This is a genomic window from Natrinema pellirubrum DSM 15624 (assembly GCF_000230735.2).
In the GTDB taxonomy this organism is placed as follows: domain Archaea; phylum Halobacteriota; class Halobacteria; order Halobacteriales; family Natrialbaceae; genus Natrinema; species Natrinema pellirubrum.
Genome location: NC_019962.1, coordinates 111,207 through 225,476, shown reverse-complemented (window position 1 = coordinate 225,476; position 114,270 = coordinate 111,207). Strand labels below are relative to the sequence as shown.

Below are 114,270 nucleotides of genomic sequence, written 5' to 3'. Positions count from 1 at the left end.
AGTTTCCACCGGACGCCCGCGCGTTAAGCGCGCGGATTTCCCGATGGACTTGCATGGCCAGCTACGGACGCTTTAGGCCCAATAATAGCGGTCATCACTCGTGCTGCCGGTATTACCGCGGCGGCTGGCACCGGTCTTGCCCAGCACTTATTCCGCGACCACCTTACGGTCGCAAAAAGCGAGGACTATATGCCCTCGCACTTGGAGTCCCCTTATCGCACTTTCGTGCAGTGTAAAGGTTTCGCGCCTGCTGCGCCCCGTAGGGCCCGGTATCTTGTCTCAGATACCGTCTCCGGGCTCTTGCTCTCACAACCCGTACCGATTATGGGCACGGTGGGCCGTTACCCCACCGTCTACCTAATCGGCCGCAGCCACATCCTATGGCGCCGGAGCGTTTCGGATTCACGCCACTCCAGGCGATGAATCGTATTCCGAATTAGCCTCAGTTTCCCGAGGTTATTCGGATCCATAGGGTAGTTTGGCCACGTGTTACTGAGCTATCTGCTACGAGTCTGAACTCGTGCAACTAGCATGGCTAAATCGGACTCCAATAGCAATGACCTCCGGCAGGATCAACCGGAATGCTATCTGATCTCCCCAGTTGGGGAGGGTCTGTTTGGCGGTGAATGTTGGTACACACTCACACATGGGTCCACGTTCGCTGACGCCGGTCGTCTGACCGATCGAGCGTCACCGAACTACCAAGGCTAACATCAGATCCCATCTGTACGGCGGACCGCAGGGGTGGAATCCTCATTTCCTTCGGACGTATTCGTAGACTGTCCGGGGTATATAACCCCTTCGGGTTCGAACCGTCCGAGATGACGGACCGAGTTGAACGGCCCGTCGATCACATCGTCTTTTGCATTCACATCCGAATGCTCTCGAGCATATAAGGGCGTCGGATCGCGGCCACGCCGGAAACCGCATCCGGCGAGGGCGTGTGCGATCACAACTGAACGCCCGGACACGTATAAGGGCACCGGACTGTCACAGCCGGAAACCAGCTATGACCACGTCTTCAACGGAACCCTCGAGTGTCCATAAGGCCGTCGGAACGAACCGACGAGCGTCGAGAGCGGATGTGCAGTTCCTCCGTGCCGGGTGACGGCCGAAGGACGCGGCGGCGAGCGCCGCGTTGTTCGCATTACAATCGAGTGCCCGGGTAGTATATAAGGCCGTCGAACGGTTCCCGCATCGGATCCCGATACCATGGCACGGTTTTCCACGAGAAAAGGGGGACGTGTTGCTATTAAAACACCAGTCGCTCGAGCAGTACGATGGTCGCCGAGAATGTCACGCGGGCGGAGGCCGGCCGGTCATCCCACCCTCGTAGGGAGTCGGGCCGAATGATACCCGCGTGCGTCGTTCTCGAGCGCGGACGCGCAAGAAGGCTTCGTGTCACCGATCGCTGCCGGCCGTTCATGTCAACCAGTATGGGAGGGACGTTCGAGCGGCGCGAGACGCATCGATGCCGATAAACCACGTGCGTCGTAACGTAGGGACGAATGGTCCGGGACCCGTTCGCTTCGGAGTCGACGCCGTCCGCGGAGGAGATCTGCTCTGCGCTGGACGATCCCGACTGCCGTGAGATAATCCGCAATCTCGAGGAACCCATGACTGCATCGGAACTTACGAAGCGGTGTGAGATCCCGCAGTCGACGCTATACCGGAAACTCGAGTTGCTGACCGAGGCGACGCTGCTCGAGGAGTCGACCGAGATTCGACAGGACGGCCACCACGCGAGCAAGTACTCGATCGCGTTCGACGAGATTACGCTGGGGCTGGACGAGGAGCGGCAGTTGACGGTCGAGATCGAGCGGCCGGCCCGGACCGCCGACGAGCGACTCGCGGAGCTGTGGTCGGAGGTGCGAAAGGAAACATGAATCCGTTCCCTGCCGGTCCGACGGAAACGATGCTCGCACTGGCGGTCGTGAAGACGCTCGTCCTCGTGGTCGGAAGCGTCATCACGTACTTCGCCTTCAAGGCCTATCGACGGACGCGCCAGCCGGCGCTTGGCTATCTCGCGGCTGGCTTCGGAATCGTGACGCTCGGGTTCGTCCTGGCCGGCATGCTGTACGAGGTACTCGGCGTCGCGCTCGTCACGGGGGTCCTGCTCGAGAGCCTGCTCGTGTTGATCGGTTTCCTCGTGATCGCGTACTCGATGTACGCACAGTGAGCGGCGCCGTGTCACGGCCGCGGACGTAACTGACTGTTGTGTCGTTCTCGTCTCGATTCTACCTCGAGAAGCGTCGAGCAATCGTAGTGGCACGGAGTTGCGATACCGTCCTCGACGACTCGTACGTCGGTCCGCGAGTCGATGGCGGCAAACCGGTGTTCAACGTGCCGGCGTGGAATCGGGGGCGATTATGCCAGCCTGCTCGTTCGTTCGATGGCCGTCATCACCGGTTCAGCGTGTGAATCGCGTGTCCGAGCGCGTTCTCGGCGGCCTCCATCACTGACTCCGAGAGCGTGGGGTGGGTATGGACTGTCGCGGCGACGTCCTCGAGGGTCGCGCCGAGTTCGATCGCGAGGCCGAGTTCGGCGATCAGTTCCGAGGCTTCGGGACCGACGATCGAGGCACCGAGGAGGTAGCCGGATTCCTGGTCGGCAACGACCTTGACGAAGCCGTCCGCGTCGCCGGTCGTCAGCGCGCGACCGCTCGCACGGAAGGGGAACTTCCCGGTCACGGGGTCGAAGCCGGCCTCGGCGGCCTCGGATTCGGTCATCCCGACGGTCCCGATTTCGGGGTCGGTAAAGACGGCCGCGGGCATGGCCTGATAGTCGATCGCGGCGGGTTCGCCGGCGATGACCTCGGCTGCCACTTTCCCCTCCGCGCTGCCCTTGTGAGCGAGCATCGGTTCGCCGGCGACGTCGCCGACGGCGAAGATATGCTCGAGGTTCGTGCGTGCGCGCGAATCGGTTTCAATGAAGCCGGCATCGTCGGTCTCGACGCCGGCTTCCTCGAGGTCGAGGGTGTCCGAGACGGGCTGGCGGCCGACGGCGACGAGTACCTTCTCGGCCTCGAGTTCGAGTCGCTCGTCTTCGACGGCTTCGGCGCTCCCACCATCGGCAGCGGCGTTGTCTGCCGGTTCGGCGACGACGCGGATCCCGTCATCGCCGTCGCGTTCGTGCCACTCCGACGCGGTATACCCGAATTCGAACTCGATCCCGAGATCGGTCGCCCGCCCTTTGACGGGGCGTTTGAGATCGTCGTCGTATCCCGGGAGGATCGAGTCGAGCATCTCGATGACAGTCACGTCGGTCCCCAGTTTGGCGAAGACGCTTGCCAGCTCCATTCCGATATAGCCCGCGCCGACGACGACAAGCGAGTCCGGCACCGACTCGAGGGCGAGTGCCTGTCTCGAGTCCAGTACGGGCCCGTCGCCGAAGTCGAAGTTGGGGATCTCGATGGGGCGGGAGCCGGTCGCGATGACTGCGTGTTCGAACTCGAGGCTCTCCGAGCCCTGACCCTCGCCGCTGTGGGAGACACGGGCGGTGTTCTCGCCGGCGAAGCGAGCGGTGCCCTCGAGCAAGGAGACTCCATTGGCCTTACAGAGCTTCTCGACGCCGCTTGTGAGCTGGTCGACGACGCCGTCTTTCCACGTCATCATCTCGCCGAGGTCGATCTCCGGGTCGGCGTGGACCCCCATCTCCTCGGCGGTTGCGGCGTGGTGAGCCACGTCGGTAGCGGTAATCAGCGCCTTCGATGGGATACAACCGTAGTTCAGGCAGGTCCCTCCATAGGCGTCTTTCTCGACGAGCGTGACGTCGAGATCGAGCTGTCCCGCGCGGATCGCGGCCACGTAGCCCGCGGGACCCGCGCCGATGACCAGTACGTCCGTGCCGGTGGTGACGTCTCCGACGACCATCAGTTATCGTCCTCCGTCGTGCGTGTGATATGTGCGCTCATGTTCGGTAGTTGCGGCTTCGATTACTCGAGCAATAGTAGGTGCGGGTTCTCGAGGTACTCCATGACGGTGTTCGTAAACTGTGCGCCGACCGCACCGTCGATCAGCCGGTGGTCGAACGACAGCGAGAGGGTCATCACGGAACGCGGTTCGATCGACTCGGTACCGTCCTCGTCGGTGACGACGCGGGGTTTGCGCTTGATCTCCCCGATCGCGAGGATGCCCGCCTCGGGGTAGTTGATGATCGGCGTGGCGTACTCGCCGCCGATGCCGCCGATGTTGGTGATGGTAAACGTCGAGCCCCGGAGTTCGTCGGGACTGATCGTCCGGTCGCGGGCCTTCTGGACGACCTCGTTCATCTCCGAGGAGAGTTGCAAGAGCCCCTTCCGATCGGCGTCCTCGATCACCGGTACCATCAGTCCGACGTCGGTCGCGGTCGCGACGCCGATGTTGTAGTAATCGCGGTAGACGATCTCCTCGTTGGCCTCGTCGATGACGGCGTTCATCTCGGGGTGTTCGTGCAGCGCCGCGATGACGGCCTTCATGATGAACGGCATGTAGGTCAGCCGGATGCCACGCTCCTCGGCGCGCGGTTTGAGGTCCTCCCGGGCCGCGACGAGTTCGGTCACGTCGACCTCGTCGTGGTGAGTGACGTGGGGCGCGCTGTACTTGGACTCGACCATCGCGTCGGCGATCGTCTTGCGGACACCCGTAAACGGCTCGCGACGTTCGCGCTCGCCCTCGGCGAAGTCAGCGTCCGTCGTCCCGACCGATTCGCCCGCCTCGAGCGATTCGCGGTCGGCCTCCTGTGCCTGTCGCTGGGCCGCAGCGTACTCCCGGACCGCCTCAGGTGTGACAAAGGCCTCGCCGTCGCGCTCCTCGTCAGTCGGGATAGCGTCGATGTCGACGCCTTCTTCCTGGGCGATCCGCCGGGTTGCGGGCGCGGCCAGCGTCTTGTCGCGGTCTGCGGACTCGACCTGCCCCGGCGTCTCGTGTCGCCGGGCGCTCGAGTCCGCGGTCGCCGTCGCCGCGCTCTCGGTGGTAGTCTCCTCGGCAGTACCAGCGGCGGCGCTGCTTCCGGACGAATCGGCCGTCCCGGATGCGGTCTCGCCCGCCGCCGGGTCGGCGCTCTGGGACTGCGACCCTGCCGTTTCGCTCCCTGCCGCGGCCCGCACGTCGTCCGCGGTAATCCGCCCGCCGGGACCGCTCCCCCGAACGCTCGAGAGGGCGATCCCCTGCTCGCGGGCCATGCGGCGGACGCGCGGGGGCGCGAAGACGCGGTCGTCCGGCGGCGCGACGTCCTCGGCGTCTGCGCCGGTCGCACCGGGATCGCCCGGCTGCTCGCTCGGTTCGTCACCGCCGGCGTGTTCGCTCGTTGTCTCCCGCTCCGATTCGGTCTGCCCTGCAGTTCCCTCGGTCTCCTCACCTGCAACGTCGAACGAGATAATCACCGTCCCGACGGGAACGACCTCGCCAGCCTCGACGTGTAACTCGCGGACCGTGCCGTCGACCGGCGCGGGAACCTCGACGAGGGCCTTGTCGGTCTCGACCTCCGCGACCGGCTGGTCCTCAGTGACCTCGTCTCCCGGTTCGACCAGCCACGAGACCAGTTCGCCCTCTGCGACCCCTTCGCCGACGTCCGGTAGTTCGAACTCCCTGACCATGTTAGAACCCCGCGGCCCGTCGAATGCCGTCCTCGATGCGCGCCGCCTCGGGGAGGTAGTAGTCCTCGAGGGCATACAGCGGGAACGGGGTGTCGAACCCGGTGACCCGTTCGATCGGCGCTTCCTGATACAGCAGCGACTCCTCCTGGAGGGTGGCAGTGATCTCCGCGCCCAGCCCGCCCGTCTTCGGGGCCTCGTGGACGACCGCCGCGCGGCCGGTCTTCTCGAAGGATTCGACGATCGTCTCCTCGTCTAACGGCGATAGCGTCCGCAGATCGACCACCTCGGCGTCGACCCCTTCTTCGGCGAGGTTCTCGGCGGCCTCGAGGGTCGGTCTGGTCATCGCGCCCCACGTATAGACCGAGACGTCCGACCCCTCGCGGCGGACGGCCGCCTCGCCGAGCGGGACCTCGTAGGATTCGTTCGGGACATCGTCGCGGAACGCCCGATAGATCAACTTCGGCTCGAGGAACATCACCGGATCCGGACTTCGGATCGCGCTGATCAACAGCCCCTTGGTGTCGTAGGGGGTCGAGGGAACGACGACTTTGAGCCCGGGTTGGTGGACGAACATCGCCTCGGTCGACTCGGAGTGGTGTTCGGGGGCGCGGATGCCGCCGCCGTAGGGGGCCCGGATCACCATCGGACACGTAAATCGCCCGCGCGAGCGCGTTCGCAGGCGCGCCGCGTGCGAGACTATCTGGTCGAATCCAGGGTAGATAAAGCCCAGGAACTGGATTTCGGGGACTGGCCGCATCCCGTAGGCGGCCATCCCGATCGCCGTGCCGATGATGCCCGACTCGGCCAACGGAGTGTCGACGACCCGGTCATCACCGAATTCGTCGTAGAGCCCCTCGGTCGCGCGGAAGACGCCGCCGTTTTTCCCAACGTCTTCGCCCATGACGATGACGTCGTCGTCGCGTTCCATCTCGGTGTGCAGTCCGTCCCGGACCGCCTGTACCAGCGTCAGACTCTCTGATTCTGCTGCCATGTGTTAGCCCTCCAAGAGCGCGTCGTCGCCGTGGTCCTCGCGAATCGATTCGAAGTACTCGAGTTGCCGTTGCAGCCGTCGGGGCATCCCCTCGTAGACGTGGGCGAAGATCTCCTCGGGGTCGGGCCGGTCGAACGACTCGGCCCCTTCGATGGCGTCGGCCACGTCGTCCTCGATCCGGTCCTCGATCGCGTCGACTCGCTCGTCGTCGAGGATCCCGGTCGAGCGCAGATACGTCTCGAGACGCGGGATGGGATCCTTCTGTTTCCAGCGTTCGACCTCCTCGTCGGTGCGGTAGACGGAGGGGTCGTCGGCGGTGGTGTGGGCACCGAACCGGTACTGGACCGCTTCGATCAGCGTCGGTCGCAGTTCGTCCGCGTCGGGGTTTTTGGCCTTTTCGACGGCCTCCTTGGTGACCTTGTAGACCGCCAGCGGATCCATGCCGTCGACCTGGACCCCGTCGAAGCCGTAGGCGGTGGCCTTCTGGGCGAGGGTATCGCTCGCGGTCTGGCGCTCCCGCGGGACCGAGATCGCCCACTGGTTGTTGTTACAGAAAAAGACCGACGGCGTGTCGAAGACGCCGGCGAAGTTCAGCCCCTCGTGGAAGTCACCCTCCGAGGTCGCGCCATCGCCGAAGTAACAGACGAAGGCCTTCTCCTCGCCCTTGAGCTTCGAGGCCCAGGCCGCGCCGGTCGCGTGGGGGATCTGGGTCGCGATGGGGACCGCGACCGAGAACATGTTGACGTCCTCGGGGATGTAGTTGCCCCGCTCGTGGCCCATCCAGTACAACAGGGTACGCTCGAGCGAGAGGCCGCGAACCAGGCCGACGCCGTGTTCGCGGTAGCTGGGGAAGACCCAGTCGCCGTCGGCGAGCGCGTGAGCGCTGCCGACCTGTGCGGCCTCCTGCCCCGACAGGGGCGGATACGTCCCCATTCGGCCCTGGCGTTGGAGACTGACGGCCCGCTCGTCGAATCGCCGCACGAGCCGCATCTGCTCGTACATCTCGACGAGTTCGTCCTCGGAGAGGTCGGGCACGTCGGCGTCGTCGAGGACGCGGCCGGTGTCGTCGAGAACCTGTACTCGCTCACGGGGGTCGCGTTGTATCGTACTCACAGGAAGACCCACCTGTACATACCCTACTGAACTATCGCTCAAGGTAAAGGAGTTTCCCAAAATACGTTACTATTGGTGTGATTCTTGCCTGGCAGTTATCGAATCACCGCCCAATACCGAACAGTATCGGGTGAAAGCGAGCGAAAGAGAGCATTCTTTGACGTTCGTTGGGTTCGTATCGGAGAATCGGTGTCGGACTGGACGAACTCGAAATTCGATCGCGGACGACTCGTGATGGACGGCGCCGGCGGGTCCGAGACGGTCCGTCGGCCGTCGCTCAGTGGCCCGTCTGCTGGGGCCTCGAGCGACGGGCATCGGCTCTCGCCTCCTCGAGGCTCTTGCCTTCCCGCAACACGGCGTCGACGAACAGTTCGCCCGCCTTGTACGACGAGCGGACCATGGGACCGCTGGCGCAGTAGAGAAAGCCGAGTTCCGACTCGGCGACGCGGCGCCACGTCTCGTACTTGTGTGGATGGTCGTAGCGCTGGACCGCGAGGTGGTCCCGCGAAGGCCGCAGGTACTGGCCCAACGTGACGATGTCGACGCCGCGCTCACGACAGTCCGCTAACGTCTGATAGACCTCGTGATCGTACTCGCCGTGGCCGAGCATGATCGAGGTCTTCGTGTAGATGTCGGACTCGCGGTCGACCTGTTCCAGGACCGAGAGGCTCTGTTCGTAGCCCGCACGGCGGTCCCGGACCGGGAACTGCAAGCGCTCGACAGTCTCGACATTGTGGGCGATCACGTCCGGTTCGGCGTCGATGATCTTCCGGACGAGCCGTTCCTCGCCCTGGAAGTCGGGGATCAACACCTCGACGAGGATACCGGGATGGCGGGCCTTGATCTCGCGGATCGTCTCGGCGAACTGGCCCGCGCCCTGATCGGGAAGGTCGTCGCGGTCGACGCTGGTCAACACGACGTAGTCCAACCCGATCTCGGCGATCGCGTCGGCGACGTTCGCGGGCTCGTCGGGATCGAGCGGCTCCATGCCACCGGTTTCGACATCACAGAAGTTGCAGGCTCGAGAGCAGCGATCGCCCAGCAGCATGAACGTGGCCGTTCCGCCGTCGGCCGACCCGTCGCCGGGTCCCGATCGACCCGACCAGCACTCGCCCAGATTGGGACAGTTTGCCTCCTCGCAGACGGTATGGAGGTCGTACTCGCGCAGTGTCTCGCGGATGCCGGCGAACTCCTGGCCCGATGGGGGGCGGCTCTTCAGCCAGTCGGGCTTTCGCGCGCGACTCATACCGGTACGTCGGGCCGATAGCCAAAAACCGTGGTGGTCCGGCGAACGGTCCGGGGAGCCAGCACGGACACTCGACTCGCTCGAATCACCGTTAACCGGTCCGTTACCCCGATAGCTTTACGGACGGGTACGGAATAGGCGGGGCCGATGGCCCTCGGCTCGACGCCCGACTGGTTCCACATCAGCGACGACGAGGACGTCGTCTGGGAGAGCCGTCCCCATCCGGTCACGATGGGAACGCGACTCCCGGTCGGGATCGCAATCGCGATCGCGGGGTTTCTCCTCGCCGGCTGGAGCGGGACCGACGGCGTCGGGACCCTGACGATCCTCGGCGTTCTCGTGACCGTCGTCGGCGCGGCCGTCGCCGGTGCCCGCTATCTCGTCTGGACGAACACCCGCTACGTCATCACCTCCACTGAACTCTACAAGAAACGCGGCGTCGTCTCCAGGGACGTCACCCAGTTTCGCCTCGAGCGGGTCCAGAACACCAGCCTCCGCCAGTCGTGGATCGGCCGTATGCTCGGGTACGGCGACCTGACGGTCTACACCGCTGGCTCGGGGGAGCCGGAGCTGACCTTCGAGCGGGTCCCCAGTCCCGAGCGGGCGAGCAGCCGGCTCAGCGACCAGCTCGAGGCGGTTGCGACCGACGAGTCGGCCGTCTGATGACCACAAGACCCATTATTGCGCGTTTCGGATCACCGATACGATGTCGACGGAGCGATCGACGGCCGGCGAACCCGCAGTATCGAGCCGATCGAGCATCGCGGCGAGTGCGGGCGTCGGCGTCCTCACGGCCGCGATCAGCTATCTCGTCACCTACCTGTTGATCGGGAACGAGGTCGGCGAGCGGTTCGGCGACCGCGTTGCCGAGTGGAAAGGCGTCGCCTGGTACTTCTACGAGGCCCACATGGTCGACATCGAAGCCAGCGGGCAGCTCGGCTCGATTAGCGGTACCGGGACCCTCGATCTCATCGCGGAGACAGGGGGCGTCGCGGATCTGCTGTACGTCATCGTCCCGTTCGCGCTGATCGTCGCCGGCGCTGGACTCGCCGTCCGGCTGGGGGCGAGCGAACTCGGCGACGCCATCACTATCGGGATCCCGGTGATGATCGGCTACTCGGCGGTGCTGAGCGTCGGCGCGGTCGCCGCCGAGTCGACGGGTGGGGTGTCGGTGGGCGAGATCGAATTGATATCGGGGACGATCGCGCCGGCGCTCGTGCCCGCGGTCCTCCTCGGCGGCGTGATCTACCCGCTCGTGTTCGCCACGCTGGGGGCCGCGATCGCGACGATCCTCGCGTCGCGGTAGCCGGGAGAGGCCTCGAAGGAAACGCCTTTGACCCGCCGCTTCTCCTGTCCGTGTGATGGAGGTCGCCGAGGTTCTCCCCGAGTTCGCCGACGCCTTCGCCTTCGAGGAGTTCAACCGCATGCAACGCGAGGCTCTACCGGCCTTGCTCGAGTCGTCGGAGAACGTGGTCGCGAGCGCGCCGACGGCCTCGGGGAAGACGGCGCTTGCGGAACTGGCGATCTGTAAGGCCTTAGCCGACGGCGGCACCGCGCTGTTTATCGCCCCGATGCGGGCGCTGACCAACGAGAAAGAGGACGACTGGGACCGCTTCGAGGCGCTGGATTACTCGGTCTACGTCGTCACCGGCGAGCGCGATCTCAACCCCCGCCGCGCGCGCCGGGCGGACATCCTCGTGATGACCCCCGAGAAACTGGACTCGGCGACCCGCAAACACGACTCCCGACGCTACGACTTCGTCACCGACATCGACGTCTGTGTCATCGACGAGGTCCACCTGCTGGACGCGGACCGACGAGGGTCGGTGCTGGAGGTGACGATCTCCCGGCTGCGCCGGCTCTGTGCGCCCCGCATCGTCGCACTGTCGGCGACGATGCCAAACGTCGACGACGTGGCGGCGTGGCTCGACGCCCCCGAGGAGGCCACCTTCGAGTTCGGCGACGAGTACCGACCCGTCGATCTCAAATCGGGCGTCAGGACCTACACCCACGGCGACAACGCCTTCGCGGACAAGTACCGCCGGCTCTACCGGGCGCTCGACCTCGCCGAACCACACCTCCGGGAGGACGGCCAGGCGCTGGTCTTCGTCTCCTCGAGGCAGGACACCGTGCAGGCGGCCAAGAAGGCCAGAGACGAGATCGCCGAACGCGACGTCTCGATGGGCGTCCGCGGGGACTACGATTTCCACACCGATCTGAAGGAAGCGATCGACAACGACACCCTCCGGCAGTCGATCCTCGACGGCGTCGCCTTCCACCACGCGGGCCTCTCGAAGGAGGAACGCGATCTCGTCGAGGAGTGGTTCAAGCAGGGCCACATCGAACTCCTCTTTTCGACGTCGACGCTGGCGTGGGGCGTCAACCTGCCCGCTCGCTGTGTCGTGATCCGGGACACGAAGTACCACGATCCCCTCGAGGGCGAGGTCGATATGAGTCCTCTCGACGTCCTCCAGATGCTCGGCCGCGCCGGCCGCCCGGGATACGACGACGTCGGCTACGGCTGGGTCGTCTGTGACTCGGCGGAGGCCGACAAGTACCGCCGCCTGCTCCGGGACGGCAAGGAGATCGAGTCCCGACTCGCGGAGAGCCTCGAGACGCATCTCAACGCCGAGATCGCGATGGGGACGATCACCGACCTCGAGGACGTGATGGACTGGCTCGAGACGACCTTCTACTACGTCCGCGGCCAGTCCAAACCCGACGAGTACGACTTCCCGAACCTGCGCGAGCGAGTCCGGGACTGTCTCGAGGGGCTGGTTGAGCGCGGCTTCGTCGAGACCGGCGAGGACCTCTCGATCGAGGCGACGCCGCTCGGCGTGTTGACCTCGAAGTACTACCTCCGGCTGGACACGGCCGCCCGCTTCGCCGCCCTCTGTGACCGGGCCGAATCGGGCCCGATCACGGCCGGGGACGTCCTCGAGACGGTCGCGACCGCCGAGGAGTTCGACTCGGTGTCGGCCCGACAGGACGAACGCGACGCGATATCGGCGGTCCTGGTCGGCGAGGACACCGACGACCTCGACGCCGGCGAGCGGAAGGTCCTCGCGATCCTTCGGAGCGCGGCCAGCGGCTCGACGCCGGCGGAACTGCGCAGCGACGCGTGGGCCATCCGGCGCAACGCGACCCGGCTCGTCTCCGCGCTGGGGGCCTTCCTCGATCGGTTCGTCGGTCCCCACGCCGCGAACCTCGCGCGCCGCGTCGAGGCCCGCATCGAGAACGGCGTCGCCGAGGACGCGGTCGGACTGACCGCCATCGACGGCGTCGGGCCGGGCCGGGCGAGCAAGCTCGCGAAAGAGGGACTGTCGACGCCCGGCGACGTCGACGACGCCGGCCTCGAGGGGCTGATCGACGCCGGCCTCTCGGAAGGCGTCGCCGAGCGTGTCGCCGAGGGTGCGTCGTCGCTGCCCGCCCTCGATATCGACTGGGGGCAGTTCCCCGGGACCGTCGCGACCGGCGAGAACGAGGTCTGTGACGTGACCGTTCGGAACGTCGGGGAACCGGCCCGCGCGGGGATCCGGGTGACCGTCAACGGCGTGGAAATGACGAGTTCCAACACCTACCTGCGCGATTCCGAGACCGTCCCGGTCGGCGTCTTCGGCGCGGATGCCGAGGAACTCGAGTTTACCGTCAGCGTCGCCTTCCCGGAGGAGCCGCTGGTGCCGATCACGGCGAGCCGAACGGTCGAAGTCGAATAACGGCTTCGCGCTGCGATCAGACGGTCGACTCGAGAACGGTCGCCCGGAGTTCGGCGGACGAGTCGACGACCACGTCGGCTCTCGAGCGGTCGATGTCGCCGTGGGCAGCGATCCGGTAGGCGACAACGGTCGCGCCCGCTCTGTCGCCGGCTTCGATCCCGTTTTCGGAGTCCTCGATGACGACGCACTCCACAGCCGGAACGCCGAGTTCGGCGGCCGCGTACTCGAAGACGTCCGGTTCGGGCTTGCTCGCCGCGTCGATGTCGTCGGCGCTGATCACGCGGTCGAACGCCCCCTCGAGGTCGAATCGCTCGAGGACCATGTCGATCCAGTCGTGAGGCGACGACGACACGAGCGCCGTGTCGACCCCGCAGTCGTCCAGTTCGGCGAGCAGATCGTAGAGACCATCGAGCAGGGCGACCCGCTCAGTGTAGATCTCCTCGGCGGCGGCATCGAAGCGTTCGACGAACTCCTTACGGGAGATGGCCGTCCCGTACTCGGCCTCGAGGTAGTCGTAGATATCGCGGAAGTTCATGCCGCTGGTCTCGGCCAGGTCGACCTCGGCGTCGGGGACGGTCGCGGGAAAGATCTCCGCGCGCTCGAACTCGACCCAGTAGTCCTCGCTATCGACCAACACGCCGTCCATATCGAACAACACTGCGTTCATGTGACTCAGGCTATCCGGTCGTGACGGATAGCCGTTTGGCACGAAGCGGTGAGCCGTCCGCTACCTGCCCGACTCGTCATGCAGTGGCGCGTGCTGTGTCGTGGCGAGCAAACGCGAGCCACGGCTCGACAGCACGCGAGGGACGAGTGAGCGACTGAAAGGAGCGAGCGAGTCGGCTGGGGAGGGTGTGGCAACTCACTGTTGCCACGATAGCAGTACGCTTCTCGTCGGTAGGCCCACCGGTTACGACGATTCGAACACGTCGCCCCGCCGCTCATGGGCCATCTCCGCGGCCACCGCCTCGGCGATTTCGACGCCGAACTCCCGCTCGAGCAGCCACAGCGCCAGATCGATCCCCGAGGTCACGCCGCCGGCCGTAACGACATCGCCGTCGTCGACGACCCGCTCGTCGACCACGGTCGCCGCGGTAGCCGCGAGGTCGTCGACGGCGACGGGATGGGTCGCAGCCGGTCGGCCCTCGAGGATCCCGGCCGCGGAAAGCACCATCGCGCCGGTACAGACCGAGGCGATCGTCGCCCCGTCGTCGTAGCGCTCGCGGACGGCCTCGGGGAGCGCGCCGTCCTCGACGGCCGCCCGGACGCCGCCCTCGGTCGTCCAGCCGCCGCCGGGAACGAGCAGCAGGTCCGGCTCCCCAAGCGTCCCGTCGGGCTCGAGGCGGAGGTCGTGACTCGCCCGTACGAGGTCGGTCTCCGCGAGGGACACCAGCCGCGTCTCGAGCGACGCGCCGGCTCGGGCCCCGTTCCGGAGGACCTCGTAGGGACCGACCGCATCGAGTTCGTCGAAGCCGTCGAATAGTACGATTTCGGCAGCGATATCGGCCATACCTCCTCGTCGCCGGCGACGAGCAAAGCCGTTTGTGTCTTCGGCAGCCGTCGCTGGACGCCCCGCTCGATCGCTCGTCCCGAGCCGCCGATCGGCCCGCTCGAGGCGGCGGCACGTGTCGCGCGACGCGCCGTCCCGTCGTCGCGCCGGAGTCGCCCGGGTGTCGCCGACTCCCCAGCACTCGGATCGCGGTAAACCGGGCACAAACGGGCGAAACCGTCGGTCAAACTCCCGAAAACGGCGGCAAAGCGCGTTCACGGCATCACCCCTTCAAGTGCGTCGACCCGCCGAGAATCGGATGCGAGCTATGAACCGAACGACCATCATCGCAGTCGCACTCGCCGCATTGATCGCAGCCACCGGGTTCGCCGCCGCGGCACCCGGCTCCGCGCCCGTCTCCGTGGACACGGGCGCGGACAGTACTGCCGACGACCACCCTGCGAACGACCGCGCAGGATCCGCAGACGACCACGACAACGGCAGCGAGAACGGAGCCGCCGGCGCTGACGACCGGAACGGCCAGGGGCCCGCCGTCGACCTCCCTGAGCAGGCCCCCGACCACGTCTCCGCGATCCACGACCGGATCTCGGCGTTCCTGAGCGGCGACCTCGAGACCTCGCTCGGCGACGCGATCAGTGAGGTCACGCCGGACGACGAGGACGCTGCCGACGAAGATGACGCGACCGAGAGCGGTGACGACTCCGACGAGAGCGACGCCGACGACACCACCGACGAGGACAACGACGCTGACGACGAAACCGACGACGAACAGTCAGACGAGAGCAACGCCGGCGACACCGCCGACGAAGACGCTGACGACGAAACCGACGACTCGACCGACGAATAGACCACCCGGTAACGCTACACACCTATGCCCCCATTCGCACAGCCGGCACCGATCGGACTCGAGGACCGACTGCTGGCGTTTGCGGTGAGCCTGCTGGTCGGCGGCGCGGCCCTCCAGGCCGGCACCTACGTCGTCGCCGAGACCCGCGATTACGGCCACGCGGTGGTGACCGCGCTGCTGGCCGCCCTCGCCTGGGCGGTCCTCGAGTCGGTGCCACTGATCGGCGGCCTGCTGGCGATCGTCGCCTGGATCGCGGTCGTCAAGTGGCGCTACGGCCTCGGCTGGCTCCGCTCGGCCGGTGTCGGCGTCGCCGCCTGGGCGGCCGCCGTGGTCGTCCTCGCGGCCCTCGAGCTGGTCGGTATCGGCTCGGTGTCGGCGCTCGGCGTGCCGGGCACCTGAATCGCGCTCCCGCTGACGGTTCCGTACCTGTCCCGCTGACGTATCCCCCACCACCCCGCTGACGCTTCTTCCGAACACTACCGTCTACGAGCCGTCTCCCCGGCGGTGACAGCCTCACGCGGGCGGTTATCGCGAGGGAGGTATCAAGTGTATTGAAAGCGTACCGGTTCGTATGGTTTCCATCGTCGGCTCGTTCGTCGCGTTTCTGGTCGCACTGATAGTCGGCGGGCTGGCGATCTACGCCAGCGCGCGGGTCGTCGCCGACGTGGACGACTACTCGCACGCGTTCGTCACGGCGATCCTCGGCGGGTTCGCGTGGGGGCTGACCGCGTGGATCCCGCTTTTCGGCCCGATCCTCGCCCTAATCGCCTGGGTGTGGGTGATCAACTGGCGCTACCCCGGCGGCTGGGGGGTGGCCGCGGCCATCGGGTTCATCGCGTGGCTCGCCGCGATCGCGATCCTGTTCGTCCTCAACGCCGTCTTCGGACTCGGCGTCGGGGCGTTCGGCGTCCCGGGGGCGTAAGCGGCCCCGCCATCGGCCGACGGCGATCAATACCCAGCCGACGGTGGCGACATCCGGCTCAAATCGGCACAAATCGCGGTCACCGACTGGCCGGTTGATAGGGGTGAGCCGCCACGCTCGAGCCGTGATGCAACGACCGATACTCACGATCGCGGTTGCACTGACTCTCATCCTCGGCGCGACCGGTGTCGCGGCAGCACAGCCCGCGGACGGCCCGCCGAGTGACCTGCCCGATCGGGTTCCGGACTTCGTCTCCGACCTCCTCGAAACGATCACCGACGTCCTCGACGGTGCCCTCAAGGCCGTCGGCGAGGCCATCCGGAGCGTTACGCCCGGTGATGTCGCGGCCATCCCGAACGGTAACGGCGAGTGATAGTCGCCCAATACGTTCTCGTCGAATTCGTCACAGAACCCCGTTTTAGCGGGTGAAGTGCCGTTTTCCGACATCCGTGTGTTTTAAGCGAGCTGGGAAGTACCGACCCGTATGAACGGTCGCGCCGGCGTGACGGTCGCGGTCGTCGTGATACTCCTCGTGACTGCCGGTCCCGTCGCAGCTACCGGAGCGGCGGCGACGGGCGGGAGCCAGTCGGAGCCGTTTACCCTCCAGCAGGACGGGATCGACGCCGACGAGGTCCGGATGGACGTCGCGCTCCGGGCCGACGGCAGCGCCGACTGGACCCTCGAGTTCTGGATCCGGCTCGACGACAACGAGAGCGAGGCGGCGTTCGAGTCGTTACGCGACGATATCCGGGAGGATCCGGCAAACCACACGGCGCGGTTCGCCGAGCGGATGAACGGGACGGTCGCGACGGCGAGCAACGCGACCGGGCGGGAGATGGCCGCCACCGATGTCGCCGTCGAGACCGAGCGCCAGTCGTTCGCCCGCGAGTACGGCGTCGTCAGGTACACGTTCCGCTGGGACGGGTTCGCCGCCGTCGATGGCGACCGGCTCCGGGCCGGCGACGCCGTCGCGGGACTCTACCTCGACGACGGCACCCGACTGCTGATCGAGTGGCCCGAGGGCTACGAGCGGACGTCGGTCGCGCCCGACCCGGACGACGAACGCGAGCGGGCCGTGATCTGGCGGGGTGACGACACCGACTTCGTCGACGACGAACCCCGCGTCGTCGTCACCGCCGGGAGCGGCGCGACCGGCTCGAGTCCGCTGTTGATCGCGGGTGTGGCGATCGTCCTGCTCGGCCTCGGAGCCGCCGGCACGTGGTGGTACCGGAACCGCGAGCCGACGGCTGATCAGCCCGGCGACGGGACCCCTGCGGCCGGCTCCGGGGGCGGGTCCGCATCCGGTGCCGACATCGAGTCTCCATCCGGATCGGCTGCCGAGACCGCGTCGACCGGCGACTCGAGTCCGGCGGACGTGTCGGCCCCGGCAAGCGACGCCGCGACCGCGGCCGCGGGCACGACCGAACAGGTCGACACGGAACTGCTGAGCAACGAGGAACAGGTCCTTCGGCTGGTCAGGGAGCGGGGCGGCCGGATGAAACAACAGGCGGTCGTCGAGGAACTGGACTGGACCGACGCAAAGACCAGCAAGGTCGTCAGCGGGCTCCGCGAGGACGGCAAGCTCGAGTCGTTCCGGCTCGGCCGCGAGAACGTCCTCTCGCTGCCCGAGGTCGACGACGGAATCGTCCCGGACTCGGCAGATGAGGACGAATGACTCGCGTCGGATCGACCGAGACGCTCGCGGGCCGAAAACCGTCGAAATCGCCGGACGGAACCGGATCGAAAACGGCGTTGAACGGCGTTAACCGTCGATGACCCCAAGTCCTCGCCCCGCCTGGTATCGATCGAGCGACACTCACCACCAATGAACCGACCCACATCGATCACGCTCGTCGCGGTCATACTCGTCGCAGCGGTCGCGGTCCCGCTGGCTGCGGCGACCGTCGCCCCGACCGGCGGCGCGCAGGAGGAGACCGCCGACGAGGCAGGCAACGACTCGATCGCCCCCGGCGAACAGTTCGCCGCGGCCGTCGGCGTCCAGAACGCCGAACTCGAGGGCGACGTCTCGGAGCGGGCCTTCAGCGTGCGATTCGCCAGCGCCGAGACGAACGAGACGAAAGCAGCCGTCATCGCCACGGAAGTCAACGAGAGTCGGCAGCGACTGGCGGAACTCGAGTCACGGCTCGCGACTCTGAACGAGTCCCGCGAAACCGGCGAGATCAGCGAGGGTCACTACCGGGCGGAAGTCGCGACGGCCGTCGCCGAGATGCGGAGTATCGAGCGTCGGACCGCCGCGGCCGAAACCGCCGCGGCCGAGGTCCCCGACCGAGCGCTCGCCGACAACGACGTTGACGCCGAGGCGATCGGGCAGTTACGGGCTCGAGCCGGCGACCTCGGCGGCCCGGAAACGGCCGCGATCGCCCGCTCGATCGCCGGCGACGACGTCGGTCGTTCGATCGGGACCGATCGCGGCCCCGGCGGCCCGGTCGACGCCCCTGGTGAGGGCCGAGCCGGCGGCCCCGGCGACGGCAACGAGACGGCGACCGAACCGACCGCGGACTGACGACGACTAGCGCAACTGCGGACTGTCGGTGGCGAGGACGACTACCGCGACCGCGATTTTAAGTACGATACCGCGGCCAACGCGGCCATGATCGACGACGCGATCCGCGTGCTTGCGGGTGACTGTACCGTCATCGCCGAGAACGGCGACCGCGAGGAGTATCGGGGTCGAGTGACCACGATCGTCAAACCCGACAACACCGTGTTGGTCCACGACACCGACGGCTACCAGCCCGTCGCGTGGCTGACCCGCGCCGACAGCGTCTCGAGCGACCGAACCGGCGGGTTCACCCTCGTCGCCAAGAAGGACACCCAGACGCTGCGGATCGCCGCCCACGACCAGGACGGGTTCGCCCACTACCCCTCGTCGGCGGCCGGGACCCCCATCGGTACCTGTCCCGACTGCGACGGGACCTTAGTGCGCTCGAGCGGGGTCCACTGTGTCGGCTGTGGCGACGAGTACGGCGTCCCCGCCGACGCGACGGTTCGGGGGGACCAATGTGACTGCGACTGTGGCCTCCCCAAGATGCGCGTCGAGCGCGGGCTGGCCTTCAACGTCTGTCTCGATCGGGGCTGTGAATCGCTCGACGCGGCGGTCAAAGAGGCCTTCGACCGCGAGTGGAACTGCCCCGAACCGGACTGCGACGGCGATCTCCGGATCCTCCGGCGGGGCGGGCTCATCGCCGGCTGCGAACACTATCCCGACTGTGAGATCGGCTTCGCCGTCCCCGCCGGTGTCGTCGACGGCGAGTGTGGCTGTGGGCTGCCGACCTTCGAAACCGCCAGCGGGGTCCGCTGTCTCGATGCCACCTGTGACCGGGCGCTCGAGGGACCGCTCGAGAGCGATGCCGCAGCCGACGACTGAGCGAGCCGTCACGAACGCAGATACTCGAGCGCCGATCCGCGATGGGACGCCGCCCAGCCGCCTTCGCAGTGACGGGAACATGATTCCACCGGACAACGTGTGATCGAAGCCACGGTTCTGTGATGGCTGGGCCGACACGGCTAAAACAACTCGAGAACGGACGGTCGCTGTTCTACTAGCGCGGACGAACCGAGGCCGGATCACTTGAGGGACCGGCAACGCAGTCGGGCGAGTGGCCCCTCCGGGAACAACTGAAAGAACGCGGTCCGTAACAAGACGAGGGTACCGAGTACCCCGCCAAACAACAGCGCCCAGATCGACGGGGAAACACCGCCCGTGTCCACCAGATAGTGAACGAACAGGGTTGCAACGGCCCACCACAGGGAGAACAGAGCGAAAACACCGAGTACGACCGAGGCGAGGATCCGACTCACCGCCGTATCACCGGGCTGAGATCGGGTGCCGGAACCGAGAACTGCCGACCCGAGTCTGATCCCGTGTGTCAGAACACCGATCAGGACGGAGAGGGCGAGCAGTCCGGAAACGAGTATCGTTATTGGCAGCCAAAGCGAATCGAAGGTGGTCTCGAAAAGCGTCACGGGTTCAGTGACTACCGTGACCATCAGGGCGACTGCGAGGACAGCAAGAACGGGTTCGGCTACTCGTCGCTTGATCGGGGGATCGAGGTGGACGGTAGACATGACACAGACACTATCATTACTGGAGCAATAAATCTACTGTCGGCTGGAGGTGGGCCCTGAATCGAACACGATCACCGCGCCGGCCGACCCCGACCACACCCCCTGCAACACCACTGCATCCGCTCGGAGGGTTCGATCGAGTCACCGAAGGGACGTTCGCCCGTCCGGGAGACGGGAGGGAGGTCAAGGGATCGATCCGCAGCCACTTAGTGCCGGCCGGCAAACACCCGGCTATGACACTCGAGGGGCGGTTCGACGCGGCCGACGGCGTCGTCCGGGTCGGCGGCGACGCGCGCCAGCGGTATCACGACTCGCGGGGCTACGGCTACCCGCTCTCCGGCAACGAGATCGCGCTCGCACCCGTGGAAGCGGCCCATCTGCTCTACCGAGGAGACCTCGAGGCGGTCGTCGACGACGCGAGCGGCGAGCGGTTGGGCTTTCGCGAGTTCATTTCGCGGGAGCCGGGGGCCGACTTCGGCGTGCGGTTTCTCGTCTACGCGGACCTGCGCTCGCGCGGGTTCTACCTCTCGCCGGCCGCGGAGCCGTGGGTGGCCGACCCGCCGGGCGGCGCGGCCGACTTCGCGGTCTTCCCGCGGGGGAAAGGCCCCGGCGACGGCGAGATCGCCTACGCCCTGCGAATCATCGGCGAGCGAACGGACATTCCCGCCATGGAACTCCAGCCGGGCGTGCTGGCGGTCGTCGACGAGGAGAGCGAGATTACCTATTTCGAGGTCGACCGGCGCGATCCCACCGGGACATCGGGGTCCGACGCCGACCTCCCCGACGGCTGCGAGGCCGACCTGCTGGCCGACCGGGTGGTCGTCTGGGAGCCGCCGCTTGACCTCTATGAGCAGACGTTCTACGGCCAGCCCCTCGAGGGCCGGGAGTACGACGAGCCGACGCTGCAGTGTTCCCTGCTCGAGGCGGCCTATCTGGCCGAACGGGAGGCGATCGATCTCGAGCCGACGACGGTCCGCGAGCGGGGCCGGGAGGTCGAAGGCGAGCGGTTCGACCGCCGGCTGCGGGTCTACGCGGCACTGCGCGAGCGCGGCGTCGTGCCGAAGACGGGCTACAAGTTCGGCGCTGACTTCCGGACCTACGCCAACGTGGAGTCCGTCGAGAACCTGGGCCACTCCGAACTGCTGGTGCGGGTGCATCCGGCCGACCACGTCTTCGAGCCGCGGGATCTGGCGCTGGACGTGCGGCTGGCACATGGCGTCCGGAAGACGATGGTGTTCGCGCTGGTGGGCGACGAGGCGGCCGACGGCGACGGGATCGAGTGGTGGTCGCTCGAGCGATTGACACCCTAACTAGCTGTTTCACGATCGCGAGACGAGCGTTCTACCGCGGAAAGACGAACTGACAAGTGTTCTGCTCAGACTGGCAACACGGAGTGGCCACGCCCTCCCCAACCGATTCGTTCGGTCACGACGTTCCCTCACTCATCCCTCGCACGTCGTCAGGCCACGGTTCGCCAGCGGCTCACCGTGGCATAGCGTGCGCCACTGCAGAGGGGGAGACGACCGTTCGCTACGCGAACCGCTCGAGGAACCGCTTCCCGAGGACGACCTCCGTCCCGGCCAGCCCGACCGAGCAAAACAGCGTGAGGTCGTCAGCGCGCTGGCGGCCGAGTTCGGGGTCCTCGAGGACGGCGGCGAGTTCGACCATCCGGTCGCGGTCCGCGCCCGAGGCGATGTACGGGCGGTCGTAGGCGTCGACCTGCGGGAGCGAGTCGGTCACGATCGCGTCGGCCCGGTCGACGGCCTCGAGGGGGAGTTCGTGGGCGTCGTCGAACCGCGGGCCGATCGTCGTGACGTGGGTCCCGGCCTCGAGCCAGTCGGGGTCGAATACGGGCTCTTCGCTATTGGTCGCACAGACGAGCGCGTCGGCCTCGCGGACGACCGGTTCGGGGTCGCTGGCCGCGCGAACGGTCGGCTCGACCTCGCCCTCGAGGGTGTCGGCGAAGGACGCGCGGCTCTCGGCGGTCGGGCTGTAGACGACGACATCGGCGAAGTCGCGGGCCGCACACGCCGCGCCGACCTGCGCTCGCGCCTGAAATCCCGTGCCCAGGATCCCGAGCGTGTCGGCGTCTGAACGGGCGAGTGCGTCGATCGCGACGCCGCCGATGCCGCCGGTTCGAAGCCCGCCGACGGCGTGGCCCGCGAGCAGGCCCTCGAACGCGCCAGTGGCGGCGTCGAAGACCGCGACCAGTTCCGTGTGGTCGTCGCCGGTGCCGTGGGTCTCGTAGACCCGAAACCCGGCGGCGGTCGTCGGCCCGGTCGCAGCCCCCGCGGTAAAGAGGAGGTCGCCCTCGCCGGCCGGGACCGTCCAGCGCGGCGGGGCCTCGAGCGTTCCGGCCGCGCGTTCGGCGAAGGCGTCGCGCATGGCGTCGACGACCTGTGCGTAGTCGAACTGCGAGTACACGTCGCCGTCGGTGAGGACCGGGAAATCGGTCATGGATACCCCGTCGGACGGCGCTCGCATAACAGTTCTCCAGTGCGGCGCGTCCACGGAAGATTTCGGCGACTGCGAAGCCGAAGGCTTTTGCGCGCCGGCGCGCCAAAACGCAGGTAATGACCGGAGACGACCCACTCGAGGAGTCCGAGTCAGGGGAACCGCTCACGGACGGAGGGGCTGCTGGAGCCGACGATGTCGCGCTTGACCCCTGGGGATCCTCGAGCGTCTCCGACTACCGCAAGCTGTTCGAGGAGTTCGGCATCGAGGAGTTCGACGAGATCCTCGAGGAGGTCCCGAACCCACATTACCTGATGCGACGGGGGGTTATCTTCGGCCACCGTGACTACCGGCCGGTCGCCGAAGCGCTGCAGAACGACGAGCCGGCGGCGGTTCTCTCTGGCTTTATGCCGACCGGCGACCCTCACATCGGCCACAAGCTGGTCTTCGACGAAATCATCTGGCACCAACAGCAGGGAGCCGACGCCTACGCCCTGATCGCCGACCTCGAGGCCAACTCGGCCCGCGGCATGTCCTGGGAGGAGATCGACGACCACGCCCGCGACTACCTCCTGTCCCTGCTCGCGCTCGGCTTCGATCCCGAGGCGGGCGAACTCTACCGGCAGTCCACGAATCGGAAACTGCAGGATCTGGCCTTCGAACTCGGTGCCGACGCCAACTTCTCGGAGTTCCAGGCGATCTACGGCTTCGACGGCGAGACCGACGTCTCGCACATGCAGTCGGTCGTCACCCAGATGGCCGACATCCTCTATCCGCAACTCGAGGAGCCCAAGCCGACCGTGATCCCGGTCGGCCCGGATCAGGATCCTCACGTCCGGCTGGCGCGGGATCTGGCCGAGCGGATGCGCTTTTTCAAGGTCTCGGAAGCCTACGCCAGCTTCGAACTCGAGCCCGAAGAGCGTGCCCTCGTGGCCGACTTCTACGCGGACCTCGAGCCCGCCGACTTCGACGACGACCAGCTGCGGTGTGTCCATGTCGCCGAGGCGATCGAGGAAACGCCGCTGTCGGAACTCGCGGTCGACGCCGACACGCTGAGTTCGGTCCTGACGAAGCTCGAGGAGGCTGGCATGGAGCCGATCCGGCCCCGGACCCGCTTTTTCGACCGACGAGCGACCGACGAGGCCTTCGACGCCCTGATCGACGCCGTCGAGGGCGAAAAGCGCGTCTACGAGAACCACGTCGACGCCTTCGACCTCGACCGCGCCGAGGCCGAGGAGTTGGCCCGCGAGGTCGAAGTCGACAACGGCGGCTACGGCTTCCAGCCGCCGTCCTCGATTTACCACCGCTTTATGACCGGGCTGACCGGCGGCAAGATGTCCTCCTCGATCCCAGCCTCCCACATCTCCCTGCTAGACGACCCCGAGGACGGCTACGACAAGGTCAAGGCCGCGACCACCGGCGGCCGCGAGACCGCCGAAGAACAGCGCGAGAAGGGCGGAAAGGCCGACGAGTGTCCCGTCTACGAACTCTACGCCTACCTGCTGTCCGGCGACGACGACGAGTTCGCCAAGCGCGTCTACGACGAGTGCGTCGGCGGCGAACGCCTCTGTGGCGACTGCAAGGAGCAGGCCGCCCAGCTCATGAAGGAGTTCCTCGAGGACCACCAGGAGAAACGCGACGAAGTCGAAGACCTGCTCGAGGACGCCGACATCGAACTCGAGTCGCCGCGGCGTCGCTGACGGGAAACGACTCCCCCGGCCCCGCTCGGTCAGTCCGTGACGGTCACGCCCGTGAACTCGAACCGGGCGCCGCCCGACGGACTCTCCGTCACGCGGACGTCCCAGCCGTGGGCCTCAGCGATTGTCGCAACGATCGAGAGGCCGAACCCGGTGCCGTCGGATGCCGTCGAATACCCGTTCTCGAAGACGCGCTCGCGTTCGTCGGTCGGAATGCCCGCCCCGTCGTCCGCGACGTAGAACCCGTCCTCGAGCGGTCCGACGGAGACGGAGACCGTTGACTCGCCGTGTTCGACGTCACCCTGATGAGCCTGCGAGTCGGGATTCGTCGAGCCATGCTCGACGGCGTCCTGCTGAGCGTGGGAAGCAGGGCTCGTCGAACCATGTTCGACGGCGTTTCGAAACAGGTTCTCGAGGAGCTGGCGGAGCCGCGTTTCGTCGGCGTGGATCGATCCCGAAACGTCGGTTCGAAGCGTCGCAGACCCCGTCTCGACTGACTGCCAACAGTCCGAGACGACCCGCTCGAGGTCGACGGCGTCGATCGCGTCGACCTGCTCGCCCTGCCGGGCGAGCGTCAGTAGGTCGTCGATGAGCCGGTCCATTCGGTCGACCGCCTCGTGGCAGTGTTCGAACGGCTTCGGGTCCCCGGTCGCTTCGGCCTGCTCGAGCCAGCCGGCGAGGACGTTCAGCGGGTTCCGCAGGTCGTGGCTGACGATGCTGGCGAACCGCTCTAGCTGTTCGTTCGTTCGCTCGAGTTCCCGCTCGCGTTCCTTGCGCTCGGTGATGTCGTGGGCGGAGGCGATCAGCGAGACGACCTCGCCCGCGGCGTTCGTGACTGGCCGGATCGTCCCCGTGGCGGTGAAGGTGCCGTCGGTGCCGACGTGGTCGCGCTCGTAGTCGACGTACTCGCCAGCAGCGGCGCGATCGGTCCACTCGCGGACGTCGGCCCGCGCGTCGTCGGGCCACCACGGCGTGTCCCAGAACGGCTCACCGACGATCGACTCGAGGTCCGTATCGATGGCTGCCATCGCCGTCTCGTTCGCCTGAACGAGCGTTCCGTCGGGCTCGAGCAGCCCGACGAGGGTCTTGGGGTCCTCGAAGACGGCCTCGAACCGGCGCTGGTACCGACGGAGGTCCCGTTCTCGTTCCTTGAGCGAAGTGATCTCACGTCCCTCGGGAACGAGCAGCGTCACGTCCCCCGAATCGTCCCGGATCGGCCGGATCGAGAAGTCGATGATGGCGGTGTCGTCCGTACCCTGCATCTCGATCGTTCGCCGGACGAACTCGCCGTCGGCGGCCCGCTCGACGTCCCGTTTGGTCTGCTCACGCAGCGACGCCGATCGATCGAACCAGTCGGCTTCCCAGAAGGGACGGCCGACGACGTCGTCCCGGTCGAGTCCGGCGAACGCCAGTGCGGTATCGTTGGCCTCGAGGATCATACCGTCCGGCTCGAGGAGGCCAGTGAACTGAGACGTCCGATTGAAGATCGCCTCGTAGCGGTCATCAGCTACCGGCCGGCCGGTGCCGTCACGATCGGTCGAGAGATCGACCGCGGTGTCGACGGTATCGTCTGAATCCGTGCGGCCCGGCCGCTCGGCCGCTCGCTCGAGGGGGTTCTGTCGAGGGCGCTCGTCGCCCGTCGTCGCGTCAGCGAGTAGTGTAAGCGACTGGTGGCGTCGGACGAGCAGTGAGTGGACGCGCCGACGGAGTCGGTCGGGGTCGAGCGGTGCATCGACGACCGCGTTGACGAGTTGTGGCTCGTCGCTCTCGGAGGGGTCCGCGACGGCGATGTCGTCGGTATGGGAATCGCGACGGAGCAAGATGACGGGGGTAAACGCCGGTCGGTCGGCGGTTCGCTCCCGGAGCAAGGGGGCATACTCGGAGAAACGATCGGAGTCGACGACGAACAGGTCCGCGTCGGCGACGGGACCGCCGATCACCAGCTCGTACCGATCGGAGAGCAGGGCCTGGACCATCGTTCGACGGTCGTCGGCAGCGAGCAGTAGCTGGACGGTCGAATCGTCCACCCCGGCCTCCCCGTCGTGTCCCGCTTCGGTCATTCGTATCGAAACGTCGATCAGGTCCGTCCGCAGGGCGAACACAGCGCGTCTCGGACTCCCCCCGTTCGCCCGGCTGTGGTCGCGAACGCGACCAGTACCGGCCCTCACCGATCTCGTTTCGCTAGAACGAGTCGACCGGCTTGGTAGTTGTGGCAGAAACGCGGGGGTCGATCGCGGTCTCCGGCATCCGTCGCCGGTTTCGGGTTACCATCGTCCGCCGGCCGGCGGGGTGAGCGACGCGTGCTGCCCGTCGCTTCCGGGCCGACGACCGCTGTCCGCGTCCGTCCGGTCGGCTCGCGTATGCATTGTCCTGCGTCTGACGAGGATATATGTGCCCGTTCGTGGAACCGGGAGCCACCGATGGCCCTGGCCCTCCCGACCACTGACGATCCGCCGGTTGCCGCCGACGTCCTCGGCTCGTTCGGCGTCACGCCGGCCGACGTGACCGCGGCCACGTCGAGCGACGGCTCCCTCGAGGCGGCGCTGGCCGACGCGTTCGCGACCGACCGCGACCGGACGGCAGTGCTTCGCCGAACGATCGCCCGGAGCGACCGCGGGATCGCCTGTGACGCTCGCTACCGGACGGCCGCGCTCGAGCGGGCACTGACCGGCGTCTTCGAGTCGGTCGGCTGGTCGTTGGCGGTCGAGCGTACCGGCGACGGACTGGGACTCACCGCCACCGATCCGCGCGGTCGGAGCCGCGAGACGACCGTGACCTACCCCGAGACGCCGCTGGGGACCGACAACCTGCCGGCCGTCCTGTGGACGATCACCGAGGACCTCTTCGCGGGGACCGACGCGCGGTTCGTCCTGCTCTCTGCGGGCGTCGACCGCTGGCGGGCCGCACTGGTCGACGAGTCCGCCCTCGAGCGCCTCCGGGAGTCGTACGGGCCGCGGGTCGACGCGTTCGATCGCCCGCTGCTCCCCGAATACGGGCTCGGGGCGTACGTGCCCGCGACCAGCACCGGCGCGACCGGTGGCAGCGACGATGGGCCGTGGCCGCCGTGGGCGCGCGAGCGGCGCGAGCATCGTACTGAGCCGCCCGCGGGAAGCGTCGATACGCTCATCGAGGAGGCAGAGCCCGCGACGGGCGCGGCGGCGACCGACTCGAGCGACGGGGCGACGGCGCGAGCGTCGTCGGTCGACGGGTTCGAACTCCGGGGGACCCCGTCGGTCTCGCGGCGAGGCGAGGGGCCCGACGAGCGGGCCGAGGCGGGTGCTGCTGAGACGGGAGGGGCCGGTCGCTCGAGCAAGACTGGCGACTCACGAGCCGGCGATCGATCGGCGGCCGTCGACGAGTCCGGGACGGATTCGGACGGGTTCGGGACGCTCTCGGGGACCAGCGAGCGGACGCGGATCGACGACGACTCGTTCGGAACCGATATCGAGGGTGCGTCGACACCCGATCGCTACCGCGCGCTCGGCGCGGCGCTCGATGCAGGCGGGGACGTCTCGGTCCGCGGGCTGCTCGAGGACGACGACTTTCTCCCCGAGTTGCCGGCCGCCGACCCCGACACGGTCCGCATCGAGTACGCCGACGGCTGCGATCCGGTCGACCCGTCCGAGGCGGCGGCCGTCGCCGAGGAAGACGGCTTCGAGTGGGTCGACGCCGGCGACCTCGAGACGACGCGGCTGGCCGGCGAGTAGCGACGGTGTGTGGTGAGGCGTATCACAACGTTTTTGAGCCGGTCGCGAGTGCCACCGAGTATGGCACCCGAATCCCACAAGGCCGGTGTCGACGATCAGCTACGGCGACCGCGATCGGGATTCGGTTTCTTCTTCGCCCGGTGAGACCGGGCCGGTGGACCCGAGAGCGGTCACATCGATCGCTCGCGGCGAAACCGACCGTTCGCGACGCCGGCGGGACCCGTCCCGCACGGTATCGGAACCGCTAACTGACCGACACGCAGCCATTCAACCAAGCGAATGCAACTCCCATCACAACAGGTCGCGGTCCTAGAGGCCGCGAGCGCGGACGAGGCAACGTCCGTCGATGCCCTCGCCGCGGCGACCGACCTGCCCCCCGAAACCGTCACGGGGGCCGTCTTCGAACTCGAGGACGAGGGGCTGGTCGCCGTCAGCGAGCGGGTCGACGAAACGGTGACGCTCACCGACGAAGGTGTCGAGTATGCCGGCGACGCCCTCCCCGAGGTACGACTCTACGAGGCCGCCCTTGCGGCCGGCGCCGACGAGGAATCGACCCAGATGGGGCAAGTCATCGGCACCTCCGGACTCGAGGGACCGCAGGTCGACATTGCGCTCTCGAACTACGCGCGGAAGGGATACGGCACGATTGACAGCGGTGAGATCACCGCCGACCCCGACGCCGACCCCGCGGCCGACGCCGAAGCCGACGCGCTCGCTGCCCTCGCCGACGCGGGCGAGACGCCGGTCGACGCCGTCGACATCGATTCGGACACCGTCGACCAGCTCGAGCGTCGCGGACTGGTCGACCGCCACGAGTCGACGGTTCGTGACGTCACGCTGACCGAACGCGCCGTCACCGAACTGATGGCCGGCATCGAGACCAGCGAGACGGTCGGCGAGGTCACCCCGGAACTGCTCACCAGCGGCGAGTGGGAAGACGTCGAGTTCGCCGACTACAACGTCGAGGCCGACGCCGAGCGCTTCGACGGCGGCAAGGTCCACATCCTGCGCCAGACCGCCGAGCGGGTCAAAGACACCCTCGTCGGGATGGGCTTTCAGGAGATGGACGGCCCCCACGTCGACGCGGACTTCTGGATCAACGACTGCCTGTTCATGCCCCAGGACCACCCGGCGCGGACCCACTGGGACCGGTTCGCCCTCGAAAACCCCACGCATATCGACGACCTCCCCCCGGACCTCGTCGACCGCGTCGAGCGCGCCCACAAGGAAGGCGTCGGCCCGGACGGCGAGGGCTATCACTCGCCGTGGGACGAGGACTTCGCTCGCGCGCTGGCCCTGCGGGGCCACACCACCTCGCTGTCGACCCGCTACCTGTCCGGCGAGGAAGTCGGCGATCTCGAGCCCCCACAGCGGTATTTCAGCGTCGAAAAGGTCTATCGGAACGACACGCTCGACCCGACCCATCTCCTCGAGTTCTTCCAGATCGAGGGCTGGGTGATGGCCGAAGACCTCTCCGTTCGCGATCTGATGGGCACCTTCGAGGAGTTCTACTCGCAGTTCGGGATCGAGGACATCCAGTTCAAGCCCCACTACAACCCCTATACGGAACCGAGCTTCGAGCTGTTCGGCACCCACCCGACGACCGGTGAGCTGGTCGAGATCGGCAACTCGGGGATCTTCCGCGAGGAAATGCTCGAGCCACTGGGCGTCGAATGCGACGTGATGGCATGGGGGCTGGCTCTCGAGCGACTGCTCATGCTGATGTACGGCTTCGAGGACATCCGGGACATCCACGGAACGCTGTGTGACCTGGAACTGCTGCGCGAGACGGAGGTGACCTACTGATGCCCACGGTCGACATCGACCCCGACGAACTGCGCGAGCTGACCGGCAGCGAGGAGAAAGGCGACGAAGAACTCAAAGACGACCTGTTCGGGCTGGGCCTCGAGTTCGAGGGCCGGACCGAGGACGGCGCGTTCGAACTCGAGTTCGCGCCCGACCGGCTCGACCGGCTCTCCGTCGAGGGCGTTGCCCGCTCGCTGCGCTACCAGTACGGCGACGCGCGGGGGATTCACGTCCCGTCGCCGAACTCGGCCGAGTGGACGATCGAAGTCGACGACTCCGTTCCCGACGAGCGACCCTACGTCACGGGCGCGGTGATCCGCGACGTCGACCTCGACGACGAGGCCCTCGAGTCGCTCATCCAACTGCAGGAGAAGCTCCACGCGACGATGGGGCGCAAGCGCGCAAAGGGCGCGATCGGCATTCACGACCTGACGATGCTGAAGGGCAGTTCCGCGACCGAAGAAGGGACCCCGACGATCGAGTACGTCGGGCTCGAGCCCGACGAGGACCGATTCGTCCCCCTCGATTCGGACGCGGAGATGACGCCCGCGGAGGTCCTCGAGGACCACCAGACGGGCCAGACCTACGCCGATCTGGTCAGCGAGTACGAGCGGTATCCGGCGATCTACGACGACATCGGGCTGTTCTCGTTCCCGCCGGTGATCAACGGCCGGCGCACCGAGGTGTCGACGGACTCCCGTGACCTGTTCGTCGAGATGACGGGCACCGACCAGTGGACGATCGACAAGATGCTCAATATCGTCTGCTACGCACTGTCGGCCCGCGGGGCCACCATCGAGGAAGTACGAGTCGAGTATCCGGATCACGACATCGTTCGCCCGGACTTCTCGACGAAGACGAAGACGGTCGCCCACGACCGTATCGAGACCATCCTCGGCATCGGCCTCGACCCCGAGGAGGTCATCGACCTCGCGGAACGATCGGGACTCGAGGCAGCGCGGGAGGAAAACGACGACGGGGACCTCGTCTACGAGGTGACGGTTCCGCCCTACCGCGTCGACGTCCTTCACCCGCTGGATGTCATCGACGATCTCGGGCGGGCCTACGGCTTCAACGACCTCGAGCCCCGGTATCCCGACGTGGGGACCGTCGGCGGCCGCCACGAGCGCTCGCGGCTCGAGCGAGCGGCCCGCGAGCAACTCGTCGGGCTGGGCTTCGAGGACCTGCTGAACTTCCACATGATCAGCGAGGGGGAGAACTACGACCGGCTCGACGTCGACCCCGGTGACGACGTCTACGGGGCCGGCGAGCCCGCGACGATCAAAGAGCCCTACAGCGAGGACTTCACCATGCTGCGGACGTGGGTCATGCCCTCGCTGTTGATGGTACTGGAGCGAAACACCCACCGCGCCTATCCCCAGAACCTCGCGGAGATCGGCTTCGCGGCCAACGTCGACGAGAGCGAAAACACGGGCGTCGCGGAAGGCCGTCGCGTCGGAGCCGTCCTCGCCCACCACGAGGCCGGGTACGAGGACGCCAAGGCCAGACTCCAGGCGCTGACCCGGAACTTCGGCGTCGACCTCGAGACGCCGCCGACCGACCACCCGACCTTCATTTCGGGTCGAACCGCGGCGGTCGTCATCGACGGCGAGGAAGTCGGCGTGATCGGCGAGGTCCATCCGAAGGTGCTGGTCGAACACGACCTCGAGGTGCCGGTCTCGGCCTTCGAGTTCGACCTCGAGGCGCTGCGCTGAGGGGAAAAGCGGTTTCCTGCTGTTTGCCGCCAGTCTACGGTTGCGGGCCAGTCACTGTACCGCGAGCGAGTGAAACGAGCGAGCGGCTTTTTTGGTCCAGATTTTTGCGCCGAGTGGTTCGCTCGCTTCGCGAGCGAACCCCGAGGCGTAAAAAGGTGGGTCTTAGAACTCGTGTTCGACGTCGTCCTCGTCGGCTTTCTGGATGATGATCTTGCCGTCCCGGACTCGGACGAAGACTTCGTCACCGATATCCATGCCCGCGACCTCGAGTTCGTCCTCGTGGAGGTTCAGATGGACGTTGTGGTAGTTACCGTCTTCGTCTTTCGCACCGCTTGGACTCAGCTTCTTTTTCCGTACCATCGCGGGATTCTATCCCGAACTTCGCCGTAGGATATACTTAAGTGTTTTCGACGCCTCGGAGCGTGACCCGGGCGGGTGGCGCCACGCGGTGGCGGGACCGTCGACACGGAAACTGCGGAAACGTGGCGGCCGCTGCTCACTTAAAGATACCGACGCAGTCGGTCGATTAGTGGGGATATCTTTATGTCGGATCGTGTGCTGGACTGACACGGAGGCGAAAATCATGGTACGCGAAGACGGGAAACGAAACTTTGCACTGCGCGAATCGGGCGGCGACGAATCGAGCGTCTTCTCGGGGAACACCCCCCGGCAGGCGGCGCTCAAGGCGGCCCGACGACTCGAGCCCGGCTCGAGCGAGGAGTCGGCCGAGCGGGTCGAACTCAGACTGCGGGAGAAAGGTACCGACAAGGTCCACATCTACGACGGCTGGGCGTGGGAGGAGACGGCACCGGACGACAAGCCCGACTGGATGCCCGACGAGATCACGGAAGCGAACGTCTCGAAGAAGGGAATCGAACACTTAGACGAGTAAGTCGCCCGCTCGGTCATTTTCTCGGTGTCTCGACGACACCGGCGTGGGCGCAGTCGAGAGCCCGTCACCAGCGTCGCCCGAACCGATCGGGATCGGTCGGCCACAACAGGAAGTCGACGATCGACCACCAGCCCTTCGGTATGATTCTGTATGTCGATGGAAAGACCGTATAGTCTGCATTTGTCAGAACTACATATGGAATAATACTGGACGTACCTGTTGGGAAGTGACCCAACAGATGGGGTTGTTCTAATAAGTAGGTTTATACGGACGGTCGCGTTTCGCTCGAGCAGAGCATGTGGATGAACGTAGGCTGTTTCACCGATTCATACAGTATAGACGAGAGTATATCGGCAGTATTGGGAAAGTTCGTCCCCTTATCGGCGCTATTAAGATCCATATCGAAAAGAGAGGTCGTGGCCGTTTCAGGAGGTGAGCAGCCGTGATCAAGATGACCAAGTGGCGGACGTTGGTGTTGGCGACGATCGGGTTCAACTTCTCGTTTCTCATCTGGTTTTCCTTCGCGCCGTTTACCGGGCCGATGGCCGAGGAGTTCGGCCTCTCGGTGACTGAGATCGGGATTCTGGCGAGCGCGGCGATCTGGCTCGCACCGTTCGGTCGGATACTGACGGGCTGGCTCTCCGATCGCTGGGGCGCGCCGACGGTGTTCGCCATCGTCCTGGCCTACGTCGGCGTGTTCTCGATGGCGTCGGCGTTTGCCCAGTCCTACAGCGTGTTCTTCGTCACGCGGCTGATCGTCGCGACGGCGGGGATCACCTTCGTCATCGGGATCCAGCACGTCTCCGAGTGGTTCGACGAGGAACACCTGGGGACTGCTGAGGGGATCTATGCCGGCGTCGGGAACGCCGGTGCTGCCGGCGGCGCGTTGATCCTCCCGCGCGTGTTCGGCGAGGGGTGGAGCGGCCCCCTCTTCGAGAGCAACTGGCGGGCCGCCTTCTTCTACACCGGGATCGTCTCGATCCTGCTGGCGATCGTCTACTACACGATCGGGGAGGCCGCCAAGTCCGAGCAGCGCCGGCAGGCGACCGCCGAGAGCGCGACGCTCAAACAGTGGCTTCACACCGCTACTCGCTACGGAACCGTCGTCCTCGCGCTGGCCTACGTGATGAGCTTCGGCCTCGAGCTGTCGATGAACGGCTGGCTGGCGACCTACTACCGCGAGGGGTTCAACACGGAGAACCTCGTCCTCGCGAGTACGTTCGCGGCGACGTTCTCGGTCGCGGCCGGGCTGTTGCGGCCTTTCGGCGGCTACGTCAGTGACCTGCTCGCGCGCAAGGAGAAGAACATCCTGCCCGTCTTCACCGGCCGGTACCGCGAACAGTGGACGTTCGTCTCGCTGTGTTTCATCGTGCTGGCGATGATCGGGATGACGCTGGCCGGGCTGTCCGGGCAGGTCATGCTCGCGGTCGCCGCCGGCTTCGTCGTCGGGATGGGCTGTGCGTTCGCCGAGGGCGCGATCTTCGCGCAGGTCCCGGCCATGTTCCCGAACAGTTCCGGGAGCGTCGCCGGCGTCGTCGGCGGTGTCGGGACGGTCGGCGGGATCGTCTACCCGCTGGTCTATGCCGCGCCGGTGATGCCGAGCCTCCACACCGGCTACTCCGTCGTTGCGGCCACGATGATCCCAATCGTCTTGCTGTGTGCGTGGGTCTTCCAGCCCCACGTCGCCGAGCGGGCGACCGAGGACGGCTTCGTCGCCGCGAGCGCCGGGAGTACCGTCGCAGGCGAACCGTCCGACGACTGACCTGCGTTCGGCGAGCCGCTGGCCGTGGAGCCGCCACACACCGCCGAGAAACCCAACGATCTTTTGACCCGTAGCCTGCTATCGGTGGGTAATGGCTGCAGTCACGCTGGGACCCGAAGGGACCTACTCACACCGAGCGACGACGGCGGTCGCCGACGACGGCGAGATCGACTTCCGCCAGTCGGTCACGGCGATCGTCGACGCCGTCGACAGCGGCGAGTACGACCGCGGCGTCATTCCGATCGAGAATAGCATCGAAGGCTCGGTCACCGAGAGCCTCGACGCCCTCGCGGAGTACGACGTCGCCGTCGTCCGCGAGATCGTCACGCCAATCAGACACGCCCTGCTGGCACAAGGACCCGAGTTCGACACCGTCGCGAGCCACTCACAGGCGCTCGCACAGTGTCGCTCCTACCTCGAGCGAGAGTATCCCGACGCCACGCTCGAGGCCGTCGCGAGTACGGCCCAGGGCGTCGAGTTCGCCCGCGACGATCCGTCGGTCGCGGGGATCGGTCACCCGGCCAACGCCGAGGACGGCGTCGACCTCGAGGTTCTGGCCGAGGACATTCAGGATCAGGACTCGAACGCGACGCGCTTTTTCGCGATCGCGCCCGCCGCGGAGCGCTCGACTGGCGGCGGCAAGACCTCGCTGGTGGTCTACCCCAACGCCAACTACCCCGGCCTGCTACTCGAGTTGCTCGAGCCGTTCGCGGACCGCGATATCAACCTGACTCGCGTCGAGTCGCGACCGAGCGGGCAGCGACTCGGCGACTACGTCTTCCACGTCGACTTCGAGGCGGGTCTCTACGAGTCCCGAACGCAGGCGGCGATCGCGGACCTCGAGGAACTGGCCGAGAAGGGGTGGGTCAAGCGGCTGGGTTCGTACGATACCGAACACGTCGTCGAGTAGTCGACGGACGACGACCCGGCGGATCAGTCGGTCGTCGAGCCGTCCGGGCGGAGCCACGCCCGAATGCGGTCTGCATACGCGAAGAGGCCGATCGCGAGCCCGGCGACGAACGAGAGCAGGGCCGGGACGACGATCCACAGGAGGTCGGGATGTTCCGTACCGGTGTGAAGAACGACGTCTTCCATGCGCGACCGTAGGCCGACGCCCGGCATAATAGTCGCGATCGATCCCGAACAGTACCGGAAGCCGTTTTCCGTGCCCTGCCGTAGCACGGGTATGGCACTCGATGCAGGCGACGACGCGCCGACCGTAACGGCACCGAACCAGGACGGCGAGGACGTCACCCTCTCGTTCGAATCGCCGACGGTCCTGTATTTCTATCCGAAAGACGACACCCCCGGCTGTACGGTCGAAGCCAACCAGTTCCAACGCGAACTCGAGACCTACCGCGAGGCTGGCGTCGACGTCTACGGCGTCTCGCTCGACGACGTCGACTCCCACCGTGCGTTCTGCGATTCGGAGGGACTCGAGTTCGATCTGCTCGCGGACCCAGACGCCGAAATCGCCGACGCTTTCGGCGTCGAACTGCGCGATAGCGGCGTGACGACGCGGACGACGTTCCTGCTCGCCGACGGCGAGGTACAGGCCGCTTACGACGGCGTCGACCCCGACGGCCACGCCCGCGAGGTGCTGCTCGACGCGCTCGAGGACGGCCTCGTGACGCTGCCGGAGTGACGACGACTTCTGTCGACGCATCGCGGGCAGAATTTATCCCCATCGGAGTTCTAGTAGTACGTATGCGACGAAATCCGTTCGACGAGATCGAGGAGATGCTCGACCGCGTGAGCAGTCAGGTCGAGGAGGGGATGACCGCCGGCGGGCTCCAGGTCCCCGGTTCGGTGCCGGTCGACGTCGCCGACACCGGCGAGGAGTTCGTCGTCACGGCCGACCTGCCCGGCTACGAGACTGACGACATCGAACTGACGCTCGCGGACGGAACGTTGCGCCTCGAGGCCGCCCGGACCGACGAGGTCGAGGACGCCGAGAGCCGGTATATCCGCCGCGAGCGGACCGAGACTACCGCGAGTCGTCGGATCCGCCTGCCGGAGCCGGTCGACGAGGAGGGGGTCGCCGCCGGCTTCGAGAACGGCGTGCTGACGGTCCACCTCCCGAAGGTTTCGGAGGGCGAGGACTCGAAACGGATCGACATCGAGTAGCCGGCCTTAGTACCTCGCGGAGCCGCCCGTTTTTGGATCGGTGACCAGGATCACTGACCGACGCGAGTAGCGACGGCGTCCGCGCAGGCACCCGCTGGCCCGTCACGGTGGTCGGCTGTTTCCAGGCAGTTATTATGTCCCTACAATAACAACTCGGCCATGGTTCAAGTGTTCGCACTCGTCGTCGGCGGGGTCTTTCTCTTGGTTGGCGGTATCGTACTGTCTCGAGACGGCGAACTCGATGACCGAAGCGAAACGATCGACGAACTCGCGTCGGCGGGCGACGAGCGGGTCGAGCCGGGCGGCGAAGCGACGATCAGCGGGCCGGTTCACGTTCTCGAATCGGCGTCGCCGACGCGGACCGGCCCCGAGCCGAACGGGGGCGAGTCGGCCGCGCTTTGGGCGTGGCGCGTTCGTCAAAAGGAGAACACGGGGAACGGGAGCCGGTGGCGGACCGCCGAGTCCGAACTCGCGATTGGCGAGTTCGCCGTCGATCACAGTTGGAACCGTGTCCGCGTGGACACGACGACGATGGCGACCGACGCGGGCGACGATCCCTTCGACTCGCCGCGGCTGTTTCTGGGCGATCCGGAGACGGAGTCCTATCTCGGCGACCTCGGCCCGGTCAATCGCTTCCTCGAGCGAACCGGGCTGGCGGGGGAGGACGGCGTCGTCAGCGACCTCGAGTTCACCGTGAGCGTCGGCGGAAAGACCAGCATGCCCGACAAGTATCAGGCCACCGTCGTCCGTGACGGCGACGAACTGGTCGTTCGGGGCGAACTGATCGAGACGGCCGACGGCTACGTCCTGCGAGGAACCGACGAGACGCCGCTCGTGATCGCGACCGGAAGCCTCGAGGACCAGCGCGAGCAGGTGCGCTCGTCGGTTCGGCTCCGTCGGGTGGCCGGCGGGGTTTTCCTCGGTGTCGGCCTGCTCGTCGCGGTTCTCGCCGTCCTCTGATACGGTTTGCTGTCCCGATTTACCGGTGGGACCGCAGGACAGGTCGCGGTCCCACCGGCAATGACGGACAGGAGACCGTCTGAGTTTTTAGTACCAGGCCCCGCCCGACGAGACGTTGATGTCCTGTCCCGTGACGTGGCGCGACGCCTCGCTCGCGAGGTGGACGGCCATGTCGGCGACCTCCTCGGGCGGGACCAGATCGTCGATCATGAGGCTCTCGCGGACCTCGCCTTCGACGGCCTCGACGGGGACGCCCGCCTCCTCGGCCTGTCGCTCGAAGACACCCCGAATGCGATCGCCCTCGACCGGACCGGGACAGATCGCGTTGACTGTGACGCCGTCGTCGCCGAACTCGGCCGCCAGCGCGCGGGTCACGCCGATCAGCCCCATCTTCGAGGCGGCGTACGGCCCCCGGTTGGCGTAGGGTCGCTTGCCGCCGATCGAGGAGATGTTGACGACGCTACCTCGCTCGGACTCGCGCAGGTGCGGGGCCGCTGCCCGCGTGACACGTGCCACGCCGACGACGTTGACATCGAGCGTCTCGAGCCACTCGTCGTCGCTCGTCACCTCGAGCGGCGCGGTGGGGCCGGCGATCCCGGCGTTGTTCACGAGACAGTCCAGCCCGCCGAAGGTCTCGATCGTCTCGTCGATGGCGTTTTCGACCGAGTCGGGATCGGTCACGTCCGTCTCGACCGCCAGCGTCCGCTCGGGGGCGTCGATCAGGTCTTCGGTCTCGTAGATCCCGTCGCTTCTGGCTGCGAGGACGACGTTTGCACCCTCGTCTGCGAACGCGACGGCGATTTCTCGGCCCAGTCCCTGACTCGCGCCCGTGACGAATATAGTGTCGTCTGGTATCGTAGCACGTGATAGATGGGGTCGAAAATAAAACTACCGGTTATCGGACGGAGGGGTCGATATGGTTCTGCATTTCTCAACTGGTGTGTTTCCGTTGAGGGCACTGTCTAGTTCAGCACACCCTCGACCGGCGTCGTTCCGTCAAGAGTTTGATGCAGTCTCCGACGGTTGTAGTAATGCATGAACTGTTCAAGCCACTCGCGGACGCTTGACCGACTGCCCACCCACGAAGTATGGAAGCGATCGATCCGCATTTTGAGTGTGTGAGACCTCTGCTCGATGAGTTTCGGTCGGTATAGTTGGCTCGACCGCTCAATCCTAATCAAGCAAGGGCAGTCCGATAGCCGAACTGATTGACGAGAAACGCAGCCTCGGAGAGATCGTGGTTCTCGTCGAGTCGATGCAAAGACGCAACCGCCGGAGCAGTGCCATGCCGACCAAATAACGCAATGTCAGGGGTGCAATATGAACAGCGCCGCCCGTCGCAGTTCAGAGGCGGTCTGAACGGTGAACTGATGCCGGTTCGGTGGAATCGCCGTTGCTGTGCGCTCGAGCGTACCACAGATATGCGATCGGTGTCTAGGGATAGCAGTGAGCCGATGCGAATGCTGCTGGAACCGGCTTGTGCGCACACGATTCGAGCAGTCCCGTCAGCCGAATCCAATATCAGGGAGACTTATGTGACTTAGTTTGAAACGTTACGGCGATGCACTTCATCGTCGTCGGGGCAGGGAATGTCGGACGCCTGCTAGTGGATATTGCATCACGATCTCGAAACGACGTGGTGGTCGTCGAGCACGACGTGACGAGAGCGAACGACATCGCGAACGAGTACGATTGCCTGGTCCTCAACGAGGACGCGACGAGGGAGGAGACGCTCAAAGAGGCGGGCGCTGCTCGGGCCGATGCGCTCATCTCGACGCGCGAACTGGACGCAACGAACCTGTTCGTCTGTCTACTCGCAACCGAACTCGGGATTCCGACCGTCGTGTCCGTTCTGCACCAACCCGAACACCGGGAACTGTTCCGCAAGATGGGCGTCAACGCGGTCAAAAGCCCCGACCAACTCGCCGCCGAATCGCTCTACCGGACGGCACGACAGCCCGCGATTATCGACTACATGCCCGTCGAAGACGATGCGGAAGTCTTCGAGATCAAGGTCTCCGACGCCGCACCGATCGCCGGAAAGACCCTCGAGGACGCCAGATCGGGGGGCTTGATTCCCGACGATGTACTCGTGGTCGCTGTCGTCCCCCAGGACGGCAGCGGGCCACGGATCGCTCGGTCGACAACCGAAATCGGGGCCGGAGATCGGCTCGCCGTCTACTCCGGACGCGGGACCGATCCGGCGGTGACGGATCTCTTCGGATTCTTCGACGATTACCGATGAGAACCACAGTGGCACCGATCGGACGCGATCTCGGGTGGATGCTGCGGGTTTTCGGGGGGCTGGTCCTGGTATCGATCCTCGTTCCGCTCGTCTGGGGCGAGTATTACGCGATTCCCGGCCTCGTCGTCTCGGGGGTGATACCGGTAACGATCGGGTGGGTGCTCTCGACAGTGTTCGCCGATGCCGCTCCGCCGGACAAACTCCACGGCATGATGATCGCTGCCATCGGCTGGCTCGCCATCGCAGCGTTCGGCTCGCTGCCCTTTCTTACGACCGCCTGGATCGTGACGCTCGCGCCTGCCGGACTCGAGACACCACCCCCAGAGAGCGTCGACGCACTTACGAGTCCGCTGAACGCTCTCTTCGAGAGTATGAGCGGGTTCACCGGAACGGGGTTGACCATGATCACAGACGAGGGCTCGCTCCCCCGGACGCTACAATGGTGGCGGAGTATAATCGAATGGGTCGGTGGCGTTGGTGTGATCGTGCTGACGACAGCGATCCTCGCCCGTCCGGGGAGTGGTTCGTTGACAGTGTACGAAGGCGAAGCGCGATCACAGAAGATACACCCGAGTATCGTCTCGACCGTCCGCACTATCTGGTGGATCTTCCTGCTTTTCACGTCGATCGCGATCCTGTCGCTCTGGCTGGCCGGAATGCCACCGTGGCAGGCGATCAATCACGGCATGACGGGTATTTCGACTGGCGGTTTCTCGGTCATCGACGGTTCGATCGGCGCATACGACAGCGTCGTCATCGAAGTCGTTTTGCTCCCGATCATGATCGCTGGCGGCATTGCGTTCCCGATCCACTACCTCGTCCTCCAGGGGGATCTGCGAGGGCTGTACACGGACGTGCAGACGCGATGGTTGGCCGCGGTTCTCCTGCTCGGATCGGCGGCGCTCTGGCTATCGGTCTCGACAGCGTACGATTCGGTCACGGACGCGCTCCGATACGGCGTCTTCCAGTTCGTCTCAGCAGTGACCGCCGCGGGCTTCCAGACGGCGACCGATCCGACGCCCCTCTCGCTGGGGGACTGGCCCACGAGTGCGCTTCTCACGCTGGTCTTCGCGATGGTCGTCGGTGCCGCCGCCGGCTCTACCGCGGGCGGCATCAAACTCATTCGATTGATAATGCTGGTGAAAGGGATCCGATTTCGAGTCTCCTACGTCTTCTACCCCGACAGTACCGTCCATCGGTTTCGGATCGACGACCGCGTCCTCGACGAGGAAGACGGCCCTCGAGAGTTCGGAGAAGCGGCGATCATCGCGCTTCTCTGGTTCGTCTTCCTCGCGGTGAGCGTCTTCGTCCTTTTAGCGACGCTCCCGAGCGGGGCCTATCCGCTGGAACAGATCCTCTTCGAAATCGCGAGTGCACAGGGGAATGTCGGTCTCTCGACCGGGATCACCGGTCCCCACTCGCTGCCGACGGCTGGCAAGGTCGCGTTCATCCTGAACATGTGGATCGGGCGACTCGAGATCATTCCCATCCTCGTGACGCTTCGCGCACTCTTTTGGCGGGGTGGTATCTACGAATGAGTCGGCGTCGCTACCGCAGCCGGCTTCTTACGTGGATCGTCAACGCGGGACCGAGTGATACGGTCTTGAATCTCTATCTGGTTCTCGGCCCGCTCCTGATCGTGCTCGTCACTGTCGTCGGCAGAACTGGAGCGACGACGCTCATCGTTGCGGGCTACGTCGTCGGATTCGTCGGTTACACGATCTACAACGCCCTCACGACGACGGAACGCCCCGACTGGATACGACATCCATGACATCCGCCGCGCGATGAACGGAGCGGTTTCCCGAACGTTGGGAGAGTATGGTTCGCGAGTTACCTGTTCTTGTGGCGCTACTCGCTCGTCGTAAACGACGGGATTCGCTCGCTGTATTAAGATAGCCCGTGTTGGTCGGAGGGCGAGCCACATCGGCAGCGATTGATCGTCCGTGTGAGAGCGCTCGCGACGACGGTCCGCGGGTCGGCGTCATCGATGAGGTCACACGCCGATTAGGCCCCAAGTAGTGCTTTGAGCCGCGCGGTGCCGGTCGCGTCGGACGTGACACCCCGATCCCAGAGAACCAATGCAGGCGGCAGGGCAACGATGGATGCAGCAAACGAGTAGAACACGCTCAACGCGATCAGGAGCCCGAAGTCACCGAGCACGGGCGTAATCGCGAGCATCAGCGCCCCCGTTCCGATCGATGTCGTGAGCATACTGCCGGTGAGCGCACCGCCGGTACTCGACAGCGTCGTCGTAAGCGCCGATACCGTCTCCGGGTGTGCAGTATACTCGTCGACGAAGCGATGCATGAAGTGGACAGCGTAATCGACGCCGAGACCGATAGCGAACGACAGGAGTAGCCCCGTGACGGCATTGAGCGGCATATCGAGCAGCCGCATCGTACCGAGAAGACACGACACGGCGATCATGATCGGAAACACGTTGATGAGTCCGATCCACGGTTTCCCCTCGAGAACGCCGTACACGATCACGAGAAAGACCGCCGAGAACACGATAGCAAGCACCATCCCCTGGATCGATGATTCGAACAGGCTGTTGGTGATCGCGTTGTAAATGAGGGGCGTGCCCGTCGCAGTTGCGGTGTAGCGGAAGGAATCGGCGTGGTCGGCTCCGTCCGCTGCGATATCGTCGATCGTGGCGTCCGATTCGATGGTGTACTCGACTTGGGCCGCTCGCCGGTCGGGAGTCAGGTACCGCTCCGCCGCTGGCCCTGCCGGCGACGCGAACAACTCGTCGTAGATCCGGTCGAGGTTGCGGTCGGGAATGCCGTTCCCGTCTCGGTCGTTACGGGCGACGAGCGCAGCGAACTCGGGGTCCGCGTCGGCACGGGACTGAATCACGGAGACGATGCTCCGTGATTCCGCCCGTCCGTTCGGCCCGACGGCGAGCGTCTCCGGTGGATCATCGTCAGGGGCCGCCAGTGCCTCGAGCGCGTGGTCTTCCTCGAACGGTCCCTCGACGTACATCGTTATCGACTGATCCTGATCGGCCGCGAACCGCCCTTCAAGCAGGTTGAGCGTCTCCGTGGCAGTGTACTCGCCCGGGGCGAACGGCTCCGGGATGGAATCGACGTACCACGCTTCCTCTTCGGGCGGGAGGAAATCCTCCTCCTCGAACGTGGTTTCGACGCCGGTGCCGTACGCACCTATTCCGGCCCCGAAGAACACGAGGAGAACGACCATGAGGAGCGGAGCCCGCTTTCCGACGGTCGCGGAAACAGCCAGCAGCCGACCGAGCAAGGATTCCTCGGAGGCGATCGGGGTCGAGTTGAACTCCCGGACGTCGTGTCGGTCCCGAAAGCGGTCGGCTTGCAACTTCATCGCGGGCAAGCATCCGCTGAAGATGACGAACGTAAAGATGATTCCGGCGGAAGCCACAAGGCCCATCTCCCGCATCGGCTCGAGTTCGGCGAAGACGTTCGCTCCGAAGCCGAAGACCGCGGTGGCGGTCACGATGAAAAAGGCGGCCGAGAGCTGGCGGGTCGCGGTACGCATCGCGGGGACCGTCTCGTCGCCCCGGATCTTTTCCTCGCGATAGCGGTTGATAATGTGGATCCCGAAGTCGACGCCGACGGCCAACAACAGGACGGGAACAATGATCATCTCCTGTCCGAACGGTATCCCGGCGTAGCCGAGGAACCCGAACGTCCAGATCATCGTCATCAGCAACGCGATCAGGCCGAGTAACAGATCGAACGGGTCTCGATAGGCGACGGCGAGGAAACCCAAAAGCAGCGTCACGACGACGGGCATGACCATCACGAACGAATCGCTGATGACGTCTTCGAGTTCGGAGTCAACGATACCGCTACCGAACGCGCGGATATCGGCCGGCTCGTCGGCCGCCATCGTATCGATCGTCGTCAGGATGCCGTCCATGTCCTCATCGTCGAACGCGGATGGCACGTCGTGGGAGATCACCGTAATCGACGCCGATGCCGACGCCCCATCGCGGTTGAAGTCCTCCGAGACCAGCCTCGAGAACGACCGCCTCGAGCCGACCTCTCGGACCGCCTGCCGAATTTCGGTCTCCGTCGCCCGTTCGACGGCCCGGCGCTGTTCGGTCGGCGTGTCCGCTCCGGGCTCGAGCGCCTGCGCGACCATCGTCGCGGGGCCGTCCGCGGACTCCATTCTGAGCGTCGGCCGATCATCGATTCGCTCGAGCAGGCGGAGAACGTGGAGGAGTTCCTCCCGTGTGAGGACATCGGTCCCGTCGTGGACGAGTCGCGTCGTCTCATCCTCAGCCGTGAACGATCCCTGAAAGTCCGCTTCGACGTCGTCTTGTGTTTCTTTGACGTCGAGGCCGTCGGAGTAGCGCTCGCGGAGATCGGTCTCCGTTTCGACCAACGGGATTCCAGCGGCGAAAAACGCGGTCAGGAGTAGGAACACGATAACGATCGTACGCGGGCGGGAAACGATGAGGGCGGTCGATTGCGCGATCGCCTCGTCGATCCAGTGTCCGACCCTAGTCATGGAGACGTGCTGCTCGTTGTTCGACCGACGGCACTGTCACGCTCGCGGGGTCGAGTCTCGAGTACCGTGCGAGCGGTCGCGGATCCCGACGCGATCAAACCGCCACGGCCCGCCACGAATCGGCACCCCGCGCTACCTGCGGGCCGTCGTCCGGCGACAGCAACGTGGCCCCGTGGCGACGGGACCAGTACGATGGCGCTACGCGGCGGTTGGACGTTCCGTCACCCCCCGTTCACTCGTCCGTTCGAGCCCGAACGAGCGGTGACTCCGGTGCTGGCAACTGTTCGGTCGGATCGTCATGCGTGGTACATGAACATATTAGATCAAAATACTTTCGCCAATATCAGACTGAATGGGAATTTGAGAAAGGCACAAACTCGTTCGTGCGTTCGTTAGAAGGGGTAGAGACACATTCACCACCATTTGAATGTCACTTTAATACGTCGCTCGAGTGATTGCCACAACGCGGGCACGGCGCGGTCATCACGGTCGAACGGACACCGCTGACGGAGGGGGTCGAGGCACTGGCACGGAAGCGGCGACGTGGTATCGGCGAGGGCTCCTGCGGTACTCGAGGGCGAGCCATAGTCGTCACTGCACATCTGACCGCATGCGGCGTTGGGGCCAGTGTAGGAATCGTTTCAGTGGCTACGATATGTCGGCCGGCCGACGGACCCAGCCGTCTCGAGGCTGCTATCGGTGGTCCGAGCGAAGCGAGCTAGTGTATGGAAAGGTATAGGGTGGCGTCCCGTTCTAGAGGTATATAAGCAAATGAGCGACGCGGGATACGACCACGCGACGGTCGAACGGCGCTGGCAAGAGGCGTGGGACGAGGCGGACGTCTACCGGACGCCCGACGACGTCGAGGATCCGACGTACGTCCTCGGGATGTATCCGTACCCGTCGGGCAAACTCCACATGGGCCACGTCCGCAACTACACGATCACGGACGCGTACGCTCGCTTCCGACGAATGCAGGGCGACGACGTCCTCCATCCGATGGGGTGGGACGCGTTCGGCCTCCCCGCGGAGAACGCGGCCAAAGAGCGCGATACGAACCCGCGCGACTGGACCATCGACTGCATCGAGACGATGACCGACCAGATGGAGTCGATGGGCTTTGGCTACGACTGGGATCGGGAGATCACCACCTGCACGCCCGACTACTACCAGTGGAACCAGTGGCTCTTCTCCCGGTTCTACGAGGAGGATCTGGTCGAGCGCCGCGACGCCGAGGTCAACTGGTGTCCCCACTGCGAGACCGTCCTGGCCGACGAACAGGTCGAGGGCGAGGCCGAACTCTGCTGGCGCTGCGATACGCCGGTCGAGCAGCGCGAACTCGAGCAGTGGTTCCTGCGCATCACGGAGTACGCCGACGACCTGCTCGAGGCGATCGACGACCTCGAGGGGTGGCCCAACTCGGTTCGACAGATGCAGCGCAACTGGATCGGCCGCCAGTACGGGGCGGAGGTCGACTTCGCCATCGAAGGGCACGGTTCGGTGACCGCCTTCACCACCCGCATCGACACCATCCACGGCGCGACCTTCTTCGCGCTCGCACCAGACCACCCGATCAGCGAGGAACTGGCGGAGGAGAACGAGGAGATCCGCCGGTTCATCGATGAGGAGGCCGACCCCGACGGCGACGAACCCAACGGCGTCGAGACGGGACTGACCGCGACGAACCCCGCCACCGGCGAGGAGATCCCCGTCTACGTCGCCGACTTCGTCCTCTCGGACGTCGGGACGGGTGCGCTGATGGCGGTGCCGGCCCACGACGAGCGCGACCACGCCTTCGCCGAGAAGAACGACATCGAGATCCGCCCGGTCATCGCGCCCGAACCGGACGACGACGAAGAGCCCGAGGCCCCCGACATCGCGGACGAGGCGTTCACCGAGGACGGCGTCCTGATCGAGTCCGGCGAATACAGCGGCCTCGAGAGCGAGACCGCTCGCGAGCGACTCACTGCGGACATCGAGGGCGCCGCGGAGGCCACACAGTATCAACTGCGTGACTGGGGGATCTCCCGCCAGCGCTACTGGGGGACGCCGATCCCGGTCGTCCACTGCGACGACTGCGGCCCGGTCATGGTCCCCGAGGCGGACCTGCCCGTCGAACTGCCCGAGTTCATCAACACGACCGGCAACCCACTGGACGCCGCCGAGGAGTGGAAGCAGACGACCTGTCCCGACTGCGGCGGCGAAGCGACCCGCGAGACGGACACGATGGACACCTTCGTCGACTCCTCGTGGTACTTCCTGCGCTATGTCTCGCCGGACTTAGAGGACGCCCCCTTCGACCTCGAGCGGGCCAACGACTGGATGCCCGTCGACCAGTACGTCGGCGGCATCGAACACGCCGTGATGCACCTGCTGTACTCGCGCTTTTTCACCAAGGTGCTGGCCGACCACGAGGGACTCGAGCATCGCGAGCCCTTCACCAATCTGCTGGCACAGGGGATGGTCCAACTCGAGGGCGAGAAGATGTCCAAGTCCAAGGGCAACGTCGTCTCACCCCAGCGGATCGTCGAGGAGTACGGTGCCGACACCGCGCGGCTGTTCATGATGCAGGCCGCCCAGCCCGAGCGCGACTTCGACTGGAGCGAAGAGGGCGTCCAGTCGACCTACGCCTTCCTCGAGCGCCTGCAGGGGATGGTCGAAGACTACGTCGCCGACGAGCCTGACGGCGACGACGACGCGATCGCGAGTTACGTCGACGCGGAGATCGACGCTACGGTCGCCATCGCCACGGCAGAGTACGACGACCTGACGTTCAACAAGGCGTTGCGTGAAACGCAGGATCTCGTGCGAACGCTGCGCCAGTACGTCGATTACACCGAGCCCCACGCCGAGACCTACGAGCGCGGGCTGTCGGCCGTGGTCCGCTTGCTTGCGCCGGTCGCACCCCACATCGCCGAAGAACTCCACGAGACGCTCGGCAACGACGGGTTCGTCGCCGAGGCCGAGTGGCCGACCGCCGAGATCGACCGCGACCGGGTCGAAAAGCGCCGGCAGTTGGTCGAGAACACCCGCGAGGACATCCGCGACATCGTCGAGGTCGCCGGGATCGAGGACCCGACGGGGATCGAGGTCGTCGTCGCCCCCGACTGGAAGTACGACGCCCTCGAGATCGCGATCGAGAGCGACGCCGACAACCTGATCGGCGAACTCATGAGCGAGTCCCACATCCGCGAGCAGGGCGACGCCGCGGCCGATTACGGCCAGGACCTGCAGGTCGAACGGGAAGCGCTCTCGATGACGCTGGGCCCCGACGAGGAACACGCGGCACTGGAGTCGGCGGCGTGGCTGATCGAACGCGAATTCGACGCCCCCGTCGACGTCGTCCACGCCGTCGACGCCGACGAGGGCACCCTCGCTAACGCCGAACCCGGACGACCGGCGATCGAGATCGACGACTGATACCGGTTGCCGTACCGGTGGACCGCAGGGCGGTCGCGATCCCATCGATCGTCGTTTTCGCGTTCTTTCTGGGACGCTCGGGAACGGGCGGCCCAACGGCCGAGGACCACTGTACCAACCGACCGACATCGCCGTGTCCTGGCTCGAGTCGCCCGAAGAGTCGGTCATCGACCCGGCCGACTGACGCCGAGGAGCGGCTTCGCTTGTCGGAGCCGCCGACGACTGCCATCGGAACTGACAGCTTGCTATCTAGTTTATACGCCACGCAGTCGTACGGGTCGCTACAGACCTGTTGGTTTCGAGGATGACCGAACAACGCACGGACCCCGTTCGATGGTCGTTTGCGAACGGGTCATCGCCGAACGCACCACACGTCGTCTCGATGACCTGGCGAGACGGCCTGTTCGTCCACTGGCCAGTCGACCCCGACCGGCTGCGCCTGCACGTACCTGACCGGCTGACCCTCGAGACGCGGGACGGCCGTGCCTGGCTGAGCGTCCTGCCGTTCGTCCTGACGAAGGTCGGCCTCCGCGGGACCCCGTCGGTGCTGCGACTCGCCTTTCCGGCACTCAACGTCCGGACCTACGTCCGCTATCGGGGCGATCCCGGGCTATACTTCTTCAACATCGACGTCGACAACGCGCTGGTCGCGGCGACGGTCGGGCGGACGACCCGGTTACCGGTCTCCCGCGCACGGATGCGGGTCGGGGCGACCGACCAAAACCACGTGGCCTTCGAGAGCGAGCGGGTGAGACGCGAGGGAGACGGACCCCCCGCCCGGTTCGCCGCGACCTACCGGCCGGACGGCGAGGTCTTCACCGCCGACCCCGGCACGCTCGCGTACTGGCTCGCGGAACGTCGGCGGTTCTACGCGCCCGATTCCACCGGCGTCCTGACCGGCGAGATCGCACACGACCCGTGGCCGCTCCAGCCGGCCACCGTGACGATCCACGAAAACACGCTGCTCGAGGCCGCCGGCCTGCCGACGCCGACCGGCGATCCGGAGGTCCACTACGCCGACGAACTGTCGATGACGGGGTCGATTCCGCGGCGGTTGCGCGGTCGGTGAGCCGCCGACCGGTCGGCCGGCGACGTCGAGAACGGACGTCCCTTACGCCGAGTCGTCGACACCGACGATATCGAAGGGATGGCCGTCACCGTCCGCCGACGCTCGCTCGTAGACGACCCGTGCGGCGGCGACGTCCTGGATCGCGAGTCCGGTCGAGTCGAAGACCGTGTTGCCCGTCTCCGCCGTCCGTCCCGCTTTCGACCCGACGACGAGTTCGCCGATCTCGCCGTGGATGTCCGCGTCGGTCAGCACTCCCTCGTGGTACGGGACGTTGATCTCGCCCGAGTGGGTACACTGTTCGTGGTCGTCGATGACGATCCGCGCCGCCTCGAGCAGGGCGTCCTCGAGTTCGTGTTTCCCCTCGGCGTCGGCCCCGATGGCGTTGATGTGCGTGTGGTCGCCGACGTCGTCGGGGCCGACGATCGGGTCCTCGACGGGCGTCACCGTCGACAGCACGTCGCAGTGACCGGCCTCCGAGATCGAGCCCCCGCGAACGTCGAACCGGTCCTCGTAGGTCTCGATGAACCGTTCGACACGTTCGTCGTCGGGATCCGAGACCACGACTTCCTCGATGGGGCGCACCTCGCTGATCGCCTCGATCTGGGTGTAGGACTGGACGCCGGCACCGACGAGACCGAGACTCGTGGCGTCCTCGACGGCCAGGTAATCGGTGGCGACGGCCGCGGCGGCACCGGTCCGTTTCATCGTGAGCGTCGTCCCGTCCATGATCGCCAGCGGGAACGCGGTCTCGGGGTCGGAGTAGATCATCGTCCCCAGAACGGTCGGCAGGTCGTGGTCCGCGGGGTTGTCGGGGTGGACGTTGACCCACTTGAGCCCGGCGGCGTCCCAGTCGCCGGTATCGAGGTAGGCCGGCATCGACCGGAAGTCGCCGTTGTACTGCGGTAGATCGATGTAGGACTTGGCCGGCATCTGCGTGTCACCGCGTTCGAAGGCCCCGAAGGCCTCCTCGACGGCGTCGATGACGGCCGCGAGTACGGCGTGTTCGTCGACGTCATCGCTGTCGAGTAGAAGTGTGTTCATACCCGCGAATATTGCGGGCTCGTACTTAGTTCGTCGTGACTCGAGGCCACCGTGTCAGACGGTAACTTGAGGTCGCCATGGCAGACGGGACTGCCCGGTATGGCCCCTGCTTCCATTCCCGCGGCAACGGGTCCGGTTTCGGGGGCATCAGCCCGTCGCCCGGAGCAACAACTCGAGTCGGCACTCGAGTCTCGAACGATTCGTGGGAGCGCGAACTGCGGGAGTAGGGGATCCGGGAGTGCTACCGAAAGAGAAAGCGATCAGATGGGCCGACTGCAGTGGGCGATGCGGGTGGAAGACCTCCGTTCACACCGCGAGGGCCGCAGGCCCGAGCGGGCCGACGACCGATGTAGAGGTCCCGAAGGGACCGGAACGGAGAGAGGAGTGCTTTTATACTAAATTTTGCCGAGGGGCGGCTTCGCCGCCCTGCAGAGCAAAATTTAGGTTTACATCATGCCGCCCATGCCACCGCCCATACCGCCCATGCCGCCGCCCATGCCACCGGGGCCGCCGGCGGGCATGTCGTCGTCATCGTCGTCGTGGGAGACCGCGAGGTCGCCCGCGGCGATGACGTCGTCGATGCGCAGCAGCATGACTGCGGCTTCAGTAGCGGACTCGATGGCCTGGGTCTTCACGCGCAGCGGCTCGTAGACGCCCTCGGCGTCCATGTCGATGGTGTCGCCGGTGTAGGCGTCCAGCCCGGCGCCGGTGTCGCCGCCGTCGTGGGCGCTACGGAGTTCGACCAGCGAGTCGATGGGGTCGAGCCCGGCGTTCTCGGCCAGCGTGCGCGGGATGACCTCGAGCGCGTCGGCGAAGGCTTCGACGGCGAGCTGTTCGCGGCCGCCGACGGAGTCGGCGTAGTCACGCAGCGCGAGCGAGAGTTCGATCTCGGGTGCGCCGCCGCCGGCAAGCACCTTGCCGTCCTCGATGGTCGTCCGGACCACGCCGAGCGAGTCCTCGATGGCGCGGTCGATCTCGTCGATGACGTGTTCCGTGCCACCGCGGAGGATCAGGGTGACGGCCTGGGCGTCGTCGACGTCCTCGACGAAGATGCGCTGGTCGCCGGCGATCTCCTTCTGGGCGACGCTACCTGCGGCACCGAGGTCGTCCTCGGTCAGGTCATCGACGCTCGAGACGGGCGTCGCGCCGGTCGCGCGGGCCAGCTGGGACTGGTCGCTGGATTTGACGCGACGGACTGCGATGATGTTCTCCTGTGCGAGGTAGTGCTGGGCCATGTCGTCGATACCGCCGTCGACGAAGACGACGTCGGCACCGGCGTCGGCGACTCCCTGGGCCATCTCCTTGAGCTGCTGTTCCTCCTGTTCGAGGAACTGCTCGAGCTGGTCGGGGTCGGTGACGTTGACCTCGGCGTCGATCTCGGTCTCTTTGATCTCGAGGTCGCCGTCGATGATCGCCACGTTGGCGTCCTCGGCGAAGTAGGGCATGTTCTCGGAGACCCGTTCCTTGTCGACGATGACGCCCTCGACGAGTTCGGAGTTCTCGATGGAGCCGCCGACGACCTTCTCGACTTTGATGTTGTCCGTGTCGACGCCGTCGTCGCCGGCGACCGCGCGCACGGCCTCGACGACGAGTTCCGAGAGCAGGTCCTTGGCGTTCTCCGCGCCCTTGCCGGTCATCGCCGTCGCGGCGATCTGCTCGAGGACATCGGTGTCGTCCTCGTCGACGTCGATGGCGACTTCTTCGAGGGCCTCGGTGGCTTCCTCGGCGGCCTCTCGGTACCCCTGGGCGAGGGTGGTGGCGTGGATGTCCTGGTCCAGCAGGTCCTCGGCCTGGCTGAGGAGCTCACCGGCGATGACGACCGCGCTGGTCGTGCCGTCACCGACTTCCTCTTCCTGGGTCTCGGCAACTTCGACGATCATGTCGGCCGCGGGGTGGTCGATCTCCATCTCCGAGAGCAGCGTGACACCGTCGTTGGTGACGATGACGTTGCCCGAGGAGTCGACGAGCATCTTGTCCATCCCCTTCGGGCCGAGCGTCGTCCGAACCGACTCGGCGACGGCCTTCCCGGCCTGCACGTTCATCGACTGCGCGTCCTCCCCGGAGGTGCGCTGGCTGTCCTCCGAGAGTACGATAAGGGGCTGGTTGCCCATCTGCTGTTGAGCCATAGTCAGTCGAAGGATTGATTGTGATTCTATATAAGCTTTTTCCAATCCGACGAACAGGGACGGCTGAAGATGCCCCCGTACGGCGGTTTCGGTCCGAACGACGTAGGGGTATATATACTCACACTCGCTGAGAACCAGCGCGGAGACGGGCTATCGCGTGGAATTCCGACGGGCCGTGACTAACGATAGAAAAGCGGTTCGACGAAAACGACGACGGTGGACGGACTCGACCGCTCGTTCGCAGGGCCGCCGACTGAAGGCAACCGACCGACCGCAGGGATCAGGACTGACCGCCGGGGAACCGGTGGTACTCCATCCCCTTGTGTTTCATCTCGTTGTGCTTCTCCTCGAGGAACGAGTACACCGCGCCGTGGGGCGCGCCATCGAGGAGCATCTCGGCAGCGCTGCGGACGGCGTCGACCTCCTGTGGTGCGCCGATGACCCCGAGCGTCGAGCCGTAGATGACGACGTCGGCCCCGGTCAGTTCCTCCATCAGTTCGCGGGTCCGGCCGCCCTCGCCGATGAGCCGGCCCTTCTTGCGTTTCATGTCGTTTTTGTTGCGCGACGCGGCGTCGATATCGACGACGTCGAACAACATCATGTCGTCCTCGAGCAGTCGCAGGGCATCCTCGGGCGCGAACCCGCGGCCGATCGCGCGAACGATCTCGGGACCTTTGAGGCCGAGTACGGGGTCGCCGACGGTTTCGACGGCGACGGAGCCGTTCTCCGAGTCGATGTCGAGTCGCACTTCGGCTGCCGCCTCGATCTCGCGCATCGTCTCGCCACCTTCACCGATGAGAACGCCGATGCGGTCCTGCGGAATCTTCACGTGCTGCATACTGTTCGATACTCACTGGGCGAGGTTAAGCGCTTGGTCCGCGAGTACCGGGTGTTCCGTGCCACCGTCACGCGCGCCGTCTCGAGTCGTAGCGCGGCCGAACGACCCTACTCGAGAAGCGAGCGGAACCGCACCGACTGCGATCGGGTATCGACGATCGCGACCGTCCGGTCGTCGTCGGCCGCCAGTACGTGCGCGCCGGGGTTGAGGACCGTCGTCCGGCCGTCCGCCGATAGCTCGCGCTCGTGGTGGTGGCCGTAACAGACGAAATCGTAGCCGTCGCCGGCCGCGATGGCGTCGACCTCCGCCTTGCTCTCGCCGTGGAGAACGGCAAAGGAGAGCCCATCGAACTCGAGGTCGGCAAAGCGGCCGTGGAGTTGGCTCTCGCCGCCCAGCGAGTCGAACGCGCGCTGGAGGTTCCGGACGTCGCCGTCGTTGTTCCCGAGGACGCCGTGGAGTTCGAACCCCTCGAAGTAATCGACCATCAGGGGTGCGACGAAGTCGCCGCAGTGAACGACGATTTCGACGCCTTCCTCGGCGAAGATCTCGGTGGCGCGTTCGATGGCCTCGACGTTGTCGTGGGTGTCGGAGACGATACCGATGTGCATACGCGTTTCCGCGATAGCGATCCACTAAGGCGTTTGGACGACCGCGCGAACGCGATCAGTTCCGCGAGGGATCCGGCTCCGGGCTCGTGACGAACTCGAGCAGATCGTCTTCGGTCACCTCGAGTCCTTGTCGGGAGAAATAGCCCGCGACGTTCCGGCAGTCCCGCTCCAAGAACTCGCGGCTGTTGGGGTGGTGGACCGTGACGGCCTGTCCCAGATCGATCAACACCAGTTGCCCCTCGTCCTCGTCGAAGACGACGTTGTACTCGCTCAGATCGCCGTGGATCAGCCCGGCCGAGTAGAGCCGACGCATGTACTCGCGCATGACCTCGTAGGCGGTTTGTGGGTTCTCGATGTGGACCTCGCCGAGGCGTTTCGCGCGGCCGTCGTCGGTGCCGATGTACTCCATGACCAACACGTTGCGCTCGGTCGCGATCGGTTCCGGGACCCGAACCCCGGCCGCCCTCGCCCGGCGGAGGTTCGCTAGTTCCTTCTTCGTCCACGCGAGGACGACGTCTTTCTTCTGTCCGCCAAGCCCCTCGAACCGGGGGTCACCCTCTAAGTAGTCGCGCATCTGCCGGAAGTTCGAGGCGTTGATCCGGTAGATCTTGACCGCGACCTCGCGGTCGTCGCCCAGCGCGTGGTAGACGTTGGCCTCTTTGCCGGTCGAGAGCGGCCCGCCGAAGGCCTCGACGTAGCCGTCCTGGACGAGTTTGTACAGCGCCGCGAAGGTCGCGTCGTCGAAGACCGACTGCTCGACCTTGAACTGCTCGGCGTCCTTGATCCGCTCCTCGAACTGCTCGAACTCGCGGTCGCGCTTGCGGGCGATCCGGTCGGCTTCAGTATCCGAGACGTCGATCTCCTCCCACTCGTCACCGGGCGAATCGACGTCCTCGAGGTCGACCAATCCGAACTCCGTTCCCTGACCCATCTGCTCGATCCTAGGCGCCCCAACGGGTAAAGTACCGGGTCCGGCCGGCGGCCGTCGCCGGGCACTGGGCTCGACGTCCGAAAGAAGATCTATTTATACCCGGTTTCGCAAACACGGACGAGACTCGCATATGGGAGTTGACTTCACACCGAAAGCCTACGACGACATTCCCGAGGACGAGCGACCAAGCCTAGGGGAAGCGCTCGTCCCGATCACGGGCATGATACTGTTCCTTTCGATCGGGATGATCTGGCTCGAGATGGACCCACAGATGCCGCTGTTGTGGGGGATCGCCTTCGCGGGGCTACTCGGGCGGTACTACTTCGGCTATTCCTGGGAGCGGCTCTACGATGGCATCAGTCGCAGTATTCTAACCGGACTGCAGGCAATTCTCATCCTGTTCGTCATCTACATGCTCATCTCGTCGTGGATCGATGCCGGAACGATCCCCACGCTCATGTATTACGGACTGGAGTTCCTGTCGCCGGGGATATTCCTCCCCTTTACCGTCGTCCTCTCGGCGGTCGTCGCCTTCGCGATCGGCTCGTCCTGGACGACGGCCGGGACCCTCGGCGTCGCGATGATCGGGATCGGCTCCGGGCTCGGAATCCCGGAGGCGATGACGGCCGGTGCCGTGCTGTCGGGGGCCTACACCGGCGACAAGAACTCCCCGCTCTCCGATACCACGAACCTCGCCGCCGCGGTCACGAACACGGATCTGATGGACCACATTCGGGCGATGCGCCCCGGAACGATGATCGCGTTTACCGTCTCACTGGTCCTGTTCGTCGTGTTGGGACTGAACACGAGCGGGACGATCCCCGTCGATCGCGTCGCCGAGATGCAAGCCGGCCTCGCGAACAGCTACGTCGTCTCTCCGATCACGCTCCTCCCACTGATCGTCACGTTCGCGCTCGCGTTCTACGGGTTACCGGCGCTGCCGTCGCTCGGCGTCGGCATCTTCGCCGGCGTCGGGATCAGTACCACCGTTCAGGGAGCGAGCTTCGCCGCCGCCTGGGAAGCCGTCCACAACGGAACGAGCCCAGAGACCGGCCTCGAACTCACGAACGAACTGCTCGCGAGCGGCGGCCTCTCGGGCTCCGTGTGGGTCATTACGATCATCGTCGCTGCGCTGGCGCTCGGCGGAATCCTGCAGGAGACCGGCGTGCTGGCATCGATCGCGTACCACATCGGCCAGGCCGTCAGTAGCGTCGCCGGGCTGACCGCCGGGACGGCCGCCGGGACGATCGCGATGAACTTCCTCGCCGCGGAACAGTTCATGGCGATCGTCGTTCCCGGGATGACCTTACAGAACCTCTACGACGAGTACGACCTCGAGAGCCAGAACCTCTCGCGGGCGGTCGAAGCCGCCGGGACGACGACGTCGGCGTTCGTTCCCTGGGGATCGGGCGGCGTCTTCATGGCGTCGACGCTCGGCGTGCCGGTCATCGAATACGCGCCGTACTACTTCTTCGGGATCCTCTCGCCGCTGGTCCTCATCGCGATGGGCGTGACCGGCTGGGGAATCGTCTACAAGGAGTCCGCCGAGGCGGAACCGACGGCGGAGACGGCGACGCCGTCCGTCGACTGAGCCGGCTCGTCGCACGGCCGGACCGTCGCGACACCGGTCATCGAACCGGAACCGACTTTTTCTCCTCGGCCCTCGTACCGTCATACAGTGACATGGACGAACTGTACGCACAACGGATGATAGCGGGGACGAACTGATGACCACCCACGAGGTAACCCTCGAGTGGACCGACGGCCGGACGCGGACGCTCGACGTGGCCGAGAGCCAGACGGTCCTCGAGGCGGCCCAGCGGGTCGGCGCGCGACTGCCCTACGACTGCCGGAGCGGGACCTGTATCACCTGCGTCGGCCGACTGCTCGGGCTCGAAGACGGCGAGACGGACACGGAGGAAGGGGCGCGGCCGGACGTGAGAGAGGCCTTCGCGTATCGCCGGCAGCCGCGGGCGCTGACCGACGACGAGCAAGGAGAGGGCTACGTCCTGTTGTGTATTGCCTCGCCGCAGGCCGACTGTCGCATCGAGGTCGGGCCGCGGGTGCGCGCCGAGGTCGGCGACAGCCCCTGGGCGTAGGTCCGTCCGCTCGCGTCATCCCCGACCAGATTTATCTACCCGCTCGTGATCGGGAGTATCATGAGTGACGCTAGCACGCCAGACGACGTCGAACCCGGTCACGACCACGAACACCACCACGAGGGGCCCGGCTACGCGACACCCCAGGCCGCGATCGAGGAGAGCGAGCGGGAACGGTTGGCGTACGTGATGAGCCTCTACGTCGGTACGGACGTCGACGCGCCGGATTTCGTCGCGGTCGTCGACCTCGATCCCGACTCCGAGACCTATTGCGAGATCGTCGACCGGGTCGAGATGCCCGAGCGCGGGGACGAACTCCACCACTTCGGGTGGAACGCCTGCTCGTCGTCCTGTCACGTGGACGAACTCGAGCGGCGACACCTGATCGTCCCCGGCCAGCGCTCCTCGCGGATCCACGTCCTCGACGCCAAAGACCGGCGGAATCCCGAACTCGAGACGGTGATCGAACCCGAGGACGTCTTCGAGTACGACCTCTCGGCACCCCATACCGTCCACTGTATCCCCGACGGGCAGATCCTGATCAGCATGCTCGGCGACGCCGACGGCGAGCTTCCGGGCGGGTTCCTCGAGCTGAACGAGGACTTCGAGATCGACGGGCGGTGGGAGCCGCCGGGCGAGATCGAGATGAACTACGACTACTGGTACCAGCCCCGCCAGAACGTGATGGTCTCGAGCGAGTGGGCCGCACCCAAGACGTACTATCCGGGCTTCGACCTCGAGGACGTCGAGGCGGGTAACTACGGCCGGAAGCTCCACTTCTGGGACTGGGAAGACGGCACCGTCGAGCAGACGATCGACCTCGGTGAGGAGGGGCAGATTCCGCTCGAGGTGCGGTTTCTCCACACGCCCGAATCGACCCACGGGTTCGTCGGGGCCGCGCTCTCGTCGAACATGTTCCACTTCTGGCGTGACGACGACGCGGACGAGTACCGCGCCGAGAAGGTGATCGACTTCGAGAGCCGGGAACACGAGGACTGGGACATGCCCGTGCCGGGGCTGACGACCGATATCCTGATTTCGATGGACGACCGGTACCTGTTCGGTTCGAACTGGCTCCACGGAGAGGTCTGGATGTACGACATCTCGGACCCCTCGAACCCGCGGCGGGCCGACTCGCTGTCGGTCGGGGGTACCTTCGGCGAGATCCAGGAGGTTCAGGGCCGGGAACTCGCCGGCGGCCCGCAGATGCTCCAGCTCTCGCTGGACGGCGAGCGCCTCTACTGGACCACCTCGCTGTTCTCCTCGTGGGACGACCAGTTCTACCCCGAGGAAGCCGAGCGCGGCTCGGTGATGCTGAAAGCCGATGTCGACCCCCGAAGGGGCACCCTCGAACTCGACGAGGACTTCCTCGTCGACTGGGGCGACTGTCCGGCGGGACCAGCCCGCGCCCACGAGATCCGGTGGCCCGACGGCGACTGTACGAGCGACGTCTGGCAGTGAGCGGCCGAACGCATGACGAGCCACGACGTAACCCTCGAGTGGCCCGACGGCCGGACGCGGACGATCGCGGTCCGCGAGGACGAGACGGTCCTCGAGGCCGCCGAACGGGACGACAGCACGCTCCCGTTCGGCTGTCGCACCGGTGCCTGCGGAACCCGTACGGGTCGGCTGCTCGAGGACGGCGACGATGCGCTCACACACCGCCGACAGCCCCGGGTACTGAAGGACCGACACCGGGCGGCCGGCTATGTCTTGCTGTGTCTCGCCTCGCCGCGGGCCGACTGTCGGATCGCGGTCGGCTCGAGCGTCCACAGCGAACTGGTGGACAACCCCTGGAAGTGACGTGGCCGAGACACAGTCGTTAACGGCTGGCGGCGGCTACCTTCGAACAAGAATGCCAGCCGCCGACGAGAACGAAGAGAATCCCTACCTCCGGGAACCGCCGACCGATTTCGCGTCGATCGAGGATCTCTCGGAAGACGAGGCCACCGAGCAGGTCGAACTGCTCCGGGAGGCCGTCCGGGAACACGACCGCCGCTACTACGTCGAGAACGACCCGATCATCAGCGACCGGACCTACGACGCCCTGTTTAGCCGCCTGCGCGACCTCGAGGCGGCGTTCGACCTCGACCATCCCGATAGCCCCACCCGAAGGGTCGGAGGCGAGCCGATCGAGTCGTTCGACACCGTCGAACACGTCGCGCCGATGCTCTCGATCGAGGGCAGCGGCGAGGAAGAAGACATACGCGAGTTCGACGAGCGGGTGCGACGAGAGGTCGGCGACGTCGACTACGTCTGCGAGCCCAAGTTCGACGGCGTCTCGATGGAGGTCGTCTACGAGGACGGCCGCCTCGAGCGCGCTGTGACCCGCGGGGACGGCCGCGAGGGCGACGACGTGACCGAAAACGCGCGCACGATCGGCTCCGTACCGCAGCGGCTCCGCGGCGATTACCCCGAGTTCCTCGCGGTCCGGGGCGAGGTCTATATGCCCAAGGACGCCTTCCAAGCGTACAACCGCGAACGCATCGAGCGCGGCGAGGACCCCTTCGCCAACCCGCGGAACGCCACCGCCGGCACGATCCGCCAGCTCGATCCGACCGTCGTCGCCGAGCGCCCGCTCGCGGTCTTTTACTTCGACGTCCTCGAGGCCAGCGACCTCGCGGACAGCCATCGGGATGAACTCGAGCGGTTCCCCGACTACGGGCTGCGGACCAACGACCGCGTCGAGGTCGTCGGAGACATCGAGGACGCGATCGACTACCGCGACCGGCTGCTCGAGGCTCGCGACGACCTGGACTACGAGATCGACGGCGTCGTGATCAAGGTCGACGACCGCGAGGCCCGCGAAGAGTTGGGGCGAACGGCCCGTCACGACCGCTGGGCCTTCGCCTACAAGTTCCCCGCACGCGCGGAAGTGACGACGATCGCCGACGTGGCGGTCCAGGTCGGCCGGACAGGCCGGCTGACCCCCGTCGCCCTGCTCGAGCCGGTCGATGTCGGCGGCGTCACCGTCTCGCGGGCGAGCCTGCACAACCCCGAGGAGATCGCCGAGAAAAACGTCAATATCGGCGACACGGTTCGCGTCCAGCGGGCCGGCGACGTGATCCCCTACGTCGAGGCAGTCCTCGAGAAGGGCAGCGAGGGCCACTACGAACTGCCCGACCGCTGTCCCGTCTGTGACAGCCCCGTCGAGCGCGACGGCCCCATGGCCTTCTGTACCGGTGGATTGGGCTGTGACGCCCAGCTTCGTCGGTCGATCGAGTACTACGCGGGCGACGACGGCCTCGACCTCGAGGGACTCGGCGAAAAGAGCGTCCGCCAACTGGTCGACGCGGGCCTGCTCGAGTCGGTCGCGGACCTCTACGAACTCGATCGCGAGGCCCTCACCGACCTCGAGGGCTGGGGCGAGCAAAGCGCCGAGAACTTGCTCGCCGAGATCGCGGCCAGCCGCGAGCCGCCGCTCGCCGACTTCGTCTCCGCGCTCGGGATCCCCCTCGTCGGCCCGACGACGGCCCGCGAACTCGCCCGCGAGTTCGGTACCTTCGCGGCCCTCCGCGAGGCCGCGGAAAGCGAGCCCGAACGGCTCGAGGGCGTCGACGACGTGGGCGAGACCGTCGCCGAGACGATCCACGACTTCTTTACGAGCGAGGCCAACGCAGCCGTGGTCGACGCCGTCCTCGATCACGTCTCACCGCAGGAAGTCGACGTCGAAACCGGCGGGGACGAACTCGCGGGGCAGACATTCGTCTTCACCGGTTCGCTCGAGGGCGTGACTAGGGACGAAGCCCAAGCAACGGTCGAGGCCCACGGGGCCAACGCGACCGGCAGCGTCTCGGGGAACACGGACTACCTCGTCGCCGGCGAGAATCCGGGTGCGACGAAGCAGGGCGATGCGCGCGACAACGACGTCCCGATCCTCGAGGAGGGCGAGTTCCGGGACCTGCTCGCGGAGAAGGGGATCGACCTCGAGTGAGCGCCGCCGGTTCGGTGGGCGCTGAACTCGGTGCTGACGGAACCGAGCAAGCGGTCCCTCGAGGCGACGACAGCCGTCTCACTCGCGACGAGCGAGGACCGCGACGACCGCGATCGCGACGGCGACGACGCCGATGACCGTCGGCACGAGTCGACCGTCTCCCCACTCCCAGCCGAGAAACTGCGTGCCGACGATCGCAATGAGCGCGACGGCAACGCCGATCGCTGTGAACAGCGGGGACGAGTTCCGTCCGAGCGAGCGTGCCATGGTCGAATGACGAATCGCCGACATCATAAGTCTGTGGGCGAAAATCGGTACCGCATCGAGCGCTTTCGTGGGGTGGTCCGGATCAGGGTACATCGGCTGACCGGCAGCGGACGCGACCCGCCGAGAGTCCGTAGAGCGATAGTAGCCGCTGAAAGCCATTGTACACCTGATCGCACGACAGGAGCGCGGTTCGGAGCGAGCAACGTGAGCGAGAACCGCGGACAGTGCGATCAGTGTGTGAATCGTTTCAGCGGCTACTATAGAGTGGACCTCGTTTCAGCCTGCTGCGCTCAGAGAGACATGTATTTTAGAGGGGTATTTGTCCAATTGTGAGTCGGTCTTAGTTGTGCTATGCGGAGTAAAGCACCCAGCCACAATCACGGACAAGCATATTGTCACTTACCCACATCGTTCTAATATGGGAAAAACAGGGATTACAAAGCGCCTCCTTCTGTTTGCAGCCGTTCCCGGCATACTTGCACTGCTGCTCGTTCCGTTGGTTACCGGGGTTGTCGAAGGCTGGGTCGATCTCCGATTTACGATTTACATCGCTGTGGGGTCCGCATTGGGTATGGGCCTCTTCATGCTTGGAGTTGCGATACTAGCCCCGGAAACGTTCGAGAATATCTCACTGGTGTGACCCGCGGACACCGGTTTGGTTCAGTCCCTCCAGCGATCGAGATCACTCGAACGACGAGCCCACCAGTGACTGGGTCCGCGACTGATGCACCTCACCGTTCGCTTCGAAGTCTGTCTCCGACCGAAAGCAGCGTCTCGAGGCCCTGCACTTCGCCCTCGCGCTCCGGCAGCGTCACGACCTCGCAGTCGGGAAAGGTCTCTCGAATCTCCGCGACCCGCTCGAGGTGTCGATCATGACGTGACTGACACCGCGAACAGCCGTCCTCGGGGTCCTCGAACACCCGATTGACCACGAGCCGGTCGACCCGCACGTCGGCCTCCCGCAGCGTCGCCACCAGTCGCTCGGACTCGGCGATCGCCATCGATTCCGGCAGTAAGACGACCCGGAACTCGGTGCGCTCGGGATCGGTCAGTAGTTGGCGTGCGCGCTCGAGGCGGGCCCGGAACGACTCGAGGCTCTCCTCGTCGTCGCGGCCGCTCCCGAACATCGACATCGGGCCCAGCACCGCCGTCCGGGCGGCGTCGCCGATCCGTTTGGCCTGTCCCCGGAGGGACTGAGCCGTCTCGAGGACCAGCCCCATCACCTCGGGCGTGTCGAACAGCCGGAGGGTGTGGCCCGTGGGCGCGGTGTCGAAGACGACGACGTCCCAGTCGCCGTCGTCGACGTACTCGACGAGCAGGTCCAGCGCCGCGATCTCGTCGCTACCGGCCGGCGCGCCGCCGGCGAACAGCCGGCCGACTTCCTCGTCGTCGAGCCGGATGCCGGCGCTGCGCAGGTCCGCGGCCAGCGCCCGTGCCAGCCGTTCGTAACGCTCCGTTCGCGCGTCGGGGTCGATCTCGACGGCCCACAGGCTCCCGCTCGCCGCGTCGATCCCCGCCGCGTCGGCCTCGAGTTCGCGGGGCTCGGGACCGAGATCGGTCTCGAGCGAGTCCGACAGCGAGTGGGCAGGGTCGGTCGAGACGACGAGCGTGTCTCGGCCCGCGTCGGCGAGCCGAAGGGCCGTCGCGGCCGCACAGGTCGTCTTCCCGACGCCGCCCTTGCCGCCGTAGAAGATGCAGTCGGTCACGGACGGGGGTATCACGGCGGGTACGATAAATCGCTCTCCCGAACGGGAGCCGACCGAGAGAATGGGACCGCTGCCGTCCGCCGATCAGATGTCGACGCGGTCGAACCGGTAGAGCGCGATCGCGAGCGGGACGACGACCCAGAACAGGAGGATCAGGAACGAGAACCAGTCCTGCAGGAAGATGGGTAACTCGCCGCCGAACATCTCGGCGCTGACCGCGGACTGTTGCTCGAGCGCCTCGACGTCCGTCAGCAGCGTCAGCCCGTTACTGTACGCCTGTCCGGGGTCGAGATTCAGGACGAAGTACGCCCAATCTTCGGGTCGGGTGAGTTCGAAGGTCCGTCCCCCCGACTCAACCGTGTACGTGACGGTATCGAAAAAGAGGATGTCGCGCTCGCCGAGCAGTCTGAAGACCCCCTCCAGACCGTTCCAGACGCCGTAGAACATAAGGAAGACGCTGCCCATCGCGGCTCCGGCGATGGTCGTCGAGCGCGTCAGCGACGAGAGCGCAACGGCGATGCTCATGTAAGCGACGCCGTAGATGATCGACATCACGAGCAGTCCGGCGTAGTCGACGATATCGAAGGCGCCGAGCAACGCGGCGACGACGACGGCGGCGAGGACGAAGCCGACCGTCAGCGACAGCGAGAGGACGGCCGACCGTCCGAGCAGCTTCCCGAGCAGGACGTCCTTTCGGGAGTGGGGCAGCGAGAGGAGGACTTTGATGCTCCCGGACTCGCGCTCGCCCGCGATCGACTTCCAGCCCAGTACCAGCGCGATCAGGGGGACGATGACTTTCGTGATCTGGCTGACGAAGACGACCAGCATGTCGGTCGTCGCTCCCTGCGCTGCGATGTCCTCGCCGAAGTACGAGAGCGCCCCAGTCACGACGACGAGGATCGTGAAGAAGAATACGGACAGCCCCCAGAACAGCCACGAGCGGACGGCGTCCTGGAAGTCCTTCTTCGCGACCGCACGAACGCTCTCTGGATTGATCGAACTCGAGGCCGACCCGCTCGTGCCTGCCGACTTCGCCGGCGTCCCGGTTTCGGAACTCATCGAGCATGCACCTCCGTCCCAGCGTCGGTCGTGTACGACTGGAAGACGTCCTCGAGCGACGCCTCGGTCGTCTCGAAGTCACGGATCTCGATGCCGCGGTCCTCGAGCGCCGAGAGGACGGCCGTCTTCGAGCCGTCGACGGTGACGACGACCGTCGGCGGCTCGCGTCCCTCGACGGTGGCGTCGCTTACGTCGGGCAGCGACCGGACGGCCTGGAGGGCGTCGTCGTCGATCCGGTCGACGGTGACCCGAAGGGTCGTGCCGCCCTCGACGGAGTCGCGCAGTCCCTCGACGGAGTCTTCGGCGACCATCCGGCCGTCGCGCAGGATGCCGACGCGGTCACAGACCGCCTCGACCTGCTCCATGATGTGGCTCGAGAAGAAGACGGTCGCGCCGCGTTCGTTTTCCTCGCGGACGATCTCGCGCATCTCGCGGGCCCCGTTGGGGTCGAGGCCGGTGGAGGGCTCGTCGAGGATGAGCAGATCGGGCTCGCCGACAAGCGCCATCGCGAGCATGAGTCGCTGGGCCATCCCCTTCGAGTAGCCGCCGGCCTTCCGGTCGATCGCGTCGACCAGCCCGACGCGTTCGAGCAGCGTCTCAGGATCCTCGTCGGCGTCTTTCGACTCGATGGCGAACTCGAGGTGTTGGCGGGCGGTCAGGCGGTCGTAGAGTTCGACGCCTTCGGGGAGGACGCCGGTTCGACGCCGGATCTCGCGGCTGTTGTGCTGGGCGTCCATGCCGAGGACGCTGACCTCGCCCGCGGTCGGCCGGGCGAAGTCCAGGATGACGTTGATCGTCGTCGACTTGCCAGCACCGTTGGGACCGAGGAAGCCGAACACCTCGCCCTCTTCGACCTCGAAGGAGAGGTCCTCGAGCGCGAGGGTCTGACCGAAGCGTTTGGTCAGTTCGTCGACTGTGATAGCGGGCATGGCCGTGTGGTCGCAGCGTTTCCCGATAAGGTTTGTGACATCAGGAGTCTGCCCACAAAGGACCATATCGGCCGCGACAGCCGTACTGTACCCTTATTTCCCACGTTTTGGTGGCGGAGAGAGGGTCAGATCGGGTCGTCGGGATCGTATTTGTCCGCGGTCCGGTCGACCTCCGTCGCGTAACGCGTGCGGGTCTCCTCGTCGGGCACCGGCTCGAGTTCGTCCTCAGGGACCTCGGTGGCCGCGGTGACGGTCGCGCCGGTCCGCAGCGCCGTCGAGGAGCGCTGTCGTTGCTGGTAGCGCGAGCCGTCCGGCGTCGCGTAGACGAGCGTGACGAAGTCGCGGTCGCCCAGTTCCCGTTCGACGAGCCAGCACTGTACCGTCGAGTCACTCATACGCATCGGGTTGTCCCCCGACGACCGAGAATGTACCGTGTTCGAGCGGCTCGGAAGGCGCACCCTACTCGCGTGAACGGAGTCCGACGTACTTGGGCCGCGGGCTGGGAGCGGCGACCGATGGCCAGAGCGCAGGGCGATCGGGCCACCGCGTGGACCGAGCGCGTCGAGCAGTTGTGTGACGACGGCGAGCGGATCGACCACCGCGTCGACCTCGAGGCGGCGACGCTCGTCGTCACGAACCGTCGGCTGCTGGCGTTCACTCCCGACCGAGACGGCCGGAACTTCCGCGCCGTCGATCGACCGAACGTCGGCACGGTGACCGTCGAGTCGACCGACCGACTCGCGTGGCTCGTCCTGTCACTCGCCGCGGCGGTCGTCGGCGTTGGCCTGCTGGAGGCGTCGCGGGCGACTCTCGGCGATCTCGTGCCGGTCGGGCTCCCGTCCGCGCCGGCCCTCCCGCCGGTGTCCGACCTCGCTGGAGCCGTCCGCGAGGGCGTCGGGACGGCACTGCTCGTCCTCGAGTGGGGCGCGGTCGCGCTCGCCCTCACCGCGCTGCTCTTTGCGGTCGTTTTCGCTGTGGGCTACGTCCGCTCGCGGTCGCGACGACTGGTGATCCGGGTCAGCGGCGGGGCCGATCTCGCGGTTCCCATCACCGACACAGCGGTCGAGGACGGCGTCGTCGCCGACCTCGAGGCGGCGATCCGACCGGAGCCGGTCGACGGGGGCGGCGGTCGGAGCGAGGGACACGAAGCGGCCGGCGAGGAGTCAGGCTGAAATTCCCTGCCTCCATAGGGCCGCCGATGGAAGCCGATGGGGTTCGCGAGCGCGCCGGATCGTTGCCCCGCGAGCCCGGCGTCTACCAGTTCCGGGACGGGGAGACCACCCTCTACGTCGGGAAAGCCGTCGATCTGCGCGACCGGGTGCGGTCCTACGCCGACCCGCGCAGCGCGCGGATCCGACGGATGGTCGATCGGGCCGACGGCGTCGAGATCGCGGTCACCGACACCGAGACCCAGGCCCTACTGCTCGAGGCGAACCTGATCAAGCGCCACCAGCCCCGCTACAACGTCCGGCTCAAGGACGACAAGTCCTACCCGATGGTCCAGTTGACCGACCACGAGGCCCCGCGGATCGAAATTACCCGTGATCCCAGCGAGTCGGCGACGGTATTCGGGCCCTACACCAGCAAGACGCAGGTCGAGACGGTCGTGAAGGCCCTGCGGGAAACCTACGGAGTGCGGGGGTGTTCGGATCACAAGTACTCGGGTCGGGACCGGCCGTGTCTCGACTACGAGATGGGGCTCTGTACCGCACCCTGCACCCGCGAGATCGATATCGAGAGCTACCGCGAGGACGTCACCGCCATCGAGCGGTTCCTCGAGGGCGAGACCGGGATCCTCGCGGACCCGCTGCGCCGCGAGATGGAGGCCGCCGCCGAGGAGCAGCACTTCGAGCGCGCGGCGAACCTGCGGGACCGACTCGAGACCGTCGCGGCGTTCCACGGCGAGGGCGGCGAGGCCGTCCAGTCGGTCGGCGACGAGCGGGGCGTCGACGTGCTGGGCGTCGCGATCGAGGGCGAGGACGCCACCGTCGCCCGTCTGCGTGCCGAGGACGGCAAGCTGGTCGACCGGGACCGCCACACGCTCGAGGCCCCCGGCTCCGCGGGAAGCGATAGCGCGGTCGGCGAGGGCGTTCCCGCGGTGCTGTCGGCGTTTCTCGTCCAGTACTACGCCGAGCGCGAACTGCCCGATGCCCTTCTCCTACCCGAGCGCCACGGCGACGAGGAAGTCGCGGCGTGGCTCGCAGCCGAGGGCGTCTCGGTCCGAGTGCCGGGCGCGGGCCGGGAGGCCAAGCTAGTCGAACTCGCGCTGAAGAACGCCCGGCGCAACGTGGGTCGGCGCGACGAGTGTGGCATGCTCGCCGACGCCCTCGGGATCGACTCGGCGAGCCGGATCGAGGGGTTCGACGTGAGCCATGCCCAGGGAACGGCGGCAGTCGGCAGTAACGTCACCTTCGCCGACGGCAGCGCCGAGAAGGCCGATTATCGGCGGAAGAAACTCACCGATCAGAACGACGACTACGATAACATGCGGGCCCTGCTCGAGTGGCGCGCGACCCGCGCCGTCGAGGGACGGGACGACCGACCCGATCCCGACCTCCTGCTGATCGACGGCGGCGAGGGCCAGCTCGAGGCGGCCCGCGACGCACTCGCCGAGACGGGCTGGGACGTACCGGCCGTCGCGCTGGCGAAAGCCGAGGAGCGCGTGGTCACGCCCGAGCGGTCGTTCTCGTGGCCCAGCGACGCACCACACCTCCATCTGCTCCAGCGGGTTCGCGACGAGGCTCACCGCTTTGCCGTGCAGTACCACCAGACCGTCCGCGACGAGGTCTCGACGGTGTTAGACGACGTGCAGGGAGTCGGTCCCGAGACGCGCAAACGGTTGCTGGGGCGGTTCGGCAGTGTCGAAAACGTCCGCGAGGCGAGCCTCGAAGACCTTCGCAGCGTCGAGGGGATCGGCGAGAAGACGGCCGAGACGATCAAATCGCGGCTGTAGGCCGGCGCGTCGGCGGTCGCGTCGACCCCGTTGCGAGGGCAAGGACAGGGCTATCCCCCGGCCGGACCCCATGATACCGTATGGCAGGCAACGACGACGACCTCGACGACCTGCTCGACGAACTCGACAGTCAGGGCGACCTCGAGACGTCCCAGCAGGTGCTGTCGATCCGGACGGAGAGCCGCCGGTACGACAAGCCGGTGACGATCGTCGAGGGGTTCGACCTCTCGAAAGCGGAGATCGAATCGACCGCCTCGGACCTGAAGAGCGCGCTGGGAACCGGTGGGACGGTCGCCGACGACGAGGGGCGCATCGAACTCCAGGGCGACCACCGCTCCCGGGTGCCGGAACTGCTTCGCGAGCGGGGGTTCGACGTGCGGGAGTGAAGCCGGCCCGTTTTGGCAATACTCGCCGGCCCAGCCATGTCAGCGAGTTATTTATGTCTCACGTTCGATGATGTGGTATGAACGTTCGATCCGCGACGGAAGACGATTTCGACGCGATCACGGCCGTCGCTCGGGCGACGTGGCACGACACCTACGACGAACTCGACGCCGACACCATCGACGAGACCGTCGACGCATGGTACACCGACGACTCGATGCCGCTCGAGGCACCCGGAACGGTCGTTCTCGTCGCAGAACGTGACGACGAACTCGTCGGCTTCACCCATGCAGTCGCACAGGGCGAGACCGCCGACATCCTCCGGATGTACGTCCACCCCGACCACCAGGGCGAGGGGGTCGGCTCGGCGCTTCACGAGCGGCTGATGGCGACCCTCGAGGAGACCGACGCCGAGGAAGTCCGCTCGTTCGACTTCGCGTTCAACGACGCCAGCCGCCGGTTCTACGAGGGGCTGGGCTTCGAGCAGACCGACGAGGGCGAGGTCGAGATCGACGGCGAGTACTACCCCGAAGCGGTCTACACGCTCGAACTATAGTCGCCGCTGAAACGGTTCACACACTGATCGCAACGCCGTCGTTCGATCAGGTGTGCAATGACTTTCAGCGGCTACTATATAGCCACCCGCCGAGCCGATCGACGAGGGGACCTAACTGAGCGGGTGGAAGGGCTTTGTTACTCGCTATCGTAGTCACGGTATGGAACTCCGACCAGCCACCCGCGAGGACCGATCGGCGATCAGACGCGTCGCCCGGGCGACCTGGCACGACACCTACGACGAACTCGACGCCGACACCATCGACGAGACCATCGACGAGTGGTACGGCGACGAGGCCCTCGAGATGGCGCTGTCGAAACCCGGCACCGCGTTCCTCGTCGCCGAGAAAGACAGAGACATCGTCGGCTTCACCCACGGCGTCGTCAGCGAGGACGAAGGCGATGTCCTCCGCATGTCCGTCCACCCCGACCATCAGAGCGAGGGGATCGGCACCGCGCTCTACGAGCGGCTGCGCGAGGACCTCCAGGACTTCAACATGGAGCGGATGCGGGCGATCGACCTCGCCTCGAACGAGGGCGGCCGCGAGTTCTACGAGGATCACGGGTTCGAGCCCACCGGCGAAGACGACGTCGAGATCGGCGGCAAGCAGCGACGCGAAGTCGTCTACACGCTCGAGCTGTGATCACACCGCTTGGCCGGTGAGACCGCGATGATCGACAGTGTCCTTGCAAATTCATAGCACGGATGCAAGTGGGCCGCTAGTGAGAGATAGTGTCGCACATGGGAACGAAAACGCCGAGCGAGGCCGACATTCTGCGGCCGATCGGGTCGGTATCGACAACGTACTTCATTATGGTCGCCGTCGCCGGGCTGGCGTTTCTCGCCTTTCTCGTCGGATGGGGCTACCAGCTCCAGGAAGGGTTGGTCGTCACTGCCCTCGGTGACTGGGGAAGCGGCGGCGGCGCCACGTGGGGGATCTACATCGGCGCGTTCATCTGGTGGGTCGGCATCGCCCACGGCGGGATCATCCTCTCGGCTGCCGTCCGCCTGTTGGGGATGGATCGGTACATGCCGGTCGCCCGCCTCGCCGAACTGCTGACCATCGCCGGCCTCTCCGCGGCCGGCTTTTACATCATCGTCCACCTCGGTCGGCCGGACCGAATGGTTACGAGCGTCATCGGCCACTACCACATCACGATCCACGGCTCGCCGCTGGTGTGGGACGTGACCGTCATCACGGCCTATTTCGTGTTGACGGCGACCTATCTCTCGCTGACGCTGCGGTACGACGTCAGCCGGCTCCGTGATGACCTTCCGGATCGCCTGGATCCGATCTACCGGTTCATGACGATCGGCTACACCGAAAAAGAGGACGCGATCGTCGAGCGGATGGTCTGGTGGCTCGCGCTCGCGATCATCATCATGGCCCCACTGCTCCTCCATGGCGGCGTGATCCCGTGGCTGTTCGCCGTGTTGCCGAACTATCCGACCTGGTTCGGCGGCGTCCAGGGGCCGCAGTTCCTTACCATCGCACTTACGTCGGCCATCAGCGGCGTCATTATCCTCGCCTATTCGTTCCGACGCGCGTACGACTGGGATCACATCATTACCGACGACATCTTCCGTGGACTGCTCCTCTGGCTCGGCTTCTTCTGTCTGCTCTTCCTGTGGCTGCAACTCCAGCAGAACATTACCGGCCTGTTCCAGGCCCCCCTCGACCTGACGATCGCAGCGTTCGCCAGAGCCACGAACTCCATCTACCTCACGTCGATGTCGCTGGTCTTCGTGACGCTGTCGTATATCTTCGCCCAGGCGATTCGCCCGACGCTGTTTACCAAGCGACGAGCTATCCTCTCCGGCTTCGCGGTCCTCACTGCGACGATCATGGAGAAAGTGCTGTTCGTCGTCGAGGGCTTCTTACACCCCACGTTCGACATCTACGGGGCCGTCCCGGGCAATTACGTCCCGGGACTGATCGAGGTCCTGTCGATCCTCGGGACGATCGGCATGGTTGCGCTTATCTTCCTGACCGTCTCTAAGGTCGTCCCCGTCGTCGAACTCCACGCGATCGAACACCTCCGGGACGACCACCATCGGGACGACCGCGAATAGCGACGACGCCGTCGGGATCGGGGCCGTCTCGACTCCGTTTCTCGCCCGCTCCGTTTTCGACCGCCACCGTTCATCCTCCCGCGCAGCGGCTGCCTCGAGCCGCCGTCACAGCCCGACTGTCGCCACCAGCAGCTATTTACCTGATGGTGCTAAACCTAGGTTTAGAGATGTCTAATCTTTCGGTCGATCGGCCCCACAGCAGGGGTGAGGTCGCGTGAACGATGTCCTGACGGTTCTCCTCGAGTCGTTGCGGGACGGCTACGTACAGGTGAGTGCGTTCGTCGCGGTCACGGTACTCGCGTTCGGATTGGTCCAGTACTGGACCGACGGGGCCGTGATCGGTGCTATCGAAGGTAACGAGCGGCTACAGGTCGCCTTCGGCGGGCTGCTGGGACTGACGCCTGGCTGTGGCGGCGCGATCGTCGTGATGCCGCTGTACGTTCGTGGCACCGTCAGCTTCGGGACCGTCGTGGCGACGCTGGGCGCGACGGCGGGCGACTCGGCCTTTGTCATCCTCGCGCTCGCACCCGAAGCCGCGCTGTACACCTACGCCATCGCGTTCGCCGCGTCGGTCGCGACCGGCTACCTCGTCGACTCCGTCGGGCTGGGCGTCTCGCGGGTCGACGCCGCGGTCGCCCGGCTCTCACCCGCCGCGACGCCGGACGGCGGCACCGTCGTCAACGGCGGCGTCGGTCCTAACCCGGCCCACGACTACGGCGGTCCCGCCCCGACCCACGCCCACGAGAGCGGTCCCGATCGCCACTCTCGAGTCCTCACGCCGCTGTCCCATCTCGCACACGTCCTGTGGTGGATCGCAGCCGTCGTGGGACTCGTGCTGGGCAGCCTCTACCTGCTTCGGGGCGGCCCCGAGGTCGCGCTCGTCGCTGGGCTCGGCTTCGACGGACTCTTTACCGTCACCGGGATCGCCGGTGCGGTCCTGTCGCTGTACCTCTACCTGATCGGCCGCCACTACGTCGGCGAGGGGGAGATCGCGCGGGCTCGAGACTCCTTCCTGTCGGTCTATGATACGCTTACCCACGCGGCGATGGAGACGAGTTTCGTCACCGTCTGGGTGCTGGTGGCCTTCCTCGTCTACGAGTACTTCGTCCTCTTCAGCGGGGTCAACGTCGCGACGCTCGCGGCGACGGCCGGTATCCTCGCGCCGATCGGCGGCGCGGCAGTCGGGCTGATCCCCGGCTGTGGCCCGCAGATCCTGCTGGCCAGCGTCTACGCCGAGGGCGGACTCCCCTTCTCGGCGCTGACCGCGAACGCGATCGCCCAGGACGGCGACGCCCTGTTCCCGCTGCTGGCCGTCGACGCCAAAGCAGCCATCGTCGCCACGATCTACAACTTCCTGCCGGCGGTCGTCGTCGGCGTCGCGCTCCACCTGCTGTGGGGGCCGGTCTTCGGGATGGCGGAGTTCGGGTTCGGCGTGCTGTGAGTTTCCTGCGATCAGAGACGCCGATCTACTCCGTGTCCCAATCGACTGATTGTTGCCTTCTCTCGTCGGAAATTATTTGCTGACGGTCGCTCATACGACGGGTATGCACCGCCGCGCCCTCCTCCGTCACACTGCGAGTACAGCGGGCATCGTCGGGCTCGCCGGGTGCGCCCTGCCGTCGACGAACACCGGACTCGAGCGGAGCGACCGCGCGACGCTCGAGCGCATCGTCCTCGAGACCGAGACGGGCCAAGCGGAGCAGATGGCGTTGACCCTCGTCTATGCGCCCCGAGACGACTCGACGAGCCGTCCAGTCTGGGGGGAGTACACCGTTCCGGCGTCCGGCGAGGCACTGACGGTGAGCGATTTCGACGGCGCGCCGGGCGTCTACAGTTTGACCGCTCGGTCCGTTACCCACGACGATAGCGACGTGGTGTCGTTCAATTCCTACGGCGACGCCGTCGGGGACGGACCCCACCAGTTCGAAGTCGTGATCACGCGGTCGGGGGACGTCTGGACGAACCTGAACGAGGCCGGCGAACCAATCTCGGTACCCGGTCAGTAGGCGTTTACTGGCAGTATTTGTCGCTCGAGAGCGCTCTGTGTCGGAGAACGTGACGATCAGGTTCGTCGATGACGAACGGCGGCACTCGAAGCACCACAGTACTTTCCACACGTTTAGCAGTAGTTATAAGTTATAGAGTGGCAACATTCAACCGGAAGCCCGTCTCCGAACGCACGACCGGTTGGGGGCGGCCGTCGAAACGCCCCGGGTGGAACCAGCACCCGAGACTGGCTTCCAAGCCGGAAGGCTTCGAAAGCCATGATTGCGTACATTCTAGCGGGATATAAACGTCCCGAACGACGGTGGAATCAACCCCAACGACCAGCGACAGCGCCCGATCGCGGGGATCGGCTCCGCTCCCCGCGGAGGGACCGATGAGCGACGAGCCCGACTCGAGGCCGGTCCGCTCCGAACCGGTCGACGATCCGGACGACGAGTGGGCGGTCCCCGACTGCCCCCGCTGCGGTCGCCCCGTCTGGGTCGTGACCGTCACCGGCCCCGGCGTCGGCACCGCCTCGCCCTGTGGCTGTCCCGTGGTGCCTAGTAGTCTCGAGCGGGAGAACGGCACGGAATCGAAGCGCTAGAACTCCTCGGTCGGCGGCGCGATCCCCTCGTCCTCGTCGCCTGCGAGGTCGAACTCCTCGCGAACCTCGCGGATCCGATCCCGGATGTCCGCGGCCAGTTCGAACTCGAGGTTGTTCGCGGCCTCCTGCATCTGGGTCTCGAGTTCCTCGAGATAGCGGGCGGCGTCGTCCTCGTCCTCGAGTTCGCGGACGGAGACCTCGGTGGTGTCGGTCTTGGCGCCGGGGAGGTTGGTCTCGCCGATCTCCTTCTCGATGGTCGTCGGCTCGAGGCCGTGGTCCTCGTTGTACTGCTGTTGAATGCGGCGGCGGCGCTGGGTTTCCTCGATGGCCGACTCCATGGCATTGGAGGGCTCGTCCGCGTAGAGGACGACCTCACCGTTGACGTTGCGGGCCGCCCGGCCCATCGTCTGGACGAGCGTGGTTTCGGAGCGCAGGAACCCCTCCTGATCGGCGTCCAGAATGGCTACCAGCGAGACCTCGGGGATGTCCAGTCCCTCCCGCAGGAGGTTGATGCCCACGAGAACGTCGATCTCGCCCAGCCGGAGCGAACGGATGATCTCGTGGCGCTCCAAGGTGTCCGTCTCGTCGTGCATGTAGGCGACGTCGACGCCGGCCTCCTCCAAGTACTCAGTCAGATCCTCGGCCATCCGCTTTGTGAGCGTCGTCACGAGGGTCCGCTCGCCGCGGTCGATGCGGTCGTCGATGCGGTCCAACAGGTCGTCGACCTGCCCCGTCGCGTCCGCGACCTCGATCGCGGGGTCGACCAGATGAGTGGGTCGGACGATCTGTTCGACGATCTGCTCGCTTTCCTCGCGCTCGTAGTCGGCCGGCGTCGCCGAGACGTACAGCGTCTGGTCGGTCTTGTCCTCGAACTCCTCGAAGGTCAGCGGGCGGTTGTCGTAGGCCGTCGGGAGCCGAAAGCCGTTCTCGACCAGCGAGTCCTTGCGGGACTTGTCGCCCTCGTACTGGCCCTTGATCTGGGGCAGCGTCTGGTGGGACTCGTCGACGACCGTCAGGAAGTCGTCGGGGAAGTAGTCGAGCAGGGTGTAGGGCGCTTCGCCCGACCGGCGGTCCGAGAGATAGACCGAGTAGTTCTCGATCCCCGAGCAGTAGCCCGTCTCGGCCATCATCTCGAGGTCGAACGTCGTGCGCTCCTCGATGCGCTGGGCGGCGATCATATCGCCCTGGCGCTCGAAGTACGAGATCCGGTCGTCGAGATCGTCGCGGATCTCGTCCATCGCCCGCTCGAGTTTCGTCTCCGGAATGGAGTAGTGTTCCGCGGGGTGGACCAGCACCGCCTGCTGGTCGCCCTGCGTCTTGCCCTCGAGGGGGTCGACCTTGACCATGCGGTCGATCTCGTCGCCCCACAACTCGACCCGCACCGCATAGCGGCCGTACATCGGGTAGATCTCGATGGTGTCGCCCCGGACCCGGAAGGTGCCCTGCGTGAAGTCGACGTCGTTGCGCTCGTAGTTCAGATCCACGAGCTGGGCGAGTAGCTCGTCACGGCCGATCTCCTGGCCGACCTCGAGGCGCAGGGACATGTCGATGTAGTTGCGCGGGTCACCGAGGCCGTAGATCGCGGAGACGGAGGCGACGACGATGACGTCCTCCCGCGTCAACAGCGAGCGGGTCGCGGAGTGGCGCAGCCGGTCGATCTCGTCGTTGATCGAGGCGTCCTTGTCGATGTAGGTGTCGCTCTGCTCGACGTAGGCTTCGGGCTGGTAGTAGTCGTAGTAGGAGACGAAGTACTCGACGGCGTTCTCGGGAAAGAGGTTGCGGAACTCCTCGTAGAGCTGGGCCGCCAGCGTCTTGTTGTGGGCGATCACCAGCGTCGGTTTCTGGATCTCCTCGACGACCCACGAGACGGTGTTTGTCTTCCCGGAGCCGGTCACGCCCAGCAGGGTCTGTTTGTCCATCCCCTCCCGGAAACCCGCGGCCAACTGCTCGATCGCTTCGGGCTGGTCGCCCGCGGGCTCGAACGGCGCGTCGACCGAGAACGGCCGGTCGACGTCGGGACGGTCCGGCTGGAGGGGTCCTTGTGCGTCGCTCATTAGCGGGATCAGGGGCTCGAGCCACTTGACCCGCTCGCATGTCGCGTCGGGTCGGCCGGGGGTCGTGGCGACCGCGGCAACCGCCGGAGCCGTCGGTCGGCTTCCAGCACCCAGTTGGTCGACCGGCCCGCCGGTTTCGATGGTGCGCCACCGCTGAAACGACCGTGCCGTTCGTGGCGCGCTCCCGTTAGTGGGACGTGTCCATCCCGTCGTCCCCGTCGGCGTCGGCCATCGGCCCGTCGACCGTCGGCTCGACGGCGAACATGGGATCGTCCGCGGTCGGCGGCTCGAGGTAGCCGATCGCGTAGGCGGTGTAGGCGGTGCCCCGCTCGAGGGTCACGTCGAAGGAGGCGACGGCCGCCTCGCCGCCGGCCGGTCGGACCGAGACGGTGCGTGCCCCGGCCGGCACCGGGACGTAATCGGTCGCGTCGGTAAACGCGACGTCCTCGAAGACCGGCTCGCCGTCGGCGTAGACGTCAACGGCCGGCGCGTCCGGCGACGCGTGAACGAGTCGGACGAGCGCCGAACCGGCGTCGACCAGCACCGCCGGCTGGAAGGTGTCGGCCTCGAGTTCGCCGATCGCGGCGACGGTGTAGAACGCGGCGCCGAACGTCACGTCGCCCTCGAACGCGACCGTCTCCGGATCGCCCGCGGCCGTGATCATCACCGTGTAGGTACCCGGTTTGACCTCGAGATAGGGTGAGACGTCGCCGTAGGCCACGTCCGCGAGGACGCGGTCGCCCGCGACGTAGACGTCGACGTTCGGTGCGTCCGGCGAGAAGTGTGCGACCCGGACGGCCGCTCCCTGCGTGCCCGTCGAGCCGTCGCCGTCGGATTTCCCGTCGACCGATCGTTCGTCGGCGGCGTGGTCGCCCACGGCGAGGACGGAGCCGCTCGCCGTGAGTCCGCCCGCGATGCCCATCGTTTTCAGGGCCGTTCGTCGTGATACTGGCATGATGCAACCGGATCCGGGGACTGGGACCGAAAAAAGCCCGCAGTCAGTATCACGAGTAGTATCGCCGTTTCCACGGGACGACCCGCGCGTATCTGGCCCCTGTCGTCGGTAGGGCCCTCGTATTCGAGACACGACAGTCCGTAGCGGACGGCTACAGCACTCGCAGTCTCACCTCGACTGGCGCTCGTTCGCCCCCACGTGGCGACTGCCCGCCCAACCGTTATGGCTCGAGTCGCCGTCGGTCCGCCCATGACGGAGCAACTCCAGCACGCCCGAGACGCCCTCGAGGCGGCCGCGAAGTCGGCCGATAGCGACGACGTCCGCGAGGACATCCGCGAGACGACCGACGCGTTCGCCGACTACGCGATGAGCGACACGAAACCCGACCACGCCGTCCTCGACGAGCGGCTCAACGCCCTCCGGCAGGCCCGCAAGCGGGCCGACGGCGACACGGAGGCGAAGCTCGAGTCGGCAATCGAGGCGGCCGAGGACTACCGCAGGACCATCGACCAGGTCTGAGCTGGCGGTATCGACCGCGGACAGGTGCTACTCGAGTCGCTCCAGTACCGCGTCTTTCTCGTAGGACAGCGAGAGCGACCGGGAGCGGCCCCGCCCCTCGACGTCGGCGTAGTCCGCGTCGATCAGCCCGAGCTGGTCGAGCTTGTTGACGATCTCGGAGTAGCGCGTGTAGCCCAGATCGGTCCGCTCGTGGAAGGCCTCGTAGACCGCGCCGGCCTGCTCGCCGTCGTTGTGGGCGATGACCTCGAGCAGGGCCCGCTCGGTGTCGGTCAGCCCCGACAGCGACCGCGAGAGGTTGATGTATTTGGACTTCTCGTAGGCCGTCTCGACGTCCTCACGCTCGACGGTACGGCTGGCCCGCATCTCGGCGTTGAGTCCGGCCCGGCGCAGCAGGTCGATCCCGACCCGCAGATCGCCGCTCTCGGCGGTAAGTTCGGCGACGTACTCGAGGGTATCACGGTCGATGACGCCCTCGTGGAAGCCCCGTGTGACACGTTCCGCGAGGATGTCGACGATCTCCGGCTGGTCGTAGACCGGGAAGTAGACGTCCTCCGGGCGGAAGACGCTCTGGACCCGCGAGTCGAGTTCGTCGATCACGTCGAGTGCGGGATCGGAGGAGACGACGACGACGCCGATCTTCGCGCCGGGGTACTCCTCGTGGGCGCGCAACAGCGAATAGAGCGTATCGCTCGCCTCGTTCTCGTAGAAGAGGTAGTTGACGTCGTCCAAGGCGACGACGAGGACCTTGTCCTCCTCGACGAGTTTCTCGGCGATCTGGCCGAACAGCTTCTTAAAGGAGATGCCGGAGGAGGGCGGTTCGTAGTCGAAGGTGCCCTCGAAGAGCCGCGAGAACACGGAGTAGCGGGTCGCGTTGACCTGACAGTTGACCCGGATCGTCCGCACGTCGCTCGTCTGGGCCCCGACCTCGTCGAACAGCTTCTGGATCGCCGTCGTCTTGCCCGTCCCGGGCGGGCCGCGGACGACGACGTTCAGCGGGCGCGACCCCCGCACCGCCGGGCGCAAGGCATAGGTCAGACTCTCGGTCTGGCCCTCGCGGTGCTTGAACGTCTCGGGGACGTAGTCGATCTCGAAGACGTGTTCGTCCCTGAACACGGATTCGTCCCACGACAACATCCCCTCTTCGGGGTCGTCTCCCATCACTTTCACCCTGCTTCCGCAGCGTCTTAAGGGTTGGTGACCGGCTCACACGCTCGCTCGATACCAATCATGCCTCTATGTAACAATACACAATTGTTAATATTCACTATATGGATGGGTATCATGGATATGATCGGACCGGACCCACCCGAGGCGATCCCCGACTTCCTGCTCGAGCAGTTCGCGGACTGCTCACCCGAGACCCTACGGGGAATCGGCGAGTACGCCCGCTCGGAGACGTACATCGCGCCCGACGGGATGCCCGACTCGGTGAAGGAGGCATTCGCACTCCAGGACGACGAGACGATCGCCGCCGTCGCCGCCTACGTCGACGACCTCGCCGAGTTCCTCGAGATGAACGACGCCGAGTCGCTCGCGGCGCTGACCGACGACGGGGATGACGGCGAGAAGTGGGGGCACAAGAACATCCTCGAGTGGCACGGCGGGAGCCCACAGAAGTAGGATGAGTCGGGAGACCGACTGCTCACGTCGCCGGTTCGGCCCGCTTTACTAGTCGAACTTCTCGAGCAAGCGATCGTAGAAGACCGGCTCGGGGTCGCCGTCGTTCGGAGCGCCGCCGTTCGCTGCGACCGCCTCGTCCCGGGCCTCGTCGGCCAACTTCTCGACGATCAACTCCGGCGTCGACCGCGCCAGGTGGTCTTTGACCGGCGAGCGGTTGACCTCGAGTTCGCCGTCGACGAGACCGACCGCCTCGATGCCGTCGACGGTCACGTCGAAGCCGGCCATCTCGCGGATCTCGCCCGCCAGATGGGAGACGAACACCGCGGTCGCGCCGTTTTCCGACAGTGCCTCGAGGATGCCCGCGATGATCTTCGCCGAGGCGCCGGGCTCGGTGATGCTCTCGAGTTCGTCGACCAGCACCAGCGACCCCTCGCCGCCCTGTGCGAGGTCGGCGAACTCCCGGACCGTCGCCTCGAAGGCCCCTGCGTCCAGCGTCCCCTGTGTCTTGGCGTGGTAGTGTAAGTCGTCGAACCGCCGCAGGCGCACGCTCTCGGCGGGCACCGGCAGCCCCATGTGGGCCAGCACGACGACGCTTGCCACCAGATCCAGCGTCGACGTCTTCCCCCCGCTGTTGACACCCGACAGCAAGGCGACACCCGAGACCGCGTAGTCGACGGGATCGATCGCCTCGAGGGGTTCGTCGAGCAGCGGCGACCGGCCGCCCTCGATCGCGAAGCCGGTCCCCCTCGCCTCGGCCGCTGGGACGAACTCGGGCATCGTACACCCGAAATCCCGTGCGAAGCGGGCGATCGCCAGCTCTACGTCCAGCTCGAGGGCGTCCCGGACCAGTTGGCGGGCCCCCTCGCGCTGGTCGGCGAGGTCGGCAGCGAGCTCGCGTTTCAGGCGGCCGGCACGGCGTTCCTTGGCCGCAGTCAGCTCCTCGCGAAGCCGGCCGATCGCGTCCTCGTCGCGCTCGACGGGAAACGTGGGCTCGTCGCCGAACGCGCGGCGGGCGATCTCGCTCTCGCCCTGATCGAGATCAAGCGCGTCCACGAGGTGATCGCGGGCGGCCTCGACGGCCGCGGCGTACTCGTCGGCCAGCTCCCGCGAGAGCAAGGAGTCGACGCCGGCCCCGCGCTCGACCAGCGAGAGCAGGTCCGAGCCCTCGATCGTGACGTCCTGCTCACGGATCGCCTCCCGGAGGCGGTCGTTGGCGACGCTCTCGGCCGCGCTCGCCGCCGCGTCCAGATCGTCGACCGCCGTCGTCAGGCGGTCGAGTTCGTCGTCGCCCGCGACCGTGCCGTCCTCGGCCAGCCGCGAGAGGCCGTTCTCCAAGGCCGAAAGATCACAGGCCGCGTCCATGTCGGCGGCCCGGTGGACCGCGACGGCGGCTCCCAACCGATCGCGGTTCCGCGCGAAGAACGCGAGGGGACGCTCGGGAACGACTTCGGCCGGGTTCTCGAGGGCGTCGGGTCGGACCTGCACGTCGCCCTCGACGGTGACGCCGGCGAAGGACTCGTCGAGGGCGATCACCGTCGAGTACCCCCGCGCGAGTTCGGCTAGCCCCTGTGCGTCCTCGACGACCTCGACGGAGAGTTCCGGGATCGCCTCGCGGGCTTCGGAGTAGCGCTCGGCGTCGGTCGTCGCCAGACACCGCTCGCGGACCCGCACGTCGCCCGGCTCCCGGAGCGGCTCGAGCCCCTCGAGGGCCTCGAGGACGGCTGGATCGGGCTCGCGCTCGAGGGCCTCGGCCGCGAACGCCCGCACCTCCTCGATGCGCGAGCGCGTCGGACTCGGGTAGATCGTCTCGAGGCGCTGGGCGGCGTAGTCGGTCACGGTACGCTCCTCGAGCAACGCGAGGACCTCGCGGTAGATCTCCCGGGCGCGGTCGGTCGCGAGGAACCCGCCAGGGTCGTCGTGATCGCGACGGATCGCCCCCCGCGCGATGCGGGCGGCCCGCCCCTGTGAAATCCCCGGCGCGGCCGCGATCGCGGCCACGTCGCCGGCCCGCAGCGCGCGCTCGGGATCGTCGAGTTCGGCCAGCGCTCGGGCCGTCTTCTCGCCGACGCCCGGAATCGACTCGAGGTCCATAGTCTCGACCGGCGTATCAAACCGGAGCGAGAAAAAGTTCCCGCCCACGTCGGCAGGCGCACGATCAGGCTCGCGTGTCGCCCCCGCGACACACGGGCTGACAGCGTTGTCGACCATTTATACGAGTGGACGGGAACCTACCGGATATGCAGTCGAACCGGCGATCGCGACCGACCTCCACCACAGGACCGGAACGACGGAACCGAACCCATGGAGTATGACCGATCCGAGGCCGTCGGCGACCGCTTCGAGTTGCTTCGGACCTACGGCTACGGGCTCTGTATGGGGACCGCCGACGCCCTGCCGGGCGTCTCGGGCGGCACCGTCGCGCTCCTGCTGGGCTTTTACGGCCGGTTGATCGCCGCCGTCACCGCGTTCACGCCGGGCCGGGCGCTCGCCGTCCTGCGGGGCTACCACCCCGATCGCCGGGCCCGGGCGCGGGAGGCACTCCTCGAGTTGGACCTCGACTTCCTGCTCCCGTTGGGCGTCGGGATGGTCACCGCGGTCGTCCTCATCGCCGATCTCGTCTCGTCGCTGGCCGAATCCCATCCGGTCGCGATCTTCGGCTTTTTCACCGGGCTGATCGCCGCCTCGGCGATCACGCTCGGGCGCAGCCTCGAGTTCGCCTCGCCGGCCCACGTCGCCGCGGCGCTCGCGGGGACGACGCTGGCCTTGCTGGTCGCCGCCGACGTCGTCCAGCTGCCCGGGAGCGGCCCTGCAGTGATCCTCGTCGCCGGCGCGGTCGCGATCAGCGCGATGATCCTCCCCGGCGTCTCCGGCTCGCTCATCCTGATCTTACTGGGCCAGTACGTCTACCTCTCGAGCGAGTTGAGCGCGTTCGTCCGTGCCGCACTGGACCTGCTCGGCGGCGGCTCGCTCTCGGCCGTCGTCGATCCGGGAACGACCGTCGCACTGTTCGTCACCGGCGGCGTCGTCGGCCTCGTCACGATCGCCCGCATCGTCCGCGCCGCGCTAACGCGCAATCGCGGCGTGACGCTGCTCTTCCTGATCGGTCTCATCGCCGGCTCCGTCCCCGCACCCCTGCACAACATCGGAGAAACCACCGCCTGGACGACCGAGACGATCGCGCTGACCGCGGCGTGGGCCGCCGTCGGCGCGATCGCGTTGTTCGCGCTCGAGCGACTCGTCGGCGGCTTCGATCCGGAGTAGGCCGGATTCTCCGTTCAGTCGCCGAAATCGGCGTCCTCGAAGTTCTCGTTGCCAGTTCGTCGATCACGTTCTCGGTCTCCTCGCGTTCGTTCGGTCCCGCTGCCCAGTACGATGGTGGAGACGAAACAGCGGGCGGCTACCGCAGCCGCGTGATCGGGGCCGCGGTCAGTTGCCGTCGTCGTACTCGTACTCTCGTTCGGGGTCCTCGACGCCCTCGGTCCGGGAGCCGACCCAGGCCCCCAGCGAGAGCCCGTAGACGAGGTGACCGGCATGAAACAGCGTGAGTTCGTCGGCCTCGAGGCGGATGTCCAGCAGTCCCTGCAACACGACCTGCACGCCGACCACCGAGAGGACCATGCCGTAGATCGAGCCCCAGGCGAGCCCGCGCTGTTCGGGCTCGATGGACCGGCCGGCGGTGTACAGCGAGAATAGCCCGCCGAAGAGCGCGCCCGAACCCACCCCGTAGAGCAGGTGCAGTGCGATTCCGGGAATGGGGTGATCGTCGGGGTCACCGCCGCCGACGTACTGCGACCAGAAGTTCGCCGACGGGGGCAGCGATCGCAACAGCGGTAACCGGAACGCGGTCATGATCAGCGTCGCGACGAACCCGCCTTGAATCCCGCGGGCCACCGCGTCCACGAGGTGTTCCTCGCGAGTGTGGTCGTCGACATCGCTGGTGTGGCCCTCCGTGTCGGTGATCGACCGCAACCGTCGCAGGTGGTCTGAGACAGCCATGATAGTCTGAACACGCGCCCTACCACCGACGGCGTCTTAACGGCTCGGCGCGCGGATTACGGCCGTCGGACCAACGACAACGTGCTTTTGCCCGTCGGGACCCAACGCCGGGCCATGACAACGCTCGAGGCGAAACTCGAGGCCGCCCGCGCGGATCTCGCCGCACGGGACGGGGTCGTCGTGGCCTTCTCCGGCGGCGTCGACTCGAGCGCCGTGGCCGCGATCGCCCACGACGCGCTCGGCGAGGACGCGATCGCCTGCACCGCGAAAAGCGAGACCCTCCCCGGGGCCGAACTCGCGGACGCCCGCCGGGTGGCCGACGAGATCGGGATCCGCCATGAGATCGTTTCCTTCTCCGAACTCGAGAGCGACGCGTTCGTCGAAAACGACGACGATCGCTGCTATCACTGCCGGACGATGCGGCTGGGCGAGATGCTCGAGACCGCTCGAGAACTCGGCGTCGGGACGGTCTGTGACGGGACGAACGCGGACGATCCGGGCGCGGGACACCGGCCCGGGCTGCAGGCCGTCGAGGAACTGGACGTCCACTCGCCGCTGCTGGCTCACGACATCTCGAAGGACGAGGTCCGCGAGATCGCCGACCGCTACGATCTCTCGGTCGCGGACAAACCCTCGATGGCCTGTCTCTCCTCGCGGATCCCGACCGGCCTCGAGGTCACCGAGGATCGGCTGACCCGGATCGAGCGGGCCGAGGCCCTGCTCCGACAATGGGGGTTCGACCAGTTCCGGGTCCGCGACCACGACGGGCTGGCCCGTATCGAAGTCGCGCCCGACGAACTCGAGCGGGCGCTCGAACGCGAGTTCGTCGAGACGGTTCGCGCGGAACTCTCGGACCTCGGATTCGACCACGTCACGCTCGATCTACACGGCTACCGGACCGGCAGCGTTAGCCCCGACGAGGCGGCCGGCGGCGAACCGACCGCCACACGGGACGACTGACCGCCCGCCGGGTGTCGCGCCGTCGGCTCCTAGAAGTTCACAGATCGTCCGGATAGACCACCGATACGAACACGCACAGTCAGAATATAATCCAGTTCTCGGCAGGAAATCCATCAATTTCCGAATCTCTGGACTACCGTCCGATAATATTGCATATTGCGATACGAACGTAGCACTCGGGTTGGTATCAGTAATCGATGGAAGCCGACGTGCCGCTCGAGTGGACCACCGAAGAGTCTCGGACGTATACCCCGGCCGATACGGACCGAGAGATGCAGTATCGGACGTATCGTCACGAATCGGGAGACCTGCGGCTGAAGGTCGCGCCGGCCTCGCTGGAGGGCGAGGACCACCCCGGCTACGCGCTGACGGCCACGAGCTACCCCGGACTCGACCTTTCGGAGACCATCCGGGTCAGGACAGTGCTGACGTTCGAACGCTGTAACCGGATCGCCAGCGATTTCATGGATCTGTTCTCGGCCAGCTACGACGGCCCGGGCTCGCTCGAGGAGGCACTGGACTACGCCCACGAGCGAACACGCGAACACCGCTGACGGCGCAGTCCGGGGCCAGCCGGGTGCCGACGGGGGTCTCGGGCGATCGGTCGGCGGATGCGTTCACTCGATCTCCAACTCCCCGCTCCCGCCGTCTCCACCGTTGTCCTCGTCCCACTCGAGTTCGAATTCGATGCTCAGTTCGCCCGGGCTGTCGGCCGGTCCCTCGCGCTCGGCTTTGACCTCGAAGGTGGGCCGGGCGGGCGGCTCGAGCGTCACGGAGTCGGCACCGGCCGTAAGCGTGATCGATTTCCCGTCATCCAAGTTGTCGGCGACGCGACGCAGCATCGACGCGATCTCCGCTCGGCTCTGTTCGGTTTCCGATTTGAAGAGTACTTCTTCGGGCATGGGTGACAGTACGGTCCGTGAACTGATAAACACACGCTCGAGGAAGCGACTCGCCGAGCCCGCGGCGTCGCCGGTGTCTCAGTCGTCCGAGGGAACCGCGGACCCCTCGCCGGCGGCGGCCGCGGACTCGCTCTCGGCGAAGGGGTACCACGACTGCTTGGCGTCGGCCATGTAGGGGGCCTCGAAGTCCGTCTCCTCGGGCTCGCAGAACTCGACGAGCTGTTCCTCAGCGGTGGCGTCGACCCACTCGCGAAACGACTGCCCGTCCACACGGTGGGCCGCGTAGGCCTCGAGCAGGTTCCGGATCGCGCCGGGGGCCTCGTCGGCCGGAACCCGTTGCTGGACCCAGTCGATGAACGAGGGATCCTCGCCGACGCCGCCGCCGACGCCGATGTCGAAGGCCTCGACCATCTCGCCGTTCTTGCGGGCGCGCATCCCCTGCAGGCCGATGTCGGCGGTCATCGCCTGGCCGCAGTCGGCGGTGCAGCCGGAGTAGTGCATCTTGATCTTGCCGACGTCGTCGGGCAACTCGACGTTCTCGTTGAACCAGCGCAGCATGCGGGCCATCCGCGCTTTCGTCTCGGTCAACGCGATCGAACAGAACTCGGTGCCCGTACAGGCCATCGCACCGCGCTCGAAGGGGCTCGGTTCGGCGGGGTACGTCTCGAGCAGCGGTTCCGCGAGCAGGGCCTCAAGATCCTCGTCGGCGACATCGATGATAACGGGGTTCTGGCGGCGGGTCAGCCGGACCTCGCCGGAGCCGTACTCGTCGGCCAGATCGGCGAGTTCGATGGCGTCCTCGGCCGGGAGTCGACCGACGGGGACGCTCAGGCCGACGTAGTTCCTCCCGTCTTTCTGGTCGCCGACGCCGACGTGGTCGTGCTGGCCGTCCTCGACGGGGCGGCCGGCGTTGTAGGTGTACTCCTCGCGGAAATCCTCGCCGGCGGTGTGCATCTCGAAGTCGACGTACTCCGCCTGGAGCGTGTCCCGAATTTTCTCCATTCCCCAGTCCTCGGCGAAGAACCGGGCACGGTTCTTCGAGCGGTTCTGGCGGTCGCCGTAGTCGTGGTAGAGTTCGACGAAGCCACGGCCGACCTCGTAGGCGTTCTCCGGGCGGACGAAGACATCCAGCGGCGTCGCGGCGCGGGGCTGGCGGCCGCCGAGCCCACCGCCGATCCGGACGTTGAACCCGCGGACCTCCTCGCCGTCTACCTCCTTGGTCGCCGGCTCGAACCCGATGTCGTTGAGCGAGTCCTGGGCGCAGCCGACCGTACAGCCCGACGCGCTGATGTTGAACTTCCGGGGCATGTTCGCCAGCGAGTCGTCCTTGCGAAGCTCCTCCTCGAAACGCTCGAGCAGGGGGCCGGCCTCGACGAACTCCTCGGCCTTGCCGTGGAGCGGACAGCCCGAGATGTTGCGCATCGTGTCCCCGCCCGCCGAGCGGGAGTGGACGCCCGCGGCCTCGAGTTGCTCCCAGATCTCGGGGACGTCCTCGAGTTTGAGCCAGTGTAGTTGCACCGATTGGCGGGTCGTCAGGTCGATCCAGCCGTTGCCGAACTCGGGGTTTGCGACTGGCCCCTTCGCGTACTCGCGGGCGACTTCGCCGATCGTCCGGAGCTGGTCGGGCTCTAAGATGCCGCTAGCGTTGGTCAGCCGCATCATGAAATACGACTCCTGCCCGTCGCGCTGGTGGAACAGCCCCCAGAACTTGAAGCGGGTGAACCACGTCTCGCGTTCGTCCTCGGGGATGGCCTCGTAGCCGCCGTTGTCCGCGAACTCGAGGATATGGTCGCGGACCTCGTCGCCGTAACAGTCCGCCTTGCGCTCCTCTTTCTTATGCGCCATCGACGACCACCTCACCGACCTGACGATCTGACTCGAAATAGCGAGTTTCCTCTCCAAACATGTCGTAATTCACGTTTTGTTGGCATGGTACTGAAGCATATAACAGTAATCGTTCACATTCAATTGATTTTCTCCCAGTTTCAGTGGTGGGCGTCGTATCTCCAATGGAATATAGTCTGTATAAGGACGTATGTCGCGAGACACGCGAGCAGAGACTGGGGAATGTCAACCGCGATGGGCGCGACCGATCCTGATTCGCGGGGACGGACGACGCGACCGACTCGAGACGCGTCCGCCGCCGGACGAGACAAAAATGCCGGTCGTGAGAACACAACAGCGACGAACCGGCGGAGCCTTCGACGAACAAACAGTGTGAGCCCCAACGCGTGGATGGGTTCACCCGCCGGTCGGCCTCGGCCGTCTGGCGACGGCGCGACGCGGGTCCGATACAGTCTGCCGGGGAGGACGACCGGGAAGACCGCGAGGCCGAGAAAGACAACAGCGTCGTTAGCGTCGGCGATCAGGCGCTCGCTTCCGCGACCGCCGCGACGTCTCGGTCCCGCGGGGGCTCGAGACGGACCGCACACTGCTTGAAGTTCGGTTCGTTCGAGCGGGGATCGACGGCGGGCAGCGTGAGGTCGTTGACGGCGGGGTGGTGGATCGGCAGCCAGACGACGCCGTCGGGGATCGCCTCGTCGACCTCGACACGAGCCATCACCGACGCTCGCCGGGAGACGACGCGGGCGTACCGTTCGTCGCCCTCGTCAGCGGTTTCGACCGGACTCTCGAACTCGTCCGCGAACGCGGCTGCCGTCGCCGGACTGACCCGGGCCGTCGGCAGCTCGTCCTCGCGAGTCCGCACGCCGGTGTTGTACGCGTCCGGCCGGCGGGCGGTCGTCAGGGTGAACGGATAGGACTCGTCGGTCGGCTCCGGCAGCGGGCGGGCCTCGCCCGTCGAGAACTCGGCGCGGCCCGAGGGCGTGTAGAACGACCACGATTCGTCGAGGCCGTCGGCAGCGCCGTCCCGCTCGTCGGCGTCGGGCCCCTCGTAGTATCGGTAGCCGCCCGAGACGTCCGGCTCCGGGGCCGGCCAGCGGACCGCGGTCTCGTCCTCGAGACGGTCGTAGCTGATCCCCGAAAGGTCCGCGGGGGTGCCCTCGGTCAGCCCGACGAACTCCGCGAAGACCGAGTCGGGCTCGAGGGAGTCGTCGAACAGGTCGGGCACGAGCCGGTCGGCGAGCGCGCCGATCAGCTCGAGATCGGTCTTGACCCCCGGAGGCGTCTCGGTCGCGGCCCGCACGCGGGAGACGGTCCGTTCCATGTTGGTCGTCGTCCCCTCGGACTCGCCCCACGTCGCCGCGGGGAGAACGACATCGGCGTACTCGACGGTCTCGCTGTGGAACGCGTCCTGCACGACGAGGAACGCGTCGTCGAGTTTCTCGCGGACGCGCGTGGCGTCGGGCATGCCCGCGACGGGGTTGGTCGCCACCGCGTAGACGGCCTCGACGTCGTCGCCGACGACGTCGACGATGCCGACCGGGCCCGGGCCGGGGTCGTCGGGGAACCGCGAGACGGGGACGTCCCAGGTCTCGGCGACCTCGCGACGGTGGGCCGGATCGCCGAACGGACGGTGGCCGGGCCAGGACCCCTTCGAGGAGCAGACACGGGTCCCCATCGAGTTGGCCTGCCCGGTCAGTGAGAACGGACCGGAGCCGGGCCGGAGGTTGCCGGTCGTCAGACACAGATCGATCAGCGCACCCGCGGCCGCGGTGCCGTTGACGCTCTGATTGATTCCCATTCCCCAGTACAGCAGGCTGGGATCCTCGAGCGCCTCGGCCAGTTTATCGACGTCGGCCAGCGAGACGCCGGCCATCTCGGCGGCTTCGGCCGCGTCGGGGAGGTCCGCGCGGAGGGCCTCGAAGCCGACGGTCGCCTCGTCGACGAACTCGCGGTCGACACGGCCGGTCTCGACGACTCGAGCCAGAACGGCGCGAGCCAGCGCGAGGTCCGCACCCGGCTCGAGCGGGACGTGGTGGTCGGCGGCCTCGGCGGTCTCGCTGTGGACGGGGTCGACGACGATCAGCTCGGAGTCGTCCGCGTCGGCTGACTGGCGGATCCAGCGGAACATGACCGGGTGGGCGGCGGCCGGGTTCGCCCCCCAGACGACGTGACGCTCGGCCTCGGGGATGTCGTCGTACGTCGGCGGCGGCGCGTCGCTGCCGAAGGCGTCGTAGTACGCGGTGACGGCCGACGCCATACACAGCGTTGTGTTGGCGTCGTAGTAGAGCGTCCCGAAGCCGCCACGGGCGAGTTTGCCCAGCGCGTAGGCGGCCTCGTTGGTCTGCTGGCCGCTCCCGAGGACCGCGACGCCGTCGTCGCCACCCTCGAGCGCGGCCTCGAGTCCCTCCGCAGCGCGCTCTACGGCCGACTCCCAGGTCGTCGGTACGAGGTCGCCGTCCTCGCGGACGAGCGGCCGGGTCAGCCACTCCCCGTCCGGGTCGGCGGTTTCGCTGACGCCGCGTTGACACGCCAGTCCCTGATTGACCGGATGGCCGGCGTCGCCCCGGACGGTGTCGAGACCGTACCCGCGGTCGGGGGCCTGCTGGACGTGTCCGCAGCCGACCGCACACCGCATACACGTGGTCGGAACGAGTTCGGTCACGGGAGCCACCTCCGTGGACCGAAGCGCGCCGACACGTGTGATTTACAATCACACCCATTGTCAGAGTGTTTTCCCACCATCATTCAGATGTTCACGGATTAGCCAAACATTTGGACCCACTAAACGATGTTCGTTTACACATCATTGCTTTCCCTCCGAGAAGGAGCCGAACCAGCCAATATGTGAACGAATAGGGGGAGTATAAGGGAATTATATATCGAGTGTCGTCGGGTCAAATCGGACGTTCGGTCACGGCATTCGAGCAACTCGACTGATTGCGGCCGAATAGGGACAGCGACGAACGGCAGTAACGCGGGACGGCTACTCGGTTCCGACCCACTTGAGGACGAACAGCGTCCCCTCGAACAGCAGGATCATCGTGACCGCGACCAGGATGGGAGCCATCCCCGTCGGATCGAGGGTGAACATGAACGACAGGCCCGCGAAGGCCACCCAGAAATACAGCCGTTTCTGGGCCAGCCAGCGACGAGTCGTTACGCCCATCATGATCGCTAGCATGATAAAGAGCGGAATCTGGAAGACGATCGCGAGAAAGCCGGTCAGGGTGATGATCAGGTTGAACGTCTCACCCAGCGAGTACGCAATGTCGGCGCTTTCCTCGGCGTAGTAGGTGAAATACCGGAAGAGGATCGGCAACACCAGCACGTACGAGAACAACATCCCGAGCGCGCCGAGGACGACGCTCGTCGGGACGGCAGCGAGATAATACTTCCGTTCGTGGGGGTACAGCCCCGGCCGCATGAACAGGTAACACTCGTAGACAAAGGCCGGCAGCGCGACCATGATCCCCAGCAGCGAGGAGATCTTGATCCGTGTTAGCCACAGCTCGAGCGGGTTATAGAGGTGCGGCGGCGGCGCTTCGTTGCCCGACGGAAAGACGTTGAACCAGACGAACTGGATCGCGTCGGAGGCCCACAGCAGCCCGATCGCCGTCCCGCCGGCCCCGAACAGCAACACGACCGCCAGCCGGAGGACCATCTCCTCGATGTGGTCGGCCAGCGGCATCTCCTCGTCGTCCGGCGGCGTCTCGATTCCACCGATTTCCTCGTCGGCGTCGGGATAGGTCGGCGTCGGATCGTGTCGATCGCCGACGACGCCCTCGCCGTCCGTCTCGAGGTCGGGCCGCTCCGCGGCGGGGTCGGACGCCGGCCCGTCGAGTTCGGACTCGTCTGGCAGTTCCGAGGCAGCGTCTTCCCGCGGCTCTTCGGGCGCCTCGGCGTCCCGTCCGTCCACCGGCTCGTCCGACATCTACGGGATATTGATAGGCCACCGGTTATAGGCCTTTTTCTTACGGTGACCCTGAGAGAGTGAGAAGCCCGCTGACTCGCCCGTATCCACACGAAAGGTTGATAACTGGATGTCAGTTACCACCTACCCAATGAGTTCTGCCGTCGACGAGGACACCGCCCAGGCCATAAACACTGGCCGGGAGACGATCGGCGCACTACTCTCGGGCGCCCAGCAACACCTCAAGAAGGTGTTCGTCGTCTTCCTGCTCGGGTTCCTCGGCTCCTTCTACGCGCTTCGGATCATCGTCTGGGACTTCCTCGAGGCGACCGCGAAGTCACAGATGAGCGGTGACGTCGCCGCCTCGACGGACATCATCACACGGACGCCGTTCGAAGTGATCCTCCTGCAGGCCAAGATCGGAATGTTGACCGGCGCCGTCGTCGCCGTTCCCGCCTTGCTCTTTTTCTCCCGGAAAGCGCTTCGCCGTCGCGGCTACACCAGTTCCGTGCCGATCTCCCGCCGGTTCATCGCCGGGTTCATCCTCGCGTCGCTGTCCCTGTTCGTGGCCGGCGTCGTCTACGCTTACAGCATCTTCTTCCCCTTCGCCTTCGACTTCCTTGCCGGCAACGCCGTCAGCGCCGGCGTCAAACCGAGCTTCGGTATCACCGAGTTCACCGAGTTCATGGCGCTTTTGACGCTGTCGTTCGGACTCGCCGCCCAGCTCCCGCTGCTGATGGGCGTGTTGTCCTACACCGAGATTATCCCCTACGAGACGTTCCGGGACAAGTGGCGACACGCGGTCGTCGCCGTCACCGTCTTCGGCGGGCTGTTCTCCCCGCCGGACCCGTTCACGCTCGTGATGTGGGCGATGCCGATGGTCGGCCTCTACGTCTTCAGCCTCGGACTGGCGAAACTGGTCACCAATCTCCGCCGACGCGGCGCGGCCAAGGCCACCGGCTCGGGGACCGACCACATCAAACGACGGACGCTCCAGTTCGTCGGCGCGCTGGCTGCCGTCGCGATCGCGCTCTCCGCGGCCATCAATCAGGGCGGGTTCGACGAACTCGAGGAGTCGGTCTTCCCGCTGTTTCCCTCGCCGATCCGTCCAGCACCCGGCGGTCCGGGCGGATTAGGGACGTACGCAGCCGAGAACGGCCTGTTCGGTGACGTCGCCGTCGGAGCCGCGATCGCGCTCGTCGTCGGCGTGTTGGTGCTGTTTGCCTACACCGTCAAGGTCCTCCAGAGTCCCGTCTACCCGCGACAGGACGACATTCGGCGGGCCGACGATCCGTCTGACGTCGACTTCGAGACGCTCGACGTCGACGACATCGCCGACGTTCCCACGCAGGTCTTCCAGCGGATGAGCGAGGACGACGCACTCGACTACTCCCGGCAGGCCATGTACGACGACGACCGGGAGAAGGCCGAGGCGATCCTCGATCGCTTCGATACGGTTCAGGAGACGACGGAGAGCGATGGATCGGCGGAAGCGGCCGCGGGCGCGAGCGGTGGTGCGGCCGCGGCGGCCGGGGAGGGCGGGGCCGCCGAGGACGACGGCGGACTCTTCGCGAGTACCGCCGCCGGCATGCTCGATCCGTTCACCGAGGACGAGACCACGGAGGACGACATCGGCGGCTACGCCTACGACATCGCCTTCATCCTCAACAGCCTCACCTCGAAGGTGTTCCGCATCGTCGGCCTCTTCATGGTCGTCATGGGCGGGACCTTCTTCTGGCTCTACTCCGGCGGCCTCGGCGACGTACTCACGCTCTTCCTCGATCGGGTTCCCCGAGACGTCCTCGAAGAGGTCGTCGCGGACGGCGTCGATCCGAGTACGATGAGTCTCGAGGAACTCATCGCGGAGATGGACATCGTCGTCGCGTTACACCCCGTCGAGGTCCTCATCTTCGAGGTCAAAGTGAGCGCGCTGGCCGGGATCGTCGCCGTCCTCCCGCTGATCCTGTACTACGCCTGGCCCCCCGCCAAGGAACGGGGACTGGTCCGGGGCGACCGACGCACGTTCCTCGTCTGGGGCGGCGGGCTGCTCGGCGGCTTCGCCCTCGGGACCTACCTCGGGTTCTTCTGGGTTGCGCCGTCGATCATCTCGTATCTGGTCTCCGACGCGCTCGCCAACCAGATGATCGTCTCCTACCGGATCAAGAGCTTCTTCTGGCTCGTCATCTTCACGACCGTCGGGATCGGGTTCTTGCTGAACATCATCGTCACGATGGCGCTGTTCCACGTCGGCGGGGTCGTCAGCTATCGCTCGATGCTCGAGCGCTGGCGGCCGGTCGTCGTCGGCATCTTCGTCCTCGCGGCCTTCTTCAGCCCGAAGGGCGTGCTGATGATGCTCCTGTTCTCGATTCCGATCGCGCTCACCTACCTGCTCGGGCTGGGGATCCTCTACGTCCTGACCGGCGGTGGCCGGCTGTTCGGCGGTGGTGGCGGCGGCTCGACCGCCGAACCCGACGGGACCGGCGCGACTCCGGAGTAAGGGATCCGACCGACTGTCTTCCCGTTCCCCGTCGCCGCTCGAGCGACCGAGAAGCATAGTTCTCCCTCGAGCGAGACGAACGTCGCCGACCAGCTACGCTTAAGGCCGCGACTTGTGAACGATCGACCGACTGATGCCAAAGATCAGCGTCGAAATTCCGCAGGAACTCCTCGATGATCTCGACGACCACGTCGGCGACGACGGCAAGTTCGTCAACCGCAGCGACGCGATCCGGTCTTCGATCCGCAAGAACCTGGATATCTTAGACGAGATCGACAAACGGCACGATCGCCTCGAGAGCGACGGGGAGTGACCTACTCCCGGTCGACGCGCTGGGCGAATCCGAACCTCGGTTTGACATCCTCGACGCGGACCGCGACCGTCTCGCCGTCCTCGGCTCCGGGCACGAACAGCCGGTAGCCCTCGACCGAGGCGATGCCGTCGCCCTCGCTACCGACGTCGGTGATCTCGACCTCGAGTTCGTCGCCGGGCCGCACGGGTGCGGTGAGCCGACCCTTCCCGATGAAGTAGACCTCGGAGGACTCGTCGCGGCTCGCGTCGGGCGAGGTCGCGCGGACGTACTGGAACTCCTCCTCGACGTCGGCCCGGAAGTCGTCGACGTCGGGGCCTTCGAAGACCTTCACGACGAAGTCGCCGCCGGCCTCGAGCAGTTCGAGCGCGGTCTCGAAGGCCTGGCGTGCGAGATGCAGCGAGCGGGCCTGGTCCAGCGAGTACTCGCCGGACATGTTGGGTGCCATGTCCGAGATGACCGCATCGACGGTGCCGTCGGCGGCGTCGACGACTCGCTTGCGGGTCTTGTCCTCGGTCATGTCCCCGCGGAGGGTCTCGACGTTGTCGTGGTCCGCGAAGTCGTCGATCCGCTGGAAGTCGACGCCGATGACCTGTCCCTCCGGACCGACCTCCTCGGCGGCGACCTCGAGCCAGCCGCCGGGCGCGGCCCCGAGGTCGACGACGGTGTCGCCGCGGTCGATGACGTCCTCGAGTCGGTCCAGTTGTTTGAGCTTGTAGGCCGCACGGGAGCGGTAGCCCTCCTGTTTGGCCTTGTTGTAGTAGTGGTCGCGAGCCATCTGTGGTTCTTGAACGGGCTAGACGGCCGGGACGGATAGGTGTGGCGAGAGCGGCCGGCACGGCGGCCGACTCGCTCGAGCCACACCGTCTCAATGGGCGAGGCGCTACGAGGACGTCCCGGTCCGAAGTCCGAACACCTTCTGGATGAGCTGTCGGGCCGCCATCGAGCAGCAGAAATACCAGACGAGCCACGTCTGCATCGGGCCGACGAGGGACTGTTGCCACGTGACAGCGCCGGCGATCGGGACGACCAGCCCCGTTTCACCGGTCCCGAGATGGCCGCCGCGGACCTTCCAACGGAGCCAGAGAAAGACCGGGATCGTCAACAGCATGATCCACACCATCGGCCGGAACTGTAGCTTGAACATCCCGAGCTGATCGCCCGCGGCCGCCATTCGCTCCTCCTGCAGCCGCTCGAGGGCTTCCTCGTCGCCGCGCTCTTTGGCCGCCGCCGTTCGCTCCTGAAGGTCCGTCATCCGCTGTTTGTACTGCTCGAGTTTCTCACGATCCAGCAGCCGCGACTGTAACACGGTCGAGTAGAACCCGGTGACGACCGCGAGAAAGACGATGACGAGATGAAAGGGAACGAGTCCGGCAACGGGGCCGAAAATGGCGCTCTCGACCGACGCGACGATGTCCCGGATCCCCGTGTTCCAGTAGCCGGCGAACAGAAGCAACGCGAACGCGCCCGCGGCCTTGTCCGCGGTCGTCCACGACGGCGACTCGATCCCGTCCGTCCCCGCGTCCTCGGACGGGTCGTCGCCCCCGAGGAGCCGCTCGACGCGGCCGGGCTCGGCGATCGCGAATCCGCTCCCGGCGCTGACGAGAACCTCCTGTTCGATGAGCGTCCCCCACTGCTCGCTCGAGAGGGCGTCCCTGACGTCGCGCCACTCGAGTTCTTCCGTCCCGCCGTCCGACCGCTCGTAGACGATCATGAGCGCCTCCCTGATCGACTCGTTCTCGAGCAGCGTCACCAACTGGTCGATGGGCATTCGCTGATCGGTCGTCGCCACTAACGAATTATCAACCCTTTCGTTCCGGCGGTATCGCCGGGATCGATGGGTGGCCCGAACCGACCCGTCGTACTGCCGGCAGCGGTCCCGCCCGCGCGTAAAGGGTGCCTTTTTATGCCGACCGTCCGTACCCCGATCTATATGTTCAAGGCCATCGTGAGCGCCGAAACGCTCACCAGCGCGCTCGATTCGATCAGCGTGCTGGTCGACGAGTGCAAAATCCACCTCGAGGAAGACGGGCTGGAGATCCGGGCCGTCGATCCGGCCAACGTCGGGATGGTCGACCTCTCGCTCGATGCGTCTGCGTTCGAGTCCTACGAGGCCGACGGCGGGCTGATCGGTGTCGATCTCTCGCGGCTCGAAGACATCGCGGGCATGGCCGACGCCGGCCAGCTCATCCAGCTCGAACTCGACGAGGAGACCCGCAAGCTCCACATCCAGATCGACGGGCTCGAGTACACGCTCGCGCTCATCGACCCCGACTCCATCCGACAGGAGCCCGACATCCCGGATCTCGATCTCCCCGCCGAGGTCGTCCTCGAGGGGAAAGACGTCAACCGCTCGGTGACCGCCGCCGACATGGTCTCCGACCACATCGCCCTAGGCGTCGACGAGGGCGAGGAGTACTTCTACGTCGACGCCGCAGGCGACACCGACGACGTCCACCTCGAGCTGACCCAGGAAGATCTGATCGACCTCCAGCTCGGGCCCGCCCACTCGCTGTTCTCGCTGGACTATCTCAAGGACATGAACAAGGCGATCCCCGGCGACACCGAGGTCACGCTGGCGCTGGGCGAGGAGTTCCCCGTCAAGATCTACTTCGGCTTCGCCGAGGGGCAGGGCCAGGTCACCTACATGCTCGCGCCGCGCATCCAGAGCGACTGACCGTTCCGACCGTTCTCGCGATCACTTAAACGTTCGATATACGAAGGGCAGTGGCTACCCGACCGCTAGCCGACGATCGGGTATGCCCTCCACGAACGATACGACCGACGACCAGGAACCGGACGATCTCGAGTTCGTGACGACGTTCGATCCCGACAGCGAGCCGGCCAGCGAGGCCGTCGTCACCGCCGTCGCTGCGGTCCGTGGCTCGAAACCGACCGCGCTCGAGCCGCTGCACGCGGTCGTCGATCCGGACGCGCTCGATTCGCTGGTCGGCCACGCCGACCGGGTCGGCACCGCGGGCAGCCACCAGGTCTGGTTCACCTACGAGGGGTTCGATGTCGCCGTTCGCACCGACGGCAAGATCCGGCTCCGGGATGCGACCGTGACGGCCGACTGAGGCGGTTTCGAACCGTCTCGGAGCGGGACGCGGGGTCGTCCGTCAGTCCTGCTCGTCCAGAAACGAACGCAGCAAGTCGGAGACGGCGTCGGCTTCCTCGATGAAGAACAGGTGGGAACCGCCCTCGACGAGTTCGAGTCGACTGTCCCGGATCTTCTCCTCGAGCAGCCGCGCGTTCGTGACCGGGACCACCTCGTCGTTCGTCCCGTGACAGACCAGTGTCGGTACGCGGAGTCGCTCGAGGCGGTCGCTGACGTCGAAGCCCTGGACCGCAGCGGCCTGGGCCTCGCGTGCGGGGTCGTCGGCGTCCTGTTCGAGTCGCCACTCGAGGATCCGATCGATGAGATGCGGGTTGCGGTTGGTGAACCGGTCGTTGAATGCCGGCCGCATGCGGTGGCGCAACACCTGGCGTTCGGTCGCGCCATCGGGCGTATCGAACATGTGTTCCTGGGTTTCGTCGGGGACCGGCGCGGCGTCGGGGCCGCCGTGGCTCGTACAGAACAGCGTCAGCGACTTCGCTCGGGAGTACTCGATGGCGTAGCGCTGGGCGATCATCCCGCCCATGCTCGCCCCGACGATGTGGGCGTCGTAGACCCCCGCGTCGTCGAGGACCGCCTCGAGGTCGGCCGCCAGCCCGCCGATCGAGTAGCCGGCGAGTTTGAGCAGCACGAGCCCCCGAAGCGTACCGGGCAGCCGCGCGACGAGCGGCGGGAGGCCGACGTCGGAGCGACCCGTCCCCCGGTTGTCGGGGGCGATCACGTCGTACTCGTCGGCGACGGCTTCCCGCTGCCAGCGCCACATCCACCGTCCGAACCCGAGCCCCTGCACGAAGACGACCGGCGACCGACCGTCGCCGTCGCTTCGCTCGTACTCGTAATAGATCGACACGCCGTCTCTCGTCGCCTGTGGCATGGCCGAACCGACGTGTCGAACGCCCTTGAAATCGATCCTCGAGGCTGGACGGGACGACGACCGCCGGCCGGGACCGATCGGCGATCGCCCGACAGCATCGGGTAATACGGGTATACCGTCGCTGCAAGGGCCGAGCGGGGGCGAGGTCTCGGCGGCCGATCGCCCGTCTCGGATCGGCGAGCCCGACTGCCACATATAAAAGACGATTATCGCAATCAGGGTGTTTATCCCGCCGGAGTAAAACGTAATTACCGATGCAGCGACTCCACGCCCGGTATCCGTTCCTCGAGGCCGCCCGCGAGACCGTCGCCACGGAAGCGGTCGATCTGGCGACCGTCGTCGAGGGGGACGAAGCGGTCGTCGACCGGGCGCGTCAACGGGTTATTACCGCGATCGAGTCGGGGGAGACGGGGGAGCCACACCGCGATACGCGGATCGAGTTACTCTCGTATCCGGTCGCGCGGGTACTGGTCTCAATGGTCGACGAACGCGTCCTCGTACGCAAGTACGCCCGCGCCGAGGCCGCGACGGCCTACGACCGGTTCACCGAGGACATGACCGACACGACAGAACTGAAAAGCGTCGAGTCGACAGGCCTCGACCTATCCGCCCTCCTCGCGGAGTTCGACCTGCGGGACGCGGTCCGGACGGCCGCCGACGGGGAGTACCGGATCGACGTCGGGACCTACCTGCCGCTGGCCGAGGACCTCTGGGACGACGGCTGGCGGCTCGTCAACCAGCCCCTCGAGGCCGGCGAGGTCCCCGTCGACGAGGACGAACTCCTGACGCTGGTCCGCGAGGCGATCCGGGGCCGGATCGACGACGGGCTCCCCTTCGAGGTACCCGAGTCCATCGCGACCGCCCTCGAGGACGAGGCCGACGAGATCCGCGAGGTACTCGCAGAGATGGATCTGACACAGGACATCGACACCGTCGTCCCCGACCTTTTCCCGCCGTGTATGAAGGCGCTGCTCGACCAGATCCAGAAGGGCGAGCATCTGCCGCATCACTCCCGGTTCGCGATCACCGCCTTCCTGACGAGCATCGGGATGAACACCGACGAGATCGTCGACCTCTACCGGGTCAACTCGTCGTTCGGGGAGGAGATGACCCGCTACCAGACCGACCACATCCGCGGGGACACCTCGCCGACGGAATACTCGCCGCCCTCGTGTGCCACGATGCAGTCCTACGGCGACTGCGTGAACAAGGACGACCTCTGCGAGCGGATCCCCCATCCGATGGCCTACTACGAACAGCGGATCGACGACGCCGACGACGAGGAGTTAGAGGACTGGCGGGAGAGCGACGACGGGAGCGACGGGAGCGCCGCGAGCGGCGACTGACGGCGTTCGCTCGCGCGGAGGTGATACTGTACGGTCGGTCCTCGAGCAGTATCGGCCGGGACGAACCGAAAACGGTGACCGAATACCGCCTCAGAACGTTCCGTTCGTTTCCGTCTCGTCGGCCGTCGCGTCGAGGTCCTCCTCGTCTTTCAGGGTGTAGGCCAGCCCGATACCGACCGCCGTCACCAGGAGGATAAAGCCAGTAATAGCCACAACGAGCAGCTGTGCCCCTTCGGAGGAGAGACTCCCGTTGTCGGCAGTGTAGGAAGAGCCGATGGCGATCATCGTCGCAAGCAATAGGAGGACCGCACCGACCGCCGAAACGATTTCGATGAGCTGTTCGCGATCGAGCATTGTCGGATCGGTTTCGTCGGCCCGGTGAAAAGCGCTTCGAAGGGGGCCTCGGCGGTGGTCGGACAGGAGCTGTCTCGCTTGCGCTTTTAAACGCCGACCTTGCGAGTTCAGGCGAGTTCGTTATGTCCATCGGTCCCCTAGCGCGTTCGAATCGCCAGCCGACCACCGAGTTCACCCCTTGACGCATCCATGAAAACAACAGCGTCACCGAAAGCGCCGCTGCCAGTACCGTCCGCGGATCACCTCACCGAGCGATCGCGCCGCGCCCGCACCGAACCGATGTCGGTGCTGGCGCTGGGCGACGGCCTCTACGAGGTCGAGTCCGCGAGCGACCACACCTATCTCGTCGATCTCGAGGCCGGCAGGTGTACCTGCCCGGATCACGTCTTCCGCGAGGCCCGCTGTAAGCACATTCGCCGGGTCGCGATCGAGATCACGGAGGGCCGGACCCCGCCGCCGGGCGAGATCGCCGTCGCGTGTCACGACTGCGGTGAGACGTGTTTCGTCGCGGACGACGACCCCGCGCCGTTTTACTGCGACGACCACGCGATCTCGCCGGGCGACACCGTCGTCGACCGCGAGACCGGCGACCGGCTCACCGTCGTCGACGTCTCCGAACTCCGTTCCGACGCCGTCGAGATCGGGGCGGCCGACTGTACCGTCGCCGAGTACGGGTCCAACGAGGACTACGATCCCGACGTCCCGGTCGTCGGCGCGGTCTACCCCCATGCGACCGTCGCCACGAACGGTGTCGTCCCCTCGTCACTGAAGGTCTACGTCTTCCCGCGGACCCGTCTCGAAAAGGCGTAGCAGCTCGAACCCGGGCCGGTCCGACCGCGGCGAAACGTTCGTTCGGAAACAGTTAAATCGATGCGTCGGTCATGATATATCGATGACTTATACGATACTCGATATCGGCGAGCGAGCCGAAGCGGCCACACTCCTTGGAGGGGTCCTGCTGTCGATCGCCGCCGCCTACTACACCGGCGCGACCGGGAACTGGCTGCCGCTGCTGTTCGTCTGTGTCGGAACGGGGCTGCTCGTCGTGCTGAACGAGTAACTGCTCCGTCGATCGTCGGCGGCGTCCTCGAGGCTCGCACAGTCCCGTAGCGGCCGGCCGCGCTCACTCGAGGGCGTCGGCGGCCTCGTCGACGTCCATCACGCCCTGCTTGACGGCGTTGAGAACGCGCCGCAGGTCCTCGTCGGGGCCGTCGTCGGTCTCGCCGGCGGCCTCCTCGAGCGTAACTTTCTCGGACTGCCCGGTGAACTCGGGGAAATCGGTGCCCTCAGCCAGCGCCGTTTCCTTCTTGACGCGGTAGTTGCCCCCGTCGGTGACGTAGAGATCGCCGGGGTGGAAGAAGTACCAGTCCTCGCGGTCGAAGCGGACGCCGATCCGGGGTTTCGCGCCGAAGTTCCGCGCGAAGAAGGTCAGCGCCTCGACCTCCTCGCCGGTGAGATAGATCGGGTCGCCGGAACTCGATTTGGCCTCGATCGCGTAGAAGCGCTCGCCGTCGCCGGCCAGCACGTCGGGGAGTTCCCGCTCGGTCGCGGAGCCGCTGGCGGGCGCTCGCATCACCGCGAAGCCGGCCTCGTCGAGTTCGTTGACGAGTTCCCGCTCGCGGCGGTCGCCCTTCGCCTGAGACATACCACACCCTCACCGGCGGGCGATAATAAAGGACCGGACGGCGCGGCGAACGCGACCGGCGGCTCGATGGGTGACGGCCGGTTACAGCGGGAGGGCCCCAGCGGCCGCGACGAGGAGCGAGGTCGTCGGCTCCGCGGTCTCGAGGTCGTACTCGAGGGCGAGATACAGCAGGCCGAACTGGACGGCGTTGAACGCGGCATGGGCCGCGATCGGGACCAGCAGGTTGTCCGTCTTCGCGTAGAGGAAGCCGAAGATCGCGGCACCGCCGACGACGACGACGACCGGCACCATCGTCGCCAGCAGCGACTCCGAGAGGACGGCGTAGACGGGGAAGTGGATCAGTCCGAATATCAGACTGGCAATAGCGACCGCTCGAGGGCGAGAGAAGGCGTCGTAGAGGCGTTTTTGGACGATATTTCGATACAGGAACTCCTCGGCCGGTGCGTTGAAAAAGAAGACAATACCGATCATGACGAGGACCATCGTCTGGTCGTCGCCGATGTACGTCGTGACGGAGTTGTCCGCGGTCGGCAACGAGAACAGTTGGACGAGTAAGCTGACGAGGACGAAGAACGCGAAGCCGCCGACGACGCCCGCGAGGGCGTATCCCAGATCTCGCAGCGTCGGCGTCCGAAGGTCGACGTACGACCAGCCGCGACCGGTGACGGCGAGATAGAGCGCGCCGACGAGGACGAACCCGAGGAAACTCAGGATCAACAACAGCGTTCGGCTGGCGATCGACGCCTCGGTCGGCCCCTCGAGCAACTGTGGATCCAGCAGGAACGCGGGGATCGTCGTCACTTGCTGCGATGCCAGGCCGACGATCGCGAGCGCGGCAGCGACGAGCGTCGAGCGAAGCGGCCCGTCGGTCCGACGGCGCGTTGATGTTGCCATGACCGGTCGTACGGCCACCGGACCCTTGGGCGTTTCACTCCCGGCCATGGAGACGGTCGCTCGAGCCGGCTCGAACTCAGTTCGAGTCGAGCGGGATCTGATCCTCGAACAACTGTGCCAGCAGTCGGCCCTGTGCGAGCCGCAGGTGACGGTTGACCGTCGGCTGCGTTACCGCGAGCATCTCGGCGATTTCCTCGCCGGTACTCTCGCGGGGCCACTCGAAGAAGCCGGCGAAGTAGGCGGTCCGGAGAACCTCGAGCTGGCGGTCGGTCAGGGCGTCGAACAACGACGTCACGAGTTCGCTGCGCGTCCCCATCGACCGCTCGACGTGGCGACGCGCCCGCAACTCGACGCCGCCGTGTCCCTCCCCGAGCGTCTCGACGAACTCGCGGACGTCAGTCCCGGTCGGGACGTCGACGACGACCTCGAGCCCCTCGCCGTCGGCCCGTATCGAGCGCGGACTGCCGCCGTGACGGACCAGCCGGGCGGCCAGTGGGTCGCCGGAGACGGTCGCCTCGAACCGACACGTCCCGTCGGTTTCGCTGATCAGCCGGGAATCGGTGACCGACACCAGCTCCGCGAGCGCCGATCGAACGTCATCGGGCGCAATGCCGTCGGTCTCGACGAACAGCAGCGTCTCGTCGCTCGAGTGTGAACCCATGCCCGCGTACTCGACGTCGGCCCCTATCTTCGCCGCGAGCCGCGAGAGGGGGTCCTCGTCGCCGTCGATCCGGAGCGTGAGTTCGAGCAACCGTTCGGCGTGCAGCGCCTCTCGGGTCTTCATCGCGGTGATCGAGTTGGCGATCCCTTCACCCAGTTCCGTCAGGACCGTCCGCTCGAGGTCGCCGAATGCGTCGGGTTCGTCGGCGTAGATCGTCAGGACGCCGTAGGAGTACTCCGCGTGGGACAGCGGGACGCTGATGACCGACTGGAACCCCCGGTCGACCGCCCGACGCCGCCAGGGATCGCCCTGCAGCCCCTCGACGACGTTGGAGACGACCGTCGGCGTCCCGTCGATGGCGGTTCGGACGGCCGGCTCGGCGGCGTCGTCCGCGAGGGAGACGTCGTCGAGATACGCTTGCCCGTCACCGGCCCAGGCACGGGGCTCGAGACGGGTCCCGCTCGGGTCGCGGTCGCCGATCCAGGCGAACGCGACCGAGTCGGCCTCCAGTAGTCGCTCGGGAACGGTCCGCTCGATCTCCCCGCGGCTCTCGGCCCCGATGAGGACCTGATCGATCCGCCTGATCAGTTCCGTCGTCTCGATCTGTCTGTTGAGCCGCTGGTTTCGGGCCTCGAGTTGTGCCTCCCGCTCGCGGAGGCTGGCCTCGCTCTCGAGGCGGTCGAACGCGGCCTCGGTCGTCGCGACGAGCGTCTCGATCAGCCGCCTGGCCTCGGCGTCGATCGGCTCCGCGTCGGTCGCGACCGTGAAGACGCCGTAGTCGCCGATCGGGACGATGACCCCGCTCTCGACGGCCGGACCGAAGACCTGCGACCGATCGACCGACGACGGATCGTCGATGACGGTCCCCGTCCCGGTCACGTAGGTACTCCAGAGGGCGGACTCGCCGTCGCCGATGGCGACCGACGGCGCGTCGTTACAGAGGCGATCGAAGGCCTCGGTCGAGGCGGCAGGGACGAGTCGATTGACCGCCGGATCGAGCCGGTACACGGCCGCGCCCGACGCCTCGAGGATGTCCGCGGCGGTCTCGACGACCAGCGCCGATACCTCCGCTTCGGTGTCGGTGCCGAGTAAGTCCCTGGCCGCGTCGTGTAGCGACTCGAGGGTCAGTTCGCGCTCCTTGCGGTCGGTGATGTCCTGAATCGTCCCGCGGACGCCGACGATGCCGGCGTCATCGGCACCGTCCGCACGGATCGGCTCGCCGGTCGAACGGACCCACCGTTCGTCCCCCGTCATGGTCCGCATTCGGTGTTCGATGTCGTATCCCTCGCCCGCTTCGATCGTGCGATCGACGATCTCGAGGACGCGTTCTCGGTCCTCGGGATGGGGGAACGAGGTCGCCAGTTCCGAGTCGACCGTCGCGTCCAGCGGGAGGTCGTAGAGGCGATGTAACCCGTCGGTAAAGGTCACGTTCCGCGTCTCGCCGCTGAGGTCGAGTTCCCAGCCGCCGATGCCGGCGAGGCGCTCGGCCTGTTTGAGGAGTTCGGTCGTCCGCTCCAAGTCGCGTTCGCGCTCCTTGCGCGCCGTGATGTCGCGGACGACCCCCGCGGACCCCACGAACTCGTCGTCGTCGCTTGGCAACAACGCGATGTGATTTTCGACGTCGATCACCTCGTCGTCGGCGGTCTCGAGGACGATCTCGACCGTCTGGGAGGGAACGTCCGACCGGAGGAGTTCGCGGATCCGGTCCTGTGCCCGCTCGACGTCCGCCGACGGGATCACTGTCGCCGCGGGTTTGCCGATCAGTTCCTCGGGCTCGTAGCCGAGGATCGGCTTGGCAGCGTCGTTCAAATAGGTGAATCGTCCCTCTTCGTCGAGCGTGTAGACCAGTTCGTCCAGCGCCTGCACGATCGCCTCGAACCGCTCGAGGTCGCGTTCCCGTTCCTTGCGATCGGTGATATCGCGAAGGACCCCCGCGGTCCCGGCGAACTCGCCGTCGTCGCTGGGCAACAGCGCCATGTGATTTTCGACGTCGATCACGTCGCCATCGGCGGTCTCGAGGTCCATCTCGAAGGTTCGAGTGGGCTCGCCGGCACTGCGGAGGTCACGGATCCGGTCCCGGGCCGTCTCGATGTCGTCGTCGTCCATCATCGTCGAGACGTGGTCGCCGATCAGGTCGTCGGGCTCGTAGCCGGTGATTCCCTCGAGGGCGTCGTTCAGGTAGGTAAACTCCCCGTCCGCGTCGATCGTGTAGACGAGTTCGTCCAGCGCCTGGAGGACCGTCTCGGCGCGCTCGAGATCGCGTTCGCGCTCTTTCCGCTCCGTAACGTCCTGGAACGAGCCACGGAGCGTGACGATCTCGCCGTCCTCGCGGACCGGTTCGCCGATCGTCCGCACCCACCGCCGGTCGCCGTCGGCCGTCCACATGCGAAGCTCTATGTCGTAGGGCTCCCCGTCGGTGATCGCACGCTCGACCGCCTCGCGAATGCGGGGACGGTCCTCGGGGTGGTAGAACTCGAACGCACGCTCGAGGTCGATCGGTTCGTCCGGTGAAACGCCGAGAATGCGGCGGATCTCGGCGGTCCACTGGAGGTCGTACGGCTCCGTGGAGACATCCAGTTCCCACGCGCCGACGTCGGCCAGCCGCTGGGACTGCTCGAGCAGGGACGTCGTCCGTTCGAGGCGGCGCTCGCGTTCCTTGCGGTCGCTGATGTCGCGGCCGATTCCGACCTCGACCGGGTTCCCGTTCGGATCCTCGAGTACCGACGCGATGAACTCGTAGGGGATCCGCTCGCCCGATTTCGTCCGGAGTTCGGCCTCGACGAGGGTCTCGCCGGTCTCGAACGCCTCCTCCATCGACTCCCGAATCGCCCCCTCGTTCTCGGCGTCGAAGAAGTCGACGGCGTTCATCTCCGCGACCTCCGCGTCCGAATACCCCGTCACGTCGACCAGCGTCTCGTTCCACCGCCTGAGGTCGCCGTCTTCCTCGAGCAGGTAGACAACGTCGTCGACGGCGTCTAACATGTCGTCGGTAAACGCCTGTGTCCGCTCGAGGCGGCGCTCCCGTTCTTCGATGGCCGCGACGTACTCGCGGCGTTCGAACGCCCCGCTGACCCACCGGGCGAGCAGATCGACGAACGACCGTTCTGCCGGCGAGAACGGCCGGTCCCGCGGATCGTCGCTCACGAAACAGACCGTGCCGTAGAGGTCCCCATCGACGCGTATCTTCCCGCCGATGTAACAGCCGACGGCGGATTCGACGGCCGCACCCACGTCGACGTCGGCCGCCGGCGTCTCCGAGATCCCGACCACGTCGTCCGACGTCACGGTGTTCCGGCAATGGGTCTCCGAAAGGTCCAGTACCGCTCCCTCGAGGTCGGCCTCGGCTCCGACGGCCGCCTCGATCTCGTACCGGTCGGCCGGTTCGTCGACGTGCGAGACGAGTCCCGTCTCGAGACCGAGCCGCTCACAGCCCAACTCGAGCAGCCGGCGGATCTTCGTCTCTGTCCCCAGCCCCGAATCGGACGTGATCCGGGCGAGTTCCCGCCGGTAGCGCTCGCTCTCGGCCCGTTGCCGTTCGCGGTCCCGGACCGCCGTCGCCAGGTCGTCGACGGCCGCGGAGAGCCGGCCGATCTCGTCGTCTCGGTCGCGCTCGTACTCGGCCAGATCCGGCTCGGCCGGGAGAGAGCCGTCGTCGGCGGTCGGATCGGCGTCCTCGAGCTGCGAGACGAACCCCCGGAGTTCGTCCGTGAGTCGTTCGATATCGGTCGGACGGTCGGCGTCCCGACGGGCGGCGAGCCCGAAGACGACGAGTCCGGGAATCTGCTCGGACGGGAGCGAGACGGCGGGCGTCGTCCCGAGGACGAGCGCGACGAGAACGCCGATCGTCCCAACGACCGTGAGCCGTCCCCGCCGTCCCGCGAGCGCCTCGAGAGGAGCCACGGCAGCGATCATACGTCCCCTACGAAACCAGACACAATGATACGAGCGGTTACTTTCACGCCCTGTGTGTCGTCCCAATAGTACCGTCACGGACCCTGATCGGTCGGCGGCTCGAGCGGCGGTTTCGGGGACAGCGTGACGATAGCCGCCCAGTCGGTCTGCCCCGACCGTCCCATCGTCGGGACGACGCTATACACATAGTGTCGGGGTCGCGAAGAGATTACGTGTATAACGGCCAGCCCGATACCACCGGGACGCATTGGTGAGTCTACAATGACCGGCGCTACTCTCGACTACCACACTGACTCCGTCAGTCTGCAAGTAATCGACGCACTTGCGGACGCGACGAACACCGACGCCAGCGACCTCGAGCCACTGTACGACGTGGTCGATCCCGAGGCGCTCGACCAGCTCTTTCAGTCGGGTTCGGGGGCAGCCGTCCGCGTCGAGTTCGAGTATCACGGCATGCCCGTCGAAGTCCGAGGTGACGGCACCGTTACGGTCAACGGGACGGTCCATGGGAGTAGATAGGTCGGGAGGGTTCGACCACACCGAAACCGACCGCCGATCACGACCCGACGCCGGTGATCGACGATGCTGAGTCCGCTCACCGACGCAGCCGATGACGGGGTTCGAGTACGACCGACCGAGCTGCGGCTCCGCGTCGTCGGCGACGACCTCCGTGAGGCGGTCGCCACTGCCTGCGGCGAGCGCGATGACTACGCCCTCGAGACGGTGTCGTCGCTTTCGGCCGCGTTGGAAGAGAGCGACGACGCCGACTGTCTCGTCGTTCCGACGGCGGCGCTCGGTGGCGACGAACGGACGACCGAGGATGCCGACTGCCACGGGGGAGACGGAGCGGTCGCGTCCGACGAACCGATGATCGTCGTCACCGATGGCGCCGATACCGTCACGGCCCCCCGTCACGAGCGGCGGCTGACCGCCGTCCTCGATCGGGACGCCCTCGAGCGGCTGCCGGCACGGGCGTGGGACCTCGTCGAACGGCGGCGGCTGGCCGCGCTGTCGCGGCGCTCGCTGGCGAGCGTCGAGTTCGTTGGAGAATCGATCGCGATCGTCACTCCCGACGACGAGATCCAGTTCGCGAGCCGCTCGCTCGCGGTGCGGTTCGGCTACGACCTCGAGACGCTCTCGGGGACCGACTGGCGGGCGCTGTTTCCCGACGCGACCGTCGACCGACTCGAGTCGACGGCGATCCCGACGGTCGCCGACGGCTGGCGGTGGACCGGCGGCTGTACGGCGATGCGGCGGGACGGAGAGACGTTCCCCGTCCAGTTGCGACTGGGCGGGCTCGCGGACGGGAGTCTAGTGTTCGTGGTCGAGAGTGGCGACGGCGGACCGGAGCGCTGACCGCTATGTCCCGTGGTCCCAGCTGTCCATATACTCGTGTTGGGTGTCGGTCAGCGAGTCGAAGTCGACGCCCTCGGCCTCAAGTTTGATCTCGGCGATCTCCTTGTCGAGTTCGTCGGGGACGTCGTGGACGCCGGCGTCGTAGGCGTCACCGTTTTCGAGCATCTCGCGCACACAGACGGCCTGAATGCCGAACGACTGGTCCATGACTTCGACGGGGTGGCCCAGCGAGACGGGCGCAGCGAGGTTCACGAGTCGTCCCTCGGCGATGACGTTCAGTTTGCGGCCGTCGTCCATCTCGTAGGCCTCGACGCCGTCGCGGGCCTCGTAGCGCTCGACCGCGAGATCGTCCAAGGCCTCGAGGTCGATCTCGATGTCGAAGTGGCCCGCGTTCGCGAGCAAGACGCCGTCCTGCATCTTCTCGAAGTGGTCCTCGACGATGACGTCGCGGTTGCCCGTCGTCGTCAGGAAGACGTCGCCGATTTCGGCCGCTTCGGCCATCGGCATGACCTCGTAGCCCTCCATGTGGGCCTCGAGCGCGCGGCGGGGCTCGACCTCGGTGACGATGACGTTGGCGTTCTGGCCCGCTGCCTTCTGTGCGACGCCTTTCCCGCAGTAGCCGTAGCCGGCGACGACGACGTTCTTGCCGGCCCACGAGAGGTTCGTGGTCATGGCGATGGAGGCCAGCGAGGACTCGCCGGTGCCGTGGACGTTGTCGAAGAGCCGCTTCATCGGCGTGTCGTTGACCGCGAAGACGGGGTACTCCAGGGCCCCGTCGTCGTCCATCGCGCGCAGGCGGTGGACGCCGGTGGTGGTCTCCTCCGCGCCGCCGACAATGCCATCGATCAGTTCGGGGTAGTCCTCGTGGATCGCGGCCACGAGGTCCATCCCGTCGTCGACGGTGATCGTCGGCTCGTGGGCGATGACAGCCTCGATCGCGGCGTAATACTCGTCGTCGTCGACGCCGCGTTTGGCGTAGCTGGTGATGTTCTCGTGGGTGTCCAGCGCCGCGGAGACGTCGTCGTGGGTCGAGAGCGGATTACAGCCCGTGACGGCGACCTCCGCGCCGCCCTCCGCGAGCGTCTCGACGAGGATCGCCGTCTTGGCCTCGACGTGCATCGCCATCCCGATTCGCTCGCCCGCGAAGGGCTGGTCGGCGACGAACTCCTCGCGGACGGACTCGAGGATCGGCATGTGTTGGGCGGCCCAGTCCATCTTCCGACGGCCCTCCTCGCGAGCGGACTCGAGGTCGTCGAGTTGCTCGCTGATCGGGGGATACTCGGTGTCGGTCATGGCTCGACAGAGTGGGACCGTGGCCAAAACGCTACCGAACCCGGTTCGGCTCCGGACCGGTCCCGGGGCTCGAGGCGGCCGCGTACCGACTCGGCGACTGTGAAAAAGGCGTAACGAAAGTGGTGGGTGGATCGACCGCACTACGTGCCCGCTCGGTCGCGGCCGTCTCCGGACCGCCGCGACCGGAGCCCGACGCCGGCGACGCCGATCCGCTCGATCGTCGCCCGGCGTCGGGTATCGGTTTCGAGGGCGCTACTGTTCGCTGTCGGCGGTCTCGTCGTCCGTCTCGTCCTCATCGCCGCTGTCAGCCGGCGGACCGGCGTGTTCCGGCGGACCGCGTTCGTCGCCATCGTCGTCGACCTGCTCGTCGTCACCTTCGTCGTCGCCGTCAGCCGGCGGGCCGGCGTGTTCCGGCGGACCGCGTTCGTCGTCATCGTCGTCGACCTGCTCGTCGCCTTCGTCTTCGTCGTCGCCGTCAGCCGGCGGGCCGGCGTGTTCCGGCGGACCGCGTTCGTCGTCATCGTCTTCATCCTCATCGTCCTCGTCGTCGTCGTCATCCGCGTCCGGCGGGCCGGCGTGGCTCGGCGGACCGGCGTGGCTCGGCGCGTTGCCGGGGTTGTTGGCGACAACGAAGTTCGCGACGGCGATACCGGTCGACTCGTTGGACTCGTTTTGCTGGGTCTCAACGAAATCGGAGACGAGCGAACCGAAGCTCGTCTCGTTGGCCGACTCGTTGTCGGTCTCGTTCCCATCCACGGTCTCGTTGCCGTCCAGCGTCTCGTTGCTCGCTGCGGTCAGCGTCGCCGTGGTCGAGGCCGTCCGATTGTCGGCCGTCGCGGTCACCGAGACGGTGACGTTTTCGACGGGGTCGGGAAGTTCGACCGTCCCGTCGTTGTCCGTCGTGTACGTCCCGGTTCCCTCGTAGGTCGCGTTCTCGTCAGTTGTCGATACGTCGACGGTCGCGTTCGCGACCGCAGTGTCGTTTGCCGTGACGCCGACGACGACGTCCTCGCCGTCGTCGACGGACACGTCGAGGTCACCGTCGACGGTGGCCGCGGCCGCGCCCGCCGAGGCGAACACGGACGTGACCATAACGGCGACCAGCGTCATCGTGAGCAGTTTGTTCTTCATCCGCTCCTGACTTTCCCGGTTTATTAGATAAACCCCGCCGGCAGTTCTCGGCGTTTGCTTGGTGTTAAAACGGAGCCAAACGAGATTTAAGCGTTTATAGAGCGTTTTGAGCGTTTATCTCGAGTGAGTCGGTGGGATGTCTCACTGGTTCACTCGCTGGCGCGAGCCACCAACGACTCGGCGGACTCGAGCGCTCGCTCTCGAACCGCCGCCTCGTCGAGGGTCAGGACCTCGCGGTCGCGCATGAGTACCCGGCCGTCACAGACGGTGTGGCGCACGTCGGCCGCCGCGGCCGCGTACGCGAGGTGGCTCACGAGGTCGTGACGCGGCGTCAGATGCGGCGTCTCGAGATCGATCACCGCGAGGTCGGCCGGCGCGCCCGCCTCGAGCCGGCCCGACTCGAGGCCGATCGCGTCGGCGCTCCCTCGAGTCATCATCTCGACGACCGCCTCAGCGGGCACCGCACTCGCGTCGTCGGCGGCGAGCTTGCCCAGCATGGCCGCGTCGCGGGCCTCGTCGAGCATCGAGAGGTCGTTGTTCGAGGCCGCGCCGTCGGTGCCGAGCCCGACGGTGACGCCGGCCTCGCGCAGGCGCTGGACGGGGGCCATCCCGCTGGCCAGTTTCATGTTCGAGGCCGGACAGTGGATCACGCCGGTCCCGGCCTCGGCCAGCAGTTCGATCTCCCGGTCGTCGACGTGGACGCCGTGGGCGATAAAGTCCTCGGACTCGAGCATGCCCCGTTCCGCGGCGTACTCGAGGGGGCGCGTGCCGTGTTCGTCGACGATCGGCGCGACCTCGTCTTCGGTCTCGTTGGCGTGGTAGTGGATCGGAACGTCGAGATCGCGGGCCTGTGGCACGAACTCCGACAGGTACTCGCCGTCGACGGTCGTCAGCGAGTGGGGCATAAAGGCCGACGAGATCCGGCCGTCGGCCAGTCCGTCGATCTCCTCGGCGACCGCGAGGCCCTCGCGGGCGTCCTCGCGGGCCGCCTCGTCGTCCTTGCCCACCGAGATCACGCCGTGGCCGAGTCGGGCCCGCAGGCCGGCGTCGGCGACCGTCTCGGCGATCGTTGGCACGAAGAAGTACATGTCCGCGAAGGCAGTGATGCCGGACTTGATCATCTCGAGGACGCCGAGTTCGGTCCCCGCGCGAACGGTCTCGGCGGTCAGTTCGGCCTCGGCCGGCCAGATGTCCTCCTGGAGCCAGGCGTCCAGCGGTTTGTCGTCGGCGTACCCACGAAGCAGCGTCATCGCGACGTGGCAGTGGCCGTTGACGAACCCCGGGGTGACCAGCGATCCGTCGGCGTCGAGGGTCTCGTCGGCCGCGCCGCCGAGGTCGGGACCGACCTCGCGAACCTCGCCGGCGTCTCGATCGATCAGTACGTCCGCGGTCGTCACCGTCAGGTCGGGTCGGAGGACCCACCCGCCGGTGATCGCAAGCGTCGTCATTGCTCGAGGATTCTCGCCGGGTGGCCTTATAGTGTCGATCTGGCGTACCGAGTTCGGTTTCGGCGAGGATCGACGGCTCGATCCCGACTGGACCAGTCGGCGGGTTTAACAGTTCGGTGGCGGAACATCCGGTATGGACGACCCACCCCGACGGAACGGAGTCCGCGCGTTCGTCGCCGGCTACCCGCCGAGAGCGGCACTGGCCGACGCCTGGGACGAACACAGTCGGTTCGTCGGCTTCGCGGCCGGCCTGTTCGCGTTCGGCGTCGTCGTCGGCATCCTCCTGCTGGCGGCCGGCTACAACCTCCTCGAGATCATCGCCGACCTGCTCGGCGAGGGTCTCTTCCCCGAGGAGATCGCCGACTTCTCCGGGCTCGAGCTGGCGCGGTTCCTGCTCGTGAACAACAGCCGGGCGTTCCTGCTCTCGATCGTCGGTGCGCTGTCGCTCGGTCTCCTGACGGCCTGGGCGATGGTGTTCAACGGGATCATCGTCGGCAACGTCGGTGCCGCCATCGCCGCCGACGTGGGGCCGGGCTTTATCCTCGTCGGCCTGCTCCCCCACGGGATCTTCGAACTGCCCGCGCTGTTTATCGCCGCCGGCGTCGGCTTCCGGCTGCTGTACCGGATCGGGCAACGGCTCCGCGGCAGCCGCGACGCGATCCTCACGAAGCGGTACCTCTACCGAACTGGGCTCCTCGTCCTCGCCGGCTGGCTCCTGCTGGTCGTCGCCGCGTTCGTCGAGGCCTTCGTCACGCCCGCACTGCTCGAGGCGCTGTTCACCGAGCGACTCGGGGGAGCGGGGGTACCATAGGCACGACTCGACGGTTTCGACCAGTTCAGCCGGTATAAACGGTCCTGAACGGTCCCAAGTGTCGCGCCCTTTTTACCGGGTCGTTGACTGTCACTGGCTATGAACAGACGAACGATCCAACTGGTAGTCGTCGCGGCCCTCGTGGCCGTCGCCGGCTGTGCCGGTGGCATGGGCGGACAACCGGCGAACGAATCGGCGGACGGCGATTCCCCGATGACGGACGACTCGAGCGGAGCGATGGGAACGGCCGCGTTCTACATCAGCGACGAGCCGAACGTGATCGACGACTTCGAACACCTCAACGTGACGATCACGAAGGTCGGCTTCAAGCCGGCCGCGAGCGGCGACGGCTCGAGCGAACCCGACGGCGACTCGAACGAGACTGACGGCAACGAGACCGATGACGGCAGCGAGTCGACCACGTCCGAAAACGAGACCGACAGCGACGAGGGCTGGATCGAACACGACGTGGATAACCGAACGGTCGACCTCACCGAGCTGAAGGGCGCGAACGCGTCCATGATCGACGAGTTCGACCTCCCGGCCGGCGACTACGAGACGGTCTTCATCTACGTCAGCGACACCGAGGGCGTCCTGACCGACGGCAACGAGACGAACGTGAAACTCCCGAGTAACAAGCTCAAACTGAACTCGGCGTTCACCGTCGGCGACAACGAATCGATCGACTTCGTTTACGACATCGCGCCGCACAAAGCGGGTGGGAGCGGGAAGTACGTCCTCAAACCGGTGATCAGCCAGAGCGGCACCGGCGACGACGTCGAGATCCGCGACGTCGATAAAGACGAGGCCGACGAGGACGATAACGACGAAAACCGCAGCAACGGCGACGGAAACGACGGGAACGGAAACGGTGTGCCCGAAGCGAACGCCGACGACTGATCGGTCGACCGCACCGTGGTACGCTCTCGAGTACGGCACGCTCGGGGTGCGACGCGGCGGATTCTTCTAAACCGGATCGATGGCCGCTCGAGCGCCGATCAGCGCCGAAGTCGGCCGAGCAGTTCGTAGTCCCGATCCGGCGTGTACCGGCGGAACAGCAGGCTGTTCGAGAGGACCGACACCGACGACAGCGCCATCGCGCCGGCCGCGAGGACGGGCTGGAGCAGTCCGAGCGATGCAAGCGGGATCATCGCGGTGTTGTACCCCAGCGCCCAGACGAGGTTCTGCTTGATCTTCGCCAGCGTAGCCTCCGAGATCCGGATCGCCTTCACCACGTCGAGCGGGTCGTCGCGCATCAGGGTCACATCGGCGGCCTCGATGGCCACGTCGGTCCCGGAGCCGATTGCACAGCCGACGTGGGCGACCGCCAGCGCGGGCGCGTCGTTGACCCCGTCGCCGACCATCATCGCCTTGCGGCCCGTCGACTGGATGTCCTCGAGGGCGCCGGCCTTGTCCTCGGGGAGGACCCCCGCACGGACGTTGTCGGGGTCGATCCCCACGCGCTCGGCGACGGCGCGGGCCGTCCGCTCGTTGTCGCCGGTGATCAGCATGACGTCGAGGCCGCGCTCGCGCAGGGCCGCGACCGCGTCCGCGGAACTGTCCTTGACGGTGTCGGCGTCCGCGACCACGCCCGCGACCGTGCCGTCGACCGCGACCAACATCGCCGTCTTTCCCTCGCGTTCTAACCGCTCCATCTCCGCGGCGGCCGGCGCGGGATCGACGCCGTCACCCTCGAGCAGCCGTCGGTTGCCGACCAGCACCTCACGGCCCTCGACAGTCGTCCGGACGCCCTGTCCGGGGACGTTCTCGAAGTCCTCGGGATCGGCTAGCTCGAGGCCCCGTTCCTCGGCGCCCTCGACGATCGCCTGGGCGAGCGGGTGTTCGCTGTTGCGCTCGGCGCTGGCGGCAAGTCGGAGGACCGCGTCCTCGTCGAGCGAGTCGCGGGTCACTACCGCCCCGCCGTCGGCCGCCGTCTCACCGCCGTCCGTCGCGGCCGACTCCCCTTCGAGTGCGACCACGTCGGTCAGCGTCATCTCGCCGGTGGTCAGCGTCCCGGTCTTGTCGAAGACGACGGTATCGATGTCTCGAGCCCGTTCCAAGATGTCACCACCCTTGAACAGGACGCCGTTTTGGGCACCCAGCGTGGAGCCGACCATCGTCGCGGCGGGGGTCGCAAGCCCCAACGCGCAGGGACAGGCGATCAACACGGAAGAGGCGAAGACGACGATCGCGAACTCGAACGTCGAGAGTGCGTCCGGGCCGCCGCCGACCAGATCCAGCACCGGCACCGCGTCGACGACGCCGGCCAGCGTCTCGGGGAAGAGGAACCAGACCAGGCCCCAAAACATCGCGTTGAGGATGACCGCGGGGACGAAATACGCCGAGATCCGGTCCGCGAGGTTCTGGATCTCCGGCTGGCGCGACTGGGCCTCCTTGACCGTCTGGACGATCCCCTGGAGGGCCGTGTCCGAGCCGACCTTAGTCGCCTCGACGACTAACACACCGTTCTCGTTGATCGTCGAGCCGATTACCTCGTCGCCCTCGCCCTTTTCGACCGGCACGGACTCGCCGGTGACCATCGACTCGTCGACCGCCGACTGGCCGTCCACGACGACGCCGTCGGTCGGCACCTTCTCACCGGGCCGGACCTTCATCCGGTCGCCGACGTCGACGTCCTCGAGCGGCACTTCCTCCTCGGTGCCTTCCTCGTCGACCAGCGTGGCCGTCTCGGCTTCCATCTCGAGCAGTTTCCGCAGGGCCTCGCCGGCCTGGCCCTTCGAACGGGCCTCGAGGTAGTTGCCCAGCGTGATGAACACGAGGATCATCGCGGCGGTGTCGAAGTAGAGATTGCCCGCGAGCAGGTCGAGCAGGACGACGAGGCTGTAGAAATACGCCGTCGAGGAACCGAGCGCGATCAACACGTCCATGTTGGCGGTGCGATTGCGCACCAGCGCCGTGTAGGAATTGACGAGGAACTCCCGCCCCAGCAGGACGTAGACCGGCGTCGCAAGCAGGAACTCGACCCAGCCGAACGAGACCCCGAAGACCGTCTCGGGAACGTACGTCCCGCCGAGCAGGAACTTGTCGGCGAGGAAGAACAGGAACGGGGCGGAAAGCACTGCACCGAAGAGGGTCAGCCGGAGCTGTTTGCGGATCTCCGCCTGTCGGGCCGCGTCGCGGCGCTCCTGATCGGACGTCTCGTCGCCCCCGTCCCCGTCTCGAACGGGCGTGTAACCGGCTGACTCGATGGCTGCGTAGAGGGACTCGAGCGAGACGTCGGCCGGGTTGTACGTGACGGTCGCCTCGTCGGTCGCGTAGTTGACCTCCGCGTCGATGACGCCGGGCACGGACTCGAGAGCCGTCTCGTTGGTCTCAGCGCAGTTCGCACAGCTCATGTCGGTGATCCCGATCGAGCGGCTCGCGCGGTCGGCCTCGTAGCCGGCCTCGTCG

102 protein-coding genes, 1 rRNA gene and 2 pseudogenes (2 of these 105 running past the window's edge) are annotated in these 114,270 nt (G+C 66.4%); 59 read left to right on the top strand and 46 right to left on the bottom strand.

Features of this window, described 5'->3' with window-relative positions:
* Positions 1–583: ribosomal RNA gene (locus tag NATPE_RS01090) — 16S ribosomal RNA — on the bottom strand; it reaches 890 nt to the left of the window's first position.
* 925 nt (positions 584–1,508) lie between these two features.
* On the opposite strand from NATPE_RS01090, the gene NATPE_RS01085 reads away from it, so the two are divergent.
* Together NATPE_RS01085 and NATPE_RS01080 are read left to right on the top strand one after the other, a co-directional pair.
* Positions 1,509–1,886 (top strand): winged helix-turn-helix domain-containing protein, encoded by a 378-nt coding sequence (locus NATPE_RS01085; protein ID WP_006183324.1) that lies wholly within the window; start codon positions 1,509–1,511, stop codon positions 1,884–1,886.
* Positions 1,883–2,179, top strand: a complete 297-nt coding sequence (locus NATPE_RS01080) for a DUF7521 family protein (protein WP_006183323.1) — start codon at positions 1,883–1,885, stop codon at positions 2,177–2,179. The genes NATPE_RS01085 and NATPE_RS01080 overlap by 4 nt, the downstream gene beginning before the upstream one ends.
* 223 nt (positions 2,180–2,402) lie before the next feature.
* On the opposite strand, the gene lpdA is transcribed toward NATPE_RS01080, so the two are convergent.
* The 5 genes and pseudogenes from lpdA to lipA all read right to left on the bottom strand — a co-directional run.
* Positions 2,403–3,872, bottom strand: coding sequence for a dihydrolipoyl dehydrogenase (lpdA, locus tag NATPE_RS01075; protein WP_006183322.1), 1,470 nt, complete (start codon positions 3,870–3,872; stop codon positions 2,403–2,405).
* A gap of 62 nt (positions 3,873–3,934) precedes the next feature.
* On the bottom strand, positions 3,935–5,575 hold the full coding sequence (locus NATPE_RS01070) for a dihydrolipoamide acetyltransferase family protein (RefSeq protein WP_006183321.1): 1,641 nt from the start codon (positions 5,573–5,575) through the stop codon (positions 3,935–3,937).
* A 1-nt stretch (position 5,576) separates the two neighbouring features.
* On the bottom strand, positions 5,577–6,566 hold the full coding sequence (locus tag NATPE_RS01065) for an alpha-ketoacid dehydrogenase subunit beta (RefSeq protein WP_006183320.1): 990 nt from the start codon (positions 6,564–6,566) through the stop codon (positions 5,577–5,579).
* Between the two features lie 3 nt (positions 6,567–6,569).
* Complete coding sequence (gene pdhA / locus NATPE_RS01060; protein WP_006183319.1) at positions 6,570–7,679, bottom strand: pyruvate dehydrogenase (acetyl-transferring) E1 component subunit alpha; 1,110 nt, start codon at positions 7,677–7,679, stop codon at positions 6,570–6,572.
* 277 nt (positions 7,680–7,956) lie between these two features.
* Positions 7,957–8,928, bottom strand: a pseudogene (gene lipA / locus NATPE_RS01055) (lipoyl synthase); the annotation flags it as partial.
* A 144-nt stretch (positions 8,929–9,072) separates the two neighbouring features.
* Here lipA and NATPE_RS01050 point away from each other — a divergent pair.
* Genes NATPE_RS01050 through NATPE_RS01040 form a run of 3 tightly spaced genes read left to right on the top strand, consistent with a single transcriptional unit; the run spans position 9,073 to position 12,641 of the window.
* Positions 9,073–9,588 (top strand): PH domain-containing protein, encoded by a 516-nt coding sequence (locus tag NATPE_RS01050; RefSeq protein WP_006183317.1) that lies wholly within the window; start codon positions 9,073–9,075, stop codon positions 9,586–9,588.
* Positions 9,589–9,631: 43 nt separating this feature from the next.
* Complete coding sequence (locus NATPE_RS01045) at positions 9,632–10,231, top strand: hypothetical protein (RefSeq protein WP_006183316.1); 600 nt, start codon at positions 9,632–9,634, stop codon at positions 10,229–10,231.
* 55 nt (positions 10,232–10,286) lie between these two features.
* Positions 10,287–12,641, top strand: a complete 2,355-nt coding sequence (locus tag NATPE_RS01040) for a DEAD/DEAH box helicase (RefSeq protein ID WP_006183315.1) — start codon at positions 10,287–10,289, stop codon at positions 12,639–12,641.
* 16 nt (positions 12,642–12,657) lie between these two features.
* On the opposite strand, the gene NATPE_RS01035 is transcribed toward NATPE_RS01040, so the two are convergent.
* Together NATPE_RS01035 and NATPE_RS01030 are read right to left on the bottom strand one after the other, a co-directional pair.
* The gene (locus NATPE_RS01035) at positions 12,658–13,308 is read right to left on the bottom strand and encodes an HAD family hydrolase (RefSeq protein WP_006183314.1); all 651 of its coding nucleotides are present in this window, start codon (positions 13,306–13,308) and stop codon (positions 12,658–12,660) included.
* A gap of 243 nt (positions 13,309–13,551) precedes the next feature.
* The gene (locus tag NATPE_RS01030; RefSeq protein WP_006183313.1) at positions 13,552–14,151 is read right to left on the bottom strand and encodes a DJ-1/PfpI family protein; all 600 of its coding nucleotides are present in this window, start codon (positions 14,149–14,151) and stop codon (positions 13,552–13,554) included.
* 307 nt (positions 14,152–14,458) lie between these two features.
* On the opposite strand from NATPE_RS01030, the gene NATPE_RS01025 reads away from it, so the two are divergent.
* From NATPE_RS01025 to NATPE_RS00995, 7 genes are all read left to right on the top strand, one after another.
* Positions 14,459–14,998, top strand: coding sequence for a hypothetical protein (locus NATPE_RS01025; protein WP_006183312.1), 540 nt, complete (start codon positions 14,459–14,461; stop codon positions 14,996–14,998).
* A 24-nt stretch (positions 14,999–15,022) separates the two neighbouring features.
* Entirely contained in the window at positions 15,023–15,397 is a 375-nt protein-coding gene (locus tag NATPE_RS01020; protein WP_006183311.1) for a hypothetical protein, read from the top strand.
* Positions 15,398–15,569: 172 nt separating this feature from the next.
* Positions 15,570–15,920 carry a hypothetical protein gene (locus NATPE_RS01015; protein WP_006183310.1) on the top strand — a complete coding sequence of 117 codons (351 nt, stop codon included), beginning with the start codon at positions 15,570–15,572 and terminating at the stop codon, positions 15,918–15,920.
* A gap of 127 nt (positions 15,921–16,047) precedes the next feature.
* Positions 16,048–16,293, top strand: coding sequence for a hypothetical protein (locus NATPE_RS01010; protein ID WP_006183309.1), 246 nt, complete (start codon positions 16,048–16,050; stop codon positions 16,291–16,293).
* A gap of 111 nt (positions 16,294–16,404) precedes the next feature.
* Complete coding sequence (locus tag NATPE_RS01005; protein ID WP_006183308.1) at positions 16,405–17,595, top strand: DUF7345 domain-containing protein; 1,191 nt, start codon at positions 16,405–16,407, stop codon at positions 17,593–17,595.
* A 150-nt stretch (positions 17,596–17,745) separates the two neighbouring features.
* Entirely contained in the window at positions 17,746–18,444 is a 699-nt protein-coding gene (locus NATPE_RS01000; protein ID WP_006183307.1) for a hypothetical protein, read from the top strand.
* A gap of 87 nt (positions 18,445–18,531) precedes the next feature.
* Entirely contained in the window at positions 18,532–19,308 is a 777-nt protein-coding gene (locus NATPE_RS00995) for a DNA topoisomerase I (RefSeq protein ID WP_006183306.1), read from the top strand.
* A 200-nt stretch (positions 19,309–19,508) separates the two neighbouring features.
* On the opposite strand, the gene NATPE_RS00990 is transcribed toward NATPE_RS00995, so the two are convergent.
* The gene (locus tag NATPE_RS00990; protein ID WP_006183305.1) at positions 19,509–20,009 is read right to left on the bottom strand and encodes a hypothetical protein; all 501 of its coding nucleotides are present in this window, start codon (positions 20,007–20,009) and stop codon (positions 19,509–19,511) included.
* Positions 20,010–20,242: 233 nt separating this feature from the next.
* Here NATPE_RS00990 and endA point away from each other — a divergent pair, with 233 nt between their 5' ends.
* Positions 20,243–21,319 carry a tRNA-intron lyase gene (endA, locus tag NATPE_RS00985; RefSeq protein WP_006183304.1) on the top strand — a complete coding sequence of 359 codons (1,077 nt, stop codon included), beginning with the start codon at positions 20,243–20,245 and terminating at the stop codon, positions 21,317–21,319.
* Between the two features lie 220 nt (positions 21,320–21,539).
* Here endA and NATPE_RS00980 read toward each other — a convergent pair whose 3' ends face one another.
* Positions 21,540–22,466, bottom strand: coding sequence for an ornithine cyclodeaminase family protein (locus tag NATPE_RS00980; RefSeq protein ID WP_006183303.1), 927 nt, complete (start codon positions 22,464–22,466; stop codon positions 21,540–21,542).
* 116 nt (positions 22,467–22,582) lie between these two features.
* Here NATPE_RS00980 and NATPE_RS00975 point away from each other — a divergent pair, with 116 nt between their 5' ends.
* The gene (locus NATPE_RS00975) at positions 22,583–24,163 is read left to right on the top strand and encodes a tryptophan--tRNA ligase (RefSeq protein ID WP_006183302.1); all 1,581 of its coding nucleotides are present in this window, start codon (positions 22,583–22,585) and stop codon (positions 24,161–24,163) included.
* A gap of 29 nt (positions 24,164–24,192) precedes the next feature.
* Here NATPE_RS00975 and NATPE_RS00970 read toward each other — a convergent pair whose 3' ends face one another.
* Positions 24,193–26,262, bottom strand: a complete 2,070-nt coding sequence (locus NATPE_RS00970; RefSeq protein WP_006183301.1) for a PAS domain-containing sensor histidine kinase — start codon at positions 26,260–26,262, stop codon at positions 24,193–24,195.
* Positions 26,263–26,580: 318 nt separating this feature from the next.
* Here NATPE_RS00970 and NATPE_RS00965 point away from each other — a divergent pair, with 318 nt between their 5' ends.
* The 3 genes from NATPE_RS00965 to pheT all read left to right on the top strand — a co-directional run bounded on the left by NATPE_RS00965 (position 26,581) and on the right by pheT (position 31,388).
* Positions 26,581–27,867 (top strand): hypothetical protein, encoded by a 1,287-nt coding sequence (locus NATPE_RS00965; RefSeq protein ID WP_006183300.1) that lies wholly within the window; start codon positions 26,581–26,583, stop codon positions 27,865–27,867.
* A gap of 279 nt (positions 27,868–28,146) precedes the next feature.
* Positions 28,147–29,673, top strand: coding sequence for a phenylalanine--tRNA ligase subunit alpha (gene pheS / locus NATPE_RS00960; protein WP_006183299.1), 1,527 nt, complete (start codon positions 28,147–28,149; stop codon positions 29,671–29,673).
* On the top strand, positions 29,673–31,388 hold the full coding sequence (gene pheT / locus NATPE_RS00955; RefSeq protein WP_006183298.1) for a phenylalanine--tRNA ligase subunit beta: 1,716 nt from the start codon (positions 29,673–29,675) through the stop codon (positions 31,386–31,388). The genes pheS and pheT overlap by 1 nt, the downstream gene beginning before the upstream one ends.
* A 162-nt stretch (positions 31,389–31,550) precedes the next feature.
* Here pheT and NATPE_RS00950 read toward each other — a convergent pair whose 3' ends face one another.
* Complete coding sequence (locus NATPE_RS00950) at positions 31,551–31,748, bottom strand: SymE family type I addiction module toxin (RefSeq protein WP_006183297.1); 198 nt, start codon at positions 31,746–31,748, stop codon at positions 31,551–31,553.
* A gap of 223 nt (positions 31,749–31,971) precedes the next feature.
* Here NATPE_RS00950 and NATPE_RS00945 point away from each other — a divergent pair, with 223 nt between their 5' ends.
* The 3 genes from NATPE_RS00945 to pheA all read left to right on the top strand — a co-directional run bounded on the left by NATPE_RS00945 (position 31,972) and on the right by pheA (position 34,952).
* Complete coding sequence (locus NATPE_RS00945) at positions 31,972–32,280, top strand: non-histone chromosomal MC1 family protein (protein ID WP_006183296.1); 309 nt, start codon at positions 31,972–31,974, stop codon at positions 32,278–32,280.
* Between the two features lie 451 nt (positions 32,281–32,731).
* The gene (locus NATPE_RS00940) at positions 32,732–34,042 is read left to right on the top strand and encodes an MFS transporter (protein WP_015298661.1); all 1,311 of its coding nucleotides are present in this window, start codon (positions 32,732–32,734) and stop codon (positions 34,040–34,042) included.
* Positions 34,043–34,133: 91 nt separating this feature from the next.
* Positions 34,134–34,952, top strand: a complete 819-nt coding sequence (pheA, locus tag NATPE_RS00935; protein WP_006183294.1) for a prephenate dehydratase — start codon at positions 34,134–34,136, stop codon at positions 34,950–34,952.
* 23 nt (positions 34,953–34,975) lie between these two features.
* Here pheA and NATPE_RS00930 read toward each other — a convergent pair whose 3' ends face one another.
* Positions 34,976–35,137: a hypothetical protein gene (locus NATPE_RS00930; protein ID WP_015298660.1), complete on the bottom strand. Its 162-nt coding sequence runs from the start codon at positions 35,135–35,137 to the stop codon at positions 34,976–34,978.
* A gap of 91 nt (positions 35,138–35,228) precedes the next feature.
* Between NATPE_RS00930 and NATPE_RS00925 the strand changes: the two genes are divergently transcribed.
* From NATPE_RS00925 to NATPE_RS00915, 3 genes are all read left to right on the top strand, one after another.
* Positions 35,229–35,687 carry a peroxiredoxin gene (locus NATPE_RS00925; RefSeq protein ID WP_006183292.1) on the top strand — a complete coding sequence of 153 codons (459 nt, stop codon included), beginning with the start codon at positions 35,229–35,231 and terminating at the stop codon, positions 35,685–35,687.
* Between the two features lie 62 nt (positions 35,688–35,749).
* Entirely contained in the window at positions 35,750–36,169 is a 420-nt protein-coding gene (locus tag NATPE_RS00920) for an Hsp20/alpha crystallin family protein (RefSeq protein ID WP_006183291.1), read from the top strand.
* Between the two features lie 159 nt (positions 36,170–36,328).
* Positions 36,329–37,129, top strand: a complete 801-nt coding sequence (locus tag NATPE_RS00915) for a hypothetical protein (protein WP_015298659.1) — start codon at positions 36,329–36,331, stop codon at positions 37,127–37,129.
* A gap of 87 nt (positions 37,130–37,216) precedes the next feature.
* Here the strand turns inward: NATPE_RS00915 and NATPE_RS00910 are convergent, their stop codons facing one another.
* Positions 37,217–37,984 carry an SDR family NAD(P)-dependent oxidoreductase gene (locus NATPE_RS00910; protein ID WP_049804968.1) on the bottom strand — a complete coding sequence of 256 codons (768 nt, stop codon included), beginning with the start codon at positions 37,982–37,984 and terminating at the stop codon, positions 37,217–37,219.
* A 107-nt stretch (positions 37,985–38,091) separates the two neighbouring features.
* Positions 38,092–38,438: pseudogene (locus NATPE_RS20905) on the bottom strand (IS6 family transposase); the annotation flags it as partial.
* A gap of 252 nt (positions 38,439–38,690) precedes the next feature.
* Here NATPE_RS20905 and NATPE_RS00905 point away from each other — a divergent pair.
* The 3 genes from NATPE_RS00905 to NATPE_RS00895 are packed head-to-tail and all read left to right on the top strand — an operon-like array spanning position 38,691 to position 41,148.
* Positions 38,691–39,374 carry a potassium channel family protein gene (locus NATPE_RS00905; RefSeq protein WP_015298658.1) on the top strand — a complete coding sequence of 228 codons (684 nt, stop codon included), beginning with the start codon at positions 38,691–38,693 and terminating at the stop codon, positions 39,372–39,374.
* Positions 39,371–40,912 (top strand): TrkH family potassium uptake protein, encoded by a 1,542-nt coding sequence (locus NATPE_RS00900; RefSeq protein WP_015298657.1) that lies wholly within the window; start codon positions 39,371–39,373, stop codon positions 40,910–40,912. Before NATPE_RS00905 ends, NATPE_RS00900 begins: the two co-directional genes overlap by 4 nt.
* Positions 40,909–41,148, top strand: a complete 240-nt coding sequence (locus NATPE_RS00895; RefSeq protein WP_006183285.1) for a hypothetical protein — start codon at positions 40,909–40,911, stop codon at positions 41,146–41,148. The genes NATPE_RS00900 and NATPE_RS00895 overlap by 4 nt, the downstream gene beginning before the upstream one ends.
* 233 nt (positions 41,149–41,381) lie before the next feature.
* Here the strand turns inward: NATPE_RS00895 and NATPE_RS00890 are convergent, their stop codons facing one another.
* Positions 41,382–43,868, bottom strand: coding sequence for an efflux RND transporter permease subunit (locus NATPE_RS00890; protein ID WP_006183284.1), 2,487 nt, complete (start codon positions 43,866–43,868; stop codon positions 41,382–41,384).
* A 771-nt stretch (positions 43,869–44,639) separates the two neighbouring features.
* On the opposite strand from NATPE_RS00890, the gene leuS reads away from it, so the two are divergent.
* On the top strand, positions 44,640–47,288 hold the full coding sequence (leuS, locus tag NATPE_RS00885; protein ID WP_006183283.1) for a leucine--tRNA ligase: 2,649 nt from the start codon (positions 44,640–44,642) through the stop codon (positions 47,286–47,288).
* 304 nt (positions 47,289–47,592) lie between these two features.
* On the top strand, positions 47,593–48,357 hold the full coding sequence (locus NATPE_RS00880) for a YqjF family protein (RefSeq protein WP_006183282.1): 765 nt from the start codon (positions 47,593–47,595) through the stop codon (positions 48,355–48,357).
* 42 nt (positions 48,358–48,399) lie between these two features.
* Here NATPE_RS00880 and NATPE_RS00875 read toward each other — a convergent pair whose 3' ends face one another.
* From NATPE_RS00875 to rio1, 5 genes are all read right to left on the bottom strand, one after another.
* Positions 48,400–49,398, bottom strand: a complete 999-nt coding sequence (locus NATPE_RS00875; RefSeq protein WP_006183281.1) for an ornithine cyclodeaminase family protein — start codon at positions 49,396–49,398, stop codon at positions 48,400–48,402.
* 446 nt (positions 49,399–49,844) lie between these two features.
* Positions 49,845–51,509, bottom strand: coding sequence for a thermosome subunit alpha (gene thsA / locus NATPE_RS00870; RefSeq protein ID WP_006183280.1), 1,665 nt, complete (start codon positions 51,507–51,509; stop codon positions 49,845–49,847).
* Between the two features lie 295 nt (positions 51,510–51,804).
* Positions 51,805–52,362, bottom strand: coding sequence for a KH domain-containing protein (locus NATPE_RS00865; RefSeq protein WP_006183279.1), 558 nt, complete (start codon positions 52,360–52,362; stop codon positions 51,805–51,807).
* Positions 52,363–52,469: 107 nt separating this feature from the next.
* Positions 52,470–52,970, bottom strand: a complete 501-nt coding sequence (locus NATPE_RS00860; protein ID WP_006183278.1) for a metallophosphoesterase — start codon at positions 52,968–52,970, stop codon at positions 52,470–52,472.
* 55 nt (positions 52,971–53,025) lie between these two features.
* Positions 53,026–53,901, bottom strand: a complete 876-nt coding sequence (gene rio1 / locus NATPE_RS00855) for a serine/threonine-protein kinase Rio1 (RefSeq protein WP_006183277.1) — start codon at positions 53,899–53,901, stop codon at positions 53,026–53,028.
* 130 nt (positions 53,902–54,031) lie between these two features.
* Here rio1 and arcD point away from each other — a divergent pair, with 130 nt between their 5' ends.
* The 5 genes from arcD to ligA all read left to right on the top strand — a co-directional run bounded on the left by arcD (position 54,032) and on the right by ligA (position 59,934).
* A complete protein-coding gene (gene arcD / locus NATPE_RS00850) occupies positions 54,032–55,492 on the top strand; it encodes an arginine/ornithine antiporter ArcD (RefSeq protein WP_006183276.1) in 1,461 nt (486 codons plus the stop codon).
* A gap of 136 nt (positions 55,493–55,628) precedes the next feature.
* On the top strand, positions 55,629–56,000 hold the full coding sequence (locus tag NATPE_RS00845) for a 2Fe-2S iron-sulfur cluster-binding protein (protein ID WP_006183275.1): 372 nt from the start codon (positions 55,629–55,631) through the stop codon (positions 55,998–56,000).
* 60 nt (positions 56,001–56,060) lie between these two features.
* On the top strand, positions 56,061–57,461 hold the full coding sequence (locus NATPE_RS00840; protein WP_006183274.1) for a selenium-binding protein SBP56-related protein: 1,401 nt from the start codon (positions 56,061–56,063) through the stop codon (positions 57,459–57,461).
* Between the two features lie 12 nt (positions 57,462–57,473).
* Positions 57,474–57,803: a 2Fe-2S iron-sulfur cluster-binding protein gene (locus tag NATPE_RS00835; protein ID WP_006183273.1), complete on the top strand. Its 330-nt coding sequence runs from the start codon at positions 57,474–57,476 to the stop codon at positions 57,801–57,803.
* A gap of 52 nt (positions 57,804–57,855) precedes the next feature.
* The gene (gene ligA, locus NATPE_RS00830; RefSeq protein ID WP_006183272.1) at positions 57,856–59,934 is read left to right on the top strand and encodes an NAD-dependent DNA ligase LigA; all 2,079 of its coding nucleotides are present in this window, start codon (positions 57,856–57,858) and stop codon (positions 59,932–59,934) included.
* Positions 59,935–60,012: 78 nt separating this feature from the next.
* On the opposite strand, the gene NATPE_RS00825 is transcribed toward ligA, so the two are convergent.
* Positions 60,013–60,201 carry a hypothetical protein gene (locus NATPE_RS00825; protein WP_015298655.1) on the bottom strand — a complete coding sequence of 63 codons (189 nt, stop codon included), beginning with the start codon at positions 60,199–60,201 and terminating at the stop codon, positions 60,013–60,015.
* A 418-nt stretch (positions 60,202–60,619) separates the two neighbouring features.
* On the opposite strand from NATPE_RS00825, the gene NATPE_RS00820 reads away from it, so the two are divergent.
* On the top strand, positions 60,620–60,841 hold the full coding sequence (locus tag NATPE_RS00820) for a hypothetical protein (protein ID WP_006183270.1): 222 nt from the start codon (positions 60,620–60,622) through the stop codon (positions 60,839–60,841).
* Positions 60,842–60,932: 91 nt separating this feature from the next.
* Here NATPE_RS00820 and NATPE_RS00815 read toward each other — a convergent pair whose 3' ends face one another.
* From NATPE_RS00815 to NATPE_RS00800, 4 genes are all read right to left on the bottom strand, one after another.
* A complete protein-coding gene (locus NATPE_RS00815; protein ID WP_006183269.1) occupies positions 60,933–61,907 on the bottom strand; it encodes an ArsA family ATPase in 975 nt (324 codons plus the stop codon).
* 84 nt (positions 61,908–61,991) lie between these two features.
* Positions 61,992–62,966 carry an ABC transporter permease gene (locus NATPE_RS00810; RefSeq protein WP_006183268.1) on the bottom strand — a complete coding sequence of 325 codons (975 nt, stop codon included), beginning with the start codon at positions 62,964–62,966 and terminating at the stop codon, positions 61,992–61,994.
* Positions 62,963–63,895, bottom strand: coding sequence for an ABC transporter ATP-binding protein (locus tag NATPE_RS00805; protein ID WP_006183267.1), 933 nt, complete (start codon positions 63,893–63,895; stop codon positions 62,963–62,965). Before NATPE_RS00805 ends, NATPE_RS00810 begins: the two co-directional genes overlap by 4 nt.
* A 125-nt stretch (positions 63,896–64,020) precedes the next feature.
* Entirely contained in the window at positions 64,021–64,290 is a 270-nt protein-coding gene (locus tag NATPE_RS00800; protein ID WP_006183266.1) for a hypothetical protein, read from the bottom strand.
* Positions 64,291–64,410: 120 nt separating this feature from the next.
* On the opposite strand from NATPE_RS00800, the gene NATPE_RS00795 reads away from it, so the two are divergent.
* The 9 genes from NATPE_RS00795 (at position 64,411) to NATPE_RS00755 (ending at position 72,451) form a co-directional block, all read left to right on the top strand.
* Complete coding sequence (locus NATPE_RS00795) at positions 64,411–65,067, top strand: hypothetical protein (protein WP_006183265.1); 657 nt, start codon at positions 64,411–64,413, stop codon at positions 65,065–65,067.
* 26 nt (positions 65,068–65,093) lie between these two features.
* Entirely contained in the window at positions 65,094–66,848 is a 1,755-nt protein-coding gene (locus NATPE_RS00790; protein WP_006183263.1) for an excinuclease ABC subunit C, read from the top strand.
* Between the two features lie 80 nt (positions 66,849–66,928).
* A complete protein-coding gene (locus tag NATPE_RS00785) occupies positions 66,929–67,234 on the top strand; it encodes an SUI1 family translation initiation factor (RefSeq protein WP_006183262.1) in 306 nt (101 codons plus the stop codon).
* 77 nt (positions 67,235–67,311) lie between these two features.
* Positions 67,312–67,788 carry a GNAT family N-acetyltransferase gene (locus tag NATPE_RS00780; RefSeq protein WP_006183261.1) on the top strand — a complete coding sequence of 159 codons (477 nt, stop codon included), beginning with the start codon at positions 67,312–67,314 and terminating at the stop codon, positions 67,786–67,788.
* A 160-nt stretch (positions 67,789–67,948) separates the two neighbouring features.
* Positions 67,949–68,431 carry a GNAT family N-acetyltransferase gene (locus NATPE_RS00775; RefSeq protein WP_006183260.1) on the top strand — a complete coding sequence of 161 codons (483 nt, stop codon included), beginning with the start codon at positions 67,949–67,951 and terminating at the stop codon, positions 68,429–68,431.
* 98 nt (positions 68,432–68,529) lie between these two features.
* Positions 68,530–69,861: an NrfD/PsrC family molybdoenzyme membrane anchor subunit gene (gene nrfD, locus NATPE_RS00770; protein WP_006183259.1), complete on the top strand. Its 1,332-nt coding sequence runs from the start codon at positions 68,530–68,532 to the stop codon at positions 69,859–69,861.
* Positions 69,862–70,075: 214 nt separating this feature from the next.
* Positions 70,076–71,302 carry a putative manganese transporter gene (locus NATPE_RS00765; protein WP_006183258.1) on the top strand — a complete coding sequence of 409 codons (1,227 nt, stop codon included), beginning with the start codon at positions 70,076–70,078 and terminating at the stop codon, positions 71,300–71,302.
* A 103-nt stretch (positions 71,303–71,405) separates the two neighbouring features.
* Complete coding sequence (locus NATPE_RS00760; protein ID WP_006183257.1) at positions 71,406–71,867, top strand: hypothetical protein; 462 nt, start codon at positions 71,406–71,408, stop codon at positions 71,865–71,867.
* A gap of 302 nt (positions 71,868–72,169) precedes the next feature.
* Positions 72,170–72,451 (top strand): hypothetical protein, encoded by a 282-nt coding sequence (locus NATPE_RS00755; protein ID WP_241432784.1) that lies wholly within the window; start codon positions 72,170–72,172, stop codon positions 72,449–72,451.
* Here the strand turns inward: NATPE_RS00755 and uvrB are convergent.
* Together uvrB and NATPE_RS00745 are read right to left on the bottom strand one after the other, a co-directional pair.
* Positions 72,448–74,505: an excinuclease ABC subunit UvrB gene (gene uvrB, locus NATPE_RS00750; protein ID WP_015298654.1), complete on the bottom strand. Its 2,058-nt coding sequence runs from the start codon at positions 74,503–74,505 to the stop codon at positions 72,448–72,450. The genes NATPE_RS00755 and uvrB overlap by 4 nt on opposite strands.
* Before the next feature lie 187 nt (positions 74,506–74,692).
* Positions 74,693–75,427, bottom strand: a complete 735-nt coding sequence (locus tag NATPE_RS00745; protein ID WP_006183254.1) for a DUF4397 domain-containing protein — start codon at positions 75,425–75,427, stop codon at positions 74,693–74,695.
* Positions 75,428–75,709: 282 nt separating this feature from the next.
* Between NATPE_RS00745 and NATPE_RS00740 the strand changes: the two genes are divergently transcribed.
* Entirely contained in the window at positions 75,710–75,979 is a 270-nt protein-coding gene (locus NATPE_RS00740) for a DUF7553 family protein (RefSeq protein WP_006183253.1), read from the top strand.
* 27 nt (positions 75,980–76,006) lie between these two features.
* Here the strand turns inward: NATPE_RS00740 and NATPE_RS00735 are convergent, their stop codons facing one another.
* Positions 76,007–77,137 carry an ORC1-type DNA replication protein gene (locus tag NATPE_RS00735; protein WP_006183252.1) on the bottom strand — a complete coding sequence of 377 codons (1,131 nt, stop codon included), beginning with the start codon at positions 77,135–77,137 and terminating at the stop codon, positions 76,007–76,009.
* Between the two features lie 123 nt (positions 77,138–77,260).
* Between NATPE_RS00735 and NATPE_RS00730 the strand changes: the two genes are divergently transcribed.
* Complete coding sequence (locus NATPE_RS00730; RefSeq protein ID WP_006183251.1) at positions 77,261–77,599, top strand: hypothetical protein; 339 nt, start codon at positions 77,261–77,263, stop codon at positions 77,597–77,599.
* A 48-nt stretch (positions 77,600–77,647) separates the two neighbouring features.
* On the opposite strand, the gene NATPE_RS00725 is transcribed toward NATPE_RS00730, so the two are convergent.
* The gene (locus NATPE_RS00725; RefSeq protein ID WP_006183250.1) at positions 77,648–79,690 is read right to left on the bottom strand and encodes a MutS-related protein; all 2,043 of its coding nucleotides are present in this window, start codon (positions 79,688–79,690) and stop codon (positions 77,648–77,650) included.
* Positions 79,691–79,900: 210 nt separating this feature from the next.
* On the opposite strand from NATPE_RS00725, the gene NATPE_RS00720 reads away from it, so the two are divergent.
* Positions 79,901–80,860, top strand: a complete 960-nt coding sequence (locus NATPE_RS00720; RefSeq protein WP_006183249.1) for a DUF368 domain-containing protein — start codon at positions 79,901–79,903, stop codon at positions 80,858–80,860.
* 165 nt (positions 80,861–81,025) lie between these two features.
* Here NATPE_RS00720 and NATPE_RS00715 read toward each other — a convergent pair whose 3' ends face one another.
* Positions 81,026–81,595, bottom strand: a complete 570-nt coding sequence (locus tag NATPE_RS00715) for a DUF6789 family protein (protein WP_006183248.1) — start codon at positions 81,593–81,595, stop codon at positions 81,026–81,028.
* Positions 81,596–81,709: 114 nt separating this feature from the next.
* On the opposite strand from NATPE_RS00715, the gene larE reads away from it, so the two are divergent.
* Both larE and NATPE_RS00705 read left to right on the top strand, forming a co-directional pair.
* Complete coding sequence (larE, locus tag NATPE_RS00710; protein WP_006183247.1) at positions 81,710–82,555, top strand: ATP-dependent sacrificial sulfur transferase LarE; 846 nt, start codon at positions 81,710–81,712, stop codon at positions 82,553–82,555.
* A gap of 197 nt (positions 82,556–82,752) precedes the next feature.
* Complete coding sequence (locus tag NATPE_RS00705) at positions 82,753–83,109, top strand: hypothetical protein (RefSeq protein ID WP_006183246.1); 357 nt, start codon at positions 82,753–82,755, stop codon at positions 83,107–83,109.
* A 63-nt stretch (positions 83,110–83,172) separates the two neighbouring features.
* On the opposite strand, the gene NATPE_RS00700 is transcribed toward NATPE_RS00705, so the two are convergent.
* The 4 genes from NATPE_RS00700 to NATPE_RS00685 form a co-directional block, all read right to left on the bottom strand.
* Entirely contained in the window at positions 83,173–83,457 is a 285-nt protein-coding gene (locus NATPE_RS00700; RefSeq protein WP_006183245.1) for an amphi-Trp domain-containing protein, read from the bottom strand.
* A 78-nt stretch (positions 83,458–83,535) separates the two neighbouring features.
* The gene (locus tag NATPE_RS00695; protein ID WP_006183244.1) at positions 83,536–85,302 is read right to left on the bottom strand and encodes a nitrite/sulfite reductase; all 1,767 of its coding nucleotides are present in this window, start codon (positions 85,300–85,302) and stop codon (positions 83,536–83,538) included.
* A gap of 520 nt (positions 85,303–85,822) precedes the next feature.
* Positions 85,823–87,937 (bottom strand): assimilatory nitrate reductase NasA, encoded by a 2,115-nt coding sequence (gene nasA / locus NATPE_RS00690; protein WP_049804967.1) that lies wholly within the window; start codon positions 87,935–87,937, stop codon positions 85,823–85,825.
* Positions 87,938–88,285: 348 nt separating this feature from the next.
* Positions 88,286–89,233, bottom strand: a complete 948-nt coding sequence (locus NATPE_RS00685) for a twin-arginine translocase subunit TatC (RefSeq protein ID WP_006183242.1) — start codon at positions 89,231–89,233, stop codon at positions 88,286–88,288.
* 130 nt (positions 89,234–89,363) lie between these two features.
* Between NATPE_RS00685 and NATPE_RS00680 the strand changes: the two genes are divergently transcribed.
* Both NATPE_RS00680 and NATPE_RS00675 read left to right on the top strand, forming a co-directional pair.
* Positions 89,364–91,709: a twin-arginine translocase subunit TatC gene (locus tag NATPE_RS00680; RefSeq protein WP_006183241.1), complete on the top strand. Its 2,346-nt coding sequence runs from the start codon at positions 89,364–89,366 to the stop codon at positions 91,707–91,709.
* 133 nt (positions 91,710–91,842) lie between these two features.
* Positions 91,843–92,022 carry a hypothetical protein gene (locus NATPE_RS00675; protein ID WP_006183240.1) on the top strand — a complete coding sequence of 60 codons (180 nt, stop codon included), beginning with the start codon at positions 91,843–91,845 and terminating at the stop codon, positions 92,020–92,022.
* A 1-nt stretch (position 92,023) separates the two neighbouring features.
* On the opposite strand, the gene NATPE_RS00670 is transcribed toward NATPE_RS00675, so the two are convergent.
* Positions 92,024–92,797 carry a 23S rRNA (uridine(2552)-2'-O)-methyltransferase gene (locus tag NATPE_RS00670; protein WP_006183239.1) on the bottom strand — a complete coding sequence of 258 codons (774 nt, stop codon included), beginning with the start codon at positions 92,795–92,797 and terminating at the stop codon, positions 92,024–92,026.
* 105 nt (positions 92,798–92,902) lie between these two features.
* The gene (locus NATPE_RS00665) at positions 92,903–93,790 is read right to left on the bottom strand and encodes a DUF106 domain-containing protein (protein WP_006183238.1); all 888 of its coding nucleotides are present in this window, start codon (positions 93,788–93,790) and stop codon (positions 92,903–92,905) included.
* A gap of 162 nt (positions 93,791–93,952) precedes the next feature.
* Here NATPE_RS00665 and NATPE_RS00660 point away from each other — a divergent pair, with 162 nt between their 5' ends.
* Together NATPE_RS00660 and NATPE_RS00655 are read left to right on the top strand one after the other, a co-directional pair.
* Complete coding sequence (locus tag NATPE_RS00660) at positions 93,953–94,696, top strand: DNA polymerase sliding clamp (RefSeq protein WP_006183237.1); 744 nt, start codon at positions 93,953–93,955, stop codon at positions 94,694–94,696.
* Positions 94,697–94,778: 82 nt separating this feature from the next.
* Positions 94,779–95,096 carry a HalOD1 output domain-containing protein gene (locus NATPE_RS00655; protein WP_006183236.1) on the top strand — a complete coding sequence of 106 codons (318 nt, stop codon included), beginning with the start codon at positions 94,779–94,781 and terminating at the stop codon, positions 95,094–95,096.
* 42 nt (positions 95,097–95,138) lie between these two features.
* Here the strand turns inward: NATPE_RS00655 and NATPE_RS00650 are convergent, their stop codons facing one another.
* Positions 95,139–96,008, bottom strand: coding sequence for an alpha/beta fold hydrolase (locus NATPE_RS00650; protein WP_006183235.1), 870 nt, complete (start codon positions 96,006–96,008; stop codon positions 95,139–95,141).
* A gap of 254 nt (positions 96,009–96,262) precedes the next feature.
* Between NATPE_RS00650 and priL the strand changes: the two genes are divergently transcribed.
* Positions 96,263–97,354 carry a DNA primase regulatory subunit PriL gene (priL, locus tag NATPE_RS00640; protein ID WP_006183233.1) on the top strand — a complete coding sequence of 364 codons (1,092 nt, stop codon included), beginning with the start codon at positions 96,263–96,265 and terminating at the stop codon, positions 97,352–97,354.
* A gap of 90 nt (positions 97,355–97,444) precedes the next feature.
* On the opposite strand, the gene NATPE_RS00635 is transcribed toward priL, so the two are convergent.
* A complete protein-coding gene (locus NATPE_RS00635; RefSeq protein ID WP_006183232.1) occupies positions 97,445–97,708 on the bottom strand; it encodes a DUF7472 family protein in 264 nt (87 codons plus the stop codon).
* 189 nt (positions 97,709–97,897) lie between these two features.
* On the opposite strand from NATPE_RS00635, the gene NATPE_RS00630 reads away from it, so the two are divergent.
* Positions 97,898–98,518, top strand: a complete 621-nt coding sequence (locus tag NATPE_RS00630; RefSeq protein ID WP_015298650.1) for a hypothetical protein — start codon at positions 97,898–97,900, stop codon at positions 98,516–98,518.
* Positions 98,519–98,600: 82 nt separating this feature from the next.
* On the top strand, positions 98,601–98,768 hold the full coding sequence (locus tag NATPE_RS22040; protein WP_015298649.1) for a hypothetical protein: 168 nt from the start codon (positions 98,601–98,603) through the stop codon (positions 98,766–98,768).
* A gap of 63 nt (positions 98,769–98,831) precedes the next feature.
* Here the strand turns inward: NATPE_RS22040 and hjc are convergent, their stop codons facing one another.
* The 3 genes from hjc to NATPE_RS00615 all read right to left on the bottom strand — a co-directional run bounded on the left by hjc (position 98,832) and on the right by NATPE_RS00615 (position 104,820).
* The gene (hjc, locus tag NATPE_RS00625) at positions 98,832–99,353 is read right to left on the bottom strand and encodes a Holliday junction resolvase Hjc (protein ID WP_006183230.1); all 522 of its coding nucleotides are present in this window, start codon (positions 99,351–99,353) and stop codon (positions 98,832–98,834) included.
* 81 nt (positions 99,354–99,434) lie between these two features.
* Positions 99,435–100,247, bottom strand: a complete 813-nt coding sequence (locus NATPE_RS00620) for a CPBP family intramembrane glutamic endopeptidase (protein ID WP_006183229.1) — start codon at positions 100,245–100,247, stop codon at positions 99,435–99,437.
* A gap of 76 nt (positions 100,248–100,323) precedes the next feature.
* Positions 100,324–104,820 (bottom strand): PAS domain S-box protein, encoded by a 4,497-nt coding sequence (locus tag NATPE_RS00615; protein WP_015298647.1) that lies wholly within the window; start codon positions 104,818–104,820, stop codon positions 100,324–100,326.
* A 261-nt stretch (positions 104,821–105,081) separates the two neighbouring features.
* Here NATPE_RS00615 and NATPE_RS00610 point away from each other — a divergent pair, with 261 nt between their 5' ends.
* Together NATPE_RS00610 and NATPE_RS00605 are read left to right on the top strand one after the other, a co-directional pair.
* Positions 105,082–105,339 (top strand): HalOD1 output domain-containing protein, encoded by a 258-nt coding sequence (locus NATPE_RS00610; RefSeq protein WP_006183226.1) that lies wholly within the window; start codon positions 105,082–105,084, stop codon positions 105,337–105,339.
* A gap of 63 nt (positions 105,340–105,402) precedes the next feature.
* Positions 105,403–106,176: a PAS domain-containing protein gene (locus NATPE_RS00605; protein WP_006183225.1), complete on the top strand. Its 774-nt coding sequence runs from the start codon at positions 105,403–105,405 to the stop codon at positions 106,174–106,176.
* 3 nt (positions 106,177–106,179) lie between these two features.
* On the opposite strand, the gene NATPE_RS00600 is transcribed toward NATPE_RS00605, so the two are convergent.
* The 3 genes from NATPE_RS00600 to NATPE_RS00590 form a co-directional block, all read right to left on the bottom strand.
* Positions 106,180–107,469 carry an adenosylhomocysteinase gene (locus NATPE_RS00600; protein ID WP_006183224.1) on the bottom strand — a complete coding sequence of 430 codons (1,290 nt, stop codon included), beginning with the start codon at positions 107,467–107,469 and terminating at the stop codon, positions 106,180–106,182.
* Positions 107,470–107,721: 252 nt separating this feature from the next.
* On the bottom strand, positions 107,722–108,600 hold the full coding sequence (locus NATPE_RS00595; protein ID WP_006183223.1) for a hypothetical protein: 879 nt from the start codon (positions 108,598–108,600) through the stop codon (positions 107,722–107,724).
* 149 nt (positions 108,601–108,749) lie between these two features.
* A complete protein-coding gene (locus NATPE_RS00590; RefSeq protein WP_006183222.1) occupies positions 108,750–110,048 on the bottom strand; it encodes an amidohydrolase in 1,299 nt (432 codons plus the stop codon).
* Between the two features lie 133 nt (positions 110,049–110,181).
* Between NATPE_RS00590 and NATPE_RS00585 the strand changes: the two genes are divergently transcribed.
* On the top strand, positions 110,182–110,859 hold the full coding sequence (locus NATPE_RS00585; protein WP_006183221.1) for a stage II sporulation protein M: 678 nt from the start codon (positions 110,182–110,184) through the stop codon (positions 110,857–110,859).
* A gap of 99 nt (positions 110,860–110,958) precedes the next feature.
* Positions 110,959–111,759: a DUF4382 domain-containing protein gene (locus NATPE_RS00580; RefSeq protein WP_006183220.1), complete on the top strand. Its 801-nt coding sequence runs from the start codon at positions 110,959–110,961 to the stop codon at positions 111,757–111,759.
* A 98-nt stretch (positions 111,760–111,857) separates the two neighbouring features.
* Here the strand turns inward: NATPE_RS00580 and NATPE_RS00575 are convergent, their stop codons facing one another.
* Positions 111,858–114,270, bottom strand: the 3' portion of a protein-coding gene (locus NATPE_RS00575) for a heavy metal translocating P-type ATPase (protein WP_006183219.1). 185 nt of this gene lie beyond the right edge of the window; the window shows 2,413 of its 2,598 coding nt (coding positions 186–2,598); the start codon falls outside the window, past its right edge — the gene reads right to left on this strand; its stop codon occupies positions 111,858–111,860.

Bases quoted from the DNA above. Each gene is read 5' to 3' on its own strand.
- NATPE_RS01085 (WP_006183324.1), top strand. From the start codon at position 1,509: ATGGTCCGGGACCCGTTCGCTTCGGAGTCGACGCCGTCCGCGGAGGAG.
- NATPE_RS01080 (WP_006183323.1), top strand. From the start codon at position 1,883: ATGAATCCGTTCCCTGCCGGTCCGACGGAAACGATGCTCGCACTGGCG.
- lpdA (WP_006183322.1), bottom strand. From the start codon at position 3,872: ATGGTCGTCGGAGACGTCACCACCGGCACGGACGTACTGGTCATCGGC.
- NATPE_RS01070 (WP_006183321.1), bottom strand. From the start codon at position 5,575: ATGGTCAGGGAGTTCGAACTACCGGACGTCGGCGAAGGGGTCGCAGAG.
- NATPE_RS01065 (WP_006183320.1), bottom strand. From the start codon at position 6,566: ATGGCAGCAGAATCAGAGAGTCTGACGCTGGTACAGGCGGTCCGGGAC.
- NATPE_RS01050 (WP_006183317.1), top strand. From the start codon at position 9,073: ATGGCCCTCGGCTCGACGCCCGACTGGTTCCACATCAGCGACGACGAG.
- NATPE_RS01045 (WP_006183316.1), top strand. From the start codon at position 9,632: ATGTCGACGGAGCGATCGACGGCCGGCGAACCCGCAGTATCGAGCCGA.
- NATPE_RS01040 (WP_006183315.1), top strand. From the start codon at position 10,287: ATGGAGGTCGCCGAGGTTCTCCCCGAGTTCGCCGACGCCTTCGCCTTC.
- NATPE_RS01035 (WP_006183314.1), bottom strand. From the start codon at position 13,308: ATGAACGCAGTGTTGTTCGATATGGACGGCGTGTTGGTCGATAGCGAG.
- NATPE_RS01030 (WP_006183313.1), bottom strand. From the start codon at position 14,151: ATGGCCGATATCGCTGCCGAAATCGTACTATTCGACGGCTTCGACGAA.
- NATPE_RS01025 (WP_006183312.1), top strand. From the start codon at position 14,459: ATGAACCGAACGACCATCATCGCAGTCGCACTCGCCGCATTGATCGCA.
- NATPE_RS01020 (WP_006183311.1), top strand. From the start codon at position 15,023: ATGCCCCCATTCGCACAGCCGGCACCGATCGGACTCGAGGACCGACTG.
- NATPE_RS01015 (WP_006183310.1), top strand. From the start codon at position 15,570: ATGGTTTCCATCGTCGGCTCGTTCGTCGCGTTTCTGGTCGCACTGATA.
- NATPE_RS01010 (WP_006183309.1), top strand. From the start codon at position 16,048: ATGCAACGACCGATACTCACGATCGCGGTTGCACTGACTCTCATCCTC.
- NATPE_RS01005 (WP_006183308.1), top strand. From the start codon at position 16,405: ATGAACGGTCGCGCCGGCGTGACGGTCGCGGTCGTCGTGATACTCCTC.
- NATPE_RS01000 (WP_006183307.1), top strand. From the start codon at position 17,746: ATGAACCGACCCACATCGATCACGCTCGTCGCGGTCATACTCGTCGCA.
- NATPE_RS00995 (WP_006183306.1), top strand. From the start codon at position 18,532: ATGATCGACGACGCGATCCGCGTGCTTGCGGGTGACTGTACCGTCATC.
- NATPE_RS00990 (WP_006183305.1), bottom strand. From the start codon at position 20,009: ATGTCTACCGTCCACCTCGATCCCCCGATCAAGCGACGAGTAGCCGAA.
- endA (WP_006183304.1), top strand. From the start codon at position 20,243: ATGACACTCGAGGGGCGGTTCGACGCGGCCGACGGCGTCGTCCGGGTC.
- NATPE_RS00980 (WP_006183303.1), bottom strand. From the start codon at position 22,466: ATGACCGATTTCCCGGTCCTCACCGACGGCGACGTGTACTCGCAGTTC.
- NATPE_RS00975 (WP_006183302.1), top strand. From the start codon at position 22,583: ATGACCGGAGACGACCCACTCGAGGAGTCCGAGTCAGGGGAACCGCTC.
- NATPE_RS00965 (WP_006183300.1), top strand. From the start codon at position 26,581: ATGGCCCTGGCCCTCCCGACCACTGACGATCCGCCGGTTGCCGCCGAC.
- pheS (WP_006183299.1), top strand. From the start codon at position 28,147: ATGCAACTCCCATCACAACAGGTCGCGGTCCTAGAGGCCGCGAGCGCG.
- pheT (WP_006183298.1), top strand. From the start codon at position 29,673: ATGCCCACGGTCGACATCGACCCCGACGAACTGCGCGAGCTGACCGGC.
- NATPE_RS00950 (WP_006183297.1), bottom strand. From the start codon at position 31,748: ATGGTACGGAAAAAGAAGCTGAGTCCAAGCGGTGCGAAAGACGAAGAC.
- NATPE_RS00945 (WP_006183296.1), top strand. From the start codon at position 31,972: ATGGTACGCGAAGACGGGAAACGAAACTTTGCACTGCGCGAATCGGGC.
- NATPE_RS00940 (WP_015298661.1), top strand. From the start codon at position 32,732: ATGACCAAGTGGCGGACGTTGGTGTTGGCGACGATCGGGTTCAACTTC.
- pheA (WP_006183294.1), top strand. From the start codon at position 34,134: ATGGCTGCAGTCACGCTGGGACCCGAAGGGACCTACTCACACCGAGCG.
- NATPE_RS00930 (WP_015298660.1), bottom strand. From the start codon at position 35,137: ATGGAAGACGTCGTTCTTCACACCGGTACGGAACATCCCGACCTCCTG.
- NATPE_RS00925 (WP_006183292.1), top strand. From the start codon at position 35,229: ATGGCACTCGATGCAGGCGACGACGCGCCGACCGTAACGGCACCGAAC.
- NATPE_RS00920 (WP_006183291.1), top strand. From the start codon at position 35,750: ATGCGACGAAATCCGTTCGACGAGATCGAGGAGATGCTCGACCGCGTG.
- NATPE_RS00915 (WP_015298659.1), top strand. From the start codon at position 36,329: ATGGTTCAAGTGTTCGCACTCGTCGTCGGCGGGGTCTTTCTCTTGGTT.
- NATPE_RS00905 (WP_015298658.1), top strand. From the start codon at position 38,691: ATGCACTTCATCGTCGTCGGGGCAGGGAATGTCGGACGCCTGCTAGTG.
- NATPE_RS00900 (WP_015298657.1), top strand. From the start codon at position 39,371: ATGAGAACCACAGTGGCACCGATCGGACGCGATCTCGGGTGGATGCTG.
- NATPE_RS00895 (WP_006183285.1), top strand. From the start codon at position 40,909: ATGAGTCGGCGTCGCTACCGCAGCCGGCTTCTTACGTGGATCGTCAAC.
- NATPE_RS00890 (WP_006183284.1), bottom strand. From the start codon at position 43,868: ATGACTAGGGTCGGACACTGGATCGACGAGGCGATCGCGCAATCGACC.
- leuS (WP_006183283.1), top strand. From the start codon at position 44,640: ATGAGCGACGCGGGATACGACCACGCGACGGTCGAACGGCGCTGGCAA.
- NATPE_RS00880 (WP_006183282.1), top strand. From the start codon at position 47,593: ATGACCGAACAACGCACGGACCCCGTTCGATGGTCGTTTGCGAACGGG.
- NATPE_RS00875 (WP_006183281.1), bottom strand. From the start codon at position 49,398: ATGAACACACTTCTACTCGACAGCGATGACGTCGACGAACACGCCGTA.
- thsA (WP_006183280.1), bottom strand. From the start codon at position 51,509: ATGGGCAACCAGCCCCTTATCGTACTCTCGGAGGACAGCCAGCGCACC.
- NATPE_RS00865 (WP_006183279.1), bottom strand. From the start codon at position 52,362: ATGCAGCACGTGAAGATTCCGCAGGACCGCATCGGCGTTCTCATCGGT.
- NATPE_RS00860 (WP_006183278.1), bottom strand. From the start codon at position 52,970: ATGCACATCGGTATCGTCTCCGACACCCACGACAACGTCGAGGCCATC.
- rio1 (WP_006183277.1), bottom strand. From the start codon at position 53,901: ATGGGTCAGGGAACGGAGTTCGGATTGGTCGACCTCGAGGACGTCGAT.
- arcD (WP_006183276.1), top strand. From the start codon at position 54,032: ATGGGAGTTGACTTCACACCGAAAGCCTACGACGACATTCCCGAGGAC.
- NATPE_RS00845 (WP_006183275.1), top strand. From the start codon at position 55,629: ATGACCACCCACGAGGTAACCCTCGAGTGGACCGACGGCCGGACGCGG.
- NATPE_RS00840 (WP_006183274.1), top strand. From the start codon at position 56,061: ATGAGTGACGCTAGCACGCCAGACGACGTCGAACCCGGTCACGACCAC.
- NATPE_RS00835 (WP_006183273.1), top strand. From the start codon at position 57,474: ATGACGAGCCACGACGTAACCCTCGAGTGGCCCGACGGCCGGACGCGG.
- ligA (WP_006183272.1), top strand. From the start codon at position 57,856: ATGCCAGCCGCCGACGAGAACGAAGAGAATCCCTACCTCCGGGAACCG.
- NATPE_RS00825 (WP_015298655.1), bottom strand. From the start codon at position 60,201: ATGGCACGCTCGCTCGGACGGAACTCGTCCCCGCTGTTCACAGCGATC.
- NATPE_RS00820 (WP_006183270.1), top strand. From the start codon at position 60,620: ATGGGAAAAACAGGGATTACAAAGCGCCTCCTTCTGTTTGCAGCCGTT.
- NATPE_RS00810 (WP_006183268.1), bottom strand. From the start codon at position 62,966: ATGAGTTCCGAAACCGGGACGCCGGCGAAGTCGGCAGGCACGAGCGGG.
- NATPE_RS00805 (WP_006183267.1), bottom strand. From the start codon at position 63,895: ATGCCCGCTATCACAGTCGACGAACTGACCAAACGCTTCGGTCAGACC.
- NATPE_RS00800 (WP_006183266.1), bottom strand. From the start codon at position 64,290: ATGAGTGACTCGACGGTACAGTGCTGGCTCGTCGAACGGGAACTGGGC.
- NATPE_RS00795 (WP_006183265.1), top strand. From the start codon at position 64,411: ATGGCCAGAGCGCAGGGCGATCGGGCCACCGCGTGGACCGAGCGCGTC.
- NATPE_RS00790 (WP_006183263.1), top strand. From the start codon at position 65,094: ATGGAAGCCGATGGGGTTCGCGAGCGCGCCGGATCGTTGCCCCGCGAG.
- NATPE_RS00785 (WP_006183262.1), top strand. From the start codon at position 66,929: ATGGCAGGCAACGACGACGACCTCGACGACCTGCTCGACGAACTCGAC.
- NATPE_RS00780 (WP_006183261.1), top strand. From the start codon at position 67,312: ATGAACGTTCGATCCGCGACGGAAGACGATTTCGACGCGATCACGGCC.
- NATPE_RS00775 (WP_006183260.1), top strand. From the start codon at position 67,949: ATGGAACTCCGACCAGCCACCCGCGAGGACCGATCGGCGATCAGACGC.
- nrfD (WP_006183259.1), top strand. From the start codon at position 68,530: ATGGGAACGAAAACGCCGAGCGAGGCCGACATTCTGCGGCCGATCGGG.
- NATPE_RS00760 (WP_006183257.1), top strand. From the start codon at position 71,406: ATGCACCGCCGCGCCCTCCTCCGTCACACTGCGAGTACAGCGGGCATC.
- uvrB (WP_015298654.1), bottom strand. From the start codon at position 74,505: ATGAGCGACGCACAAGGACCCCTCCAGCCGGACCGTCCCGACGTCGAC.
- NATPE_RS00745 (WP_006183254.1), bottom strand. From the start codon at position 75,427: ATGGGCATCGCGGGCGGACTCACGGCGAGCGGCTCCGTCCTCGCCGTG.
- NATPE_RS00740 (WP_006183253.1), top strand. From the start codon at position 75,710: ATGACGGAGCAACTCCAGCACGCCCGAGACGCCCTCGAGGCGGCCGCG.
- NATPE_RS00735 (WP_006183252.1), bottom strand. From the start codon at position 77,137: ATGGGAGACGACCCCGAAGAGGGGATGTTGTCGTGGGACGAATCCGTG.
- NATPE_RS00730 (WP_006183251.1), top strand. From the start codon at position 77,261: ATGGATATGATCGGACCGGACCCACCCGAGGCGATCCCCGACTTCCTG.
- NATPE_RS00725 (WP_006183250.1), bottom strand. From the start codon at position 79,690: ATGGACCTCGAGTCGATTCCGGGCGTCGGCGAGAAGACGGCCCGAGCG.
- NATPE_RS00720 (WP_006183249.1), top strand. From the start codon at position 79,901: ATGGAGTATGACCGATCCGAGGCCGTCGGCGACCGCTTCGAGTTGCTT.
- NATPE_RS00715 (WP_006183248.1), bottom strand. From the start codon at position 81,595: ATGGCTGTCTCAGACCACCTGCGACGGTTGCGGTCGATCACCGACACG.
- larE (WP_006183247.1), top strand. From the start codon at position 81,710: ATGACAACGCTCGAGGCGAAACTCGAGGCCGCCCGCGCGGATCTCGCC.
- NATPE_RS00705 (WP_006183246.1), top strand. From the start codon at position 82,753: ATGGAAGCCGACGTGCCGCTCGAGTGGACCACCGAAGAGTCTCGGACG.
- NATPE_RS00700 (WP_006183245.1), bottom strand. From the start codon at position 83,457: ATGCCCGAAGAAGTACTCTTCAAATCGGAAACCGAACAGAGCCGAGCG.
- NATPE_RS00695 (WP_006183244.1), bottom strand. From the start codon at position 85,302: ATGGCGCATAAGAAAGAGGAGCGCAAGGCGGACTGTTACGGCGACGAG.
- nasA (WP_049804967.1), bottom strand. From the start codon at position 87,937: ATGCGGTGTGCGGTCGGCTGCGGACACGTCCAGCAGGCCCCCGACCGC.
- NATPE_RS00685 (WP_006183242.1), bottom strand. From the start codon at position 89,233: ATGTCGGACGAGCCGGTGGACGGACGGGACGCCGAGGCGCCCGAAGAG.
- NATPE_RS00680 (WP_006183241.1), top strand. From the start codon at position 89,364: ATGAGTTCTGCCGTCGACGAGGACACCGCCCAGGCCATAAACACTGGC.
- NATPE_RS00675 (WP_006183240.1), top strand. From the start codon at position 91,843: ATGCCAAAGATCAGCGTCGAAATTCCGCAGGAACTCCTCGATGATCTC.
- NATPE_RS00670 (WP_006183239.1), bottom strand. From the start codon at position 92,797: ATGGCTCGCGACCACTACTACAACAAGGCCAAACAGGAGGGCTACCGC.
- NATPE_RS00665 (WP_006183238.1), bottom strand. From the start codon at position 93,790: ATGCCCATCGACCAGTTGGTGACGCTGCTCGAGAACGAGTCGATCAGG.
- NATPE_RS00660 (WP_006183237.1), top strand. From the start codon at position 93,953: ATGTTCAAGGCCATCGTGAGCGCCGAAACGCTCACCAGCGCGCTCGAT.
- NATPE_RS00655 (WP_006183236.1), top strand. From the start codon at position 94,779: ATGCCCTCCACGAACGATACGACCGACGACCAGGAACCGGACGATCTC.
- NATPE_RS00650 (WP_006183235.1), bottom strand. From the start codon at position 96,008: ATGCCACAGGCGACGAGAGACGGCGTGTCGATCTATTACGAGTACGAG.
- priL (WP_006183233.1), top strand. From the start codon at position 96,263: ATGCAGCGACTCCACGCCCGGTATCCGTTCCTCGAGGCCGCCCGCGAG.
- NATPE_RS00635 (WP_006183232.1), bottom strand. From the start codon at position 97,708: ATGCTCGATCGCGAACAGCTCATCGAAATCGTTTCGGCGGTCGGTGCG.
- NATPE_RS00630 (WP_015298650.1), top strand. From the start codon at position 97,898: ATGAAAACAACAGCGTCACCGAAAGCGCCGCTGCCAGTACCGTCCGCG.
- NATPE_RS22040 (WP_015298649.1), top strand. From the start codon at position 98,601: ATGACTTATACGATACTCGATATCGGCGAGCGAGCCGAAGCGGCCACA.
- hjc (WP_006183230.1), bottom strand. From the start codon at position 99,353: ATGTCTCAGGCGAAGGGCGACCGCCGCGAGCGGGAACTCGTCAACGAA.
- NATPE_RS00620 (WP_006183229.1), bottom strand. From the start codon at position 100,247: ATGGCAACATCAACGCGCCGTCGGACCGACGGGCCGCTTCGCTCGACG.
- NATPE_RS00615 (WP_015298647.1), bottom strand. From the start codon at position 104,820: ATGATCGCTGCCGTGGCTCCTCTCGAGGCGCTCGCGGGACGGCGGGGA.
- NATPE_RS00610 (WP_006183226.1), top strand. From the start codon at position 105,082: ATGACCGGCGCTACTCTCGACTACCACACTGACTCCGTCAGTCTGCAA.
- NATPE_RS00605 (WP_006183225.1), top strand. From the start codon at position 105,403: ATGCTGAGTCCGCTCACCGACGCAGCCGATGACGGGGTTCGAGTACGA.
- NATPE_RS00600 (WP_006183224.1), bottom strand. From the start codon at position 107,469: ATGACCGACACCGAGTATCCCCCGATCAGCGAGCAACTCGACGACCTC.
- NATPE_RS00595 (WP_006183223.1), bottom strand. From the start codon at position 108,600: ATGAAGAACAAACTGCTCACGATGACGCTGGTCGCCGTTATGGTCACG.
- NATPE_RS00590 (WP_006183222.1), bottom strand. From the start codon at position 110,048: ATGACGACGCTTGCGATCACCGGCGGGTGGGTCCTCCGACCCGACCTG.
- NATPE_RS00585 (WP_006183221.1), top strand. From the start codon at position 110,182: ATGGACGACCCACCCCGACGGAACGGAGTCCGCGCGTTCGTCGCCGGC.
- NATPE_RS00580 (WP_006183220.1), top strand. From the start codon at position 110,959: ATGAACAGACGAACGATCCAACTGGTAGTCGTCGCGGCCCTCGTGGCC.